This is a genomic window from Paenibacillus sp. J22FR21 (assembly GCF_056269135.1).
Genome location: NZ_JBWDNJ010000003.1, coordinates 1 through 115,343, shown reverse-complemented (window position 1 = coordinate 115,343; position 115,343 = coordinate 1). Strand labels below are relative to the sequence as shown.

Sequence of the window (115,343 nt, the reverse complement as noted above, 5' to 3'; positions counted from 1 at the left end):
TTTCTGACTCGTACAATCGTTGCTCACAGTAGTAAGAGCTGTCTTTCAAGGCAGGAATACAGATATCCATGTCCCCCACCAAACAAGAACTTCCGCCGGGAGTCATTCGTTTCGACTTCAGCAAATCGTTGTGGGATACCCAGAATCGCTGTCGCTCCGGCTCGCCGCTGACAACGACGCGCACATCTCCATTCCCGATGATTGGCCCGTCGACGACGATGTCATCCGGCACTTGCTGCGGAGGTCGGTCAAAAGCAACCTTGTACCGGGATATCTTGTCTTCCGCCTTAAACCAGCTGCACATTGTGATCTGCTCCCCTAACTGTGTACTGTTTCTCTGATGTAATGGAGACTTATTGTCTTAAGATTTTATCTAATTATAGGGATGAAGCGCAGTCCTGTATAATACTTAAATCGTTATATGTTATAGCCTAGAAGGTATGTATTTTCGTCCGTTATAATCGTCGGTGATCATCATTGAAAAAAGCACCGTCCCGATGGGACAGTGCCTTTAAAGCTGTGATTCATATTGTAATTTATAAACTAATTCCTCGACCCATTTCTCATCTTTTAAATCCAATGCCAAGTCAATCAAGAACAGCAAACTACCTTTGTAGGGCAGCACTTCAAAGCCATCTTCATTTGAAACGATAATTTTATCCGACTTAGCGTTTTCAAACACATAGCAAGGCAGCTGAAAGTAATACTCCACACCTTTAAATACAGCGATTTCCCCATTGTAAATGTGGTTAGGGAAATCACTTTGCACAAATCCCCTGTTTGTAAATGGATATACCAGTTAATAAGCACCCTGACCAACTGCCCCCATGAGTAGTATTCAATCCATAACGTTCGCTTAATTATAGATCAAAAATCCCATCTGAATGATACGATTGATTATTATTTGAGCTTAAAATCACCCGCCGCAGCACACATAATAGCCTAATGGGCTCGATTGGTTTCGATAGATAAGCATCCATCTCCATATTCTCCGTCTGTTTATCTTTTCCTCTTATTGAATTCGTTGTCATCGCGATAATAGGGACTCGTCGTCCGCTATCCAGTTCTCGTAATTGATGAGCAGCTGTCCCCGCATCCAAGGCGGGGATGTCCATATCCAACAGAATGGCATCATAGCGCTTCTGAAGAGCCATTTCTATAGCCTCAGCTTCACTCTTCGCCAGATCAATCGTCATTTCCATCTCCATTAGGATGGTTTTAGCATGCATATAACTGATTTCGTTATCATGAACGAATAAGATTCGAGCTTGCCTTAGAACATCGAATACTCTTTTAAAAGATAATGTGGTGCTCATATTCATTCCCCTCTTAGCTCTGGTCTCAGATTGGAACTAATTATAGGGAGTAAAAGCAACCATGTATAATACATAAATCGTCATATGATATAGATTCAAAGCTATAGGAAGGAATACAAAAATGCCCCCAATGGACGGGGGCAAATCCTTGCATGGGTTGTTTAAGCTTTACTGTAAACGACCGGGAACATATCCCCTTGCACGATGTCTCCGTCCTTGCCGCCGGCGGCGATGAATTTCTTGATTTCTGAGTATTCATCGGCGAATCCCGCCCGATAGCGCGTCTCTGCCGTAAGATAATGAAGCGCCGACGAACGGCGTACGCGGTCGGATATGTTAGGTCCGCTTCCGTGAATCGTCAGGCTATGATGGAAGCTTATTTGGCCGGCTTTCATGATAATCGGTACGGTTCGAGCAATTTGCCCTTCCGGCGCCATATCCTGCAGCTGCTTTTGCATGTTTTGCTCGTAAAAATCGTTTCCGTTCAAAATCCCCCAATAGTGGCTGCCCGGCACCATTTGCATGCAGCCGTTCTCCTCGTCAACATCATCGTAGGCTACCCAAGCCGTGATCATCGTTTCCGGATTTTGAAAGCAGCCCCAGTAATGATAATCCTGATGCCAGCCGACGTTCGCCGCGTTTCCGCTGGATTGCGCCGGTTTAAGCAACAGTTGATCCTCCCAGAAACGAATCGTATTCGTTCCTTTCAGAGCTGCGGCAATTTGTCCGATTTGCGAGTCATGGGCTAACGCACGGATCGTCAAGTCGGCCAAGCTCGCATTGTCGGTCTTGCGAAGGGAGTTGGGACGACTTGTCTCGCGGCGCCAGATGGCATCGGGCGCCGTCCCGGTTTCGAATTCCCCCTGATACACCCGCTCCATTCTATCGCGCAGTCTCTCCAATCGCTCATCATCGATGATCTTCGGCGAGATCCAATATCCATTTGTCTTGAAGAAATCTACATCTTCCTGCGTTGGGATGAAATTCGTATCCGGCATTCTTATTTGCCCTCCTAGAATTGAAATCGCTTCCTTGGATTCATTATGTCTGAAAGAGGACTTTCCGTCTTTAGCTAGAAGTATGATATTGATCCGTTTGTACGATTTATAACAAATAAAAGTTGAACAGGATGAATGAAATGACAACTATTTATCCTTTTGTACGATTCGCCATTCGAGTACCGATACGGCCGGAAACTAGGTTTCCTTACCGGATCTGTTATGTCCCTTCCCTTTATTTTATCGAATCCGGCAGTGCCCGCGTGCTTTACGAGGATGGCACATTTATCCGGTTGCCGCCCGGCACGCTGTTCTCATTAAAGCCGGGTATTTCGCATACGTGGGAAGTCGATCCGGACAGTACTCCTTTTGCATTCCTGTGCGTGTTCTTCGAATGGTCGTATCGGCCAAAGCCGCTGGCTATGGTTACCGGAGACCTTTTGTGCCTGAGTGCTGAGAAACACGATCCCGATATGCTTGACGAGCCGCTTGACATGGATATTCCCGAATGTCTCACAGCGGATGCGCATGGCTACTGGAAAGGACTGTTTGAAGCCGTATCCACCGATTACAAAGTCCTCCATCACGAGAATTACCCGGAGAGTCTCGCCATAAACGGCCATTTTCAATTGCTGCTTCATCAGCTCTATCAGCTCGCACGGCGCAAGAACGATGCAACCGATCCGCGTATCGCAAAGATTAAGGCATACATGGACATGAATGCCGGGGGAGAATACGGCGATATCGACCTGTGGGCAGAGACGCTCGGACTGAGCCGCGGCCACTTCCATGCGTTATTCAGCACCCACACCGGCTTTACGCCGAAGCGGTATTGGAACCGGCGGCGCATCGATAAAGCCCGGAACGACCTTAGTGGTACAAACGATTCCGTCACTGTGATCGCGGAACGATACGGTTTTTCTTCCGTTCACGCCTTCACCAAGCTGTTCCGGCAGACCGTTGGCATCTCTCCAACGGATTATCGAAAGCAAAGTCGCTTGATTTAAAAGCAAGGAGCCCTCAAAATGAGGGCTCCCGTAAGGAAAGGGTTGTAATTTCCAAAAAGCACCGCACATTAAAGATAACGTATCCGACTCCGGTAGCGATCAATGAGCTTCTGGTTGTGCCCATCGCCCCCATCCCGATTGGCACTTATTAATACCGGCGGCTTATATCCGCTCGTTTGCAGCTCCTCAACAATGGCCACAGTAAGCGCTTGGATGAGCGCTATGCCGCCGATCGTCGATGTCGCTCCCATCTTTTGTCCGCTGTCATCGTATGACAATACGGCATCTCCATATACGCCGCAATTGTCAAGCACGATGTCGGCGACTTCATGTAGTTTCATACCGCTCTCATGGCGTGATGCCGTCTTCACCGAGTGGTCCATGTTGGTCAACGCGACGACGTACAATCCTCGCTGCTTGCAAGCAAGAGCCACTTCAATCGGAACAGCGTTTATGCCGGAATTGGATACGACGACGATGACTTCTCCAGGGCGTAGATCATAACCGGTCAGCAGCACCTCGGCGTAGCCCGGCAGCCTTTCCAATAAAGTAGCTCTTCCGATATTCAGCTCCATTAGGGATGGCTCCAGCATCGCATTCACACAGGCGAGACCACCGGCACGATGAAAGACATCCTCCGCGATCATATGGGAGTGTCCGCTCCCAAACACGTGCATGATTCCGCCCGCTGCGATCGAATCCGCGATTTTACCTGCGATTTCCGTTATCTTCCCTCGTTGAGTTTCGAGAATGTGATTGAGTTGCTCTTGTACGATTTGGATATATTGATCCAGTAACATCTCAGTTCACCTCGTTTTCAGGACTCAGCAGCAGCGCAGCAGCGCCTATAATACCGGCAGTTGTCGGAAATGCAGCTTGCGCGATATGAACATGCAGCGTATTCGAGGACGGTATCCGTTCCATGACTGTCTTCCTCACCGGATCGAGCAGCATCCTGTCCGCTTGGCTGAAGCCTCCGCCAATGATGACGTTTCCTACACCGAAAAGCTGCATGCAATTCACCAAACTGGTTCCGAGCAATTCGCCGGCATCCTGAAATAGCTTCTTGGCATATAAATCACCATGATGAGCCGCCTTATAGACTTGATAGGCGTCCAAGCCGGTTTGTTCTTTCATTGCCGCTCCGGATACGTAGGTTTCCAAGCAGCCCCGATTTCCGCATTTGCACAGTTTACCGTCCGGGATGATGCTCGTATGGCCAATATTGAGAATCGGCCCCCGTCCACCTTCAAACATACGTTGTTTGAGAATCAAGCTAGCCCCAACGCCTGTTCCCACACATAGATAAAGAAAGCTGTCCAAGCCGGTCCCGGCACCAAACCATTTTTCCCCTTGAGCGCCCGCAACCGCATCGCAAGTCAGTCGTGCAGGCATCTGAAGCTTTTCCTGCATAATTGCCACGAGCGGAACCTGCTGCCAGCCCAGATTCACGGCATCATTCACGATGCCTCGGCCCGGATCCACGATTCCTGGAGAAGCGATTCCCACACCTGCCAATCGATCCTTTTCCGTCCCCAGCATCAAGATAAAATTAGCGACCTGTTGACTAATGAAAGCAGTATCCGCCTTATTATCCTCGCCTCGAGGCAAGGGAATCGAATGATCAGCGATGATTTGTCCTCGGCTGCTTACAAGCCCCATCTTCAAATTGGTTCCGCCGATATCGACACCGATGGCCATTCTGTCCATTTGTTGCCTCCCTCTTGTTCCCCTTGGGCGTAACAGCAGTTCCGAAGGCATCTCTACGGCACGCGTCAAACTTTTGTTACTGCCAACGATTTCAACTCCGCGATATAGTCGCGCATCGATATCGTACTGCCTTCAATCCTCGATTTCTCCGCGGCGAAGGCGATCAGATGGCTTTGCACGGATTCCTTCGCACCCGTGCGTCCTTTCTCCTTGCCGTCGCTTTGAACGAGTCGGACGAAATCGCGCATAATGTTCGTGTCTCCCCCGCCATGCCCCGTGATTTCGGTATCAAGGAGAATGGTTTCCGTCTCCCGGGTTACGAAGCTCGTCACTTCGATGACGTTCTTCTCCATGTCCGCCCGAATTTGGCCAAGCGTCCCCATCAGCTTCACCGAACGGCCTCCTTCGAACGTAAAGGCACTCATGGTGAACGCGACTGTTACGCCGCTGGCAAACTCCAGGTTTACGACTTGATGGTCGACCACATTATTATCGCAATGGTAGACGCATCGGCCGTAAGGACCCTCCTTTAAAGCTTCGAGTACGCCTTCGTCACTCGTATCGTTGCTGACGATAGAACGCAGAATTGCGGCGGCCCAGTCATCCCTTTCAATGTACATTTTAGGTGCGTAATAGGGGCAGGAATCTTGTACGGGACAACCGTCCAAGCAGCGTAACGGCGCGCCTTCAGGCGCATTCTCTTCGCGGAAATAGGTTAACGAGCCGAAGGAAGACACTTTGGCGCATTCCTCGTCGACCAACCATTGCAAGATGTCCATATCGTGGCAGCTTTTTGCTAATATCATCGGGCTGGAAACGTCGGAGTTGCTCCAATTTCCTCTTACGAAGCTGTGTGCTTGATGCCGGTGTTCGACGTTTTCAGTGTGCTGGATCGAGACAAGCTTGCCAATCCGGCCGTCTGAAATGAGCTTCTTGATCTCCGCGAAAAAGTCCGTATACCGGAGCACGTGGCAAATCGATAACACCCTGTTATACTGTTCGGCATACTCGCCCATAATGAAGCACTCCAGCGGGTCCGGCGACATCGGCTTTTCCAGCAGGACATGGTATCCCTTCTCAAGTGCCTGAAGCGTAGGCTCGAAGTGCATTTTGTCTTGCGTGCAAATCAGAATGGCGTCCGCGAGTCGAGGTCCCGCGAGCAGCTCTTCCCAACTCGAGTAACAGCTTTGTTCCGGGAGGTTATGCTCTTGCCGGAAACGCTCCCGTCGCCCGGTATCCGCGTCCGCGACGGCAACGAACTTTATTTCCTCAGAATGACTCAATGCGTAGGGAGCATATGCTCCTGCTCCTCTTTGTCCGGCTCCGATCAAAACCGCTGTAATTGGTTTCATTGAAAATCCCTCTCCTCCATGCTGCGCGATTGCTGCCACCTTATTCGTTAAAGAAAGGGAACTTCCCGAGCGGAAGCTCCCTTTCTCCGTCCTATTTCACTTACTTATTAGCCGCTTTCCATTCGTCCAATTGCTTCTGCTTCTCGGCAATGATTTTGTCCGCGCCGGCGCCTTTGAGCTTATCGATGAACTTAGGCAAATATTTGTCCGGATCAACGGAGCCCGAAGACAAGGCTTTGTACATTTCTTCGATGACCGCGTCGACGTTGGCTTTCTCGGACTTGACCGGCGTGAAGTCGAACACGAAGCCCAATGCGTTGGAAGGAGTCGCATTCTTGTTCAGATTAATCCACAATTGATTGCCTTTATCGTCTTTAATAGCTTCAGGCTTATCGGTCGACAGGTAGTAGGCGTTGCCCATATAGCCGAACTCCCAACCGGCCCACAGCAGGTAGCCGCTGTCTTTCGCCAATTCGATTTGGTTGTCGCCGATTTTCTTGTAATGCTTGCCTTCTACGCCCCAGTCCATGACGTTATAGATTTCTTTGTCGGTGTTCAGAAGATTGATGAACATCATCGCTCTTTCTTTGTTTTTGGACGTCACGGAAATAGCCGTATTGGTCGCAGCCGCTTTATCCGTCGTAAGCAACGGTTGCACGAATTTGAAGTCGTAGGATTCGGCTGCCGGATTTTGAATGGACATTCTTCCCGCAGGCATGGATCCGTAAGCGTCTTGGAAGTCGATAGAATCCAGATCGATCTGACCGATCTGCAAGGCGACTTTGCCGGCCTTAAGGTCCGCGTTTGCGTCCCTCGTCGCCGCGTCTTTCATGATATAACCCTTCTTAAACCAATCGCGCATCAACGTGACGTACGATTTGAACTCCGGCGTATCGTACTGGTTAACAACCTTCATGCTGCCATCGTTCAAATAAATGTAGCCTGGCGTTTTCGCATCGCCGAGCGCTTCCATGCCGAAGATCGGAGGCCCTGTCATGAAAGCGTCTGACCAGTTCCAAGGGATTTGATCGGGTTCGTTTTTCTTGATGGTGTCAAGAAACGGAGTCAAATCAGATAGGCTCTTCACAGACTTCCAATCGAGGTTATACTTGTCCGCAAGCGATTTTTTAATTTGATAACCGTATCCGGCAGTTGCTTGTTGGAAGTTCGGCACAGCGTACACTTCGCCTTTGACAGTGACCGCTTTCCAGAAAATATCCGGCACGACTGTTCTAAGATCCGGCGCATATTGATCGATGAGATCATTCATCGGAACGAACGCGTTCTTGGCGACGTTCTGGAAGTAGTTGTTGCTCCATGTGGCGGTAAAGGCAAGGTCGTACGGTTCGCCGGACGCCATCATGACGTTCATTTTCTCGTCGTACGCAGCCCAATCGATGAGTTTAAGATGAATCGTTGCGTTAATCTTTGGCTTCACGAGGCGGTTCAGTTCATCTTCTACCAATTGAATATCCTTCTGAGGCGTATTCGGGAAATAATAAGTCAGCTCGACGGGCTCCAGCTCTTTCGCCGGTTCCGTCGTTGTGTTCTCGGAAGTCGTTGTGTTCTCGGAAGTCGACGTGGAATCCGAAGCTGCCGGCTCCGCGGCATTTTCACTTGTGTTCGTGCTAGCGCCTTGGTTCGTCGAATTACCGCCATTGCTGCCGCATCCGGTAAGTACAATAGCGAGGGATACAAGCGACGTTAGAACTGTTCCTGCCACTTTCTTCTTAATCGTCATTGCTGATCTGACCTCCATTTTTTTATATGTTTTATGCTAAACGAGCGTATTGCCCGGCATAGCCATGCTTTAGGCTTTAACGGCGCCCAGCGTCAACCCTTTGACGAAATATCTCTGCAATAAGGGGTATGCCACTACGATAGGTCCTACTGCCATGATGCATGTGGCCATCCTGGCCGTCTCGCTCGGTATCGTGACTGCCATTTTCTCTCCGAACGCGGTTCCTTGCAAATATGCGATATTATTCATGATGGACTGAAGGAGGTACTGGAGCGAATACAGCCTGCCATCCTCAATGAAGAGGGCGCTCGTAAACCAATCATTCCAGAAAAACACCGCAGTCATAAGCCCGATGGTAGCGAATACAGGCGTCGATAAGGGGACGACCATCTTGATGAACGTGTTAAACTCGCCCGACCCGTCAATCCTAGCTGACTCTATGATCGAATCCGGAATCCCGATGAAGAAATTTCGCATGATGAGCACGTTTATCGAAGAGACGAGATACGGGACGAATAACACGAACAACGTGTTTTTGAGATGAAGGTACTTCGTGATTAGGATGTACCAGGGCACAAGTCCGCCGCTAAACAGCATGCAGAACACCACAAGAAAAGCGACGATATGCCGATACTTGACTTCTTTTCTCGAGAGTCCGTAAGCAAGCATGGACGAGAGGATCAGATGCAGAATCGTTCCCGCCAAAGTAGCGATCGTCGTGACCCCATACGCCTGCAAGATGGGCGATGAGCCGAATAGGATATATTCATAAGCTTGGAAGCTGAAATCCACCGGAAGAATGTGATAGCCGGTCCTAAAGATGGACTCTTCATCAGACAACGAGATGGAAAGAACGACAAGCAACGGAATGACGCACAAGGCGGAGTAGATCAGAAAAATCGTGTTCACGGATAATTTAAATAGAATGGGCTGCTTCATCTTTAGCCTCCTAGAACAAAGCGCTGTCGCGGTCGTATTTTCGAATGATCCAGTTCGACACGATAATGAGCACGAATCCGACGCAATTCTGATAGAATCCGATCGCGGAGGACATGCCGAAGTCGTTCATCCCTCGCAAAGCTCGATAGACGTAAGTGTCGATGACATTGGTTGCGCTGAACAAGATCCCCTGGTCCTTCGGAAGGGTATAGAACATTCCCCAATCCCCAAAAGCCGCATAGAAGATTTTCCCCGCCTGCAGAAGCACCAAAATAATCGTAATCGGAGTCAGCATAGGTACCGTAATTTTAATGGCTTGCTGGAATCTGCTCGCACCATCGATCTTCGCGGCCTCATAATACTCCGGGGAGATTGTCGTAATGCCGGCTGCGAAGAAAACCGCGAAGTACCCTACATTCTTCCAAATATAAGCGGCCGGCAAAATAAACCTCCAATACGACGGTTCAAAATACCAATCGATCGGTTCCCCATGAAAGTAAACGATCATCTTATTAAGAATTCCGTTATCCGTGCTCAGAAACGCATACAGTAAATAGCTGCCGACTACCCAGGATAAGAAGAAGGGCAGCAGGATCGCGCTTTTGTACGCGCCGGCAAAATGACGATTGCCGATTTCGTTAAGCAGAATCGCGGCCACCAACCCGAGGCCAATCCCCGTTACGAGGAAAATCCCATTATAGAAGAGCGTGTTAAACGTCACTTGAAAAAACGCGTCCGATTGGAAAAAAAACTTGAAATTGCTTAACCCGACCCACTTGCTGCCCCATATTCCTTTGATCGGATCGAATTCTTTAAACGCGATCACGGCTCCGAACATCGGGAGGTAGAAGAAAAGAATAATAAACAGTAACCCCGGAAGCATCATGGCATAAATCGTTTTGTTTTTGACGAGTTCACCAATGACCGGCCATCGATTCAGACTTATTCTATTGGTTTTTGTTTTTGGCGGCTGCAAGGCCTTCACAACTCTTTCCATCGCCATTTCTCCTCCGTTTCCATTTCGTAACCCGATCATAATTCTTGCCGCTGCTATTGAAAACAATGAATAATGATCAAATCAACGATTTTTTAATGTGAGACACCGTCAAATGCCGCCCGTGTGAACTACAAAAAATAGGTTTTTCTCTAAATAAACAAGAAACGGAGCGAAATCAAAGCGCAAGCCTGTTTCGGCCACCACGATTTTGATACAATTTAGAAAGCGTTTACTTTAGGCAAAGGTGGCCCTGACTGCATGTACAAAAAATTACTTCTCACCTTCGTTGCCAGCATCACGTCGCTGATCTTGGTGCTATCATCCTTGCTCTATTACAACTACAATTCTTCTATCGTAAGCACCGTAAAAGGAATGAATGAAAACCTCTTATCGAATATCAGCTACAGCTCCGTCTATATGGATACGATTTCGAAGAAGTTTTGCCAATCGTTGATGCTGAACAATGCCATCAAAGCTTTCGCTTACAGCAACGACGATCAGGACGAAGACTTCTTAAACATACTGGGTGCCATCCGCACGTTGAAGGAGTTTACGATTCCGAACACCTACATCCACTCGACCTACGTGTATAACCGCAAAATTGATACCGTTATCGATTCAAGCTCCTTCTATAAAGCTTCGAATTTCTATGATAAGGAAATCATTCGACTCATTAACGACGCAGGAACGGTTGCAACGCTTAGCCTGAGTCCAATCCCGAGAAAAGTCGCGTTGCCACGCGGCTCCGAAACGAGAACCGCCAACGTGTACACGTATATTTTGTTCGATAACAACGACTACAAAGGGAATTTCGACAGCGCCATCGTGTTAAACGTGGATGCGGAATGGCTAAGGCTGACCATCTCCTCCCTGAACAAGCTCGGCAACGAAATTATCGTTTTGGACGATCAAGCAGATATCGTCAGCCACTCTTCTTCCGATATGTTCATGAGAAACGTTTCGAATGAGAGCTACCTGCGAGAAGTGTTTACCGCTTCCGCGCCGACGGGAACGTACATCGATCGGATGAATCGGGAGAAACACGTCATCTCCTATGTTTCTTCCGACGTTCTGAAATGGAAATTCATTAGCCTGACGCCATATAACACCGCATTTTCCGCCGCCAAGAAGAACGGCATCATCACCGTTATCTTTTGCTTGATCGTCTTGCTGCTTGGCTTATTGTTTGCCGTACTCGCTTCCAAGAAGCTATACAGGCCGATCGGAGCGCTTACGAAGGGCATCATCCAGAAGCTGGGACCCGATAGCGCGCCTTCCAAAAACATGGACGAAATGGGCTACTTATCCACGGCGTTCACGGGGATGATCGATAAAACGCAAGTACTGGAAAATATGAAGAGAAATACGACGCCCGTCATTAAAAACGAATTTTTGAAAAACGTCGTAACCGGCCGCGCCTACTTGCCGACCGACAAACTGATCGCCAAGCAGCAGGAGCTTCAGATCGATTTGGATTTTCAAAATCGCCTTTACTTGTTTATTCTGAAAATCGACTTCTATAAAGACTACGTAGACCGGAACAGCGATAAAGACCGTTCCCTCTACCAATACGCAATCACGAATATTGCTCGGGAAATTACGGGGGAGCACTTCCGAAATGAAGTCGTCGAGACGGCGCATGATCAGTTCACCATTCTTGCGGACATCGGCGGAGCCGCGGAGCAGCTGCCACAGCTTACGGAAAAGTTCCACGGCATCGTCGGCAAAATCCAAGAGAGTGTCTTGGAGCTTCTAAACCTCTCGCTGACCGGAACGCTCGGTTTCATCATCGAGTCGCCAGATGGCATTAAAAGCGCGTACGACGAAGCGTTCAACTTATCTATGTATCGAATCAAAACGGGTCACTATAGCATCATTTCGCCGGAGACATTAAAGGAAACGGATTCGGGCTCCTTCATCTTCCCCATGTCCAAAGAGAAGCAGCTTATCGATTCCCTGAAGCTGGGAAGCGGTGAGGCCGCCAAGGATAACTATCGGGAAATCATTAAGGCGATCGAGCATTCTTCCTACGACAATATCTTAACGTCGGTCATTTATTTGTTTTTCTCGATTTACAACTCTCTTAACCGGATCGTCGAAGGCTCGGAATCCAAATTCAACTCGATTTCGATCAGCTTCTTCAACAAAGTATCCGGATTCGAAACATTCGAAGAAATCGAGCGCACGTTCTTCGAATTAATCGACGAGATTATCGTACTGAAGGACAGCGCGAAGGACAGGAAGAAGAACGACATCGTCAACGCCGCCATCGACCACATACACGCCGCCTTTGCAGACAAGAATCTCTCTTTGAACAGCTGCGCCGAATCGCTTTCCTTATCGTCCGTCTATCTCGGGAAGCTGTTCAAGAACGCAACCGGCAGATCCGTGGCCGAGTACATTACGATGGTCCGAATGGAGAAAATCAAAGAGTACCTCGAAAGCAGGAAGGTGCCGATCAACGAAATTCTGGAGAGGTGCGGCGTAGAGAAATCGAACTACTTCTACACCAGCTTCAAAAAATATTTCGGCGTCTCTCTTACCGAATACAGACTGAAAAACGTGAATAACGATCGTTGATCGGCTAGATGCCGACGCATAAACGGAAGCAGCAGTCGTCGTTATTGTGCTATGAAACAAGCAAAGACCACCTCCTCGAGGAGGTGGTCTCGCATGGAGTCCGTTTACTTGCTTCATTATAGTGAGGATAATTATTCCTGTAAAATACCTATACCATCATATTAAATAGATCTCAATCTATCTAAATCATCAAGCTTCCAATCTGTATTTACCGGTTCAGGAGCACTTCGTGTTGATAGCTTAACACTTACGGACGGCTTTGGTTCTCCTTCAAATTTACAGCTAAACGAAATTGTCTGCCCGCCAGCCCGAACGATCGGCGTCTCTGACGAGGCCTGCACGGTTCGCAGTACATTCCAATTCCTGTCCATAATCTGTCCAACTCGGTCTCCGTCACACACCAAATATTCACCGGCGCGCACTTCTGCTTCAAACGTCATGTATTGGCCATTCACGCAGATCGTCGGACGCTTAATGTATCCTTCCTCATTACCGTACGCTGAGAGCACGCGCATGCTGAACCTTAACGGCTGCGCTTCATGGATGTTGAAGAACGGCCAATCAGCGCCGCCTGGCTGACCTGGCTGCAGCTCTTCCGGAATGCATTCGAGCGGTGCAGATAGGCTGATCAAATACAAGCTCCAGCGATCCTCTTCAAGCTTCTCAAGATGCCAGTCGCTTGTCGGATCCTTCATCCTTTCCCGCTGATCCGGAGAGAATGCACCGATCTGCCGCGCTCTCTCCCAGCTGCTTACGTTCTCAAGCAGTTTGTCGCTATTACCATTTCGTCTCAGCACCGCCATTTCAGCAGACAACGCGAAACCCGCGTTAAAACCAGCCGCCTTCGACAATACCCATTCGATCTCGTCCGATGTTGTAGCTTCAAACCGATTCGATGCTGAGCGAATTAAAAACCATCCCAGCATCGGAGGGATAAAGTTTCTTTCAAAATAACGCTGGTTGCTAAGCCGCCATTCCAGTTGTCCTTCGCGTGTTGCCACTCCCCATGGTTCGCCCCAATTAAATCTGGTAAAGATGTGCCAAGCGTAATTGGACACGACAATGCTCGCATCGTTGATAACTTCGTTATTCCAGCCGTCATAGCACCGTTTAACGAAACGGTTTACGCCATAATCGTCTTGACCGGTTGCGTAACAGCCTTCCAGTCCATCAAAGGAAATTTGCTTCAAGCCTGTGTTACGGAACAGCTCGCCAATTCGATCGCTGTATTGGTCCTGCAGTTCAACATTCGGAAAAAACACATTATACGGATGATCCCATAAACGGCCAATTTCAGCACCTGCTTCATGCTCGGCAACGATTGTCCCGTTTACGCCTCTCTTAACGTCGAGAAGCTTCCATGGGGCGCTTTCCGATATGGAGCCGTATTCGATGAGCTCATTGCCGATGATTGCCGTTGTGCGATAAAGGTTTACCATAAATGGCTTTGGATTATCAACAATCAGCTCGGCGGTTCCGGTTTCGCTCACGGCTTCCATTAAGCGAGTCGTACCAACGGTTTGCAGCCTCTTATCAGGTACAGGTGTTACATACAAATCATTTAAAGTCGTAAAATTGGAGAGGGTATGGACGCCGACGTGTACACCTGCAGATTCAGCCGCTGCCACGCTCGCTCTAAGTCCTTCATCTCCGTTCGGGAAGCTCTCCGGCTTAAGAACAAAATGTCCCCATGCAGCGAACGGATCAGGATGGTACACGTACTTTAATCCCGCCTGCTTTGTGTACCTAATTGCTTCTGCGGTCGTCTCCTCAGTGAAATCTATGATTAAATACGACTGGGTTGCAGCGGGCGACACTTTCCCCCACGCGCCTTCAATCGTTGGATGCGGCAAATTTTCGCCAAGCTCAACCGCCTCAATCGTTTCAAGAACGTTCTCTGCAGCGCATCCGAACAACGCGACTTTAGATCCTACGATTGCGGCGTCTTCGTTCTCTAACGGAGCTACATCAATATCGTTGATGCCCCATACCGGTCTTGTCCCGCCCTTAGTACGGTTTCTAGCATACGCCTGCAGCAGACTGCCTTCCTTCGTTGGCCACGCCGTGCTAAGCCTATATTCGAACTTCCCGTCCTCATAGAGTCCGTCAGCAAAGGCCAGCGCCTTCAGTTCTGATGGCCATCCGCCTATCGTTTTAGCATTTAATGAAAGGAGACCTATCGCAAATATATGATTATGAACAATCCCAACCGATTCTCCAATGGAACCACTAACTGTGGTTTCGAACGGCCCCCATATTACCGCGTCAATTGCATACTTCTCAATTGCTTCTATTATGCGTGCAACCTCAAATGACGTGTAAAGCTCCTTCGAAACAACGTTAACATCCACCTGTACACCGCTGTTTTCAAAGAAAAGCGATAGCTTGCCCTCTTCATCGTCGTATACAGCACTGCTTGGCCTTTCAATCTCTTCGTTAATTACAATTCGAAGCAGTGGCGAACCCTGATCAGCCACGTCATAAGTTCCGCCATGAGCCGTATCCGAAAGGCGCGTGATATTACCCGCTTCATCTATACAAAAAGATAATGAACCCGCATTAAACTGAGCGCACATCATGAATCCTACTCCTCTCAAAAAGGGCGAAAATTGTTTGTCCAATTTTCGCCCCTTGTTTGTATTATTCGTTTGACTTCAGCGTAAGACGGAATCGGTACTTCATATCATCCTCGAACCACATGACGAAATTTGTGCCCCATGCATTGTTATGCAGATTAAAGTGGAACCCTCCGTCAAGCGGGGCGAAGTTGTTGTCAAACTGAAGGATCCTCTTCTCTCCCGGACAAACGATAGGCGTATCCAACGTTTCGATGACCGCTGTGCCGTCCGCGCCTGCATAGAATAATCCGGACTGAATCCCATGCATATTTCGATTGCCGTTCTTGACTACTGACAGCGGCGAAATGCGACGTCCCAGCTTATCCATTTCCCAAATATTCGGATTGTCGACAAGCGGCGAGAATGAGAACCAACTCGCCTCCGGCAGACGGCTTGCTTGTTTCCCTTGCCATTCCAGCTGGGCCTCAAGAGTAGGAGCGTTGCACTGGAAGGTATACAGAACGTTCAACCGTTGCGGAGCTCCGTGATGCTCGCACACATAGTCCGGCAGCTTTAGTTCGACGCTAACAACATCGCATTCCGGCTTTCTGTGCAGCTCGATCTTCTCGACTCTTGCCTTGAACTGTCTATGCTCCGGCTTAGGATCAACAAACTCAATACCCGGCTTTCCTAAATCCGCTTCAGCCCAGCTGTGATGGAGCGGCAAGTTGGTTACATATTCTTTAAAATATTGATCATAGCTCTCCTTGCTGAACGTTTCATAAATGAAGCTGCCCAGCTGATGCTCTTCATCCGCCCATACCTTCCCTGCTCCATCGATCAAGGAGCAGATGGAGCCCTCGGAAGAGAAAGCAACACGGAATGTTCCCAGCTCATAGGATTCACCGATTCGTATAGGCTCGGCAGTATCGGACACTTGGCGTTCCGAAGTAGGATGAAGCTGCTCAAGCGCACTCACCGCTTCTCTTGCCAAAGCTTCCGGCAGAGCGGCAATAGCCCGGGATAAGTAGTCGCGCTGTTCCTGCCATGAACGCTCCACTTCGCTGAAGCGGCGGGTAGGATTCGCTAATTGGCGGAGATAGTCGAACTTCTTCCACTTCGTGTCATCGACCACATCCCGCCCTCTCGCGGCAGCCAGTGAAGATGGCGAATAGCTGCTAAAGTCTACCAGATACACGGACTCATTCAAACCCCACGTATGCTCGGGAATAAGCATTAAATCATCACAAAACCGAGCGTAAGCTTCACTTTGCGGATCCAGATCGCCGGAACTTACCCACTTATCACGCAAACGAAGCAGTTCACGGTAACGGGCGATTTTCCACGGATCAGAGGAAATGCCGTGAATCCAGGAGTCTCCGATCTCCTCCGTAACGACCGGCAAGAGATGCTTGACGGCCTGCAGCTTCTCTGCGTAAGCATCCATTGTCGACGCTACAATGTCAGCGCCCGGATATTCATGCTGAAGCTTCTCATATAACGCCCGTACTTCTTCTATCGTAGGTGGACCATCGTTATCACCTGTATGCGCGAAGTACAGCGCGTCCTCCATCCCGTCCAAATAGAATGGTCTGCCGTAAGCGTCGGCATAATTCACTATGATTTCGGATCCATCCGGTGCGCGCCATACGAACAGCTTGGGAACCGACGGATTTTTACTTACAGGGTTCACGCCAAGGTGTAGATATTGTATGCCTCGATCCGCCATCATCGGGACAATGGCGATCGTATGGCCGGGAACATCCGTCATTTTGGAAGCAATCGTTGTACGTCCGTACTTCTCATCCAGCTCCTTAGCAATGGAAAGCCCATATTCAAACAAACGCTCATCCATGATCTCCGTATGGGTCGTAAACGGCAGGCCATGCCACACGATGCGGCCATCTCGAATACCTTCCTCCATTCGAGCGCGCATGGGCTCGGACGCGTTTTGCAAATACTGCTTAATTAACCAAGAGCCTGTCGTCCATACGAACTTCACGGGTCCATCCTCTTGCGCGAGCTTCTCGGATAGCTCCAACGCTTGCGGGATAAAGCTGTTCATATATCGATCGAATACATCTTGCGCCATATGGGTAAACCCGATATCCAAATGCGTTTTGAAAATAACGTGGACTCTCTTAATCGCGTTCATCCTACTCGTCCTCTCCAATGCGCCAAGTGGTCAGTCCTGCGCCCATGGTATGGCAATGCCCAATTGCTTCGGCAGCCGATTTGACATTCTCGCTCCATGCCAAGCTGTAGCGGAACTCATAGAAGCCGCCTAGTGTCGCTTTGAAATTCGTTTCCCAGTAGTTCGTCATCGCCCATATGTAAAGCTCAGGTTTCATTTCTTCTGATTGTTGTGTATGCAGCAAACGTTTGCCGTACTCCAACGTACCCAGCTGCAGAAGCGGCGTATCCGGAGTTGCCAGCATAAGCGAGCCTTTATCACTCACATAAGCAAGTCCTTCTTGGATGCAAGTAAAATCAAGGAGCGAGCCTGGTATTTGGTCTACCCATGGACGAACCAGCGCGCCCGCTTTCTCGATCCAGAGCGTCTCTTCGCGATCCGATCCGGATGTAAACGGCAAGGAGAAATAGACATTTTCCGGTTCCCACACGGAGTCTTTATGAAGCCGAACCGCAACGTCGACACGATTGACTGTCGCAAATACCTTTAAGAACAATGAATAATAGCTTACGCCCGGAAGCTCAAACCGCAGCTCTACGGAACCGAACATCGGTCCGTTTTCCAATAGTTTCACTTTTACGAGGCGCCCGGCCGAACGGCGAACGTTCATCCCTTTTCGATTGCGCCCCATCGAACCGCGAGCCGAAACGCCCGGTGTCACTTCATAAACAGGTGTGAACGCCCCGTGCTTCCTGTCTTCGCGAATCTGTTCTTCCCCGGTCTCTTTGTTGATCCAGGAAATAATGCCTTCCTCTTCCGTCCAGCAAATACGAACAAATGCAGACTCAATCGAAAACTGGTTTGCGATAACGGTGCTCTCCGTTCGACCGCTTGGGAACATGTCATCGACGTCATCAACGCCATCTGTGGCAAGCAGCCGGTAATTATTCGTTGTTTTCGCCTTCGACACATTGGCCGGACGAAGCCTATACGCCTTCTGCTCACCTGGCTCCAGACTAGCTTCGATCGTTACACTTTGATAACCGGGCTGATGAGGAACGACAAGGCCCGTGCTTTCATCGATGATTTCAATACCGTTCTTGAAGATTTCATTCTCGAACCCGTCCCATTCCAATTCCACAAGCTGCCTGGAATGCTGGAGCTCCGTATTCGCTACAAGATAACGGAATGCGCGGCCGGTGTGAAGCAGTGTGCCGCCTTTCGCATTTCGCACTTTATCTAACGCCGAATGAGCCAGACGGCTTCCATTCGCGGCATAAGCAAGCTTACGCACCTCAAGCATTTGAACATTAAAGTGCCATGGCTGATGAACGGAGGTGTGGAATCCCCATGTATGCTCCGCGTACATGACGAGCTGACGCTCAATTTCGTCAAGCTCCCGGCGGCTTACAATACGCTGCTCCGGGTCAAGGCGCTTTACCTTGCGAAGCACGCGTTGACCATCCTTGAAGATTTGCGTATGCATCGGAGTCGAGCCCGCACCATCCGTCCACCAATCCGGCCAATCCCCGGCATGCACAGGAATATCGACTGGCTGACTCTTCACATGCCGGAAAAACTCGCTTAAGGTCGCCATTTGAATCTGTACCTGTTCCCCATGACGAGCATTCCACCTGTTGATGACGTCCATAATCGCTCCGTTCGGCGCCCCGTTGTCCGTCGCAAGGCCCGAGACCGTTACAGGCACGAAATCATATGGATAGTTCTCTTGTTCAAGCAAGCTTAAATAGCGGTCAATCCGTGTATCCATAATTTCATCGTGGTTGCTGACAATCGCCGGCGTATGGAACTCATCGCGAATGATGTAGCTGCCTACGGCATCCGGACACATGCCCAGCTCGTTGCCTAAGAAATAATGATCCCCGTTCCAGACAAGCAATTTCTCTCCTTTTGGCGTCTCCCACCAGAAAGGCGTCTGTTTCTTTCCCAGAGCGAACATGCCGTGATGCGTATGGATACAGGAGAATAAATGCTGCACACCGGAATCCAACAAGCTTTGTCCATAGCCCCAGCTGTAGCCGTTAATGTCAGCGGTCATGGCCGAATCCACGTGCCGGCCAACGTTTCTTCCGTATTCCGCAGCCTTGGAATGAATCGCTTGCAGCAAATCGTAATCGGCGAGCTCTGTCATATTGAGATAGGTCCCGGACAGCTCGATATCGCCGCTGCGAACAGCTTCCGCGAAGTCACGCTTCTCCTCTTCGCTCGCTTCCTCCAGAAACTTCTCCACAGCCCAGAAGGTTTCACACGTCCACTTGAAGCCTATCCACTCCGCTTTCTGCCCTTGCTCGATTTGCTTCGTAATTTGCAGGGCTTGCCGAATGAAATCGACATGGAATTGCTCGATTCTTTCTTGTCTTCTTGTATAGCCGATATCGGTATGAGAATGATGAATGACGAATATACGCCATTTGCGCCCCAACTTTTCCATTTGCATGTTAATATACAGTCCTCTCAGACGAATGAATGATGATTCTAGTGATCCCAGTGCTACTCTTTAACGCTTCCCACAACGATTCCTTTTACGAAGAACCTTTGCAGGAACGGATATACAAGCAAGATCGGCAATGAGCCTACGATAATTTGAGCGGCTTTCGTCGTACGGTCGGAAATCTCGGACATATGCTTCGCCTGCAGCATGCTGATTTTGTTGAAATCGGGTTTGATGATGATCGTCTGCAAATAAGTAGCAAGCGGATATTTGTCCGGTGACTTCATCAGAATCAGCCCGTCAAACCAGGAGTTCCATTGACCGACAAAGGCAAACAACAGGATGGTCGCAATCGATGGCATCGAAATCGGCACAAGAATTCGCCACAATGTCGTCCAATGCGAAGCCCCGTCAATGAATGCGGACTCCTCCAGTTCCTTCGGCAAGCCGCGGAAGAAATTCAGCATGAGAACGGCATTAAACACTTGTACCGCTCCCGGCAGCACTAGTCCCCATATCGAGTTGTCGAGCGAGAACATCTTAATCGTCATATACCAAGGTATAAGTCCTCCGCCGAACAGAACCGTAAACATGAAGTACCACGCGTACAAGGTCCGAAACCGAAAATCCTTCATTTCCTTGGATAAGGGATACGCCAGCAGAATCGTAAAGAACATACTGATCGATACACCAAGAACGCAGCGTTCTATCGAAATAAGGAACGACTTCACAAACTGAGAGTTCGAAAAAATAAACGAGTAAGACGCCACCGTCGCATCTACCGGCCAAAGCTTGACTAGCCCGGCGGACGCGGCAGTGCTGGTGCTGAATGAAATCGCAAGTACATGCACCATCGGAGCCAGACATAAGAGCGATAACAGAATAAGAAAAACATGATTAAATACGCTGAACGTACGGTATTTAAATGACGGACGATGAAACATAGGTTTGTCCCCCTAAAATATGCGATAGTTGGATAGTCGGTACGCGAGCCAATACGAAATGCTGATCAGCAGTAAGGACACGACGGATTTAAACAGTCCCATCGCCGTTGCAACACTGTATTGCGCGTTAACGATACCGGTACGATAGACAAGCGTATCTAATATATCGCCTGTTTCGTATACGGTCGCATTATACAGGGTGAAAATTTGATCGAATCCGGCATTAAGCACATTGCCTAAGCTTAACGTCATCATCAGGATCACAATTGGGAAAATGGACGGAACCGTAATATACCTGGTTTGCTGCCAGCGTGTAGCGCCATCGATGACAGCCGCTTCATATAAGGACGGGTTCACGCTTGTAATCGCCGCCAGATAGACGATCGTACTGAAGCCGAACTCCTTCCACACATCCGAAATAATCAGAACAGGCCGGAACCAATCATTGCTGCCCAAGAAGAAGATAGGTTCAAAACCCAGACTCTTAATAACTTGGTTAACAATACCTGACTCGGGAGACAAAATGTCAATTAATATCCCACCTAAGATAATCCAGGACAGAAAGTGAGGCAAATAGATCAGCGTCTGAATGCCGCGCTTAATTAACGCGTTTCGAACTTCATTGAGCAGCAGCGCGATCGTAATAGGAACAATCAGACCGACAACAATTTTAATAGAGGCAATGATGAGCGTGTTCTGGATCGCCAGCATCGTATCCGGCATCATGAAAATATATTCAAAGTTATCGAACCCTACCCACTTGGAGTGGAAAAAGCCCATTAACCCCTTGCCTTTAAGGCGAATAAACTTTTGAAAGGCGAGCACGATCCCAACCATAGGGAAGTAACTGAAAATCAGAGCAAAAATAAAGCTGGGAAAAATCATGGCATGCAGCGGAAGTTCCTTTCTCAACCTTCTATACACGGAGGCACCTCCTAGTTTCCCTATAAAAGTAAAGAGAGAGGAGTGAGGGACTCTCCTCTCTCTTTCTATTCACTTCCTATTACTGCTTCGCTGCCCAATCATTCACTTCAGTTGTAATTTGATCGCCGCCTAGCTTCTTCCATTGCTCGACGAACTTATCGAATTCTTCGATAGGGGCAGCGCCCATAATGATTTTGGTAAAGGTTTCATTCTGCAATTTGTCCAGCACGCCTTGTTTCTCAACCATCGTCGGCGTATTGGCGCCTAGGTAACCCGTCGTAAGCAAGGTATCTTTATAACCGGCCAATACCTCGAATGAAGATTCCGTCGGACCTGCTTGGCGATAAGTAGCCCATTGTTCTTGGTCGCCGTTCATAAACGCCGTAATTTTCTCGTACAGCGACTTCTGCTCCGGATTCAACGCAGACGTATCTTTGGATTCCACTGCCCCTTTAACCGCAAGGTAGTTATCCGGAACGTCCTTATTAGGTGCGAATACTTGGAATACCGGGTATTGGAAGAGCTCTGTTCCTTTAGCGGATACGGAGTACTTCGTCCAATCCGCCGTCTGGCCATAAGCGCGTTCCAGCCATAGGTTTAGCATTTTCACGATCACTTCAGGATGCTCGAAGCCATCTTTGGCCACATAATATTCATATACCGGGAAGCCTACGCCAGCAATTGCCGGCTTATCATCTGCGGAAACGATCGGGAACGGCTTCCATTCCATGCCTGGATTTTGTTTTCTGGCATCGTTAAACGGCCAGTAGGAATACCAGTTTGCGCCGAAATAGATCCCTACTTTGTTTTGAGAGATGGATTCAATTACTTTACCGCCATCTTTCACGGCAAACTCTTTATCCAAGAAGCCTGCTTTATACAGCTTCTGAAGCTCCCCTAATGCTGTTTTCATTTCAGGAGCGATGTTTCCGTTCGTCAGCTTACCTGATGCGTCTTTCACCCAAATGCCGGGATATGCGTGGAATCCGTTGTAGAAGCCAGTCAGACCACTAAGCTCTTTGCTGATCGCTAGGCCGAATGTGTCATTCTTGCCGTTCCCGTCCGGGTCCTTGGTCATGAATGCTTCAGAAATTTTGAGCAGCTCATCCATCGTCTTCGGCGGCTGCATGCCCAATTTTTCCATCCAATCTGTACGAATCCACAGAATATCTGCGCTTGTGATGTTTCCGCCGAATTTCGGAATCGCCATCAGTTTGCCATCGAAGGTAGCCGCTTTGAGCGCAAGTCCTCCGTCTTGATTTCCCAATTCCTTCAGCGCAGGCGAAGCGTACTTCTCCCACACCTCTGTTAAATCCTGAATTTGCTCGCCTTCTACCAGCTGGTTCATCTGCTTCGTAGTGACGCCGAATACATCCGGAATGTCATTAGAAGCGATGGAAATATCCAATTTATTGCTATCACCGCTCGGGTCGCCCAGCCAATCGTACTCAAGTTTAATGCCTAGAGCGCTTTCATATTCTCTAGTCCAAACATTATTCTCATTCGTATCGCCATTCTCAAAGCGATCTGCCGGGAGGGCCATACGAACCGAATGTACGGTAATAGGCGGATCGTATTTTCCGAATGGGTCAACCGTGCCTTCAGCGTCCGTGTTGGTCGATGTCTTGTTTGTATTTGCGCTGTTATTTGCGGTTGTCGATTCACTGTCTGTCGACTGCTTCGAAGCTTCATTGCCCGCATTGTTATTTCCCCCGCATGCCGAAAGCATAAGCGAAGTTGTAAGTAAGCAAGCGGCGAAGAGTGTAATCCGTTCCTTTCTTGCCATTTCGTAAACCCCCTAGGTTTGAATGTTTTGCTCACAAGTTGATTATAAGTAGACGAAGGGGCGGCCAGCTATTCGCCATTCTTTACTTTGCACTCGCATTTCTAGACATCACGACACTATCTCGATATTCCTGCGGTGTCATCTGCAAGGCCTTCCGGAAGAAGCGGAAGAACGATTGCTCCGATAAGAAACCGACAGAAGTAGAAATTTCATGGATTTTCAAGCGATTTTCTTCCAGCAGTTCTTTGGTTTTCGCAAGCCTCGCCGACATAATATAGTCGGACAAGCCTTCATTCGTGACTTGCTTGTATAATCGAGATAGATACGAAGGATTGTGTCCAACCACATCACCGATGCGATTAAGCGTCAAATCCCCTGCTATGTTCTGTTGAACATAACGCTGCACCATCCGAATCACATCATGCTCCTGATTTCCTTTGCCTGCCTGTTTGTGCTCAAACAGCGCTTCCGCCAGCTTATAGAAATAATCCACTACTTCCTTCCAGTTATCATGACAATCAAGGGCGGTCATTTTACCCAAATTGACTCGGCCTCCAACCTCACTCTGAACTTCCCAGCGGTTGATATAAGATAAGAAGATGGAGACGAGCGTGAAATAAACTTCCGTCTTTATTGCATTCTTAGCAGCCGCGCACGCTGTCAACGCTGTCATAATGCCAACATATTCAGCAATAAATTGCTCCTTCTGCCCGTTCTCCAGCAAGGTATGCAGTAAATTCAGCTTCTTGAGCTGCTTTCGTTGATCATGCTCTATTTGATCGGCTGAGGTAATGGTTATGGTTGGCTCTATAAGCAGCAGCTGCTGACTTAGCCCAAGCCCCCGGTTTAGGAGCTGCTGCAAATGCTCAAATTGCTCCGATATGCGATCCCACGCCTTGAACGAAGCGCCAATGGCAATGGATAGATTCAGCTTGAGCAAGACACTGCAAGAATCTTGCATCATCTCTGCCGTTCCCTTAAGAAAAATAAGACATCGCTGTTCCAGCTCGGCAAGCTCGGCGGCTGACAGGGTTCCCGTCTGCTCTTCGGGCTGAATCAGCCATAACAGCTTTGTTTTTCTCTCAAAATCAAACGAAATGAATTGCACCTTCGCCGCCAGATATTCCTTCGCAATGTTCTGAATGGCAAATAGATATAACGATTTGTCAAAAGGACGCGTGTCTTCCTTCCAATTGTCTATCCTGCCGATCATAGCAACGACAGGTTTAGTAGGATCAAGTTCAATGTCAGCTTCCTCAAAGCTTCGGCTCAGCGCGCCGTTTGCAAGCGTCCCCCCTTGTACAAGCTCCATAAGCAGCTCTTTCTGCAGCAATGGTGTTATCGCTTGCATCTGCTGCTTCGATTTAGCAATATACGCTTCAGCCTCGACCGCTTCTGATAGAGCCGTCAGTGCTTTCTGAACGGAAGCGACGATCGCCTCTTCTCCTTCAGTCTTTAATAAGTAATCGACGCCTCCGTTACGCATCGCTTCGTGGATATAATCAAAATCGTTGTAGCCCGTTAGAAAAATCACCTTACATCGCGGCCAATATTTGATAATTTCGCGATGGAGCTCTAAGCCGTTCATGCCCGGCATTCGAATATCCGACAAAACAATATCGATTTTAACCGTTCGCATACAGCCGAGCGCTTCCGCAGAGGAGTAGGCGCTAAGCAGCTCCAATTCAGGAATGGCCTGTCTTTCAAACAAATCGAGAACACTTTCTACGATAAATGGTTCATTGTCAACAATGAGTAATCTATACAACCTTCTCAACCCCCTTAGCAGATAATCTCATCTCCACCCGAACGCCACCCTCTGCTCCTCGAGACACAGATAGTCCATACTGCTCGCCATATCTTAATTTTAGGCGTCGATGCACGTTCAGAATACCGGTGGATTCTTTCTCCAGAACATGGGATTGTATCCGATTTCGCAAGTCATCAAGACCCGCTTCCGAAATGTTCTCCCCATTGTCCTCCACTTTAATCAATAAGTCTTCGTCCTCTATTTCAAACCTTATTGAAAGCAAGCCATTCGAAACCTTGTCTTCCAGACCATGCACATAGGCGTTTTCAATAACGGGCTGCAGAATAAGCCTAGGAACAGGCACCTTCTTGAACGCCTCCGGCAGCTCCTCCCATTCCACTCTGATTTGTCTGGAGAAACGCAGTGTCTGTATCTCTGTATAAGCCTTTGAGTGGTGTACCTCTTGATCGAGCGTGACGGTTTCATTTCCCGTTCGAGTAATGAATTTGAAATAGTCTCCGAGGTGTTGAATAAGCTGTTCCGCCGTTTCAATATTGCGCATCCGAACAAGTCCCTGCAGCATAAAGAAGCTATTGTATAGAAAATGCGGATTAATCTGAGACTGCAGCTGTTTAAGCTCCGCTTGTTGGGAACGAATCCGCTCCTCATAAACCTCACCGATCAGCTTATGCAACTGGCTAACCATGGCATTGAATTGTCCGTATAAGTATTTGAATTCGTCGCTGTAGTTATGGTCAATCTCTACCTGCAAATCCCCCTTTTCCACCCTGCGAAAAGAAGTGACAAGCCGTTTGAGCGGCCGATGAATTAAGCGGAAGATCCAATAAGAAAATGCAACGATAATAATGGTGGATAGAATAGACAACAGCCATAGAAATTTACGGTAAGTATCCAGTGGTCCCAACACTTCATCAGCAGGAATATACACAACTAAATAGGTGTCCAGAAGCTTCGAGTATTCGTACGTAATCAAGTAATTCATGCCGTTCATGTTGATGTTGCCTTGATCACTCGATCTTCCGCTAATAGCCGGGTTGTTTAGGAACTTCCTCAACTCAGGCGAGATTTGATCGTTTTTCCCATCCGAAAATGTCCAATTCTGTTGCACATTAATAAAGGAGGCGCCAGCCCCATCCATGTCGACGATTTGACGAAGCGTTTCCTGAATCTTCTTCGTGGATAGATCGACTCCAAGCGCAATCGTCAAAGGCAGCTTCTGAAACGGATCGGGATATACTTCACTCAGAAAGAGCCCCTTCTCCCAGTACGTGATCTTCGATCCGGAGCGTCCTGACATTTTTAGAGCGTTTAGCTCGTCTGACGGAATGTGATTGTCGTAGCTGTTAGAGAATATCCCTCTCTCCATGGAAGGAATGTATACCTTGACATTGTCGACGTATAAACTAGATGTTTTCAGTAAATTTAGCCTGTCTTTCACTTTAAGAATCGTCTGAACTCTTGTGTAATCGTCCATATCCGCGGCGATCGTTCGAATTTTGAGAAAATCTTCGTTGAAAATAAGCTCTTTATTGATCTGGATAATACGAGCCATTTCGCTCTCAAACGAACTCATATAGAAATGGACATTCGTTAGGACGGATTGCGACAATTCCTCTCGCATGTTCTTCTCGGCGGATTGGATGATAAAGATGCTAATGCTAAAAATCGGAATGATTACGACTAGAAATGATAGCAGCAGCTTTGTAAAAATACCCGCTTTAAACGGCGCTTTGAATATACTCATGCTGATCCCCCGAACTCATTGTAATAGCATTGTTGGACGTACTGGAGTTAGACAAAGGTAATAACATTCTATATCTCATGGAAATTCCCTCCCTAATCCAGGGTAATTGATGTAAGGAACATGTCGAATCCTGCGTAAATACAAAAAAAAGCACTTCCACAACAGGGGCAGTGCCTTCTACATGAATGATTCTTCTGTTGCAGCCAATTAGATGACGGTATGCAATCTCACCGAGAAAAAGAAATTGATCCCCTCCCCTTCCTCGCTATGAAAGCCTATTGACCCGTCCATCATTTCAACTAGTTTCTTACTGATTACCAGACCAAGCCCAGATCCCCCGAACCTCCGGGTTGTGGACATGTCGGCTTGGGTGAACGCACGAAACAGCTGATTTTGACTGTCTGCTGCAATGCCGATTCCTGTATCCTTTACGTCAAAACGAAGCGTCGTTGTATGCTCTTCTGCAGCCAATGCACGTACGGAAACGGAAACCTCCCCTGCACCCGTAAACTTAATGGCATTGTTCGTTAAGTTCAGCAAGATCTGAGTTAAACGAAATGAATCGCCTTTCAACTTCTTCGGTACGCTGTGATGGGCGGAAAAGCACAGCTTAAGCCCTTTGTCGTAAGCTTTAAAGCTGACCATATCGGAAACCGTGCCAAGTACTTCATATAAATCAAAATCGGCATATTCTAGCTGAATCTTCCCGGCCTCGATATTCGAAAAATCCAAAATATCATTAAACGTAACCAGCAAGGCTTTGGCCGATTTGGTCGATTTATCTACGTAGTCCTTCTGCTGATCAATCAGCTTGCTTCGCTGCAGCAGATAGTTAAGACCCATGATCGCGTTCATCGGCGTACGAAATTCATGACTAATATTCGCCATGAATTGGCTTTTTGCCCGATTCGCCGATTCTGCGCTTTCCTTAGACTCTATAAGCTGTACATTCTTTCTCTCTAACTCCTGTTGAACGCTACGCAACCTTGAGAACATAAATAGCAAGAATATAACGAGCAGCAGAATTACTGTTGCAGCCAGATACATAGTCCCTGATACGACTGACATGATTTTCAACCAAGCTGATATCTCCACTGCTCTGTTACCCCTCGTGTTGTCCAGATACCCCTTTTACAAATCGACAACTTTTTTTTCATTGCTATAACAAATTCGATCTAATTATAGGGATAATGAGAAATAATGTATAATACTTAAATTGATATCTGTTATAGATCCGAAGCTATCAAATTCATGTTATACGCATCATATGGATGATCAATCGTAGGAGGATATCACAGTTGGAGCTGCTTCAATTGCAATACTTTGTAACAACGGCCAAACTAGAACAAATGACCAAGGCAGCGGAGATTTTACAAATCGCCCAGCCCTCACTGAGCCGAACAATCTCCAGACTGGAGGAGCATTTCGGCGTCCCCTTATTCGACCGACAAGGCCGCACGATCCGCTTAAACGCATATGGAAAGGTGCTTCTTAGGCGGGTCGAACATGCCTTTCAGGAGCTGGAGGAAGCCGAGCGGGAAATCCGGGACATGTCCGGATTAGACCTGGGAATCATCACGCTTGCAGTCTCCCTAACGAACCTCTTGCCGGAAATGCTTGGCGCATTCTTGCAGCTGCATCCGAATGTGAACTTTCGTCAAATCGTAGAGCCTACAGATGTCATGAACCAAATGCTCGAAAACGGAGAAATCGATATGTGTCTTACGTTTGCGAGGATGGAAGGGGCTGATATCGAGTGTGAGCTGCTGCGAACGGAAGAAATCCATCTGTTCGTGCCCGATCATCATCCTTTATTCGGACGTGATAGCGTCTCGTTAAATGATCTGAAACAGGAAACGTTCATTGGATTACATACCGGGTACTGGTTCAGGAATCTGACAGACCGCTTGTCTATGAATGCTGCCGGCTTTACTCCCCGGACGACGATTGAGGTTGATGATGTAGATGCGGTGCTGCTGTTGTTGAAAAAAGGACATGGCATTGCTTTCGCTCCTGATTTGGCTTGGCGAACAAGAATGGATCTAACACCGAACAGGATAAAAATAACAGATCTCGGTGGCAGCATATCTCTACGCCTTGCTTGGTCCAGAAAGCATTATTTGTCCTCTGCAGCTCAGAAGTTTCGTGAGTTTGTTATCGATTACTTCAAGAGTCTTGAATGGTGAACGCCTATAAAATAAAAAGGTACGGTCTCCTCATTGTTCATGAGTGTGACCGTACTTCTTTATTTTTCAGTGACCGTTTGAACGGAACACTTTCTATTACTTATTGATCGTGAGAAGCCGCTTCAATATCATTGAATGCCCAATGAGAAGCCGCGACGTCAGACCAAGTCGGCTGAACAACCGGTACCGTGACCGTGCGGCCAAGATAACGGTTCATCATGACGACAGCTTCAGCGCGGGTCAAGGATTGATCCGGTTTGAACGTTCCGTCTTGGTAACCCTTAATGATAGTTGCCGCTGAGGCTTGCTGAATGGCTGCCTCTGCCCAGTGACCGGAAATATCCGTAAACCGGCTTGCTGCAGCTGGCTCAGCATTCCCCAACAAACGTGCGATAATTGCAGCCAATTCCGCGCGGGTAATCTCTTGATTGCCGCGGAATGTGCCATCTTCGTAACCCTTCATGAGTCCCATTTGAGTTACGGCCGCAATGACATCATGCGCCCAGTAGTCTGCAGCAACATCCTTGAATGTAATCGCTGCGCCTGTTGCTGGCTTATTCGCAATCATTGCCAGAATCTTAGCCGCTTCAGCACGCGTAATTTTCCCTTCAGGCTTAAAGGTGCCGTCTGGATATCCGTTTACATAAGCCTTCGCTGTGACACTGAAGTACTTATCTATGCCATCGACTTTCACGACGGAGAACGTACTGAACTTGTGCGTTGTGAACTGAATGCCCAGCTGTCCGTTATCCAATTTCACAACCTTGCCTTGAACAAGCTCCTTCGTGCCGTCGCTGTGCTCGATGTAGATCGCAAGATCTTTGGCTTGATCGGCCGTTAGATTTACCAGTGGCAATGTAAGCGTGACAGGCTTATTCTGAAGCTGCGTGTCGATTTCGATCGGCTGACCGATGATCGAAATCTCGCTGCCGCCAGTGATTTCTTTCATGATCGGCAGGTTCTTCGCATTGTCGGTTACTTCGTGTTTCTTCTCATCGCTCGCAAGGTGAACCGTATAGGTTACATCCCCGGAAGCATTGGTTAATGATTCACTTGGAATGTTGACTTCCACGCCCATGACCGAGATAATAAGATCTTTCTTCGCATGAGCCAGTTCTTGTACCGCATCCTTAGGAAGCGATACTTTAATGTTCGTTACGCCGGCCGTATCAGGAATGATAATTTTCACTGCTCCCGTTGCTGCGTCTGCAATTGCTTTAACCGCTTGCTCAGGAGTAAGTTTCGCCTCAATTCCCTTCGTTCCATCCGGCAATGTGATTTCTTTGATATCCGCTTCCGCAGACCCTTGTGGAGGCGTGATTGGCGTTCCACCGCCAACGACTACAATCGGATTCCACTTTGCATACAATCTTGTAGTTGCCGTTACTTTATCGGTTGTAAAGTTCCAAGCCTGCGTGACGCCTGCATCTTTATACCAACCGCCAAAGATGTAACCCGGGTTTGTCGGAGCATCAGGAGCCGTAATGAGCGTGTTGTGCTCAGCTACAACGCTCTCTGCTAAGTCTCCGTTTTGCTTATCGAAAGTAACGGTGTACTTAGCGATCGCCCATTTCCCGTAAACCGTCTTCGCCGAATAGATGGAGCTTGTGAAATCCCAAGGAATCGTACGCTCTTCATCCGCAAACCAAGTCGGATCATAGCCGACTACAACCGGCGGCGTAATTCTGCGAACAACAATTTGGTCTTGAATTGCTTCAAATGGAGCATCATCTGGCATGACGAAATGAATCAGATAGCCAATAATGACCTTTTGGATAACCGTTACATCCGCATACTCGGTTGCACTGATACTGATGCTGTAATCCCCTGCTTTTGTGAATAGGCTCTTATCCAATGTAATCGTTCCTGCAGCAGCGTCTACAGTGTATTTCGATGCAGGGACAATAGATCCCGCAACCTTAATGCCTGTAATTGCTTTTGCCCAATCAGAGTCGCTGAATTCAAGCGTCATCGCATTGCCAAGAGCATTATCTGTCGTGTCGGTCGTTACAAGTGATGTTGCCAATGCATATTTAGCGTAGAGCGTTTTTGATCCCGTAACAATGCTAGTAAAATCAAACGGCGTCGTTAATTGCGCGTTCGTATACCAGCCTGTGAACTTAAAGCCAACCTTAGCCGGATCAGCTGGTTTCGTTACACGCGAATCAACAACCTGAGACGCGACAGCCTCTCCGCCGTTGGACTCGAATGTAATCATGTGACCAACAATTTGATCTGTGACAACTGCATCTACGTAGCCTTCTGATACGATCGTCACATTGATCTTTTGACCAACCGTAAACAAAGATTTATCAAGCGTAATGGCATTGGCCGAAATCTTATAATCCGTATCCTTAACCAATGTTTTGGAGCCAATGTTAACGGATTTAATATTCGATTTCCATTTGCCGTCATCCGTAAAGGATAACGTAATGTCACTGCCAACGATATTGTTAGAAGTATCCTTCACTACCGTTGGAGGCGTCTTAATCCAGCACATGTAGTAAGTCGCATTATCCGTCAAGTAGATACCATTACTTTGGGAAATCGGTGACGTATTTCCGGCAGTGCCTGCAGCATCCAGATAAAGCGTTGGGCTGACGGAAAGATTGCCATTGGTTACATGCGTCATCGCTGACGCCATATTCGGCGCAAAGGCTTTTCCATTGACCATTGTGTCGAAGAAATAGCTGTCGTTTGCGCTCTTTAACGTTCCGCCGTTCAGATCAATGTGGCGTCTGTAACCGAGTTTGACATCCGGAATTTCGATCGCCGATACACCTAACTCTGCATTCGGTGTAATGGTTAATTTATATCCTCTATATGGGCTACCAAAGGATAAGCTCGGTGCTGCGCTGAATGCAAACTTCTCATCCGGATGCGCAGCTGCATAAGCTTCCGTTTCCGTTGTAAAGGAAAGAGTTCCGTTGCCATTCTCGATCTCCAAGCCATACGTGCTTGGATCTAACGTTTCCGTAGTCAGCGTTGAAGTGTCATCGCTCTTGAGCTTGTAGTACGTTTTCTCAATCTTAGCGATGTTCGCCTTGCTGGACAACCACGAAACGTTAGTTGTAACGTCCGGAATGCTGAGCTGCAAATCCCCTTCTCCAAGCACCCAGCCAATACCGCTTACAGCCGAATTCGTACCGTCGAACTTGTATCCATTCGGCTTCGCTTTGTCAACAGGCGAATAGTTCTGCGTAACATTCATTATCCATTTCGCATAAACCGTCTTATCGCCAGTCACCCAATCGCTTGGTTGCCACTGACTCGTACCTTGTGGATCATTAAACCAACCAACGAAGACGTACCCAGGTCTAGTTGCACTCGGATTTTTTAATCCGCCAATGTACGCACCGTTAGAGAGGTAGTCTGCTCCGTTTCTTGTTTTGGATGGATTGAAGCCAACTGCGATCGGAGCAGTTGGATCACCGCCCTGCGTATCGAAGTTAAGACTGTATCCAACTGCTTGTCCTGCATTGCCAACCGCATCCAATCCAACGGTCACGAGCGGGTAAATCGTACCGTCATCTCCTGTCGAGCTGATCTCGAATTTGTACAGCTGAGGCAAATCGCTCGTTCCGCCCGGTTCAATAGGCGAAGTAGGGCCGACAACAGCCGCATTCGTCTTAAATAGTCCGGCCTTGAACGCAATTTCCCCTGCTTGGCTGATGTCGTAATATTTATTGCCGCTGTCATCAGTCAAATTCGTGATATCGATTCCAGCAGCGAAGTTTGCTGTCATAACCACGATTTTATTGATCCCGTTACGCCATTTCGCATCATCAGTAAATGTAAACATCAGATCTTTGCCAAGATGCGCTTTAGCCGGATCCGTTACCAGTGGGATTGCAGGCGTCGCAATTGGCGTTGTTGCAATCGTGAAGCTGGTATCGACATCTTTATAGCCGGCAGCTTTAATTCGAACCTTATACGTGCTTGCCGTAGCAAACAATGATCCCTGCAGCGTAATTTTGGACGGAACGAAAATCCAGCCGTACTGCGGATCGAAGTACGTATAGCCTGCTGAAATGGACACTTTATCAGCCGGTAAATCTGTAAACGTTCCTGCGCCAACCTGAAGCTGGAGTTTCTTAATCTCATTTCTCCAAACGACATCATCCAGGAAGACCGGGCTGCTTGGAATTAATGTAAGGTTATAGCCGTTCTTCAAGTCATCCAGCTTCGGCAGCGTATCTACGGACGTCTTCTGTTTTGGACCTGCCAAATTGAGCTTTTGCATGACTTTCTTAATGTCGTCGCCAGCCTCTAACGTGATTGGCGGTAAGAATGTCGGATATGCATCCGAGTTTGGCGACTTTAGCGTCTCCGTATTCGTTACAGTGAGCTGCGGCTTAGGAACAGTCTTGCCTGCCGCTTTCGCGCTTTCATTGACTTTACCAAAGTTATTGAAAATATAGTAAAAATCATTGTAATCAATCGCTTGGCCGTTAACTGCAAGCGGAGAAACCCAATAAATATCGTTGCTTCTGTTCTGTGTAACGAAAGCAACCTTGGCCGCTTTAGTACCTACCATAGCATTAACATCGTTAAAATTCAGATAAGCCTTAATTTCATCGACGAGATCCTTCATATCAATGACATCATCGCCGTTGACGTCTCCGCCCAATAAAAACGGTGTCTGATAGGATGGGATATCATATGCGGTTCCGGATTGATAACCATAACGATTGTTACCGATAACCGGCGTTGTTACATACCCCTTGAAATGTCCCGGCATGCTGATTTCAACTTTGTACGGCGCTGGGCTGACACCCACCGAGACAGCGTACGTACCGGAAGTATTGCCTACATATTGAATGGTGTTCGTTTCCGAAGTAGGGCTATCTGTTACATATTCAGTGCCTTGATCATCGATAACTTTAACTTTAGCTCCAGAATCCTTAATAACATTAACAAATCTGCCGCTAAGCGTATTTTCCAGGAACGACTCCGCGAAAAGACCGCCCATCAGCATGGAATTCGGCTGTTTCACATACGTATCATTCGTAAAGAAAGCCGGAATTTCTTTGTCGCTATCACCTATTGTTAGATTGGCTTCAGTAACGAAATAGTTTGATGGTCCAACAATTGGCTGTGGATGGGTATAGTTCACATCGGCTTCCAAAATGTCCATATCCGCTTCAAGAGCGCCGTTCGCGCCAATCCCGGATATCGTAATATCTGTGGAAATGCCAGCTTCGTGTGAATCAGGATACGGCTCTCCTACGTGTAGAACCGAAGTCGTGTCAACAATTCCTTTGCTCTCTAAATAAGTCTTGTATTTCGGTGTCAGCCTGATATTGCTGAACGTATAAATACTACCATTATTAATGGTAAACGATCCGCCTGCCATGCCAATACTATTCTTAGTCGCGATTGTCGCTTTGAACGCTTTGCCCGGTTCTACGACAACCTTGCCTTGGCCTTCCAGTTCAGCGTCTACACCGTTTGATGATGTAACGGTTACATATGGAGCGCCTTTCTTGATGAAATAATACTGCTTTTTCGTAGTTAATAGATCACCGGCAGTTGAATAGTCGACTGGATAAATAAAGAATTCACTGCCTCGTTCTCTAATATCCTCAGGCGTTAAGCCGAAATGGAAGCGGCCTTGCGCATCTGTACGGAACAATGTCGTTGGGAATGGACCGTCTTGATATCCCCAGACAACGTTCAGAGCCTGATCGATAGGCGCAGGTGTATTGGGATCATCAAGACTCGGAACCGAAGTTTCACCGTTATTCTTCATCACTTCGATATTCGAATCGTAAATCGTGCCATAGAAAGACTTAATCTCTTGTCCAGGCTGATAGCCTGTTGGGTCGATCTCATAAATTCCTGGCTTCGAATCTTGATCCATTGTGATCGTTGGCGCTTGATAATCGACATAAAGCGTGTCTTCAGCTGTATAGTGGCCTCCGGAAGCATCAGTTGCAATAATCTCAACCGAATAAGCGCCTTCCTTAATTGCAGTTGGAGTCGCTGCAATGCCGGAGCGATCAAGCGTGCCATCAAATTCCTTTGTAAATGGCAAATAAAGTCCGCCCGTCAGCAATAAGAGTGGGCCGTAAATGACACCCGGACCCGCAGCGTCGATAGCCTGTACATCTTGAGCCAATCCTAAATAGTTGCCATCTTTATCTTTTAACACGATATAGATGTTCTCCATTGCGCTATTAACAGAGAAGTTGTACATCGTGGCTCCTGGGCCGATATTATTAGGGTTAAAGTTCCCTGAATAGCGCTCTGACAGTGTCATCGCTTTGATAAGCAATTGGAAATCGATTCCTTTTACGGAAACTGTAATTGTAAACGGAATGCGGTATGATTCCGTCTCGTCCTCGGCATTCACAACCTGGATATAACCCTCATAAGTGCCGTCTAATGCATTTGCCGGAACCGTAATTTGGGCTGTTGCTTTCAACGTGCCGCCAGCGTCTACCGAAGCGGATGTCGATTCCGTACCGTTTACGGAAAAAGCGATTGCCACATCATTTCCTGTACCTGGTCCAACCTGATTCGATTTCGCGAACTTGGTCGAAATGAAGGATGAACTCAGATTAAACGTTTTGCTTTCTGTACCCTGATTAACAATATTGAAGTCTTTAGACTGAACAACATCATCAGAGCCTGCAGTTGCTCCTTCTCCCCGTCCCTTAAATCCGAAGAAGAGGCTTCCATTAAAGTGATCAATAACTACTTTCGTCGTAGTATCTCCTGCAGTACCGTAGGTCGCAGCTTTGTCCAGGACTTGAATTTTAACATTCGCTTTAACAGCGCGTGCAGGATCAACGCGTCCTGCGCCGACTTGGTATACGCTGTACGTGAGCGAGCTTGTATTGACGTCTTTCGCTGTGTTCATTAACGCAGTCTTGATGTCTGCCGGCGTATAATCCGGATGAGCCGCCAATACGAGCGCTGCAATACCTGCAACGTGCGGCGACGCCATTGAAGTGCCGGACATCGGCATGTAAGCATACGAATAATCTTTGGTTTCTACGTCTGCTTGCGGTGTCCAAACATCATAAGGGACAGTAGACATAATATCTACACCGGGTGCAACAACGTCCGGCTTAATTTCCCAGTTCTTGACTGGACCTGTCGAACTAAAGGACGCCAACTCATCCCCATTCTTGATATATGGCGCATCAAGCTTAGCTGGGAAAGAAAGAGTCGCTGCACTAGGGTTCGCTTTAACGGCTGCCGAAAGCGCTTCGCCCTGTACTCTGGTCAATGAAATCGCGTAGACATGAGACAGCTTTGAGCCTAAGAACGTAGATACATAGCCTTGGGTATCCGGATCGTCAGCGTTATTCCAAAGAACCAACCCTGCAGCGCCTGCTTCTACGGCGTTCGCCATTTTTTGCGTCATATATTCGCCGCCGCGTTTAACGAGCGCTAATTTTCCTGTCATATCCAATCCTGCGTAATCGGCCATCGTACCTGCACCGACATCAACGATCGGCAAGGTTTGTCCTGCCAATTCATCGTCTGCCTGTGTGTAGGATTTACCAAACAATCGAGCTTGATAATCCGCTGATCCACTTTGGACGGTCATGACCGGTATCTCTCCCGGTATCGAGCTTGCACCAACTGTAATCGCAAGCGGCGATGTACCAGGGGAACCTACGGTTGCTACACCCGGTCCTGAGTTACCTGCGGAAATGGCGCATGTAACACCCATCAGAGAAGCATTGTTAATGGCAATGCTTGTTGGATAGTACGGGTCATTAATAGGCGCGCCAAGAGATAGATTGATGACATCCATATCATCTTTTACCGCTTGATCGATCCCGTTCAGAACAGAGTCCGCCGAACCGCGACCGCCTGGCCCTAATACACGATAGCCATAAATGGCAGCATCCGGCGCTACGCCATTAGCCGACAGTTGTGCATTATTCGCCGTTGTACGGGCAGCAATTGTACCCGATACATGCGTTCCATGTTCAGTAATATATTGCTTGTAGTCCGCTGGAGCCGCTCCTTCGAAAGGATTCGGATGAGCTTTAGCGTAAAGCCAATCGTCGTATACCGTTTCCATCGGATCAAGGTCATCCGTATAGATAATATTTCCGTCGGAATCGACTGTATTGTTGACAAAGTCATGTCCGCCTGCGTATACATCCTTTAGATCCGGGTGATTGTAATCAATCCCTGTATCCAATACGCCGACCTTTACTCGCTGGCCTTCACGGTCACCGGATTTAATGATCCCTGTATGACCTTCTGCTTGAAGCAGATCGACTCCCATCAAACGCAGACCAGTAGTAGGATGGCCTGCGGATGAATCCGTTAATTCGGTCATGTCGATCTCAGTATCATCAACAGCTGCACCATCAGTTGCACCATCAGTTGCACCATCAGTTGCACCGTCTGTTGCACCTTCTGTTGCACCTTCTGAACTTCCTTCGGAATCGTCTATCACCGGCTCAGATTCATCCGACGCCTCGTATTCAACAACAGACCACACGGAAGCAACCAGAGGACTATCAGCAACCTGGGTTAATAGATTTGCAGGAAGAGACAGCGCAACGCCATTAAACGCTTCCGAGTACTCTCTCGAGATTCTCATGTTCGAGCTGACAGCTCTGCCGCCAACGATTTGCGGCTTTACTTGCGTATTAATAAAGTTTTTAAATTCGGCATGAGAAGCTTCGACCTTTTGCTGCGCCGACGCGTAATCACCCTCGAACGCTTGGCCCGTTACAGCAGCGCCGCCATTGGCCAATAATTGCTTGATGATTTGGATTTTGGCGGGATCTATTTTGAATTGAACGATCACATTGAGATTCTTGTTACTGCGTAAATCCTTCGGATCAACATGGAGTTTCTGGGAAGTGTCTGCTCCAGTGAGTTTATTGATGCTTCCCTTCTGCTCAGGAGTAAGACCGTCAAGAATACGGTTTACTTCCTCTGCACTGAATGTCCCGCTTGTTTCACTTTGCTGGCTCTGCTCAGCAGCATGCGCATGCATTAAGTTTTGAGGCAACGCACCGCTTAGAAGTATCGAGCCTAGCGCTAAGAGAGTTGCAGTTCTCTTCGCTTGTTTCATCCTCTTACCCATGTAAATCCTCCTCTGATGTATACTTGCTGACTTACGTGAACCTCTAAACCCCCTCATGACAAGCTATATCAAAAAGGACATCTCCTCTGGGAGGAATCCTGAATGAACGTAAATGGATATAAAAAAGGCCAGCAGGAAACCGGCCCCCATTTACAAGTAAATGGAGAACTGATTTGTATCCTGCTGACCCTTCTGCTCATCGCTTTAGTTGTCAGTAGCGGCGTATGGCAACCCCGAAATCGTTAGAGCGACTCTCCGTCTGACGACTCGGTTGCTGCTAGCGAAGGAAATTTCAATTCCTTTCGCACGATCTTTTCTTCGATGTTTTTGTTAAGTGTAAGAATCATATACGTATACTCGAGCTCGTGCCTGACTTCATAACCGGTAACTTCAAGCGAGCCGTCCAAGCCTCTGAGCATCTCAGTGACTAAGGGGAAAATGTGCTTCTTGTTAAACTCTAGGTACTGTTTCGTCAATTCGTGCCTGTCCAGAAACTCAAATACGCACATTTCAAACCAAGTCTTCCTTGAGTCGAATACGACATAAAATGAGTTATTTACGATTCTTACCGTTGTCCTCGAGGAGCCTTTTCCTCTGTATAATTTAAACAACCTAGAAAACTCTCTTTCCAGGTAAGTCTCGAATTCTTTCAAGTGAACCACGTAACCCCTTTCAATCCTTTGACTCGCCTATTATGACTCATAAAATGCAAATTATCAATATAAATTGCACGATATGTGCAATTTAAGGCGTAAAATAAAGCCATCCTTCAAAGGATGGATTCATGTTTAAATTAGTCCTAATTATAGTGGGGAAGAGCTACTGTGTATAATACCTAATCGTTTATATAAGATAACTTATGAGCTATTAATCAGTTACACTATCTCCCAACTTGAATCTAATTATATGGTTGAAGAGAAATCATGTATAATAAATACATACTCATATGAGATAGTTAAGAACATATAGTCCAAGCTAAGTAAACGAGGGAAACTCGAGATGAAACATGATGAAAGCAAAACGAAACAGCTTCAGCGGACTAAAATATTAAACGAGTCTTATCGGCTATTCATTGATAAAGGCATTCAAAACGTGACCATGCAGGACATCGCCGAAGCCTCGTCCATTCAGCGGCGCACGCTGTATTATTACTACCATAACAAAGAAGCGGTAGCTATAGAGTTAATCAACAACATACTCGGCGAATTCCAGAAGATATCGCCTAACATTCCTGATTATATGAATTCCGGTTATGCTCGAATCGAATATCTCTTCCACTACTTTTTGGATTATATGCTGAGAAGTGAAGATGACGTCTTGTTTATGATGCAATTTGATTACTATTTCCATAAAGGTTATGGAGAAAATGAAACAGGCATTATATCCATTTATGGGGATATGGTTGAACAATTCCTCACCGAGTTCCAACTTGGGATCGATGACGGCAGCATTCGAAAACAGTACAGTCACAATTTAAGTGAAGTATTCTTCATTACCTTCTCCTCCATCTTCTCGTTAGCTCAACGAATACTGTTCCGCGAGGATATCATCAAACAGGAGTCCGGATACGACAGAAGCAGCATCAAATTGCTGGTCGATCTCTTGCTTGGCGGACTGAAGGCATGAATCCATCCTTTGAGGGATGGGTTTATTTCACCCAACAAATTACTCACTATGTGTAATTTATATTGATTATTTGCAAATTGCGAGATATTATGAGCGTATCAAAGGAGGATTGATTATGCTTACGATACCAAGGATTAACGGCAATTCGGTTATTCATGATGTGCATTATCAGTTGCAACATGGATTCAAAGTGGAAATCGGCGAATTTCAATTGTCGGCCGTTGAAGTTTTCTTGCAGCGTGTCAAAGAAGCTTTTCATTTAGATGGGTATGTAAGCGATTCCGAGAAAGTCGATATCACTCTGATCAAGGACCCTTCTCCATCTAATGAGGCTTATTCTGTGAGCGTAAGCGCTAATGGCATCTGTTTATCAGCCTTTGACGAGCAAGGAATGGCCTGGGCGCTGAGCACCCTGTTTCAAATGCTCTCGGAAACGCAAGATATAAATAACGGCAAGAAACTTCAAGGCACTGCTTTCACGGATTGGCCGAAGTATTCGCATCGCGGTTTGTTAGTTGACGTCGGCCGCCATTTCTTCCATGTCGAGCAAATGAAACGAATAATCGAAGAGATGTCCCTGTATAAGCTTAACGTTCTGCACTGGCATCTCACGGAAGACCAAGGCTGGCGGATTGAAAGCAAAGTTTTTCCGAAGCTGAATGAAATCGGTTCCCGCGGTGAGTATTACACACACGATCAAATCCGCGAGATCGTAGCTTTTGCAGCCAGCAGAGGGGTTGAGATCATCCCCGAAATCGACATGCCGGGGCATGCATCCGCCGCGATCGCGGCATATCCGGGGCTCAGCTGCCTAGATGAACAAATTCAGGTAGCCGAGAAGATGGGCGTTTACAAGGTGATCATGTGTGCGGGCAAAGATAGCACGTATGAATGGATTTATAAAGCGTTGGATGAAATCGTAGAACTCTTCCCTTCCAGCAGAATCCATTTAGGCGGAGACGAAGCTCCTAAAGTGAAATGGAAAGAATGCCCGCACTGCAAAGCCATGATGAACCACCTTCATCTCGAAGAGATCGAAGACCTGCAGGGAGCATTCACGAACAAAGTCGCGGATTATTTAAGAGCAAAGGGAAAGCAAGTCACTTGCTGGAACGAGAGCTTACAGGCCAAGTCTCTCTCGCAAGACATCACCGCGCAGTATTGGATCGAACTGGCCCAGGAAAGCTATGTCTATCCGCAATATGAGAAAGGCCGTCCGATGGTCTTCTCCGAACTATTCCATATGTATTTTGACTACCCATATAGTATTGTCTCCCTCCGGAAAACATATGAATACACGCCGAAGATCATGGGAAATCACAACCTGTCCCGCGATAACGTTCTAGGCATCGAAGGGGCGATTTGGACAGAACGCGTTCCGACAAGCGAGATTCTCGAAGCGATGATCTCCCCTCGCATTCAAGCGCTTGCAGAAGCTGCATGGACGGTTGAGCGGAACTATGATGATTTCCTCCTTCGCTTAAAAGCCCATATGCATGAACTCGGACTGGTAAAGCTGATGTCAACGCCTTTCGATCAAGCAACAATTAGCGGCGAAGAAGCAAAAACTCAAGCAATTGGCTTCATGCAAGCTTTCATGGGAGCTATGGCTGGCAACGATATCGAGATGGGCCTTTCACCGGAAGAACTGCAAGGCTTCGCGACGGCATTCTTGATCAATATTGTTGGCGAAGAAGCGGCAATGGATATTGCAAAATCACTCACTAACTAGAACCAGATAAACAAACGGGGATGGTCATCATGGAAAGAACTCAAAAAAAGTATGCGGCAACGCGCTTCGAAAGAACCAGCTACGACGTTTTCTTTATCGGACAGAATATTCTGTTCATGATCCTCACTTCATTTTTGGGCATTTTCTATACCGGTACCTTAGGCATTCCAGCTACCGTCGTGGCCGTCATTTTCTTGTCAGCGCGCATTTGGGACGCTTTCGTCGATCCTCTCCTTGCCACTGTGATCGAGAAATCCAAATTGAAGGGCGGAAAATTCAAGCCCTGGCTGAAAGTAGCCGCCTATACGGTTCCGATTCTATCCGTGCTGTGCTTTGGTTTCGAGAATTTCCTTATCGACCAAAGCTTAGCGGTCCGTATCGCTTATGCAGCCATTACCTATTTTGTCTGGGGAACGGTCTATGCGGCTTCCGACGCTCCCGCTTATGCGCTGTCGACGGTTATGACTCCTTATCCCGAAGAGCGCAATTTGCTATTATCTTTCAATAAAATCACAGGTTTGCTTGGCATCCTGCTCGCGATGATCGGTTTCCCTCTCATACTGACGGCGACAAACAATAACTATTTTATTACCGTCCTCAGTTTTTCTGTGATCGCGTTCCTGACGATGTACATGATTCGGTTCACCAAAGAAAGAGTAAAGCATGAAGGAACCAAACATCCCACGACGCGTGAAATCTTCAAGGCAGTCACGAGCAACAAATATTTGATCGCCATCGTGGTTATAAGCATCATTTCGAACGGCTCGAATTTCGCTTCGACGCTTACGCCTTTTGTTGCAAGCGACATCTACAACGATTCCAGCTCCGCCGCCAGCATGCTCGCTATTGGGATTCTGCCGATGCTGCTTATCGCGCCGTTAGCCCCAATGCTCATCCGCAAATTCGGCAAAATCAAGCTAGTTCTTGTTTCTTTTGCTGCTAACATCGTATTTTCGTTGCTCATCTATTTGTTTGCGAAGGACAGCCTTACTTTCTATCTGGTACTCTCATTCCTAAGAGGATTGATTTCCTCCCCCTACATTGTGATCTATTCACTGTTCTTTACGGACTGTATCGAATACGATGCGTATACGAACGGTAGACGTTTCGAGGCAATTACGTTCGCTGCCCAAACCTTTATGTCCAAAATCTCTTCAGCCATCTCAGGTGGAGTAGGTATGTGGATCATCGGTATGGCAGGCTATACCGCCGCAGTTGCCGGCCACACGGTCACACAATCATCCACTGCGCTACATGCGCTATGGGCAACGATGAATTTGGGCCCTGTTATAGGCTCTGCAATTAGCATTGTTTTGATGATCAAATACTACGATTTGACCGAAGACAAAGTGAAAGTGATGGTTGAAGCCAATCTTCAGAAGACGGTCGGCTAAAATGAAAAAAGGCAAGCTTCTAGAGAAGCTTGCCTTTTTTAAAGTTAATTGTAAAAAAGTCATAACTATAGGATCACGAAAATCACCCTTCGTTTTCATTGTCTTTAGGGATTGTAATATAGTGGGCAGGAACCAGTAATCCGACAAACAGGAGTGCAAGCATGCTGAAGAAGAACAGATAGATTGTAAAAGTATCCATTAAACAGCACCTCCATTCAATGTTTGACCCGTTGGATATGTTTCGTCAATTGATTCCATGTTCAATGCAGTTTTTACAAGAATGCCTAAAACTGCAATCGCTGCTATATTGAATCCCATGATCATGAACATAACTTCCATTGTCACCACTCCTAGTTGTTGTATTTGTATTCCATAACCCAGCCGTATTAGTTGCTTCATGTAATTAAGTTATGAGTTGATTATAAATTGCACGCGAAAATCCGTATTGTAAAACGGCATTTCAATTGTAAAAAAGTCAGGAATACAGCGGAGGGAAAATGCCCCAATCCCGATGTGGAAATTCAATTAAAAAAGTCCTGCATATCAAAAATTTCTTGATACGCAGGACTGGCTTTATTGTAATTTGAGGGCATGATAATGAGCACCGAGATGATTTACGTCAAGTCGAAGAACTGCAGCAAGCTCTTCAGCTGCTTCCTTGCCGCTTCCGAGTCCCAACAAGCCCAGCCCTCTCATGTACCGGCAGTGAATTTCGTTCCTGAAATTCAAATCGTCCTCGAAGACGAGGAAGTCCGGCAGCGAAATCGCGAAATAATCGATCTTGACGTCGTCGAACACATGCTTCTCAGCGTAGTCGATCAGCTTGTAGAACCGTCTTTTTGCTTCCTTGCCGTTACCGAGCTTTAGCCAAGCCAAGCCTTGATAATAAATCATATCCGGCGGCTGATCGTTATAAAACATCGCACTGGCCGGCTCCTCGAGTCCAACCGATGCGGCACCGAATGCCGTTTGGGCTTCTTCCGCTTGACCTAACGCCGCATAGGCACAGCCAAGATAATAGTAAATGTTGTTTTCTTGCGCTCCCGTGAGTTTACCTTCGCCTAGATTGTCCGGATAGACGAGTGCCTTCTTCAGCCAAGCGATCGCTTCGTCATAGTTCTCTTCGGACAAGCATGCTTTTGCCAACTCTACGTGAGAGAGCACATATTGGCCAGTCGCTTTTCCTTCCCCGCCTTCCCACGGATGGAATTGTCGCGCTGCGAGAAGTTCAACTGCACTCTGATGGCGGCCAAGGCGATTATGGAGTGTGACATACTCCAAGTAGAGATCGTCTCTGCGCTGCACGAGATGTACGTGCGCGGATAACCGAGCGAGCCGGTCTTCCGGAGAGATACCGATTTTTTTATACAACTGATCCAGCTCGTAGAAGACCCTTGCATCGTCTTGATTGCAAGCGAAAGCTCGTTCCAATGCTTGGCGGGCCTTATCCTTGTCGCCGAGCTTGTTGTAGTAAGCAAGCGCCAAGTTCCGGCTCACGGTCGGGAAGGAAGAGTCCATCGACAGAGACGTCTCCCAATGAGCAATCGCTCTGTCCGCGACTTTCTTGTCGTAGTACAAGTTGCCGATGTAATAGTGCGCTTTGGCATCTCGCTGCCCATTGCTGGCTGCGAATGTTAAAACCGTTAAGTCAAACAACGTGTTCGGGAAACAATAGTCCGGGGATGCCGCTCCTCCGGCTTGCAAATGCTTGATCGACAGTTCTGGTTGACCTTCTCTGCTATACAAGTAGCTAAGCGTGTAATGGATCATAGGATACGTGTTGTCCGAACTGCTGTCTGCTATCATATTCAATACTTCAATAGCCTCGGCGTATAGCCCGGCGTCGGCATAGTCAGAAGCTAATGACAAGTGGTTATGTGCGTCCGCTCTCAACAAGAAAAGGAATTCCTCATACACCGATTCCGCTTTCTCGATATCCCCTGCCGCTTCCAAAGCCAGTCTCAGTTCGTTGTACGCACCGAAGTCAGCGATGTCCAGTCGGAGCGTTTCGCTGCCGAACGCAATCGCTTCCTCCTGTCGACCGAGCTTGCGGAGCAGCGCTGCCTTCAAATTTCTTGCTTTGTAATTACGCGAGTTACGGACGAGCGAACGTTCTACCAGCTCCAATGCTTCGGACAGCCGTCCTCGTTCGGTCGTGATTTGCGCTAAGGAAAAGTAGCCGCTGTCTTGCCAGGCTGCCGACCATACGGATTTGTAAAAGGCCGCGAACGCTTCTTCTTGCCTTCCTTGAAGCTTTAACGAAACGCCTAACTGATAATAAGCTTCGCCGTCATAAGGATTCGGATTGCGCCACGTTAAACTCTTAACCGCTGCGCGGAAGTGACGCTCGCTTTCTTGTAGCAGCCCTTTGCGGAGCAGCAGCGTTCCGTATGCCACATTGATACGGATATCACCGGGATCCCGCTTCAGTCCTTCGAGGTAATAGGCTTCCGGCTCGAAAGTCGCATGTCGGTATTGCTCCAAGTGAAGCCCTGCCAAATACAGCTGCTCGTTTGTCATCAGCTCCTGCGGCTCCGGCAAGGGCTTCGCCGCTTCGGGCATTTCCTCGATCTGCGGTTTCTTAGGCGTATAGCTCACGAGCGTCGAACCGGATCCATCCTTTACCGACAACGTGAGTTCGTGCGCCTTAACGCCTGCATCCAGACGAACTTCGGCTTGAAAGCCCTGCAGCGGAGTGAGTGTCAAGTTTTCGCAGTAATACGATTGGCCATTACCGGAGAGCTCCAAGGTTGCGCCTTCCACTCGGGATGTCGTGTAGACGTAGATGGCAGCCGCGGCAAGGTTCTCATCGACTTCCAAGTTGACCGCAGCTTCGGTCGTCGCGTTCTTGACGACACCGATATCTTTGTACGGCATGAAGTATTGCTTAAAGGACTTCTCTTCGTAAGGCTGCAGCCACGTGAAATCGGGCTGGTTGTCCGTGTACACGCCTGTCATCAGCTCGATATACGGTCCGTCTTCATCGGTCAAATTGCGGTCCCATGCTTGCCCGAACTCCCCATTTCCCCACGTCCATTGTTTTTTGCCCGGCGAAATATGATGATTCGCGACGTGAAGCAAACCTGCTTTCAGCGCATGATCGTAGCCCCCAACGAAGTTATAGTCGGATTTATAGGCCATGTAAGAGGTCGGAACGGGAATGTTCTTGTACCTTGAGATGTCGACGCCTTCGGAATAGTCCATTTTGTAATAGGTGCCGGTGGCGATCGGAAATTTGGACACGTCGCGTTTGCCATGGTCGAATACGGCGTTCACGTCCGGCGGAAACACCGATTGCGTATGATCGTTGACCGCTACCGCGGGGTTTGCCCACCACAGGAACGTTTGCGGCTCCGGCGTACGGTTGTAGAGCTGTGCAGCTATTTCCAGATACGCTTTGTCCGGATATAGCGTGAAGCCCGCCGTAACTTTCGTCCCGTACATACGGTCGATTTCGCTCACCCACACGGTGGCGCTGCCGTCGTCATTTTCCACCAGACGGTATTCTACCGGGCCGTATGTGTTCGGACGGTGGTGCTGCGGCCAGTTGAACTCGATGCCTCCCGAAATCCACGGTCCCGAGAGCCCGACGAGCGCCGGCTTGATCACCTGGTTATAGTAAACGAAATCGTAATTGTTCGTGCGATCGACCGCGCGATAAATTCGGCCGCCGAGCTCGGGCATGATTTCGATGCGCAAATAATCGTTTTCTAAAATGACGATGCGGTAGGGATGAGGCTTTTTCTCGTCCTCTATTTTATCGATGACCGGATGGGGATACACTTTGCCGGAACTGCCCTGATACACGCGTTTTTCCAGAAACATTGGATTTTTGTCGGGTTTCCCTACATCGTACGTAGGAATTTCGACGATCTTTTCCCAGACGCGGGAACGTCCCATTTGCTGAGTCAATTGCAGTCACTCCCTATTAAAATATGAATTCTACTCCCTACTTTAACGAACGTCGTCGGTAAGAACAATTGAGCATCAACGGATAATGATGGACTATATTCTGATTTATTGTTATTGAACACCGTCGCAACAGCAGATACAATAACAGTAATAAAGCACCTCTGAGAAACGAAGGGATTTGATCGTATTCACGCTACGAAGAAAATGGAAGGATTTCGAGAACAGCGTCTCTTCGTCCTCCCGGAGTATATGCAGCGCGAGCTTGCCGGAACCGAGCTGACCCGGCAGCTGTACGTTAGCGATATCGGTTTCTTTCCGCATGCCAAGCACCACTACAGGGAGAGGCCCGAAGGCACAGACGCCCATATCTTCATCTATTGCATCGACGGCCAAGGGAAAGTGCTAATAAACGGCGGAGAACCTCTCGACATCGGGTCAGGCAGCCTTATCGTGATTCCGGCAGGCATGCCTCACCGCTATTGGGCTTCCGAGCAAGAACCGTGGAGTATTTATTGGTTCCATTTGAAGGGAGACCACGCTCTGGAGTTGACCCGTCTGTATGGATTGCAGTACAAGGCTATCCCGCTTCCTCGCTCCATTGTTTCTGAATTCGTCTCCAACATCGAACAATCGCTTGCGATCATCTCGGACAGACCCTATTCGATTCACTCCCATGTATACGTCTCGCAGACCATGCGCTGGGTTCTGAGCGGCGTTGGCCAAGAGCTTATGAATGTAAGCCATGACCATAAACGAGACCAGTATCTGGAGAAAGCGATGCGGTATATGAACGAACACATAGGGACAGCCGTTCGGCTACCTGAGCTTGCCAGATACACCGGCATTTCGACGCAGCATTTGATCCACCTCTTCAACAAGGAAACCGGCTTCTCCCCAATTGATTATTTCCTTCGCATGAAGATGCAGCATGCCGCAAGCATGCTCGATTTAACGGACTTAACCGTGCGTGAGATCGCCGGCTCCGTCGGTCTTGCCGACCCCTATTATTTCTCCCGCCTATTCAAGAAGCTCATGGGCTACGCGCCTACCGAATATCGTAAAATCCCCAAAGGCTAGCACATAAAAAAAGTAGGCTGCATGTTACGCAGCCTACTTAGATATTTATTGTTCAATGATCATTTCTCAACTCGAACGATGCGGATCATTCGACTCTGACAATCACCGGAGAACCCTAATGCGACGCCAATTCGCATTAGGAAGCTGCCATGCAGCTCAACCGTTCGGCCATCTCCGGCATCAACCTGATACAAGGCATCCGGATCAAGGCCCTGCAGAGCAAGTCGGCGTTCCCAAGCGCCGAAATGCTGCGCATTCTGGAAAGCAAACACGACGGACTCTTGCCCGTCTCTGACTACATACTGGCATGCCGCAACATTGGAATGCCGTAATGAAGACAAGCGATATAAATCACCATGCATCGTAATCGATCGGACTCGTTTATACTGCTCCACATAGTCCTTCGCTTCGGCCAGTTCTTCTTCTGTCCAGCGATCGATGTTCGCTCCTATGCCGAGACCGCCCATCATCGCGCTATGAAACCGGAAGGAAAGCGGAAGCCTTCTTCCGTTCATGCCGTGAGGGGACTCCGTGACCCAGCACATCATGACAGACGGGTCATATGCGTAGGTGAAGCCTTCCTGAATGTGTAGCCGATCGAGCGCGTCCGTATTATCGCTGATCCAGGCTTGATCCGCGAAACGCAGAATTCCGAGGTCGATTCGGGCTCCGCCGCCCGCGCAAGTCTCAAACTCTACGTTCGGGAACCGCCTGCGAAGCTCGCCCCATATTTCATACAGGTTGTTCACATGGCGAATCCAGTATGAATGCTCCCTTTGCTGCCGCTCACCAGCAATGCCCGGTTCCGTTACGGTTCGGTTCATATCCCACTTAATGAAGGAAATATCGTAGGCACCTAGTAATTCCGTCATGAAATCGAGGACAAACTGTTTGACTTCCGGAAGCCCGAGGTTCAGCAGCAACTGATTCCGAAGCTGTGAGCCGGTACGCGTCGGGAATTGATAGACCCATTCCGGATGCGCGCGGTACAAATCACTGTCCGGATTGACCGATTCAGGCTCCACCCAGATCCCGAAATCCATGCTGAGCGATTTGACCTCGTCGATCAGCTCGTTCAAGCCATTCTGGAACTTCTGCGGATTGACCTGCCAATCGCCAAGGCCTGCTCGGTCACTGTTGCGGGCGCCAAACCAGCCATCGTCGACAACGAACAGTTCGACGCCGATATGCGCCGCTTTGTGCGCGAGTGCTTTCTGATCCAGCACGTTCACAGCGAATTCCGTCGCCTCCCAGGAATTGTACAGCACCTTGCGGATGCGCGAGCCCGGCAGGATCGCGGCTTTCTGATAACGGTGCAGCTTACGGCTCATCTCGCCAAAACCATTCTCGGAAAACCCGCCCGTGAAGACGGGGGACGTAAAGGATTCGCCCGGCGCGAGCGTGAAGCTGCCGTCGAAATCATTGATTCCGCCGGTTATTCTGAGGTGGCCGAACGTCGTTTTTTCTGCGACGATTTTCCAATTGCCGCTCCAGCCGAGCGCGCCGAACCATACACTGCCGTGCGTTTCACCGGCGGTCCCGTCGTCGATCGCAAACCATGGATTGGCGTGCGGGCCTGTAAAGCCTCTTCTTGATTCCAACACTTTCTTACCTTCTGAGAGCACATCTGTCCTCAATTGATACTCTCCTGCCCAGCGGCCCGTGACATGTGTCAAACGGTATGCGGATAGGGAAAGCACCGACCAGATGGCTGACAACACTTGCTCGATGCGGACAGCTGAAGGCTCGCCGTTTGTTACCGTTACATAACGCTCGATTAGGTCGAATTCGGGAAACACGTGGTAATGCAGATTCACTTGAATATCGTAGTGATTGTCTGCCAAATGAACGACCAGCTCCTCGGGCTTATCCATCGAGTAGCCGTCAAATCGCAGCTTTAGATCGCGCACGCCGTCGCCGAATGTCACCTTCAAGGCCGGCTCTGCGTACAAAAGGTCGCCCCAGCCCCCGTACTCTTCCGTTTCGCGGTCTACGGCCGCATCGAAGGAGCTGTGATGTTTCGTCCTCAGCAATTCGGCGCAATCCCCGGCATGCACCGGGGCTCCCCAATAGAGATGCTGCACAGTTCCGCTGTCGTTGATGCCGAACAGATAGGATGACCGTGCGGTACGGATGGTGAAAATACGGGCATCTTCCAAATAGCCAATCGGCACAGCGATCACTCCTCTGAGATGTAAGTTTCAGCTTTATTGATAAATGGTGAAAATCAAGTCCGTATCCGTTTGAGGTGACCAGGTCTGCCCTCCATCGCCTGTATACTGAGCGATCCCGCCGGCATAAACGTCGCCGCTGTAGGCAAAGCCGTATTTGTTATCGGTAGATCCGTCATCCAGCGAATTCGGCGACCGCAGGATAAATCCGTACTTCTTCGTCGTATCGAGTCCGCTCAGTCTCGGGTAAATCGAGTACGGCTGCGGAGAACCCATGAGATTGTAAGGCGGAACGGCCGCGGTAAACAGCTTCTTCACCGGCTTCATGTTGCTATCGAGCTCCACGATGTCGATATACAGATTGTCTTCCGGCACTTTGCTGACATAGCTTTCGTAATAATACACGTCCATCTTAGGAAGCGATCCGCTCGTCAGCGTGAAGGTTTGCATCCTCTGCGTTTGCGCTCGGATATCCGAATAGCTCCAGAACGAACCGTTGCTGTCGTCCTGCGCGATGACGGAACCGGTATTGCCCGGAATGTTGTACGCTTCGATTTCATTGACGGAGCCAAGCCAGTGGCTGGTTTTCATATAAAGTCTGATTTTCGAAGTCGAGACCGTCTTGAAGTCCAGCTCTCTCCTGTCTCCAAGCGTCAGCCCTTTGGTCAAGTCGACATACTGCGATGCTGCGTCATCCCAATATTGGAGCGCAAAATTCCATGTTTCATATTCCTGCTTCTCGTAGCCGTACTCGCTGACAACGACACGGTTGACGCTCGTCGGAGCGCCGAAGTTGATCTCGAGCCACTGGTTGCTGAAATCGTTATTCGCTGGCCAGCCTGCGCTCCAACGGGTTGAAAAATTGCCGTCAATGACGTTCGATGCTTCGTAGCCGGCCCCGTAGGATGAGGATGCCGAAGCTGTAACCCCTGCACCGAGCGCCAAGTTGACAGGTGCTCCCGGGTTGCTGCGCGAGCCTTTACCCGAGATGCGAATCATAACGGATTCGCCGGGTCTTAACGTGCGTGAATAACTGCCGGTATACGTACCCAGCGTCGTCTGGCTGTACAGCTCGGAGAGCGTGTACGCCTTGTCCGCGCTGAGATGCAGATCCTTGAATGAAACAGCGACCGGCTTGCTGTTGTTCATATCCCAATTGGAAATGCCGACGATGACGTCCCCATTCTTATCATTCAGATACAGAGTCTCCGGCGAATGCTCGCCTTTCAGATAGAAGTTCGTCATGCTAAGCGGTCTTGCCGCTTTGCCTAAGTCTGCAACGTCCAGCAGCTCCCTGTTCATGACGAGCTTCTTCATCCGGTCCTCCGAAATGAACGGAACATCGTCGCCAAGAAGCAAATGACCGCCGCCCATCACGATCGCAGTGGTTAACAGCGTTGATTGATTCAGCGTTGTTTTCCCGTACACGCCTTGCACGATATTTTCGGGCATCGACATGTCCGCATCGTTAAAGGGATACAACGTGCCGTTTGTCCACCACGATGCAGCCGCATTAAACGCTTGGCGCTCAATGCCGGAATAATGGATGCCAGCGCCGTCATCGAGACCAATGACCGTGTCGCAGCCGGTTCTTCTGCCGTGGGCGTATCCCGAAGGCAGCAGCGGCGCGATCGATTCGTCGATGAAAATTTTCTGCCACGCACCGACAAGCGCATCCCGCATGATTTTCATTCCGATCCGGTAGGCCTGTATCCCGTTCTTGCTCTTGTCGTAGAAGCTGCCTTCGTACATGCCGAAATCAATAAAGTCGAGCTTGACGTAGTCGAAGCCGGGCTCGACATGATTGGTATTCATCAGCCACTTCAAATACGCCTGTCCGCCCGGATGCGTCGCATCGACTATCGGCGTGTTGAGATAGGACATGACCGGATTGCCGTTCGCATCCTTCAGCGCGATATCGCCGAACGAATAGGTCGTCGTAGGTACAAGATCGGTCAGCTTATTCCAGATCGCAAAAGGCGCTTCATAGGAGCCGGCTTTCATGCCTTTGCTATGTACATAGGTAACGTAATCCTTCAAATTCCGGATCTGCTCCTGCCCTTTGACCCCCTGATAGCTGGCGTCCAAATTCATATAATTGTAGCCAAGCGACTTCAAATGCGCGACGAAGTAATCCGTCATGGCATACATCGCGTCAGCTGTAGCATACTGGCTGTAGAAGTTGTACCAGGTGTTGTAGCCCCTCGGTACATCGCCTTTCCACTTCAGCATCGGCTCTTCGACGGTGTATGCTTCCCCGAAAGTCTCGAGTCCCGACTCATAATCATCGAAATACCCAATAAAGAAGGCATCCGACGACACGGAAGTGCCGCTCTGCTGTCCGCCGGCATTGTAGACGGAGAAGCCGCTCAGCGGGCCGTTCGGTGTTGCCGCCTGACCGAGATGCTGCATGCTTTTCCAAGCTTTCGTCGTGGCCGCTCCGGCAATGACGCCATTCTTCGCCGTATTATCAAATACCGCCGCAACCCAGTAGCTTGTTCCGTTGAACGCGCTCCACTGATCTTCTACGCCGTAGGGGCGGTCATAGCCGTTCTGGCTTTTGCCGAAATCGTCGACGGGCGCTACGCCGAAATCATAGTTATTCGTATAAGGCGTCGTATAGATCCGTTTGTCCGTGCCCGAACCGATATCCAGATTGTCGGATGCAATCGGCTCCAGCACACTAATCGTTTGGGTTGCCGCACTGCTCACTGTCATATCTGACAGAAAATAAGGCTGGTCCTCGTACATCGTCAGCCGCAGCATGATGGTCGGTCCTGAATCGAGCACGCTCTTGATCGTTATTCGCTCGCCATGCTTGCCATATCCGTCATTGCCGATTGCCTCCCACTTTGCCGAACGCGTACCGGGATCGTAGGAATGAATGCGGGAACTCGTCCCATAAAGCTCATAATCGGAATAGAAATTCGAGATCAGCGTTGTACGGCCTTGCTTGAAGCTGCCGCGCCCCGTCGACAAATCGTACGTGAGCGATATCGAGCCGTTGTCAGCGGTTACGACAGATCCCGTCTGTCCTACGGATACTTTGGTTGGTTTAGCCTCTGCAACGTTAATAGGTCCAATCATCGTAAATATGAGCAGTAAAACGAACAATCCTTGAATGCTTCGTTTCATTCTGTACGTCCCTCCCATAATGATGATTCTGATTTATCCTTTAATCGCTCCTGCTGCAATGCCCTTAATAATGAATTTCTGCATGAAGAGGAAGAAAACAATAATCGGAATAAGCCCCATGACGGCATAAGCGAAGGCCAAATTCAAATCGCTGCTGTACTGTCCGAAGAAGTAATACTGCTGCAGCGGAATGGTGCGATACGCTTTATCCTGCAGATACAGCAGCGGAAGCAGGAAGTCGTTCCAAATATACAGCGCATTCAGCACGACGACGGTAGCGGTGACGGGCTTGAGCAGTGGAAGCACGATGCGGGCAAATATGCCCGGTGTCGTACAACCGTCAATCCGCGCCGCTTCCTCGATCTCAAGCGAAATGCCTCGGATGAAGCCCGCATAGAACAACACCCCCATCTGAACGCCGAAGCCGCCGTAAATCAAAGCGATTCCCCAGTGAGTATCGATCATATGAGCCATCTTGCCCATCTTATAAAGCGGAAGCATGATAACCTGGAATGGAACCATCAAGCCGGAAAGAAACAGTACATAGATGAATTTATAGACGGGTTTATTCCGACGAGCAATAGAGTACCCCGCAAGCGCGGATACGAAGATGATCAACGCGACGGAAAGCAGATTTACCCACAGACTGTTTCGGATCGCGGACGGATACTTCGACGTTTTCCATGCATGCACGAAATTATCCAGATGCAAGCTCGTCGGCAGCGCGTAGAAGGAGTCGAAGGTTTCCTTCGCGGATTTCAGCGCCATGAGCAGCGCGACGTACAGAGGAAAAACGAATATGAGCGCCAATAAGGAAATCAGTGTAAGCACGATCGCATGCGTCAGCTTCATTACATATCCACCTCCCGTCTTCTAAAAATAGTCAGCTGCACAATGGTGACGATGACGAGAATGAGGAAGAACAGCATCGACAATGCCGTACCGTACCCCGCTTTAGCGGAATTGAAGGAGACATTGTAAATAAACGTCGAGATGACCTGAGTCGAGAAGGCAGGACCGCCGCCGGTCGTCAAGAAGACGAGATCGAACACTTTGAGCGAACCTGTCAGCACGAGCAGCAAATTAATCGTGACCGAAGGCGCAAGCAGCGGCAGCGTAATATGACGGAAAGCGCCGAACCAGCCGGCGCCGTCGATCCGCGCGCTCTCGGTCAGCTCCCCGGGAATGCCCTGCAAACCGGCGATGTAGATAATCATCGGAGAGCCGATCCCCTGCCACAGCGAGATGACGATGAGCGCCGTCATTGCATGATCCGGATTACCGAGCGGGCTTGTCATATCGACGCCGAAATAGCCGAGCAGCTTCGGCAGGCCATTACTATAGTTGTAGCTCCAAATATAAGCCGACAGCACCGTGGAGATCGCAACGGGCAAGAAGAAGATCGTGCGGAATACTTTTCTGAATTTCAAATAAGAATCGAGCAATACGGCAAGCAGCAGCGACACGAGGTTCACAAGCACCGTTACCAGTATCGCGTACTTGAACGTGTTGCGAAGCGCCGCCCACAGGTCAGGATCGCGCAATGCCTGCGCGTAGTTTTCCCACCCTATATATTTCGCGGTAGGTGCGACGCCGTCCCAATCCGTGAACGAATATTTCGCGCCAATGACTAACGGGACGATCACCGCAAACGCAAACAGACACAATCCCGGGAGTATAAACAGCACATACCACATCTCGCTGCGGATCGATCGCTTTAAGCTATTCATAGACGAATTCCTTTCCGATAAGTAACGGCATAGGCGCCGCCTATGCCGTCATCTGGGATACGATTATTTATGGTTCTTGGACACCCAATCATCCAGTGCGGAAATGACTTGGTCCGGCGTTTCTTTCTTAAAGAACATTTTTTGAAGGTGTTGGATGAGCTGACCGGTCCAATCGATCGTCGTTTTCGACATATACGCTTGCGAGTTGTACAGCTGGCCGTTATCGAAGTAAGGCTGCAGATCGTTCAACGCCGGCGCGATGTCGGTCGTTGCGCCTTTTACGTAGCTCAGCGTGTTCGTATTCTTCACCCAAGCGTCTCCGCCTTCTTTGCTCGCCATGAAAGCAAGGAATTTCAACGCCGCTTCTTTGTGCTGGGATTTGCTGCCGAGCGCAAGCGAAGCATCCGGATTAAACTCCAATTTGTTCAAGCTTTCGTCATTGCTGAACGGATACGGGAAGTAGCCGATGCCGGTATTGTACAAGTCCGGATTTTTCTTCTGAATATCCGCAAGCGGCCATGTGCCCATGTACATCATGCCGACATCGCCTTTGGCGAACAGGTCGACGACGTCGTTGTAACCGAGGCCGAGCTGGTCCTTGTTGCCGAGATCGAATATTTGCTGGGCATGATCGAGCGTTGTCTGCATCGCCGGATTGTCGGCGAATTTGGTGCCGCCCGTCTCCAGCTTGTCGAAGAAGTCGGGCTGGTTCGCGGCAAGCGCCGTGTTACTCGGCAAATCGCGGCCGATCCACATGCCGAGCGGCCAGCCATCCTTCCAGCCGAGCGCGAACGGCGTTTTGCCCGCCGATTTAATCTTCTTCGCATTCTCGATCATGGCGTCGAACGTTCTTGGCACTTCGAGATTCAATTCACTGTAAATATTCTTGTTATAGAATACGGCGATCGGTCCGGCGTTCAGCGGCATAATGTAGTTCTTCCCGTCCGTTGCCTGCGACGTCAGCACGTCCGCATCGAAATTGTTCAGGAATTCCTGCCCGGTCAAATCCTCCACGTAACCGCCGTCCACAAACAATTTTGCCTGCGCGCCGGCATTCAACGTGTACACGTCAAGAATGTCTCCGCCTGCCAATTTCGTTTTTAGAATGGTGTAATAATCGTCATATTTCACGGGCTGTACATCGACTTTAATGGTCGGATTAGCCGCTTCGAACTGATCGACGATTTTCTGAATGCCGTCCGTCACGTCGCTCTTGAAGTGCATGAACGAAATCGTTACCGGTTCCGTGCTCGCTTCCGATGCATTAGTCGCCGATGTGTCGTTCGTAGTCGTGTTCGAAGCCGCATTGGAAGCGTTCTCCGTTGATGACGTATTCGAGGCTGTATTCGATGATGCATTTGAAGATGTGTTCGCGGATGACGACGCATCATTGTTCGCGTTACCGCATGCCGCAAGAGAAAGCATTGCGATGACGGCACTCAGACCGACCAAACTCTTTTTCATTTTCCAGTCCCCTTTTCCTGTATTGTCCGAGGACGATTGTTTCGTCCATGAGTCTATCTTATCGGTCGGCCACTTTTCACGTAATGAATTAATTTGTGTTTGCCATGTTCAATATTTTGTGATTTCCGTTGCTCCAACCGTTCCATCCCGGTATTCGGAAGGCGTCTGCCCGGTAAAACGCTTGAATACCTGACTGAAATACCGCTGATTCTCGTAACCGACCAGCTCGGATATTTCGTTGATTTTGCTTTCGGATGCTTTCAACAGCTCGCAAGCCTTCTCCATTCGTTTGCGCGTGACATATTCGGTGAAGTTCTCGCGCGTGATGCTCTTGAACAGCTTGCTCAAATACGCGGCATCCATATGGAAGCGCGTCGCAACGTCGATGAGACTGAAATCCTCAAAATAATGCTCATCCAGAAACATGGCGATTTCGCGAACCGAGCGAACATTCTCCGCCTCGCCGACGCTGGCACAATGGGCTTCCATAGCTTGAGTAAGCAGGCTGAGGAATGTATGCAGCTCCTTCTCGTCCAAGATGCGGGACACTTCGTCAGCGTCGAGCAATACGGACTGCGTTGCCTTAATCCCTTTCAATTCCGAAAGCGACAGCTCAATCATCTGCCTCATATCGCGCTGGATCTGGCGAATGGTGACATTAGGCTGCCTGCCAACCTTTTCGCAGTAATCGTTCAGCAGCCGCCTGAAGTCTTTCGCATTATGGGCTCCGATCGCTTGCCTCATCGATTTCAAATCGAAGGAGCCCAGCAGCTCAACCGGCTGTACCGCTCCCGGGCTCTCAGCCGATGAGAATGCGAATGACTCCCCCAGCAGGCGATTATTTCGGAGCGCGTCATTAGCCGCTTGATACGCGGCAGGAAGCTCTTCGAGTCTTGCATAAGCACGGCTAAGCCCGGCTACCACGCCGACGAGCAGCATTTTACTGACAGCTTCGTGATAGTCCTTCAATAGCTGCCGAGCCCTTTGTTCATCATAGGAAGCAGCCGGGAAGAGCAGACAAATACGCGTACGGTCATCCGATTTATAGACATGCAGCTTGTCCTCCCGCATCACTTCGTACAGAATATTTTCCAGGCTGAATAAGAACAGATCCGCGTTCCCGTGAAATTTAGTTCGGGACATCTCGCTGAACTGCCGAAACATGCACACCGCAACCCGATAACCGCCGTCCACGGCGATACCGAGCTCTCCTGCTTCCCGCTGTATATCCGCCGTATTCGTAATCCGATGGCTTGTAACGGTTTGCAGAAAGGTCTCCCGCTTAAGAAGCCGAACCTCCTGATTAAACCGCATTTGCTGCTGAATGCTCATGTACGTGTTACAGGCTTGGATCGCCTTGTTGAGTGCTTGCTCGAGATCCGTAACGGACACCGGCTTGAGCACATATTCGCATGCTTGATAGGTGACGGCCGCCTTCATATATTCGAACTGCGAATAACCGCTAATGACGATTACCTTGATTTCGCCGAACCGTTCATGAAGCGCTTCCAAAAACTGCCCGCCGTCCAATACCGGCATATTCATGTCGGTTACGACGATATGCGGCCTTCGGATCGGGATAAGCGCAAGCGCCTCCTCGCCGTGCCTTGCTTCCGCGATAACCTCGACGTCCAGAGCAAGCTCGCTGATCATTTTGCTGATCGATTTGCGGCTCCACGGCTCATCGTCCACTACCATAACCTTATACATGCTGCATACCTCTATTCCTGTAGGGGATCGTTACCATCACTTCCGTACCTTCGCCTTCGATGCTATCGATTCTGAGCCCATAATCGGATCCGTAGTACATGCGAATTCTCTCGTTCACGTTTTTCAAGCCGATCGATATGCCGCTGAATACTTCGGTGTTCCTATGCCCCAGAACCGTTCTAAGCCGAGCCAGTTGCTCCGCGTCTATACCTGGACCGTTATCCCGCACCTTAATGATGGCCCGATCCGATTGCTGCACCGCCGTGATTTGCAGATGAAGCTGCCTGTCCTCGGTTTTACCCAGTACATGAACAATCGCATTCTCTACAATGGGTTGAAGGACGAACCGGATGACGCTGCATTCAAGCAGCGCATGCTCCACATCGAACTCGGTAACGAGCGATTCTTCGAAACGAAGCTGCTGAATATATAAATAATTTTTGAGATGCACCACTTCCAGGCCGATGGTGGACTCGCTATTCCCTTCGTAGAAATTGTAACGGAACAGATCACCAAGAGCCCTGCACATTTCATGAATGTCATATTCCCCGATTAACACGGCTTTGCCGCCGATGGTTTGAAGGGTATTGTATAGAAAATGAGGATTGATTTGCATTTGCAGCGCCATGATCTGCGCTTCCTTGTTGCGAATGAGCAGCTGATACTCCTGCTCGATCAATTCTTGAATCTTGTTTGTCATGAAATTAAAGTTTCTTGTCAATTCGGACAGATCGTCGCGCCAAGGGCTCGGCTTCAGCGTGACATGGAAATCCCCTTTACGGACAGCCCGCATGGCCTTGCTTAGCGACTGAACGGGCCGCGTAATAAACTGCTGCGCCATCGATGAGAATAACGCAATGATGAGCATCACGAGGGCAAGAGCTCCGACCGTCAGCCACAGCGTATTTTTACGGTTCTGCGCGAGCTCGCTGCTCGAGTATAGGAGCGTAAGCCCGACGTTGCCATTGTCAAGCGAAGACGTGCTGATCAATGCCTGACGGTGGTCCGTGAATTGAAGCTCGCGCTTGCCGTAAGAGGCGAAGTTATCCGAGCGAATGTAGGTTTGGACCGCGTCACTGAATTGATCGTTCGTGCGATAGAAGGTTTCGCCTTTATCATTCTGAAGGACAATATTGTTCGGGGATCTATTATAGGTTTCGATCTGTTTCACGAAATCTCTCATCTTCGTATAGAAAACTAAAGTGCCGTATTTATTTCGATAGAAAGGGTCATAGATCGTGATGGCATACACGAAAAACCGCTCCCCCTGCTCCTTGTCCACATAAGTGAACATCAGGGCGTGCTGAAACGGCAAATCCAGCAATTCATCTGCATGGGGGACGGAATCGTCGAACCGAATCGAATCGTAGCTGGCCGCTCTCGACCAGGAATCCCTCAGCTTATTGTCCTGTCCATACATCATGATCTTGATCACATCTTTATTCTTGCTTTGAACGAGACGATAGTAGTTGTCGAGCGCATCCTTGGTTTGAAAAATATCTGCGTTGTTGTAATTAGCACCATTGCGCATCAGATTGACCAATTGGTTGAAGCCATAGACCTGCAAGGCAGACGAAGAGAAGCCGCGGAAGAATTGATCCAAGTAATTGGACAAATATTCGGCGTTCTGGTCGGCGCTCCTGACCATGGTACGCTCCAGCGAAAGCGAGCTTGACCTGTAGAACAGGAAAGATAGGAAGAGCATCGGGATAAGGGAGATGACCACGCTGCTCAAGACGAGTTTGGTACGTATGCTCCGGTTGATAAACAGCCGCTTGATCATTCGGGTCTCCTCCGTTAAAGCAGGTATATGGCATGAGCTGCATGTGCTCATTTATATCTAATCTATTTTACCATCGCGATTCTGCCGCACAAGAAAAGAAAACGTGTTCTTTATGTTAAAAATTTTGTTGTAATCATTAAACGATTCAAGCATGAATAATGAGACAAAAAAAATGAATATACGTGTCACGTATGTTCCCATACTTCAGCAATGAGCGCATGCTTTGTCGCATTCCAACTCTAACGGTTGTGACAGTGCTTATTTGGCATACATACACCCTTTTTATTTTCTAACGGTTGCCAGCGAGCTTAATTGAACGTTTTCCACTAGGAATCGACCAATTTGCTGCAACGTCTGTCACAACCGTTAGACTTTTAAAAGGGCTTATTTTTATGAAATAGCCACGCTGATAGCCGTTAAAGTTTTATCCCTATGCTTAACTTTCATCATGCAAAAAAGCTGCCGAATTTGTCGGCAGCTTTCTCTGTTTTCTTACTGATAACATTATCGAGCAGCAGCTTCCTCTTCAAGCACTTTACCGCCTGCATCTCTCCAGTTTTCTACAAATGTGTCGAAATACTCGATCGGCTGCTTGCCTGTAATGATATCAACGTATGCCTCTGATCTGATTTTATCAAGCTCTGCTCCATATTTAGGCTGAGATGGGAGAGGTAGAATAACCTCATTCATAATACCATCACTTTGGAGTGTTCCAAGAGACATGCCCCAGGCATACTCGCGGTTAACTTTCCCAATGATAGATGGCATCCAGATCGCATTATTGAATGTTGCGCCTCCGCCGATTTTCACGATTTCATTCCAATCGGAGAACGAGCCAATCGCTTCAGGAAGTCCATCTTTTAAATTGTAATTCACGCCTTCTTTACCATAACGCGTATGCATGTAACCTTCATACGTAGCTGAGCTGTATTCCAGGATACTTAAAATACGAGCCATCTTCTCTGGGTCCTTCTCGACTTGCTTGCCCATAACAATAAATCTACCTTGAAGCGCGTTTCTAAGCTCTAGACCTCTCTTACCATCCGGACCTGCAACAGGCTTACCATAGACTAACTTGTCTACCGCATCTGGAAGCGTTTTTCTCATTTCCATAATGTTTGAGCCTTCGCGATCTCCATCTGATTGAGCCGGCTTCCAGTAGAGGTATTCCGGGTAGCTGGTTACTCCAATCATGCCGCTTACAAAATCGGTTGCGATTGACCAGTCTCCGCCTTTGTTTTCTCCACCCGCATTTACAAATTCAGGAGTTAGAACACCGTCTTTATACCATTTGGCCAAAACTTTCAATGCTTCTTTCATTTCCGGCTGGACAGCACCATACACGAGCTTTCCGTCTTTGCTTGTCCATGCAGTCGGGAGATAGCCATATGCGCCATAAACGGCTTGCATCATCGATGTAGACAAACCATACGTGTCTTTCTTACCGTTCTTGTCCGGATCATTGTTAGTGAATTTATACATGGCGTCTTCAAATTCCGCCAATGTATCCGGCTCTTTTGTGATGCCTACATTTTCAAGCCAGTCCCCTCTCCAAACAACAAGCGGTCTGAAATTACCACTTTCCGGATTAGGAACAACGAGACCATAGTTTTTATCATCCGATTTCGTCAAATCCAAATACTTGGACACTTCAGTTTGGTAGGCGTCGTATAGAGCCGGTGCATCCTTTTGAATCGTTTCATATGGGATTTCACTAATAATTTCATCGTCTATGTATTTTTGATATTTGGAGAAGTTTAGCGGAAATACATCAGGAACTTCGCCTGCAGCGATTTTGACATCAAATGCAGCCGCATCACCGACGTCTACCATCGTAAGATTTACATTAAATTTCTCTTCAATCTCTTTGACAATCTCACCCTCGTTATCAACCGGGCCTGTCCAACCCACCCAAGAAATATCAAGTTTTTTGTCAAAGTTTGATGCTGTAGTAGAGTCATTCGTCTCATTTGACTTGGAATCATTTCCTGCAGTTTTTTCACCGCTCGATGCGTTGTTTGAATCGGAACCACATGCTGTGAACGATGCAAGCATAGCGGTACATAGAACAAGTACCATACTCTTTCTTAAGCTGAATAGATTCTTCATTGTCTTACCTCCCCAGTTTTTTATCCCTTCAAAGAACCAACCATAATCCCTTTAACAAAATATTTTTGTAAAAAAGGATAAATGGCAATGACGGGCAGCGATGTGATCATGATGGTAGCAGCCTTAATGGTTGTTGGATTAACGCTACCAGCAAGTGTTGTTGTGGTTGACCCAGCCTCCAAATTCACATCGCCTTTTTGAATAATGTTTCGCATGACAACTTGCAAAACCTGATTCTCAGGCGACGTTGAATACAACATCGAGTCAAACCATGCATTCCAATGACCTACAATAGACCAAAGTGCAACTGTGGCAAGGATAGGAGTAATCATCGGCGTAATGATACGAAATAGGATTGTAAACTCATTTGCGCCATCGATTTTTGCGGACTCCTCAATGCTCTCAGGAAGTGAACTGATATAATTTCGAATCAGGATCATGGAGAATGCAGGAACCAAATTCGGAAGAACCAACGCCCATATGGTGTTCATCAGATGCAGCTCTCTCATCAAGATGTAGTTGGGAATCAACCCTCCACCAAAAAACATCGTAAACACTACAATTCCGGTCCATAAATTTCTGAAGGGCAGATTTTTTTTAGTAAGCGGATATGCCGTAATCAGGCAGAAGAATAGTTCCAGAGAAGTCCCAAGAACAACACGTAGGGTCGAATTTACAAACCCCGTTTTGATGTAGCTATAGCTCAGTACGCTTTTAAAATTATCAAATGACAGCTCAGGAGGAATAAAGTGAATTTTAGTAAGAGAGATATTGCCTGCGCTTAATGAAAGCGATAGGAGATACATAAAGGGATAGATTGTCGTAAAACAAAGTAAAATCATGAAAATGACATTCAATGAATCAAAGACGTGCTCGCCAAAACTTTTCTTTATCCGGCTAGAACTATTCAACTCGCTCACATCCCTTACCAGATTCCATTATCACTGTATCTTTTTGCTAAGAAATTAGCCGCCAACACCAAAATCAGCGAAACAATATTGGTGAAGAGACCAACAGCGGTTGCAAAGCTGTAATCCATGCTTTCTATCCCATTCCGGTACGCATAGGTCCCCAGAACATCGCCCACCTTATAAACAGCCGGAGAATAAAGATTGAAAATCTGATCAAAGTCGTCAGCGACAATGCCTCCCACAGCGAAAATAAACATGATCGTTACGATTGGCAAAATGGCCGGAAAAGTAATGTACCTGGCAAGCTGGAAGCGATTACAACCATCAAGATTCCCTGCCTCGTACAACTCGGAGTTAACCCCTGCAATCGCAGCCAGATATATGATGGAGCTCCAACCTACGCTCTTCCAGATTGAAGTAACGACCAGTGTTCCTACAAACCATGCATTATCACCTAAGAAATAAATAGGCTTCATCCCGAGTTCCCTCAGCAGGATGTTTAACGGACCGGACGTTGGCGATAGTAATTGAATGAACAAGCCTCCAAGTATGACCCACGAAACAAAATGCGGTAGATAACTGATCGTTTGGACCGCTTTCTTGAATTTCACCACTCTGAGCTCATTTAAAAGTAAGGCAAAAATAATTGGAACCGGAAAGCCGAAAATAAGCTTATATATACTGATTTTTATCGTATTCGTAAAAACTTCAAGAAAGCTCGGTCGGCTGAACAGATCGTAAAAGTGCTTCAACCCTACCCATTCACTTCCGGTGATTCCTTTGTTGAATTTAAAATCTCTGAATGCAATCTGAATACCATACATGGGTCCATATCTGAATATTAGAAAGAAGATAATACCAGGCAAAAGCATCAGCAATAAATTTTTGTGTTTGATGCATTCTGTAATCACCCTGCTTCTATTGAGAGTTGCCTCTCTAGTTACAGATTTCAAGCTGATCATCCATCCTTTCCAAAACCCAAATAGGTCTAAAATGAAAGCGCTTACTAAATAATTCGAAATGCATTTTTCAACTGTTTGTTCATTTGCATGAAATGCACAATTCTTTCGTTCACGTGTCTTCTTGGTTCAGACGATTAACTGTTTGCCAATCTACCAACCATCATTTACACGCTAATACGATGCCTCTGCTCCCTCTATTAGTCCAAGTGAGAAGCCGATTTCCCTCATATTTACGCCATATATAGTTATTTTAACCTTCGACCCCTTCGCAAAAATGATATAATGCAGATACGATTAGTATAGAGGCTTAGCGCAGCAAAAACTGTATATAAAAGCACTGGATTTTATGTAAAAAACGATTATCTATGGGGATGATTTATAATGAAGGTAGAGGATTATGCGATTGCGCCTTATGTCCGGAACGCAGACTATGCGATTCGTCGGCCTTTTTTTCTAGGTGAGCGAAGCTTGCTGGATTACATCATTTTTTATGCTCAAGAAGGTCAATTTGAAATTCAAATCGATGGTGTCCTTCATATTGTGAAAGAAGGAGATCTCTGCCTGCTTCAGCCTGGTGACATGCATACGATTAAAGGAATCGGCAATACGATAAATCCCTATGTTCACCTGGATTTCTTCTACAATCCTCATAGGGAGAACAGTTTCGTCACCAGACCGGGCCAATTAGACATGTCGACCTATATGGATTTCATGCAGCCGCGGCTTCATGATTGTGAAACCGTAAATATCCCCTTTAAGCTGGAGACAACCAATCAGCACAAGTTAAGGGATCTCGCATTCAAGATCATCGAGAACTGGCAATTGCAAACCTACATCGGAATCATGGACGCTAATCAGCTTGCTCATGAATGGTTAACGATCGTTTTCAAGACGTATATGGCGCCTCAACCACGCACGCTAACTAAACAGCCATTCTTAAATTGGATTACGTCCTACTTCGCCTTTCACATATCGGAGCCCATACATATTGAGGATATGGCTAAGAGAGCCGGCCTGTCTCCTTCCCGGTTCACCGTACTATTCAAGGAGCATTTCCACCTGAGTCCGTATCAGTATCTTCTAAAGCTGAGAATTAATTACGCGCAAGAACTGTTAAGAGACGGCCTATCCCTGCAAAAGGCGAGCGAATACTGCGGATTTACGGATGTCCACCACTTCTCCAAAACATTCAAGTCTGAAACAGGAGTGAATCCGGGCTACTATCGTAAAAATTGCGATAAAAAAAATGATTAAATTCGCGAGACCGATACTACCACCGATAGTCGATTATACAGAACGTGAAGTCTAAAACTATTGATACATCAATAACCGTTTTCAAACAAATTATGTAGCGCTTCATGAAACAAGAAAAATGCCCCCTAATTGACGGGAACATTTGCTCTGTCTATAAAGATTAACTATCTCACCTGATACTCTTGCAAGATCGCATTCTGAATGGTCCTCTTACCTCACCCGATACTCTTCAAAATACTTAGGAAGTATCGTCGTAGAGGCACCTGGCAGTTCAGGCAGCACATAATGCCCTTCCTTCACGGTAGCCGGCTCTTCAAAAATATGGCGAATCCACGGTATATACTCCAGCATAATCGCATTCTGAGTGGAAGCGACAAGATGCTGATGAATCTGTCCCATATCGCCTATGTGAGGGCAGATTGGAATATCATAGGAAGCAGCTAATCCTGCTACCTGCAGCCACTCTGTAATACCGCCTACGCGCGTTACGTCCACTTGGCAATATTCGATGGCACCTTGGTGAATATAATCACGGAAAGCATATTTATTGTAGACATGTTCGCCTAGCGCAATCGGTACATTTAATGCATCCGCGAGCTTCTTGTGACCCATGATATCATCCGGGTTCAGTGGCTCTTCCAGCCAGAACAGATCGAATTCTTTCAGCTTCTTGCCCCATGTCATTGCCGTATTGATGTTCCATTGCTGATTGACGTCGATCATGAAGATCACATCATCTCCGATTGCCTTCCGCACTGCTTTACACCGGTCGTAGTCTTCGCGCGGATCCGGCTTGCCCACTTTGATCTTCACACCCGTAAATCCTGCTTCCACGATCTCCGTTACATCCTTCAGCAGGCGCTCCTTCGACCAGTTCAACCAGCCGCCATTCGTATTATACGCTTTAATGCGCTTGGATTTGGCACCTCCAAGATACTGCCAGAGCGGCTTGTTCGAAGCTTTGGACATGATATCCCACAAAGCCACATCCACCGCAGCCAACGCCATATGGGTTACGCCGGCTCTTCCGATCCAATGCATTTTGCCAAAACGCATGTCATCCCATAGTTCCTTTACCATGAAAGGATCTTTACCTATAAGCAGCGGCGCATAGTACTTCTCAATCGTATCGACGATCATATCGTCGCCATGAGCGCATGTTCCGGTGTAACCATATCCTACGTATCCCTCGTCGGTATAAATACGAACACCGGCTAATCCCCAGTGCGTAGCAACATTAATGGCATCTGTAATCGGAGGCGTGATCGGCACGTGCAATACAAAACTTTCAACTTTGGTAATTTTCATATGTTCCATCTCCCAGTCATGTGATATGAATACGATTAGTAGCCTAGCGATGCTCCCCCATCCACAGGTAGCGCAACGCCGGTTACAAAACCTGATTGATGGCTCGCCAAGAAGAGCGCCGCCCGTGCGATCTCATCAGAGTTAGCTGGACGGCCAAACGCGTGCATGTCGTTAAGGGCTTGCACGGTGGCTTCCGGATCATCCTGCTGCCGAATCCATTGCTGCAATAAAGGAGTAGACACGCCAGCCGGGCAAATGCAATTGACGCGAACGCCGTCATGCGCATAATCCAGGGCCAGAGATTTCGTCATCGCGATTACGCCGCCCTTCGTTGCAGCATAGACCGGATTCATCTTTTGCCCGATCAATCCGTTTAGGGAAGCCATGTTAACGATTGTCCCTCGCGTCTTCCGCAATTCTGGGATCGCGTGCTTAATCATGAGAAACACGCTTTTCAGATTAACGCTAACAAGACGATCGAATTCTTCCTCTTGAACGTCCTCAAGGTACTTCGGCATAATAACAGCGGCGTTATTGACTAGCACATCCAATCGACCAAATTGCCTGATGGTCTCCTGGATGAGCGCTTGAACGTCCGCTTCTTTCGAAACGTCCGTCTTTACTGAAATCACGTCCATTCCGAATGAGCGCAGTTCGTCGGCGAGCCTTGTCCCATCGTTATCGTTCCAATCGGCAATGACTACTTTCGCAAAATCTGCCGCAAACAATCGTACAATGGCTTCGCCGATTCCCGAGCCGCCACCGGTGACAATAGCCGCTTTACCCGCTAAGCTCATCTTTCAACCTCCCCTGTTGCTTGCTTATAGATGCGAATAAGTGCGCTGGCATAATCGCCAACCAGGTTCAGCTTAATCCCGATTTCCTTTAAAGCCATGCCGCTTACGGGTTCCGTCACGCCCTCGACTATATAAATAGCCTGATCCTCCAAACCAGCCAGGCGAAGATTAGGCAACGTATTTGCGAAAGAGTTCGAACGCAGGAAAGCGAATACGACTGCTTCGTCCTTCGACCTGCTCACATACATCGTCGCGGATAGCTCATTGTCTCTCGGCGATAGCAGTCTGTACTGATCACCGTGTTGAACCGTTGGGCGAATGTTCTTATACAGCTCGATCAGTTCGCGCGCTTCACCTCGCTCCACATCGGACCATTTCAGCAAATTGTCACCAATCCCCAAGTTCCCCATCATGGCGCTATGGAACCTGTATTTCAGAGCAAGCTTTCTTTGATTCAAGGGATGGACTTCATCCGACACCCAAGCCTCCATAATTTTCGCGCAATAAGCGAATGAGAAGCCTTCCTGAATGCGAAGTCTGTCATAGGCATCTGTATTGTCGCTGGTCCACACTTGATCAAAGTACTGAATAATACCAAGGTCGACTCTTCCTCCGCCGCCGGAACAAGATTGGAAGATCACAGCAGGATGACGCTCCTTTAATCTTCTCACAATATCGTACACGCCTAAGGCATGCCTCACCCAGATTTCACGCTGTTCGGAGACAGGCGCCCCGGGATATCCCGGTTCGCTGAAATTCCGATTCATGTCCCACTTGATAAATGTGATCGAATGTTTGCTTAATAGATCATCCATAAAACTAAAAATATAGTCGCGGACATCTTCCCTCGCCAAATTCAAGACGAGTTGATTGCGGATTTCCGTCCGCTGCCTCGTTGGGAAATGGTACACCCACTCGGGATGCGCACGATATAGATCGCTGTCCGGGTTCACCATCTCGGGTTCTACCCACAAGCCGAAATCCATCCCGAGCGCATTTACCTTGTCGATTAAACCGTTTAATCCTCGAGGAAACTTCTCCGGGTTCACATGCCAATCGCCTAATCCGGCTTTGTCATTCATGCGCTTCCCGAACCATCCATCATCGATGACGAATAACTCCACGCCGATAGACGCAGCTTCTTCCGCAAGCTTCGCCTGCAGCACTTCATCAAAGTCAAAATAAGTCGCATCCCACGAATTATAAAGAATCTTTCTAAGCTCGCTTCTTGCTGGAGCTGGCAGTAAGTGCTGAAGCTGCAGCCGGTGCATATTTCGGCTCGCTTCACCGAATCCAGAATTCGTATAGCCGATAAAAAAGCTCGGGGTTTTGAAGCTGCTCTGTGGTTTCAAATCCCAACTGAAATCAAAATCGTTTAAGCCCGCACTAATTTTAACGAGTCCGAAGTGATCCTTTTCCAGCGTAATTTTCCAATTCCCGCTAAACGCAAGTGCACCGAAATACACTTCACCGGACATTTCCGTTGCCTGTCCATTCGGATCCAATGTATAGAAGGGATTAGCAAAATGACTCGTCGTACCTCTTCTGCTTTCCAGCACGACCTTCGTCGTTGGCAGCATCATTTGATCGAATTGCGTCTCGCCGACCCATTTCCCAGTTAAGTAACCGAGCCGGTAATTCCTGTGTTTGGGTACGAATGTCGAGCCGGAGAGAACCGTTTCTAACGTTACGCTGGTTTCGGCTTCATTCACGATCACCGCAGCACGCTCGATAATGTCGAGATCCTCATAGAGCTTATAAGTTAATAGCACCGATAATGGATAGTCCCGATCCGTGAGCACGATCGTTAACGAATCTACCGTCATACTCCATGATGTATAGTCGAGCACGGCATCCCTCACCTGATCGGCAAAGGTTGCTTTCAAGCAAGGCTCCGTAAATTTAGCTTTTGACCACCCCATGAACTCCTCAGCGCTCAATTCACTACCTAACGTATAGGGATATTTCGCCTCAATCTCAGCGCGTGGATAATCGGAGAGGTATGGAAGCTTCTCGCCGAAATAAATGTGGTTGATCGTTCCCGTGTCGCACAGCCCTATCGCGTATGCTGCCGTTTTGGTTTCCATGACCCATATCGTTCTCTGTTCGTCAAACCGAATCATTGTTTTCCTCCTAAACCGTTCGCTATCCTAGCTCCGCGTAGTCCTGCAGCGTAACGACAACCTCTTGTGTTCCATGCAATTCGAAGAGGATCAATTCATTTTCGCCTATACGCAATAGCGGAGCAGGCACATATAACGTTTGCTGCGGCCCTTTATCCCAGTAACGTCCCAGATTAAAGCCATTTACATAGGCGACGCCTTTCTTCCAACCCGCTAATTTGAGGAACGTGTCTCCCAATTCTTCCACTTGGAACTTCCCTCTATAGAACGTAGGCGTAAACGACTCTTCCGACACCTTGGTCACCGGCTGGAATTCAAGTCCATTCAGCTGATCCAGCGGGAGCGGATTTATGGTCCAATCATAGAGGAATTGCCGCTCCAGCCTAACACCTTCCGTAATTCCCTTCGCATCCTTGAGCATCCAGCCGTAATTGGTTCGTCCCATATTCTCGACGAGAATGCTTAACGTTGCACCTTCCGGAGGGATCTCGAGCAGAATGTCGTTGTCCTTGATCGTTAGTGTAATGTCATGCGTGTTTCTATCGATGACGCCTTGATAACGGCCATCCAAGAAAACAAGCGCACGGTCGCGAACGTTCTGAAGCGCCAACTTGCTCTTCTCTCGAGGACCCGTTACTCGAGTCGTGTATAGAATAAAGCCGTAATTTTGACCGAGGCTTTCCATCGTTTCCGGGCTAGTCCGTCTTACGGGCGAAGACAGTTGTGGAAGAGAATTAAATAATGATGCCTGCTCCGTGAGCTGCACGCTTGCATAATGTCGTTTCGGCTGCGAATCGGAGACCTCAATCTCAGGGATATCCACATACTTGGCGATAACATCACGAATCGCTCGGTACTTGTCCGTGATGTCACCGGACTCGTTAAGCAGCGCATTATAATCGTAGCTTGTGACGGTTGGTTCATAACTGCCAAAGTCGTTGGCGCCGTTAAAGAATCCGAAGTTCGTTCCGCCATGGAACATGTAGAAGTTTACGGAAGCCCCCGATTTCAAAATCCGGTCCAGCACGTCCGCTACGTCGTCGAAGCCACGAACATGATGCTCTTCACCCCAATGGTCAAACCAACCGTTCCAGTACTCCATGCAGACGAGTGGCTGTTCCGGTTGATACTGCTGAAGCTTTTCGAATGCTTCTTCAGGCCGCGAGCCGAAATTAACGGTCGCCAATACACCGGGAAGAGAACCGCCTTGAAGCATGTGGTCTTCCGGACCGTCGGACGTGAATAAGAGGACGTCTATACCTCTGTTCCTCATTCCTTGCTGTAGGTATTCCAAGTAAGCATGGTCATTGCCGTAGCTGCCGTACTCGTTCTCGATTTGCATCGCAATAATCGGGCCGCCATTGGTACACAGCAGTGGTCTAAGTATTGGAAGCAATTTGTCGTAGTAGCTGTCTACCTTCTCAAGGTACTTCTCGTCCATGCAGCGCAGCCTCATCTCCGGGTAGGCTAGCAGCCAAGCCGGAAACCCTCCGAATTCCCACTCTGCACATATGTACGGACTCGGACGAACGATGACGAACAAGTCCAACTTTGCCGCGATACCGATAAAATGCACGATATCCGCAATGCCCTCGAAACAAAATTGACCCTCTCTAGGCTCATGCAAATTCCAAGCAATATATGTTTCCACCGTATTGAAGCCGCACGCCTTGAGCTTTAACAGCCGATCTTCCCAGTACTCTGGAACAATGCGAAAATAATGCATCGCCCCGCTTAAGATGCGGACCGGCTCCCCATTAAAATAAAACTGATTGCCTTCTGTCGTGAAATCGCTCATTGTCGCACCTCTTTTTTCTGTATGACCTTGTTGCCCTGAATCTGAACGCCGCTGCAAGCCGTTAAACGAACTGCCCCGGTCAAGTCGACCGGTTTACGAGCAACATCCGTGAATGCAATTTCATTTTTCCAGAAAGTCAGTCCACGTGTACTCTTCGCAACTAACACATGCGCATCCGCGGTATGGATGATATTCTCTTCAATTCGTATGTTCCGGTGAACAGGGGTATCGAGATCTACGTGTCTATTCTCCGGAGCAATATAAATTACGGGATGCTCTCTCCCACCGCAATGGTTGAACGTGTTGCAACGTATCGTAACATCCTCTACTCTGCCGGATTCGAACCAACTCTCCGCATCGTCAGCAATAAGAATTCCGCTCATAGCTAACCGATCGAATTGATTCTGCTCGATGACGACTTTACGGCGAGTGGTGACAAGAATTCCTCTCGTAGGAATTCGCGCAAACCGGTTGTTTCGAATCTCCACTCGAGGTGTCCATGTCGTATTTTCGATAACATCTTCGGTTGCAAGATTCTCGGGGACTGGTTTATGAAGGGTCAATAGGATATCCCGCGGGCTGATCTTTTTGACCGCAAGTACGGTACTGCTTTCGTATGCAGCAAGAGATTTGGCATTAACGAATTCGATGTCGTCTCCCGGGAAAAAAGCATCAAAGCCGTAGCTTTGACCATGCATGAACCGGACTAGCACCTGATTGGAAACAGGCTTGTCCACCACCCGCAAATGAGTGCCGTGAATGTTAATTGGGTCGTCGTGCGTGCCCTCGAAGCGGCTATTCAGGATCTGTATGAGTCCACGGCAGCCGGAAATGTGTATACCATCCGCAAAAGCAGCCGCTGTTCGACCCGACTCTTTACACGGTGCAAGAGTTAAGCCGTCATACGTCAAGTTCTCGCTGAACTGACCAACTATGCCAAGCCCGTGGGTGTAGTGAAGGGTCACGTTCCGCCATGTAATGTTACGGCTCCTATGGATAAATACACCTGCTTGATCACGGATACCGTCACGCATTTGATAGGTGAGGCCTACTGCTGTTTCCGGCATAAAATCATGATCATATTGAAGCCTCAGCCGCCCGGGGGCGATCTCTTCGATCTGATTAGCTGACGATATCGGATTAGGTATGCGCCAAGTTGTATTGCTGGCCGGATCGAAGAGTTGTGTCGGACCTTCTTGATAGCACCAACCTTCTCCTACCCAGCTCAGCTGACCATCAAGCAGCTCATACCACGAATCGCGATGAACGCTGACTTCAATAAACCCTGAAGCTATCGCCTCTACAGTCATTTCAGACATTGTCGGTCTCGCAAAGTCCGTTCGCAAGTTGCGAACTTCGATATTCTCGCATTGCTCGAAGACGAACATCGTGAATTTGCCGTGGAATCTGAACAACGCTCCGTTGCCCTCAATCACGACATTGCGCAGCCCTTGAAGCAGCACTCCAATTGTCTTCGTAACATCTGGGTTTTCTTGCTCGCTGGCGCTATTCGTAATATAGAATGGCATCTTTGCAGCATGTTCCGGATAGAAGTCATAGCAGCCTTCAGCACATTCCAACACAACCGGAGCATCTATGGCAGCAATAGCTTCAAGAGCACGCTGCATCGGAACAACCGTATCTTCCCCACTGTTGGGATTGGCTCCATAATCCGTTAGACGAACAACAATCATGTTCTATCGACCGCTTTCTTTAGCAGATATTGTTTTCCGGCTTCCGTATGAAAAGAAAACATCCCGTCCTTGAATGTGTATGGGACTACGCATCGCAGATCACCTTCTGTCTCAATCACTTCGAAGGTGTCTCCGACCCAAGGGTTCACGATTCTGCATGTTTTCCCTTTCTCGCTGATGATTCTCACATAGGCGATTTCACCATCTGCCTGCTCGCTAGACACAAGAAACGCGCCGACGGCACGCAGATGCTCGAATCTAGCATTTCGATCAGCTGGCCACACAGGGAACAACCGGATAATCTGCTCATGGCTTTGCATAAGCATTTCGTTGATCGCCGTCGGTACTCCACTGCAGCACTCGATACCCCCGCCCCCGAAGAAAATGAACAAGTTAGGAAAACTATGCTCCGAGCATTGCCGACGAAGCTCCCGCAAGATGACTTCGGGATCATAACCAACCCTCGCGGCCGCCGTGAATATCGTCGGAAATCCATTGTAATCGCTCCAGCGATTCATGGCCGACAACGTATTGTGAGCGATACGAAGCAGCTCTGGCCCAGCTCCCAGTCCGATTGCTCCAGCTGGAAAGATGTGCTGCACCTCCAACGAATTTGAAGTACCCCACTCTCTTCCTCGCTCGGTCAAACGAAAAACGGTCTTCCCTTCTCGCTCAAAAGTCGGAAACTCGCTGATGTTTGATAAAATATGTGACCAGTGAGCTCGTCGATCCGTATCCCTGCCAAGCTCGACGCTCATCTCTACTAATCCTTTAAAAATAACCTTAATAAATCCAAGGGATAGAATCGGATTCATATCGTGGAATCCGGCTGACCAACTGTCGTCCTCATGATCCGTCGTCCAAACATCAACCTCGTTGATACTGTCGTTGTATACGACATACCGATCATTCTCAAACTTCAAATAATCCTCCCAGAATTCCGCGACTTGTAACAAGTATGGATAGGCAATCCGATTCGTGTAGTCAAGGTCATAGGTATGATAGAATCGTATCAACATGTTGATCGCCGCATAAGAAGCGTTGCTCTTCTGCCCGCAGAACATATGGCCGTCCTCGTAAGGCGTTTCGCATAGAGCGGTAGGCAACCCTCTCGGGCCTATTCCGACATCATAGTACACACCTCGGGAGCCCAAATATTGTGCCGCATATTGCCTGCCATTCTCTACGTATTCAAGAATCGGCGTATCATATGGCTCCGTTAGTTCAATATGATTAGAAGAATACGTTCCCCACCATGGAGCTTGATAGTTATAATTCAAATGATAATCCCCTGCCCAGGCAGGATTGTCAGTCGTGATCCAATTGCCAAACAAACCGGGAGGAAAAGCTTTGTTCCGGCTGCAGCAGGCCATAATGTAATGGGAGCCGTACCAGAACCGTTCCAGTAGCTCATCCCCGATCTCAATCGCCGATTTCGACCAAAACTGTCTCCACCATTGAACATGTGCTTCTCGAGTAGAAGCTATCGAAGCTTGGCCTGCTTCTGCCACGTATCCGATTGCGTCGTTCAGACAGTCATCCGAATCATGGTTGGTGCGAGCGGATAGGACAATAACCGCAGGACGTCCCTCCTGCAGCACAAATTCATTGCCCGAATCCGTCAGAGCGTGTACCGCTAGACAGCCATGTGTAGGCCAATCCAAATCCGTCCCTGAAAATTGCCTTGAAACCCACTGGACGCGATTGGACTGTCCTTGACTTGTAATGGATTCGTGACCCGACTGTGTCCATAAATCGATACCGACAGATACCGGGTCGCCCTCGGAAGATAGCTCCATGATGATCACATTGTCCATTGCAGCCACCCATGCACGTGTAGAGACTTTGGAAGATGCCGATTGAAAAATAGAGTGAATCTCCGCTTCGTATAGTCGTTGCTCACAATAGTACGAGCTATCCTTCAAGGCAGGGATTCGAATATCGATGCCTCCCAGCAAACAAGGACTTCCATTTGGAAACATGCGCTTTGCCTTCCAGAAATCGTTCTTCGAAATCCAAAACCGTTGCAGCTCCGGTTCGCCGCTGACGACCACGCCTACGTCCCCGTTGCCAATAATAGGCCCATCAACGACTTTAGCAGTCGGTACATGTTGTGGAGGCTGGTTAAAAACAGCATTAAATCGAGTTACCTTGTCTTCCGCCTTAAACCAACTGCTCATCGGATCAATCTGCTCCTCTCACTGTGCACTGCTCCCCCGCCTCAAGTGAAATCTTGATATCCATGCCGATCGGGCATTCGATTACCGCTATGGTTCCATCTCGTTCGAATGAAAGCCTGTCGCTATCGAACCGGTTTTCGAGTAAGAATTCACCGCTCCGCTCCGCTTGCAATTGCACATACTCCAATCGCCTTCCAGTCACTTTAGAAGAAATTACGATGCCCATTTCGCCGCGGAAACGCCTAAACTCCATGCCATCCTCAAACCAATCATTCGGCACTGCCGCGAAGGGAACAATCTTTCCTCCGCTTGTATGCAAGAGCATCTCTTGCAGGGCATCGGCAGCCGCCATATTGCCTTCCAGCGTAAAGGGCCGGTAATGAAACTGGGTCAATCCCGTTCTGCGGTAATCACCGTTAAGATGAAATCCGTTAGGCGAGCATAGATGCTCCCAGAACTGGCGCAAATGGTACCTCGCAGCTTCACCGTTTCCCTGCCTTGTATAGAGAGCTGCCATCCAGGCGAACGAATAGCCTACCCACATCCCTTTGCCAAGCACCTCAAGATGGGCAATTGTATCATCAATGATCTTCTTCTCCACCGCTGAGCGTCGATACTGCACGGTCTGCAAAGGGTAAATCGCCATTGCATGCGAGAAGTGCCGGTGACTTTCGAGCAATCTTTCGTCCGGACTGAGCATGAATCCTGACTCATCAACGGCAAGCTCGGGCATCATTTCCGCATACTCTTTCCATAACTCACTTTCTTTCTTCATACCTAGAAGCTCGGACAAATCCGTCAATCGTGAGAAGAGGTAACGAAGCAATGCCAGATCGTAATTACTATTCGGCGTCAGCCAAGATTGTAGACTGTCATCGTGAATTTCAGGAGAGCTTGAAACAGGAAGTCTCAGTTTGCCGTCTTCTCCCTTTATCAGTAAATCCAGCAAACAAAGCGCTGTTTCTTTGAAATACACGTAAGCCCTTGTTTCTAGAAACTCCTTGTCTCCGGTATACAGCCAGTATTGATCGAACGCTTGGCAGAGCCAGATCTGATTCGTTGGGCTAAGCGAATACATAGGCCATCCGCCCAAGGGCTTGCCATCTATGGTCATGACCGAGGGCAAATTGATGCCGGCCGATTCATAATACGATTGCGCGAATTCTCGTGCAGCCGGGCGCAAGTTCCACAGAAAATCGAGAAAGCTTTCCCCTTCTTCCAGATGATTCGCCTTTAAATAATGCCAGTAGCTCAGTTCCGTGTTCAGGTCATGGTGATAATCGCCTTTCCACGGCGGCAGCTTCCCTTCATCCGCCGTCCAAACACCTTGCAGCGGCATTGGAGGGGCACCTTTCCGTGAACAGGAGCCGAACAAGTAATTCGTAACGTACCACTGCTTCTCGATCTGGAACTCGTGCAACGTCAACTCGCTTTGCTGCCAATATCGCTCCCACCAAGCCAAGTGGGCTGGAAAAGCTGCATCGAATCCCTCGCGAACAGCAGCCTGCACGTTCAATTTCGCTTGCTCAAACCAATCTTCACCATCGTGGTTAGCGGCCACGATATACACCCATTCTGTCGAATAATCGGATGTTCGTCGTTCGGCTACGACAATCGCATATTCCAGCTCATGGTTCGTTTGCTGATAGAACCAATACAAATTGCCCTCCGTGCCAAATTTCGCTCCAGGGTATCCTAGTAAATCCAAAGAATCATGCGAGTCGATAGAATGATCTGAATAAGCCGGGGCACTCAGCTTGATTTGGATCTCGTTTTCTTTCCCGCCTTGAAGACGAATATATCCGAGGCCATTCTCCGCATGCAGGAACGTTTCAAGCCGATAGGATGTTCCATCTGCAAGCCAGTTTACATCAGCTTTCGCCTCGCGAAGATGAAGTCTGCTTGTCATCGTTTCTGCTGCAGATCCTAGCAATTCAATCCGACCCGCAGGCAGCTTGGTAGGATTCGGATACACGGAGAAGAAATCGCTGAACCTGCTGGAGATTTGCTGCTGATCTCCGGCTTGCACAAGCTCAACTAAGTTACGGTACGTAAAGCCCTCGTCGAGCACTTCCGGTACCGATCTTGTATCCCACAAATCCCCTCTGTCCAAACTTAAGCGAAGAGGCGAGCCGTCGCCCCACACCAAGCACCCGGTCAATCCGTTTCCTAAAGGAATCGCCTCATCCCAGCGCTCAATCGGTTTATGGAACAGAAGATCATGTTGTTCCGAAGGCAATTTGTATGTTTGCATGGCGCACCTCTCATGTTCTTTCGTTTTCATAGCTCCTAATAATAGAGGGCGCCTCTCAGCGCCCGCCCATTCTTCGGATCCATTAGTTGTATTCAAACGCATCCAAATTGCAGTTTCCGCTTACCCACTCCACTTTAATCGTGTGGGTTCCGCTTGTGAGGCCCGTCTTTTCAAAGACAACTTGCTGTACCAGTCTTGTCGGGTTGGATGTGTTAACCTGCTGCTGGAGTACACCGTCAATATACACATTCGCATTCCCGTTGTTCGCTTCCTTCTCACTAATCCATCTAATCTTCGTGCCGGTGAATGCAAATTGGTAGTATCCACCCGCACTGATGTTATGGAGATCATCCTGATAATCACCGAGTCCTCGATTAGCCGAATAAACGGAGCCTACCGTAGTAATGTTGCTGTCGGAATCGTTGACCTTAGTACCCGTCCATGTCGGCGGCACATATTCATATACCTTTACTTCCGCCAAACTTAGATTATTGGTGCCAGTCAGTTGAATCTTCACGTATCTGCCTGTTGCGCCGCCTGCATTTACCGTTAGACTTGGATTCGGGTAAGTAGTTTGATGATTCGACCAAACCACGGTTTGATTCTGATCCAGAACAAGTACATTAAAGTCATTTAACCGGTTACCGCAGCAATCTGTTCGGTTGAAAATCTGGATATCACCCAAATTGTAGGAGCTGCCCAGATCTACCTGCCACCATGCACCAGCATCGCTGTTGGTATGGGTTACGGAGTTATTAGACCAATTACCGTTCGTATTCCCATCCACCGCTCTGCTTGCCGATCCACCGTTATAGGTTGAACTTTGCGAAGCAGGTTTACGAAGCGCTAGATTGCTATCGACAATAGCCAGCGGCGTGTATGTGAAATAATCAACTTCCACAAAGTTACTGCTTGCAGCAGGGTTTTTATCACTTCGGACGACAACTTTGATTGTGTGCGTACCGCTGGATAATCCCGTTTTCCTGAATAGCTCGGCCTGAATGCTTCTTGTGGATTGATACGTATCCACCGTGCTGTCGAGGACGCCATCGATATAAACGTCGGCTTTACCATGATCGCTTCCTTTTACTCCATACCAAGAAACAGACGTACCGCTAAACGTATACTCAGTAGTGCTATTGGCAGAAGTGGTATAATGGCCTGTATTATTGTAGTAGCCCGAACCAATACCGCTTGTCGACCATGATCCTGTATAAGTAGCTGAAGTATCATCTGCCTTGGTAATGCTCGGGGTATAGGCTAAATAATCCACTTCCACATAGTTGTTGCTGGCACTCGGATTTCGATCGCTGCGCACAACAATTTTGAACGTATGCGTGCCGATTGATAAGCCCGACTTCGAGTAAAGCAGTGTCTGTACGCTTCTGGTGGACGAATACGTATCAACCGTAGCATCCAAGATCCCGTCAATGTAAACGTCCGCCTTGCCATGATCCCCGCCCTTAACGCCATACCATGAGATCGATGTGCCGTTAAAAATAAACTGCGCGCTGTTATTCGCTGCTGCTGTGTAGTGAGCCGTATTGTTGTAGTAGCCGGAACCAATACCGCTCGTCGACCAACTACCTGTAAAGGTAACATCGGTGTCATCAACGTTAATCGGAGATACTGGAGGAACATCCTTAACTGCACTTTTCACAGCCTGTAATTGTGCAAAAGCATCCGGATCCAGTTGGCCCCATCTATTAACTTTGATATCCATACAGATCACGCCTTGAAGATCGGTGGCGTTCTTCACCCAATTCACCAGATTTGTTGTATTATTTGAAGCTCCTTTATTCCCCCAACCGCCCCAGCTTGGATCATAATTGCCAAGCGGAGTCCAGTTAAACCATTGGACGCCTTCCTGTGCATCTGCCCATCTTCCATTCGATGGAATCGAACCAATCGAATTGGATTCGCCGCCAATAAAATCTTGATAGGGGGAAGGGCTGCCTCCCGTTAACGAATAGGCGATGATACGATTCGGATTACCTGACTTGGCCGCATTCGTAAGGCTATTCCAGTTATATGTCTTCGTCAGATCATCATACTCCGCCGTCGTCCAAGGGAATACGCCATCGAACCACCAGCCTGCTAATTTACTTCCATAACGGTCCGAATATTCCCGAATAACGGCTTGCCATTGTTGCTGTGTAACTTGCGATTGAGGAGTATCACCATTCCTGAAGTTATATGCATCTGATATTTCATACCCGCATGTAGTCCCAGGATCCGTACCGGCAGGACAAGCAGATTTGCCTGCGGTGACTCCAGGCTTGGCCGGAAGATACAGCATCAGCTTAATGCCATATGGCTGAAGCGCGTCGGCTATTTCCATCGGCAAGTCTCTGGTAGATGTTCGTTGCCCTGGCTGCAATCCTGCAATTTTATCGTAAGTGTCATTTGGAGCAAGCAAATAACCGGTATTTTGTCCGAGTGTTAAAATGAGAAAGCTTGCCCCCGTTTGTGCGACTTGCTGGGCATACGCATTGACATCGAATCCATTAATAATATCGTTCCATGTTTCTGTCGACTGCCATTTCTCACTATCATTTGCAGCTACGCGATTGATATAATTGGAAATAAAGTGATTGGATATGCCATACTTCCCATCTAGGAACCAATCTGTATTGGAATTGCCGATGTCATCGCCAATCGGTCCAATAGCACTACTTTGCACTGGCGTTCCGCTCTTCCCGAAACGATCAACAGGGGTAATTTCATATTTGATATATTTGCCGATCAATGCGCTCGTCAATGTAATCGTTTTCTGATAGGGTCCCGCAATTTGGGTATAAGTGCCGGCCGCGGAGTCTGACATGAACCATTTAAAGAGCGATTGGCCCTCTGTATCATTATCCGGATCCGAGAATGTGTAATTCGCCTGTAGTGTTGCCTTCTTTTTCAGAATTCCTGCAATAGATAGATTCGCAGCATTCGGTGCGTTATTGTCTGAATACACATTCAAGCTATCCAGCATCATGTTCGTTCCCGTTTTTTTTACGGCTTTAAACGTATGCGAACCCGAGCTAAGATCTGTTTTGCTATACATCGTTTGCATAACTAATTTGGAAGAGTTGTAGCAATCTACCGTTGTTTGAAGTAAGCCGTCGATATAGATATCCACTTGTCCCAGATCTGTATTCTTCTCCGTTATATATTCAATACCTGTTCCTCTGAATGGAACCTCAAAATAATCGCCATTATTCGAAGTATAATGGACGTCACCTAGATAATCTCCGCTCCTGCCGCTGCTGTACTTCCAAACGCCCGAATAAGAAATAAGAGTGGTTGAATCATCATTAGAAGTTGTCATCACAGAAGTTGCCTGTGCTGTAACAGGTAGAAGCGAGGTTATAATTAGACAGGCCAAAAAAGCTGCAAGAAATGACTGCCGTTTCTTCAAAAGAAGTATCATTAAGTAGTCCCCTTTTTAAAGTTGGTTTTTGTTCATTCTGCATCCTATTAAATTGGAGATACCCTATTTTCTTAGGGCATCTCCAAGCTTGAAAGAAACCTATTTACCAGCCTTCGCCATTTCAGCAGTAACTTCTGTAATTGCTTCGTTAAGCCCCTTGCTTTCATAGCCCTTCACAATTCCCTGCCACATCTTAACCGGATCTTCTTTGCTAAGAATGACTTTCGTTAAGTCGTCGTTGAAGTTAACCGCACTAAGCTTGTCTTTGCCTGGCGTAGACATTGTGAGGATTTGGAACTCTGTTGGAATTGCTTGTGCATTCGTCATCTGCCATGACATTTCGTTCTTGATGAAGTCCATCATATCTTGACCCATGTTAATTTTATTTGCTTCACTGTCATCGAATACGTTGGCATTCGCCCAAACCGCTAGTTGGCTAATAACATCAATCGAAGGATACATTCCTTTAATATCTGTGAATTTACTTGTTTTCTCATCCTTCGCACGAGTAATTGTTATCGCGTCGCCGGACTTCGTGTAATCCTTGCCTTCAATACCATAGTTGAAGAGTTCCTTGCTTTCGGGCGAAATCAGGTAATCGTAGATTCTTAGAATACGATCCATCTTCTTGTCATCTACATTAGCGTTGAACATACTTTCAGACCACCAAGTGAGCGTCGTGAAGCGGTATGTGCTTCCGTCTGCTGATGGCCACAAGTGCAGAGGTTTTACAGCATCAAAGAAGTTTTTACCCGGATTTGCTTTCTCCCACTCATTTTTAACCGCTAGATTAATGATGCCGGCAGCAAGCGCTCCTGCTTTGCCTGAATAAAATTTCTGATTCGCTTCGCCAGCTTTAGCAACAGCGAAGTCCTTATCCATGCCGCCTTCAGCATACAACTTACGTGCATCTGTTACGACGGTATCCATTTGCTTAGACGCATAGAATGGTATCCATTTGTCGTCTTCCTTCAACCAACCGTTGTTTCCAAGCTGTGGCAATAGCGGCATGAGAGCTGCTGTAAAGAAGTTCATATTATTGCTTACGAGACCAACCGTATCCTTCTTGCCGTTGCCATCCGGATCTTTTTCCTCGAACGCTTTCAGCATAGCTGCAAATTCATCGAACGTTCTCGGATCCTGGATGCCGAGTTTCTCCATCCAGTCTTTGCGTACGAAGATACCGCGATCCAGTGCCCACATATCGTTATTTGGATACGTCAAACGAGGAAACGCATACAATTTACCTTCTCTTGCAATACCTTGCTTAACATCCTCAAGCGTAGCTACTTTCTCGACATTCGGATATTGGCTCAAATCGTCCGGAAGCGCGCGAATCAGCTTCTGGTTAATCCAGTCGCTATAACCAGCCGCGTTATAGCCGCTCGCTAGGTCATGGGTAATAATATCAGGCAATTGGCCGGAAGCCGCCCATACTTGGGATTTCTGCGCCCAGTTGTCCCAACCTACATCCATTGCTTTGAACGTAACGTTAAATTTCTTCTCAATTGATTGCAATACTTCATCGTTAGGTTGGAAAGCAGCTCCGATTCCCCACCAGGAAACCGTAATATCCATATGATCTTTCAACGGATCCTCTGCCGGCGCCTCATTGGTTGCAGCGGCAGTATCATCGCTAGTTGCAGTATTGCTGTTAGTGCTCTCAGTCGTTGTTGCAGCATTCTCTTTACTTTCATTTGAAGAATTCGAATTTGCGCCACAACCGGTGAGCACTACGATTAATGCAGTTAATGCTGCAGCTGTTTTCATTGTTGTCCGTTTGTTCATATTGAAAATCCTTCCCCTCTATTTGTTTTTATAATAAAAGCCAATGGCTTCTACTAACCTTTAACAGAACCGAGCATGACGCCCTTCGTGAAATATTTCTGTAAGAACGGATACAAGCACACAATCGGCAATACGCTGACGACCAATACGGCCATTTTGATCATTTCCGGCTGCAAGCTCTGATTCTGTGTCATAACTGAGCTTGCGTTTATACCATTTAGAAGCTGTTGGTAGTTCGTCAGTATTTCCCGAAGCAGCGCCTGCAAAGGAAGCTTATTGATATCTGTCATAAACAGGACACCGAGCCACCATTCATTCCAACGATCTACAGCGTAAAATAAAGCTATCGTAGCAATCATGGGCATTGAGATCGGAAGCGCGATTTTATACAGAATCTGAATATCATTCGCTCCATCGATCTTGGCTGATTCCTCAAGCGCCGCAGGCAAAGTCCTGAAGAACGCAAGACAGATAATCAGATAGAAGGTATTGACGGCTACTGGAAGCACCATGACGAACAGGTTATTGATGAGCCCCAGATCCTTCATCGTTAAGTAGAAGGGGATTAATCCGCCGTTGAAGAACATCGTAAAGATGATACCTCCCATAACGAGCTTTTGCCCCGGAATCCCTCTCTTCGACAACACATAGGCACCTGATAAGGTTGTGATCATATTAATAATTGTTCCTACGACCGTTACAAATAAAGTGACATTAAAGGATTTCAATATCCGAGAATCATGCAAAATATATTTATAGGCTGAGAGATCAAACGTCGTCGGTACTAGATAAACGACTTGCTTCGATATCGCTGCCGAGTCGCTGAACGACATCAGAATGACATTGTAGAAAGGGAACAGCGTGAGCAGCGTGAGCAGCATGAGAATGGTATGGATAATGAGGTCAACCATATTAAGGCTACTTCGCTTCTTCATATATTGCTTCGTAACAACGTTTTCTCTGGTCATTGAGGCCTCCATTACACCAACCCCTCTCCGCCTAGTTTTCTCACCATGTAATTTGCTAAGTACAGCATTGTGAAGTTAATAACTGCCTTAAATAACCCTACTGCCGTTGTAATTCCAAAGCTTGCCCCGGAATCGAAAGCTGTTCTGAAGATATAGGTGTCGATAATGTCAGCCGTTTCATATACACCTGCATTGTACAGGTTGAAGATTTGCTCGAAACCGCCATTCATCGTATTTCCTACGGCAAGGATTAACAGAATCGCGGCTGTTCCGCGTATCGAAGGCCACGTTACGGCCATTAGCTTCTGAAACCGATTTGCTCCGTCAACATGAGCCGCTTCATACAGTTCAGGATTGATGCCGGCAATCGCCGCGATATAGATAATTGCGCTCCAGCCGATCTCCTTCCAAATACTTGAGATGAACAAGAGCGGTCTGAATGTACCCGGCTCAGTCAGCAGATTCACCTTCTCGAAGCCCAAGTATGTGATCATTTGATTCAGAACACCTGAGTCGCCAAGCAAGTTCAACATAATACCGCTAATGATGACCCAAGAGATGAAGTGGGGAAACGTATAGACCGTTTGATAAAACTTCTTCATCTTCTCCCTGGTTACCTCATTGATGAGCAGAGCAAGTATGATCGCTACAGGAAATTCAAACAGTAATCTACCTCCGCTAATAATGATTGTATTGTTAAACGCCTTCCAGAAATCTTGCTGCTTCATTAACTCCTTGAAATTGCTTAGGCCAACCCAAGGGCTCTTCATGATTCCTTCCCCGATATGAAATTCCTTGAAGGCGAGAACGACGCCATACATCGGCAAATACTGAAAGAGCAGATAATAAAGAATGGTTGGCATTAGAAGAAGATACAAGTATCTATTTTTATAAAATTTGTTCCCTACCATATTGTGCTGCGGCACCTCCGAATTCGTTTTCTGCAAGCGTTATCTTATTTGTATTATCCGAGATTACGGCCTGTTCGAGTATGCACGTGTTCTATCGGTTTCCTATACAAATAACGCATACTTAACAAAAAAGAAAACCCTCTCAAGAGGGTTTTCCTAAAAATACGCCATATTGATCTAAAAAAAGTCCATACAGCTTTAGCCCGTCTCGTGCTGTCTGTTTCGATATTGCGTTGGCGTCAAGCCGGTTGCCTTTTTGAAGGAACGCGTAAAATAAAAGTAATCATTGTAACCCGCTTGCTCTGCAATTTCATGAACCGGTTTATCGCTGCTACCGAGCAGCTCGCAAGAATACGCAATGCGCAGCCCGGATAAATAAGCGGTCAACGTCTCTCCAACCTCTTTCTTAAATAACTGGCTGATGTAGCTTGGATTCATATGAAATTGCTCCGACAAATCTTGAAGTGAGATATCATCATGAAAATGCTGCCGTACATATTCCAAAATGGCATTCATCGTCTGGTTTTTCGACTCTGCTGGCACGGCATTCACGTTCTTGATATGCTCATAGGTCATCTGATTTAAATGCTCGAGCATGTCGTATACATGCTGGAAATGCTGCGTCAGCTGATCAAAGCTGTAAAGCATACTCTCGGTCTTCCCGAGGTTGAAGAGAAACGAGATGGCCATATTGTAAACTTGGAATGCATGTTGGATTGACAGCACACCTGCCTGAAAGAGCGTTCCAAGCTCTTCAAACGCTAGTTTGACCTCATGATGATTCTTGCTGTTAATCGCTTCGCTTAGCTGCAGCATATTGGCGTTCAAGTTAGTCTGATCAAACGGTTGAAACGCATGGATTCTCCCGTCAGTCACAATAAAAGATTGATAGGCCATCATATCTGCCTGCTCAATTGCCTGCCGGACTTCTGCAAGATCCATAATCATATCGCTAACGCCGATACACGATACCCCTTGTGGCATATCGCTGCTCCATCTCTTCTGATTATTTTTCGCTTGCTTGTATCTCAAAATATAGGCTGCTTTGGATTTGCCTAATTTCAGTTGAATCACACCTTCTTGCGTCTCAAACAGATCGGCAGCGCCGATGGAGACAAACGCAACAAGCCCCTCCTCTTGCCAATCATGAATCCCTTTATTCGTTAACGCCGCCTGCAGCTGCAACCCCGGATCTTGAGCGTCCAATAGCTCGATAAACGGCGAAACGTTCTGAGTTGCTTCTTGACCAAGAATTTTCTTTATTCTCAGCAATACGCCAATGATTTCCGATTCATCATACGGCTTTAAGCAATAGGCGGCCGCACCGTAGCTCATCGCTTTCTGCGCATAAGCAAATTCGGCGTAACCACTTATAACAATGTAATGAATCGGAAGTGAGAGGGCTTTTCCCCTCTGGATCAATTCCAAGCCGCTCATTTCCGGCATGCGGATATCGGTAAACACTACATCAGGCCGATGAACCTTAATAAACTCAAGAGCGTCGAATCCGTTAGAAGCCTGGCCAATGATCTCGAACCCATACTGGCCCCAATCCACAAAGTCCTTCAAACTTTCCACAACCCAGCTTTCATCATCAACTAGCAACACTTTATACATGCTGTTCCTCCTGTGCGGCAAGCGTTAACTGTATTCTGGTTCCAATGCCGAGCGTGCTATCTATTGTCATGCCGCAATCGTTCCCATCCATTAAGCGAATCCGATTATGGACGTTGACCATACCGATGCTTTTTTGTTCGTCCTGCTCAACACCTGAAAGCAGATTTCTAATTTCAGTTAATCGATTCGAATCAATTCCGACACCATTGTCCTCTACAATAATGATCAGCTGCCTCGTTTCATTCACGAATCCCTTTACAAGAAGCCTTCCCTTTTTCAAGGTGGGCTCAAATCCGTGATAGACGGCATTTTCAATTAGAGGCTGAAGAATCATCTTCGGTACTACAACTTCCAGTGCATCTTCAGTAATTTCATATTCTACCGAGAATCGCTCCGCGAAACGGACTTGCTGGATTTGGATGTAGGAATTAATCATTTTCACTTCATCCCGAAGAGGTACCTTATTAGCCCCTTTAATGCTATACCGGAAGATGCTGGATAAAGCTCGCGTCATTAATTTGATTTTGCTTTGCCCTTCAACAACGGCTATACCAGTGATTGCTTCGAGCGTATTGTACAAAAAGTGAGGGTTGATCTGGCTACGCAAAAACGCGAGCTCGGACTTCTTCTTCTCCAGCTCGATCCCATGCAATCTCGTATTCGTTTCCAGCAATGAACGAGTCAAATGATCGATCTCGTCGAGCATACTGTTTAACTCGGTTGCCATGACGCTTATCTCCATGTAACCGTGCAACGATATGTTTCGTTTTAATGTGCTTAGATCGCCGCGTTTGACCATGGTCATAAACGAAATTAGCTTTTTCAAAGGGAACAAGATGTTATTAATGATTACAGTAAACGGAATCGCGAGAATTAAGAGACAGATTGCCAAAATAATAAGTTCCAGTCTGCGTATTTGAAGCAGCTCGCTAAGCAGTTTATTTTTAGGAGCCATTGTGAGTATACTGCCTTGAATCTCAGGCAGTTCTACCGACTGAACGACATACTGTCTATCTCTCCACGAAATCATTTCATTGTTTGCGTGCAGCATGCTCGAGGTTACCTCGGGCAGTCGTTGTCCTGCTTTAACATGCTGATTGCTTGTAATGACGTTCTGATACCGGTCAAGTAAGTAGATTTCCGTTGCGGAGGACTCAGCTGACTGGTACTTTTTCTCTCCGACAAGCGCCTTAGGATCAATGATAAAGTACAGGGTCCCAATCGCCTTATTAAACATTTCATCCGGCTTCATATAGTAAACCGCGGTAGCGAAGATCATGCAGCTATTCGTACAATAGTTAATGTTAAGACTCTTGGTTGCATCGTAATTGACCATGCCAATATAATGAGCATTCACCTTCGGTGGAACGTGTGCCTTCAACCTTGAAACGATTTTCATCCCGCTGTTTATATCCAGCCATGTTCCGTTATTGCCAGCGACCACGATGTCCAAGATACCGTCCTTCAATTCTTTTTGATTCGATAGCCAGCTATTCAGCTTCTGATAAAGTTGAAATCTAGTTAGTTCATTTTTTTCGACGAAGAAGGTTTGAACGTCCTCATTATACGAAATGTTCTGCATCAATCTGAATATAACATCCTTATTGGCGGTTACGTTCTTACTGATTTCTGAAACGGTTTGCTTCACGTATTCCTCATGATTTCTGGTAATCATCCCGGACATCATGGAGTAGGTAAAGAAAATAATGAACAAGATGACCGCGACAGTTGAACCCGCAAGAATCATTAACTGCGATCGAATAGATAACTTTCTCAGGTAAGCCATTCATGCTCAATCCAATCTCCTGAAATATTGAAAGCGATTGCATAAGTAGGTTCGATAATGTGTTCTAATTATAGTGAGGATGAAGCTGAATGTATAATATCTATATCGATATATGATATAACTTGAAAGCTATCTATTAATTGTAGAAATAAACTGCAGCGCTATCATAATACATTATCCTGTATACCAATCCCGCCGAGTATGTACCTGTTCTATCTCCTACTCCTGCAAAAAACACATATTTAGAAATAAAAAAAACTCTCCGGGGGAGAGTTCTCTAAAGATATTCTATATTCAGCTAAAAATAATCCATATGCAAGGATGGAGTACTTAGAGTAAGAGTACATTAACGAATCTTGAGCTTAGGGGATGCAATCTCTAATAGTTCAACTTTATCTTTATTATCTAGCTCACGATATATCTGTAGCAATCGAGATTCCCGATCAGATAGTTCCTTATCTCCCGTTCGTTCATTTCCCGTAAGAAGCATTTCTAACGAACAATTGAACGTTTGATAAATGGAAACTACTGTGTCAATTGACGGTTTACATTTCCCAGATTCGATATCACTCAAACTTCCTTGTGAGATTCCAATCTTCCTAGAGAACTCATTCTGGTTAAGCATGTTCAGCTTTCGTAGACGTCTAATGTTTTCCCCAATATCATACACTTCGATCGCCCTCCAATACACTTTGTGTCAATTGTTAATCCAGATTTTTGACAACAAGAATTCCCAGAGAATTTTCGTGAAGATGAGTCAACTGTTTTATGTAGTAAGACCTGATAAACTAAAAAGTCCTGATATATCAAGGTTTATTGACTATCAGGACTGACTTAGTTGTGCCAAAATTATGTTCCAAATCTGTGCCAAACGATGTTACAACTAGTGCCAAACTGAATTACAACTCACACAAATGATGTTCCATGTTATTCCGCATACCGCCGCTGCCGCAGCGCCTCATACAGCAGAATCGTACTCGCCATCGCCACATTAAGCGACTCCGAATGACCATGCATCGGAATAATAATGCTAGTATCCACTAACCCCAGTACATCCGCCGACAATCCTTGCGATTCGCTGCCCATCAGCAGCCAGGTTGGCCCGCTCCAGTTATAGCTGTAACAGGTAGCCGAAGCTTGCAGGCTCGTCCCCACAAGGGAGATACCATGCTTCTTAGCTTCCGGAAGCAGTTCACTCAGATCCCCTTCAATGACCGGAAGATGGAATAAGGAGCCCATCGTAGAACGCACCGTCTTCGGATTATACAGATCGACGCAGCCTTGTCCGAGCACAACGGCATGAGCGCCGACCGCGTCCGCGCTGCGGATGATCGTGCCGACATTGCCGGGATCGCGTACGCCGTCCAGCACCACAACCAGCGAATCCTGCTGATACAGCTTGGACAAATCCGCATAGGGCTTTGCAGCCACGCCGAACACCGGCGGCGGAGAGTCCGTTCCGGTACATTTGGCCATCACTGCCGGAGTCGCCTCGATCAGCTCACAGTCCGTTTGGCTCAGCAGCGTACGAAGCTCGCCCGGCACACCGCGTTCCATATCGATTACGATGGTTTCTACATCGGCACCGGCAAGCAGCGCTTCCTGCACCAAATGGACACCTTCGATAATGAATCGGCCCGAACGGTCGCGGTGCTTCTTCTCCAGCAAGGCAGCCATGGCTTTAACTTTCTCATTTTGCACAGAAGTAATGCTCATCATTCGTTTATTGTTCGTTTGCACGCTATTATCAGCCTTCCGCATAATCAAGCTCTAATTCAGATAAAAGTTCATTCTTGCCCACAATAACCAGCACATCGTCCGCTTTAATGACATCCTCCGCTAGTGGAGAAATATTGAGCTCGCTTCCTGTCTTAATCGCGAGTACATTGCATTTGTATTTGGCGCGTATATCCAGCTGCTTCAAGTTTTTGCCGACGGTAAAGGAAGGTGCCTTGATCTCGACAATGCTGTGATCCTTGGACAGTTCGATGTACTCCAAGATGTTGGGGGAAATCAAATGATGAGCAACCCTCATCCCCATATCCCGCTCCGGAAACACGACTTTGTCCGCACCGATCTTAGTCAGCACCTTGCCGTGCAGCTCGCTTTGCGCCTTCACGATCAGCTGTGGTACGCCGAACTCCTTCAAAATAAGCGTCGTTAGTATGCTCGCTTGAATGTCTGCACCAATCGCAACGACGACGACATCGAAGTTGCGCAACCCGAGTGACCGCATCGCATCCTCGTCCGTCGAATCCGCAGTAACTGCGTGCGTTACCCACGCGGACACGTCCTCGACCTTCTGCTCATTCGAATCGATCGCCAGCACGTCAAAGCCAAGCTTGGACAACGATTGAGCGACACTTGTACCAAACCGTCCCATTCCAATTACCGCGTACTGCTTATTCGGCAAGACTTTCATCTCCCTTGAAGCAATTTGAGCTTATTATAGCACAATTTCCTTATATATCCGAACGCCTCGCTGCATCGTCCGGCATGAAAACAAGGATGCAAGGGGATATTAAACCTCGAATCTGTATGTGATGGAGGGATCAGATTGAACAATCTTGATTTGCGGCAAGCAATCGTTCGTCGGGTAGAAAATTTAACAGGGGAAGAATTGACCGACGTCATTGAAGGCTCCATCGGAAGTGATGAGAAAGCACTCCCCGGACTAGGAGTATTGTTTGAAATGATTTGGAAAAACAGCGGTGAAAGCGATCGTAATCAAATGGTGCAGGTGCTCTACGACGATCTTCATCCTGCGGCGGAAAGTGCATCACCAAGCCCAAGCTGACCACCAAGCGACCCTCCCATAGATAGAAAAATGACATTCAAACCATGACGCGGTTTGAATGTCTTTTTCTGTACAGCTTATACTACTGCTGTATCGCTTTCAAGCACTGGCATAGGCTCCGGACGATCGCAAGTGCTCTCCATCACATAGTGTTTGCCATCACGGGAAGCATCATGGAAGCCATGCATCGCTTCAAGTACATGATAGGCCATTGCCCCATTAGCACGATGCTGGCGACCCTCAGCAATAGCACGCGCCATGTCGGCTACGCCGATGCCGCGGTTATTGTCCGTGTTGCCGTGCGTGAACGGCACTTCTTCCCACTCTTCAGAGCCATAACGGCGCAGCTTGATGGTACCGCCAAACGTGTTCGGATCCGGCACGAGCAGGGAGCCTGCACTGCCATGAATCTCGATGTTCGGCAACGAAGTGCCTGCCTTCGAATCGAAGCTCGTAATCAGCGTTCCGACAGCGCCGCTTTGGAAATCGATAACGCCGGCAATATGCGTAGGCGTCTCTACTTTAATAATCTTTCCGTTCTTCTTCTCGCTCGTAATCGTACGCTCAGGGAATGGAATGATAGCCGAGCCTGTTACGCGGCGGAACGGACCCAGCAGCGCGATATAAGCTGTCAAATAGTACGGCCCCATATCAAACATCGGACCGCCGCCGGCTTCATAGAAGAACTCCGGATCCGGATGCCACCCTTCTGGTCCTTCGCCAAGAATGAATCCGGTTATGGAGATCGGAGTACCGATCGCACCGTCATCAATCAGCTTACGGCAAGTTTGAATGCCACCGCCTAGGAATGTCTCCGGTGCACTGGCGACGCGCAAGCCCTTCTCAGCAGCGAGAGCCAGCACCTTCTTGCCTTCCTCGCGAGTAACCGCAAGCGGCTTCTCCACATACACATGTTTACCTGCTTCAAGAGCCTGCAAGCAAACAGGCGCATGTGCTTTCGGAATCGTCAGGTTAACGACAATCTCCATTTCAGGATCTGCAAGCAGCTGTTCTACGGTATATGCTTTAGCAAGACCGAATTCTTCGGCACGCATCTTCGCTCGCTCCAAATCGATATCTGCCGCAGCAACAAGATCAATCTCCGGGTATTTCTTCAAATTCGTAAAATAGATTTGGCTGATATTGCCGCAGCCCACAATGCCTACTTTCACTGGTCTCATGAACGAATTCTCCTTTTATGTAACGGAAATAGATGTGTGAAAATGATCAGCCCGCCCAAACGAGCGGGCAGGCTGCATGTCTCATTCCATATTATCGTTATTGGGGCTGGGCATCAAGTGCAGGCATAGGCTCAGGACGCGTGCAAGTGCTCTCCATCACATAATGCTTTCCGTCGCGCGAAGCATCGTGAATGCCGTGCATCGCTTCCAGCACATGGTAAGCCATCGTGCCGTTAGCACGGTGCTCTCCGCCTTCGCGAATCGCGCGAGCCATATCGGCGACGCCAATACCACGATTACTGTCGGTGTGGCCATGAGTCAGCTCGATCTCTTCCCAGTCTCCGCCCGCACGGCGCAGCTTCACTGTGCCGCCGAAGCCGTTCGGATCCGGAACAATCAGCGACCCTTTGCTGCCGTGAATCTCGATGTTCGGCAGCGATGTGCCTCCCGGTACATCGAAGCTTGTCAGCAACGTACCGATTGCGCCGCTCTCGAAGTCGAGAACGCCTGTAATATTCGTCGGCGTTTCTACTTGGATAAGCTTGCCGCGTTTCTTCTCGCTTGTGATCGTCCGCTCCGCATGCGTAATCCGTGCCGAACCGGTAACGCGGCGAATTGGACCAAGCAAAGTAACGAAAGCCGTTAAGTAGTACGGTCCCATATCGAACATTGGGCCGCCGCCGATTTCATAGTAGAACTCCGGATCCGGATGCCAGCTCTCGTGACCGCCGCAGAGCATGAAGCCCGTCGCGGATACCGGCATGCCGATTGCGCCTTCGTCAATCAGCTTACGGCAGGTTTGGATGCCTCCGCCTAGGAATGTCTCAGGTGCGCTTGCGACGCGCAGACCTTTCTTCTCCGCCAGCTCCAGCACTTGCTTGCCTTCTTCGCGAGTAACGACAATCGGCTTCTCTACATAAACATGTTTGCCCGCTTCAAGCGCTTGCAAGCATACAGAGGCATGTGCCTTCGGAATCGTTAAGTTGACGACAATTTCGATTTCCGGATCAGCGAGCAGCTGCTCTACCGTATAAGCTTTGCTCAAGTTGAATTCTACGGCACGCGCTTTCGCACGCTCAATATCGATATCCGCCGCTGCGACAAGATCCACCTGAGGGTACCTCTTCAAATTTGTAAAATAAACATGGCTGATATTGCCGCAGCCAATAATACCGACTTTTACTGGTTTCATGAAACGCCATTCCTCCTATAAGTAGAAATCAGAATGATTCTAAGATAAGTGCTCGGCTATCAACCGCTATTGCTATCGCTCTCTTAAGCTTCTTGACTGCGTGCTGCCCACAGGAATCCACGGCGCATCAATTCAAGCGTTTGCGGCATAGCAACGATGTTCGCTTGATGCCCCAATGAATTGTAGTACACGCGCCCTTCGCCCCATGTTTTCGTCCAAACGATCGGCATCTTCACATCGCCGAACGATGTCGTCGCATGTACTTCATTGGCCGGGTCCACATGCATATAGTACTTCTCTGTGCACACTTCGAAATCGCCGATGCCGCTTGTAAGCGGATTGTCTTCGGAAACCATGTTGACGTCGTAGATGACGCCATCATTGCCCGGGTGAGCGACCCATTGACCGCCAACCATGAACTGATAATCGACATCGTTACGGAAGGAATCGCCCATGCCGCCGTGACAGCCCGCGATGCCGCATCCCGCACGTACCGTATCGAGTAAGGGACGAAGCTGCTCCTGCGTAATGGAACCCATTGTCCATACAGGAACGATGAGGTCCAGCTGTGCCATCAGTTCCTCGTCCTTGTAAGCGTCCAGCGTGTCCGACACCGTTACTTCAAAGCCTTCCTTATTCAACAAGTCAGCGAAAATACCCGCTACTTCCTCCGGCTGATGACCATCCCAGCCGCCCCAAACGATCAGTGCTTTTCTCATGCTTCCCATCCTCTGCTTCAATAGTTAATCTGCTATCGTTCTCTTTATCTTAATTCCGAAATCGCTACCCAGCGGCGTTCGGCAATCGACTTATCGACAGCTTCCAGAACAGCCTGGCATTCTACGCCGTCCACGAAGTTCGGAACAGGCTGACGATCTTCAGCCAATGCCAGCATAAACTCGTGCATCTCATGCGTGAACGTGTGCTCGTAGCCAATCGTATGTCCAGCCGGCCACCAAGCCTCGCTGTAAGCATGCGGTGCATCCGTTGCTATGACGCGGCGGAAGCCTTGAACGTCCGCTGCATCGTCAGTGAAGTACACTTCCAGTTCATTCACGCGCTCAAAATCAAACTTAATGCTGCCCTTGCTGCCGTTGATTTCGAACGAATTCGTACAACGATGACCCGGCGCGAAGCGCGTTGCTTCGATGCTGCCAAGTGCGCCATTGGCGAAACGCGCAAGGAACAAGGTCGCGTCATCTACGGTTACCTGGCCGCGCGGCGCGTCTTTATCGCCTTTCGCACTCAGACCGGTCATCGCCGTCGGAAGTGGACGCTCCTTCACGAACGTCTCGCTCATCCCGATTACTTCTTGGAATTCGCCGACGAGGAAACGCGCCATATCGATGACATGCGCACCAAGATCACCATGCGAGCCGGAACCGGCAATTTCCTTCTGCAGACGCCATACGAGCGGGAATTGCGGATCTACGATCCAGTCCTGCAGGAAGAATCCGCGGAAATGATAGATTTCACCGATACGGCCATCGGAAACCAGCTTCTTCGCCAGCTGCACAGCCGGAGCAAACCGGTAGTTAAAGCCCACCATATGCTTCACGCCGGCTTTCTCCGCTGCATTCAACATTTCAATCGAATCAGCCAGATTAAGCGCCAGCGGCTTCTCGCAGAAAATATGCTTGCCCGCTTCAGCAGCAGCAATGGCAATCTCCTTGTGTGCATCACTCGGTGCATTGATATCGATCAGATCGATATCATCGCGCGTAACAAGCTTACGCCAGTCCGTCTCAGCGCTTTCCCAGCCAAACTGCTCACGAGCTTGCTCAAGGCCGACTGCATCCCGTCCGCAAATAACAGCCATCTGCGGGCGAGTTACTTTCGGGAAGAACATCGGAAGTGCTCTATAGGCGTTGCTGTGGGCTTTTCCCATAAATTTGTAACCAATCATTCCTACTCGAATAGTGCTCATCGTTTTGTTCCGCCTCTCATAAAATTAGGTTAACCCTACTGTGAAACTTCCTCAGTTATCAAGCATGAAACCAATAGGTACACCTCACCTAGGTATCACGTTATTTTGTCGTCGTTCTCGTTGTCTTGGAGGAAGCCCTTTCAATCAACTTCACAGGCAGCTTAACTTCAAAAGGGGACGATGGTTCTGTCTCCGTCATCATGTCAAGCAGGCGGGAGGCCGCCTCGCAGCCAACTTCATAGAACGGAACACGAATGGAGGTAAGCGGCGGCTCTGTCATCCGCGAGACATCGGAATCGTCACAGCCAACAAGCGCAACGTCCTCGCCTACGCGTATGCCCAGCTCCTTAAGCCCTTGCATGAGCCCGATTGCCATACGGTCGTTTGCAGCTATCACCGCATCGACATCACCGCTGCGAATGAGCTCCGCTACCTTTACAGCCTGCTGATAGCCGCTCTTGCGGCTATAATTCCCAATCAGCACATGCTCAGCTTGGAAAGGCAACTGCGCTTCAACGAGCGCCTGCCGGAAACCCTTCAACCGATCCAAACTGTTGGAGTATTCCGCCGGACCATTGAGAAAACAGATCTTCCGAAAGCCTTGCTGCAGAAGATGTCTGGCCGCATGTCGGCTCCCCATTTGCTGATCGGCATCCACCGTGTTGAAGGCTTCTCCTTCAAAGCGCTGATTAACGAGGCAGAAGGGATGCTCCCCTTCCTTGAGCTCGGCAAGCGCCTCACGTTCCGTCGGCACGTCTTGAGCGCCAAGTATGATGCACCCGTCAATCTTCTGCGTCCGAAACAGATTCGCATAGTCCCGCGGCTCGTCAGCTTCCCGAAACAAGAGCAGCAAATCATAACCGCGCTGCTTGGCAGTAACCCCGATCCCGCTTAATACTTCAGAGAAGTAATAAGTCGAGAAGAGATTCACTTTAGGCAATAGCGGCAAAAAAACGCCAAGATTTCCGCTTCTGCGCAGCGCAAACCGCTGTGCAAGCGCGCTTGGCACATACCCAAGCTGCTTGGCGGCATCCACGACCCGTTTAGCCGTCTCATCCTTCACTGTCCCGGCGCCGTTCAGCACACGCGATACCGTCGCTTCCGACACTCCTGCTAATTCAGCGACTTTTTTACGGATAAGTCCTTCCTCCCATCCAAGTTAATGATCCAATGTACACGCGTACATTTTCTCATGCAAGCGGTTTCGTGTCAATCCTTTTACAAGTTTTTTAACATTTAATTACAACGGTGATGGACTGCCGCCACTACAAAGGAGAAGAAGACGTCATGCTCACCAAACATGACTTGACCTATGAAGAATTACTCATCCTTCTTTCCGAGCTTCGCGATGCCGAGAAATCGCCGGCTGTCTCGTATCTACTGCTGTTTGTCGGCGTTCTGGGACTGCACCGCTTCTATTTGAAACGGGCTGTCACCGGTACAGCACAGCTGCTCCTCTTTGCAGCCGCAGTACTCTTCTACGTTATGGGCTCCGTTACTACTGCCTCTACAACCAATAATCGATTATCCATTATGCTCTGCGCCATTTCGGGAATTGTCCTCAGTATTTGGCTCATCGTCGACATGTTCCTGCTGCCCGGAATGCTCCGATCTTACAATGATGGCGTGAAGCAAGAGATTCTGGCCGCGATTGAGCATCATCGCCGCATGGAGCTGTTGGCTGGCCGTTCCATCCCGGATTAAATGGACTCCAAATTATCCCTATCTCGTAAAATAAGGCCTTCTCGATTCGGAGGCCACTGAAAAAGTCCAATTAATGATAGGCATAGACTTTCATATTACTTGCCAGAGCCAGGAGGTTGTAATCGGCTTCCTCCTTGAGTGGTACAAACTACACGACAAACCAAAGACTTCCGAGAAAAAAGATATTTTACATGTATAAACTGCATTTGAAATACGGAAAACCAGCTAGATTCACTAGAAAGTAACGTATGAATTGTACTCAGTACACGTCATACGTCATTTGAGACTAGAAAGTAGCGAATGTGTTGTACTCCTTACACGTCATCTTCGAGCCGCGCGATAGGTGATCCGCTGTACGATTCGAAAATCCACCTCATCACCAACAACAACCAAAAAAGACCTCAACCCCGTCAGCGAACTAACGGAATTGAGGTCACTATTATTAAGGAGCCATCTCCAAGAATTTGGAGGTTGGGTTCTTATCCATTGCGGTACGCATCGCATATTCGTTCTCGAACAAGGCTACGTAGTTGTCTTTCTTATCCTTTACCAGCGTGGAATTAATCCGGTACTTGGATGGGTCAATCTTGTCATCGACAATCCAGCGGGCAAACTGGAACTGCATCCGGTGCAGCTGAATCTCGACTCCGTATTCCGAACGCATCCGATGCTCGAACACCTCGAATTGCAGCTGTCCGACAACGCCTAGAATGGTTTCATCGAAGTTGCCCGTGGAATGGAACACTTGAATCGTTCCTTCTTCCGTCAGCTGATCGATACCCTTCTGGTATTGCTTATGCTTGAGTGCGTTCTTCACGGTAACTTTCGCAAACAGCTCCGGCGAGAAGGTTGGCAGCTCGTCGAATACAACATCGCCGCCCTGGGACAAAGAATCGCCGATCCGGAAGATACCCGGATCGAACAAGCCGATAATATCACCCGGATAAGCATTTTCTACGATATCCCGATCCTGCGCCAGAAATTGCTGCGGCTGGGCAAGCTTGATATCCTTGCCGTTACGTACATGGCGAACACTCATGCCCCGTTCGAAACGGCCGGAGCAAATGCGTAGAAACGCAATCCGGTCACGGTGGGCGGGATTCATATTCGCTTGGATTTTGAAGACATAACCTGTGAACTTCTCGCTCATCGGATCGATTGGACCGCTTGTGCTTTGACGCGGTGTCGGCGAAGGAGCAAGCTCCAGGAAGTTCTCCAGAAACGTCTGCACGCCGAAGTTGTTAACCGCACTTCCGAAGAATAGCGGTGTCAATTCGCCTGCACGGACTTTATCGTAATCGAACTGATCCCCTGCTACATCAAGCAGCTCTAGATCTTGAATCAACTGTTCCGTCAAGAAGTCGCCCGCCATCTCGCGGATATGAGGATCGTTATAATCCTTCACCTTCACAACTTCAATCGTGGAATGATCGTTGCCTTGGAACAGCTCCACTTGGTTCTTCATCCGGTCGTAGACGCCGCAGAGCTCGCGTCCCATGCCGATAGGCCAGTTCATCGGAACCGCCCGAATACCAAGCACGCGCTCAAGCTCTTCCATCAGTTCAAATGGACTTTGCCCTTCACGGTCGAGCTTGTTAATGAAGGTGAAGATAGGAATACCGCGTTTGCTGCACACTTGGAACAGCTTAATCGTCTGTGCCTCGACGCCTTTCGCGACGTCGATAAGCATGACGGCGCTGTCGGCTGCAGTCAGCGTACGGTACGTATCTTCACTGAAATCTTGGTGACCCGGTGTATCGAGAATGTTAACGCGATGACCGCTATAGTCGAACTGCATAACGGAAGACGTAACGGAGATCCCCCGCTGCTTCTCGATTTCCATCCAGTCGCTCGTCGCATGGCGGCTTGCTTTACGCGCTTTAACCGTACCGGCTTCACGAATGGCGCCTCCGAATAGAAGGAGCTTCTCCGTTAGTGTCGTTTTTCCCGCATCCGGGTGAGAGATAATGGCGAATGTACGCCTTTTCTCCACTTCTTGTTTAATCTCATCGGTCATTGTTTTACTCATGATAGTTCCCTTCGTCCTTTACATGCCGCCAATCAAGAAAGCCCGGGCAGGAGCTGCGTCCAGCCCCGTAAGCTTAAGCGGCGCAATGGCCATAAAATAGGTGCCGGGAGCGACATCCTTCAGACGCAATCCTTCGACAATAATAATATTATTGCGAAGCAGAGAGCGGTGCGTCGGATATTCCGGCTGTGCGCGCTCGATGCCGAGTGCATCCGTACCCAAACCGCGGATACCGAGCTCAACTAAATAGCGAGCGCCGTCTTCGCGCAGGAAGACAAAATTGAAATCAAATGCTTCCGAGAACGAGTTGCGCGTCTTGAACAAAACCCACTCATTACGCTGCAGGTGAAGCGGCTCTAAGTCTGCACGTGTGATGCATTCCTCGCAATGCGTCAAGTCGACAACGCGAGCATGACCAATGAGCTGCTCCAGACCGATCGTTTCAATCGCCTCTCCATCTTTCAGCATATGCAGAGGTGCATCTACGTGCGTACCGCAGTGAACATCCATATCTAGACGGGATTCGTATACAGCTTGTCCGTTATCATGGTTAGACATATTCGTGATGATCGGCAAGTTCGATGCTTTATTATTAAACACTTGCATCGATGGATCGACCGTCATCGAAATATCGTAAATTTTAAACATGGTCAACGTCTCCTATACCGCCTTGCATGCAATCATTTCGGTCCGCCAGAGATCCAAATCACGTTATCCTCAGCTTGCCCGTTCACCGGCCACCAATGGAAGCCATCTTGAGCAAGGAGATCGTCCGTGCTTGCCGGCCCCCATGAACCTGCAGGGTAGAGCTGAAGATCGGAGCTGTCTTTACGCCAAGCATCTGCGATCCGATCCACGAAGGACCACGCCTGCGCAACCTCATCCCAACGAGTAAAGTAGGTGGATTCGCCGCGAGCCGCATCATAGATCAGGCGCTCGTAAGCTTCCGGCGTATTGATGCCGATCATGCAGCTTTGGCAGAACTCCATCGAAACCGGCTGTACGACGTTGTCGACGCCGGGCTTTTTCGCGTTGATCTTAATATAAATGCCTTCCATCGGATTCACGCGGATGACAAGTAAGTTTGGTGCCAGATCATGGCGGCGCGCGAACAGAATATTGTCCGGCACGTTCTTGAACTCGATCACAACCTCAGTTGTTTTCACCGGAAGGCGTTTGCCCGTGCGAATATAGAACGGAACACCTGCCCAGCGGAAGTTATCGAGGAACACACGAGCTGCCATATACGTCTCGGTTGTCGACTCCGGATTAACGGAATCCTCTTGGCGATAGCCGCTAAGCGGTTTGTCTTTCGCCGAACCTTCCGCATATTGTCCGCGAATGACATGCTGATTCACTTCGCCCGCCGATGCGAATGGACGCAGCGAACGCAGAGCCTTCACCTTCTCGTCGCGGATATCCTCCGGATGCAGCCTGCTTGGCGGCTCCATTGCGATCATCGCAAGCATTTGCATCATATGGTTCTGAACCATATCACGAAGGGCGCCTGACTTATCGTAATAACCGCCGCGCTCTTCCACGCCCACGGTTTCGGATAGCGTGATTTGGACATTAGCGATATGTTTATTGTTCCACAATGGCTCAAAAAATGCGTTCGAGAAACGAAGCACCTCGATGTTTTGCACCATTTCCTTGCCCAAGTAGTGATCGATCCTGTAGATCTCCTCTTCCTTGAACACTTGGCTGAGCTGAGTATTGAGCTTGCGCGCCGAATCGAGATCATAACCGAACGGCTTCTCGATAACAAGCCGGTTCCAGCCTGACGATTCCAGCAAACCGCCGTCACGCAGGTTGAAGGAAACCGGTCCGAACAAATTCGGTGCCAGTGCCAAATAGAACAATCGGTTGCCCGGGATTTTGAATTTCTCATCCAGCCCTTGCGATAAGCGGGCCAACTCCCGGAATCCATCTACATTATTAATGTCGAGGGACATGTATACAAAATGCTCGGCGAACCGGTTCCATAGCTCGGCATCATCCGATTTGTAACGCGAAAATTCGCTGATCGATTCGTAGACGTCAGCTCTGAACTGCTCATTCGTCCGCGGTCTGCGGGCAAGTCCTACTACGGCGAAATCCTCGGCCAGCTTGCCTTCTTTATATAAGCTGAATAGCGCAGGAAAAAGTTTCCTACGCGCCAAGTCTCCTGTAGCTCCAAACAAATAATAAACCGCACCCTCTGCGGCAACTGATTCATGTTTGCTCACTTCGGTCATTTCCCTCATTCTCTTATGTATTTTCATACAACGATTGGTAAGATCATGTTATGTAGTTTAGCATATTGAGGCCATAGATGCTATTCATGCCATCATAAAAAAAACGAATCGGTTTTCAAACTTCTAGTTATTCGGCAATGAATAATCTCCAGTAATTAAAGGCACTCCGACGATTAATTCCCCGTCTTCCCCTGCTGTTGCAGATGATTCGGCCAACTGTAGATTCACTTTCGCGGAGCCGCTTCGCACGCTGCTTTGTAACGCTTCACTATAATACGTGATGCTTTCCGTATGTCCGTCGTTATACGACTCCATCTCCTTGGCTGCCGCTGTTGCTGCAATTCGCGCTGCACCACCTTCACGGATCGGTATTCCGCGAACCGTAAATCCCCCTTGAATATCAAGCCCCTCCGCCGACTGCTCCACATTGCCGATCATCTCATCCATTGAAGTCCGACTCGTCCCCACGGCCGCATCCAGCAGCAGGACAAGCTCATACGGCTTATCCGCGGACGGTTCGTCTATGCCGGGTTTGGTATGAATCCATAGCTTCATATGTCCCGCTTCATTAGATGACATGACATCGACAGGTTCATTCCCATCCAAGCTCGCTGCCAAATGAAAGCCGAGCGAAGCCGCCAAACGCTCTGCTCCTTTCCGATCGGAAGAACTGTCCCAGCGGAACGTCCAGTGTGCCTGCTCCGCTCCTCCTTCGAATTCACTGCCGCTCCACGCCCAAACTTGCTCAAAATCATGCCGGAGCCGCTCACGTGCAGCGGTTGAAGCCTCATTGTCATTGGCATAATACGCGCCCCACAGCCCGGCAGCCAGCATAACGAACAGGGCGGTCAGAACGCCCCACTTCGGGGTGCGCTTGGGGCGTCGCAAGCTTGGGACGATATTGTCCTCGGAACGGGAAACGACCATATCATTTCACTCCTCGTTAGGTAAATAACCATACGCTTATGCCTGTAGGTGAATAGACTGTATCCAAGAACCCAGGGGGAGGTATCAAATAAAAATGGATCAAATTTACCCGCTCCATGAGGATCATATTAAGAACTTTTGCGGTATGGCCGTTTGTGCCGTTACACAAGATGGTCAGCGACATGTCGGCATTCTTAGTCGGTGTCATGGCGGCAAGCTGATGTTCAATGAACAAGCAGGCGCTCTAAAGCATGTCAGCTCGCAAGCACAACCGCCTCAACAGGGCAAAGTGACGAATTCGAAGGTGAAAAGCAAGAAAGGCAGCAAAAAAGCGGTGACGGAAGCTAAGCCGAAGGAAGCCGCACAAACGCAGGCTTACTATCCGTATGATCCGTATTATGGTGATCCCTACTATGGCTATGGTTATGGCTATTCGCCATTCGGAGAAGCATTTGCCATTGATCTGGCGTCCCTTGCTTTCCTTTTTCTCCTCCTATAACGATGGCCCTCAAAGCCCGAAGCCTGGTGTGGTGTATGCTGCGAGGTAAGGGCTTTTTGTCTGCCGACAGCTTGGCCGATAGGAGCGAAAATAACTTTAGTGAAGACAGTTAACGCTCATCGACAAACTGGAAATATTTATTTAAAATAATAGTAGTAGAGATGACATGATCGGAGGGCATTGATATGGTTATGCCGTATGCTATACCCGCTGTATTCGGAACCGTGCGCAGGACGCAAGAGCCCATCATTCCTGTGGAACGGTATGCGCTGTACCCGAATTTCAATTCATGGCCCTTCACACGTCAACAACAGAAGGCTCCTGCCGGTTCTGGGAATTTGCTCGGATCGATTGGCAGCTTCGGTTTGCCAAGACAAGCCCAAGATACGTTGAAGGCTGCCGCAGGAAGCTCAGCTGCATGGCTGGCTCAAGGAAACAAACTCAAAGCGGCTGTCACGGACATGATGATGAAGGATAAGACTGCTTTTGGCAATCGAATTGTGGCGGTATCGGACAGCGTGGATAACGGTAAAGTGACGGGACTTGCGGCTTTCGGCGCAGAACGCATCTTATATGACTTTCAAGTTGATTCTGTGGCTCGGTCTCAGAAGAACATAAGCTTCGACTTGACCAAGAATGCCCCTTCCATCATGGGTGCAGGCACACATACATTCACCATCCAAGCAGGGAACGAAGCGAAAACTTACACTACTTTCATTAAGCCCGGAGAAACGAATGACAACGCGCTCGGCAAGCTTCGCGATACCATAAACAGTGCCAAGCTTGGCTTGACCGCTTTCGTACGGGAGGATCGGACAACCGGTACCGTGAAACTCGAGCTCGCCTCGAATCACACCGGCAAGAAGTCTTCTTTTGAGATTAAAGATCAGCATGGAAATCTAATTGCAGCCAGTGGGATTGGACGTATTGCTGTGAATGCAACAGACGCGAGGTATCGGGTAAATGGTGGATCTTACATTGATTCGTCGTCGAATGACATTTCCCTGCAACAAGGTAAAGCAACCGTGTCGCTCGCGAAGCTGGATGCCCCGGCAGATTTCACAATCATGGTGGAGCATGACGTAGAAGCGGTTACCAAGCAGCTCAGCGGCATTGTCGATGAGGTCAATACACTTCAAACCATCTATGAGGATGCTTCAGGCTACTTAAACCCGATGCTTCGGAACCGGATCGAAGACGCTGTTCAGAGCTCCGGCGCTGACGTTATCGGTTTATCTCGTACTGCGGATGGCCGCTTCAAGTTGGATAAGGAGAAGTTCGAGACTGCAATGCAAACGAGGCCTGATGAAGTGAAACGGCTTCTATCGGGCAGAAGCAGCCTGACCTCACGATTGAAAGAAGCGCTTGATCGATTTACGGGACTGCCGACCGAAGCATTGATTAGTTCGAAGGCCGGCGGGTTTCAGTCTTTTACGCTGTACGGTGCTTCATCGAAGTCGTACCTGCAGCTGCCGCTTGGCGGACTGTACGTGAACTCTTTTATGTAAAATAGTAAACCCGCCGGTTGGAGCCGACTTTGATGTCGCGGCTTCAAGATGGCGGGTTTTGTTTGTTAGTTGAGGATGAGAAAAAGGCGATCGAGTCGCATGCCTATAGTACGATAATGTCGACGATGGTATCGGCCGCTGCTCCTTCCGGACTCGCCTTCAGACGAATGAGTCCGTCGGCATCCGGGATGGAGGCCATCATGCTCGATTTGCCGAAGGCGAGCGGATCGGCGAAGAGCATCCCATCGCGGGAGAATAGCCGCGTGCGCACGAAGCGCTCGTGCGGGCTGCCCTTGTCAAAAGGGGACGAAAGCTTGGCCGTCACCTGCTTCGGCAGCGATTCATTAACGCTGGCTCCCTGCAGGCGCTGTATCGCCGGCTTGGCGAACAGCTCAAAGCCGACGAAGCACGCTCCGGGATTGCCCGACAGCGCAAGCAGCAGCTTGCCCTCCATGACGGCTGCCGAGGTCGGACTGCCGGGCCGCATGGCCACTTTGTTGAACAGCAGCCGCGAGGCCTGTGGAAGCGTGGCTTCGTTAGGGGCAGGCGAATCCACAGTTGGAAACGCTGGCGCTTCGGCCGCGCCGTCGCTTCGCTCTAAACCGCGAAGCAAGCTCGCGATGACATCATAATCCCCAACCGACACGCCGCCGGTTGTGATGATGAGGTCACTCTGCGCCAGCGCTTCTGAAATCGCGCGAGCCGTAGCTTCCGGCTCGTCTGGCACGCGACGCAGCACCAGCGCTTCGCCGCCGCATTGTTCCACCAATGCGGCGACCATCGCGCTGTTGCTGTCGCGGATGCAGCCCGGCGCGAGCTCCGCCTCAACCGGCAGCAGCTCTGCGCCGGTTGCCAGCACCGCGACGCGCGGGCGCGCATACACCGGCACGTCGGCGCAGCCAAACGTGCCGAGCAGAGCGACGTGGCCCGGCCGCAGCCGCGTGCCGGGCTCCGCAATAACGCTGCCGCAGCGAAACTCCTCGCCGCGGGGCGCGATGTTCTGCCCGGGCTCGGCGGCGCGTTTCACGTGCACCGCCGGCAGCCCGTCAACCATGGCGTCCGCCGTCTGCTCCAGCATGACGACGGCATCCGCCCCCAAGGGCACCGGTCCGCCCGTCATAATGCGGACGGCCGTCCCCGGTGCAACAGCCGCCGAGGCGAGCTCGCCAGCGGCAACTGAACTGACAACGCGCAGCGTCGCCGGTGTACTCGGCGACGCCAGCGTCGTATCCGCGCTGCGGACGGCGAAGCCATCCAGTCCGGATCGCGCAAAAGGCGGCCAGTCCGTCGTCGCCGTAATCGCCTCCGCGAGCCGCCGACCCGCGGCTTGCCGCAGCGGCACAAGCTCTCGCCGCCCCGATACAGCCGCTTCAAGCACGAGCCGCATTGCTTCCTCCACTTTGACCGCGCGTCTACGATAACGCGCCTCTCCCTGCGGCTGCTTCACGTATGCTTCTCCTCCGCTCAATCTCTCTATATCTGTCTTGTTTAACTTTAGCAATTGATTTGTCCTATTCTGTCTCGATCGCTCTCAACTGCATTTACTATCTCTTATCCCACCATTGTATCAGAATGTGGCAAATTCGCGATACGCTTATGCTATACTCGAATCAACTTATACACGTCTCTGGATCTCCAATCCGAAACAAGGAGCAACTCTCATGACCTCTCATTCCGATACGCTTAGCCGTTCTGCCCCATTCGTCCTCCAAATTGTCGGCTACAAAAACAGCGGCAAAACCACCATGCTCACCGCACTCACGAAGCTTTTAAAACAAGCAGGCTATACAGTAGGCACCGCGAAGCATGACGCCCACGACTTCACGATGGATACACCGGGAACGGATACATGGCGGCATCAAGAAGCCGGCGCCGACATCACAGCGATCAGCTCTTCTTCCCGCAGCGCCATCATCAGCGCACGCCCTGAGCCGCTTTCCGCCCTGCTTACCCATATGCAGCATGTCGATATTGTGCTTGTCGAAGGATTTAAGCAGGAACATTATCCCAAGCTGATCCTTCTCCGCTCACCGGATGACGAGTCTTTGCTTACACTGACGAATCCCGCCATGACAGCAGTCTGGCCTCAGACCAACACACGCACATCCACTCATGTCCCACACTACGATATTAACGATATCCCGGCCATCTATAATCATCTGCTCACGCTCCTCTAACAAACAAGCTGCTCCGAAAGTCAACCTGACTCTCGGAACAGCCGCTCTTGCTCTTGCCCTTGCTCTTGCTCTTGCTCTTGCTCTTGCTCTTGCTCTTGCTCTTGCTCTTGCTCTTGCTCTTGCTCTTGCTCTTGCTCTTGCTCTTGCTCTTGCTCTTGCTCTTCCCCTCGCCCACGACTCCCGCTCTACCCTACGTCCCCCGAATAATGAAACACCTCTTCTATCTCCCGCACAATATTTCCATCCTCATTCTTGATCAACAAATCCGCCATAAACTGCTGCCACCGAACGTTCGCCGGATGGTTGCTCAGCGTCTGCATCGCCTGCTCGAAATCTTCTACCTCCATATATGCAAACAGCTTACCGCCATCGATAAAAATACTATAAGTTCGTATGCCAACCTCTCCGAAAGCCTGCATCAGTTCCGGATCGACGTTCCGATGCCGTTCTATATACGCCTCGCGATTGCGCTCGTCAATTTGCAGAACAAAAGAAACCCGCTGCATTGCCGCTCACTCCCCTAATTGTTTTTGCACAATGTCACATGACGAAGCTGCAGCAGCTCCGCTACTTTCTTGAACTGAGCCGCCTGATTCCCAACCGCAATGGCGCAATGATGTGTCGGCGCTTCGGCAAACCATTTCTCCATATAGTCATCCGGATGAAGGTCAAATTTTACATGCGTCTGTGTATTGCCGATTTGCATGATTTCCCCATTCGTTGCCTGACCTTCACTCGCAATCATCGCAAGCTTCCCGTCTCCGGTCTGAGTCACATTCAGTGTTGTAATGGAGCCCCGCTTCACCTTCGCTTCAACGGAAACCCCTGTCCCCCTCTTCCCATGATACAAGCCCATCCCCCGCAATATCGGCTTCTCGCTTGCGATCGCAATATGGAACGGCCCATCATGTCCGAGCAAAATCGTTTCATCTTCATAATCGACTACGACAATCTCAGAGAAGCTTCCGCCTGTCCCCAGAATGTCGCATATTTTCATCCCGACAGCCGTTTTCATATCCCCTTCGCCTGAGCATGGGATGCCTCGTGCCGTTAACAGAGAGTGGCCGACTATAAAACCAGCCTGCAGCTTCTCGTATTCATTTCCGTCCTGGCCATGATAGTAATACGTGAGCGCATCCAGATCATAGGCACGTACCAGCTTCTCCTGCGCAACCGCCACCTTCGCCGACCATTCGAGCTGTTCCTGCGTTGGTTTCTTGGCAATCGGATCGGAAGGGGAGTCCCCGCTTATCTCGAACATTTCAACCACTTCTTCGAGCTTTGCTTCGATCTCCTCCTGCGTCACTTCCTTCACAAACCGGTCGAGATCGCACATCTCCAGCACTTCCACATGCAGCCCAAGCTGAGCTTGAAGCATCGCGAAATCACTGTACATGTCGAGCATCCCGCTGTACGTATTGCCGAGGAAACCAAAGCGTGCATGACGCAGTGTCCGAACAACACCAGCCGCTTTAATCCACTCTTCAATTTCCCTCATTGCCCTTACAGCCTCTGGACGGTCAACTGTCACCTCATCCGTCAATGAAATTGCCGGTGTATAATCGAGCCCCAGCAAACCATTAATAACGCGAAAACGGATACCCGCACGATTAAAAGCATTCGATATCTCAGGAACCGGACAAGCCACGCAGTGCGCCAGCCATTCACCTGTCGTCGACTTCGCATAATTGATTCGCGCGGTCGGCTGCAAATTCAAGACGATTACAGGCTTGCTGCAGAATTGATGTACCGGCAGCACCGTCGAACTCGTAGAGTAAGTAGCCACATGGCAGAAAACAAGATCAACGTTCTTCTCATTGAACCATTCTCCCGCTTGCCGCCCCCTGCCCTCCGAATCGACTAGTCCGAAATTATAAATCTCGCCATACGGAGACATCTTGTTCTCCAAATGACATCCATACTCCATGAGCCGCTCGCGAAGTCCGGGAAACTGCGGCCAGTAAGCTTCCAGACCAATCGAGTACAAGCCGATGCGAGGCTTTCTTGCCGGCTTGATAGGCGTGAGCAGTGACATCGTCGTTCCTCCCCGATATAAATAATAGATTTATACCTTCATTGTAATCGCTATGATTTAAACTAACATCGCGCGATATTGCTTCAAAATAACAGAATATTGCTAACTGCTCTGAAGCATCAGATAATAAGGACAATCGCCTTTGAAGGGGGAAGTTGCATTTGCCACAATATACGGAGAATGCCTCGCATAGCTGGACACCGGATTCCGTGCGTCTTATTACTTCTCCAAGCGTCGCAGCCCGTTCAACGCTTATGTATGTGCAGGAAGCCGGCTATTTCTGGACGCATCCGCCTTATTTTACAGAACGTCAGCATCTGCCTTCCTATCTGCTTGTTTACACCGTCTCCGGAGAGGGACGACTCGAATATGGCGGGCAAACTTACAGTTTAACGGCCGACTCGCTATTCTTCATCGACTGCATGGGACATCAGCATTATCGAACGGCCGAGCAGGACCATTGGGAATTCGCCTGGGTTCATTTCTATGGCGGTGCAAGTAAGCATTATTACGAGCTGTATGCACAGCAAGGTGATCCACGCCTGCAACTACAACCGCAATCACCTCTTCTCGAGCAAATCCGAGCCCTAATCCATATTCACGAGAATAAAACCGTACATACAGAGCTTCTAGCCGCCAAGCTTCTGACTGAAATAGCAACCGAGCTGATTCTGTCCGCTCATGTCAGGAATTCCGATTCCGGTACCATCCCGCCCTATATAGCCGATGCCGTACGGGAGATGGAGCGCCGCTACTCAGAGCGACTTCGAATGGATCACTTAGCAAGGTCACTTGCCGTGAGCAAATACCATTTCACTCGTGAGTTCAAGAAGCATATCGGGATGTCCCCTAATGACTACCTTATCTATCTCCGTATTGTGAAGGCCAAAGAGCTGCTCCAATATACCACGCAATCCATCGCAGCAATCTCGGATGAAATCGGCATCGACAATGTCAGCCATTTTATTAACCTCTTTAAAGCGCGGGAAGGTCTGACTCCCTTCGCCTTCCGTAAGAAATGGAGAACGTTATGACATCACCTGCAGCCGCGCCAAAAAGGCCGTTCCCTGAAATCCAGGAAACGGCCTTTAACCATAAGTGCTACTCCGCCAAACCATGCTTGTGCGCATATATAGCCGCCTGCGTCCGATCATCCACGCCAAGCTTTGCAAAAATATTCGTGACGTGGAACTTCACCGTCTTAATCCCGATGAACAGTTCCTCGGCAATCTCTTGGTTCGATAACCCTTTCGCCACGCATTTCAGCACATCCATCTCCCGGTCTGTCAGCTGCTCATGAAGCGGACGCACAGCTTCTGCCTTGGGCTGACGGAATCGGTTCATCATCTTCATAGCAACCTGTGATTCCAGCACGGATTGCCCTCTTGCTGCAGCGCGTATCGCATCTGCAATTTCATTCGCACGGGAAGTTTTGAGCAAATAGCTGAACGCACCTGCTTCGATTACCGGATACATTTTACCATCATCTAAGTAGCTGGTGAGCACGATTACTTTGCAGTCTGGATAGAGCTCCAGAAGCTTGCGGGTCGTTTCGACGCCGTCCATGCCTTCCATAACTAAATCCATCAATACGACATCCGGCCGATACGCTTGCGCCAGGCGGATCCCTTCCATCCCATTGCTTGCTTCCCCTACGACCTCAATGCCGTCCTCTGTATTCAGTACAGCCGCAAGTCCGATGCGAACCATCTCATGATCGTCCACGAGCAATACTTTAATAGGTTGTTCGATGCTGTCCATTCGTTCGATCGCTTCCATTCGGTGATATTCCTCCTCCATCATGCCCAGCCGCAGGCACCCATATGTCTATTAATACGCCATTTCCCGGTGAAGTTATTAATTTTAACGAGCCGCCGAGCACATTGACGCGTTCCTCCATCGTTAATAATCCATAGGAGGTCTGCTTCTTCTCCTCCAAGTTAAAGCCTGTTCCATCATCCTGCAGCGTCAGCCGAACGTAAGCTCCCGCATGCTGCAAGTAGATATTGAGATGCTCTGCCTTGGAGTGACGGAGTGTATTGGATAGCGCCTCCTGCGCGATACGGAACAAATGGTCTTCCGCTTCCGTATCCAGCTTAATCGTTGGATCCGCCTCCAGCGTAATCACCATCGGCACCTTCTGCTTCAGCTCATCTATTAAGCTGTGCAGAGCTTGTCCCAGGTTTTTACCGTCCAAATGAATCGGCCGCAAATGAAGCAGCAAGGCACGCATTTCCGATTGCGCAACAGATGCCATCTCCTCGATAAGCTGTACCTGACGTTTAGCACGCTCCCAGTCCTTCTCCATCGTCCGGCTGACCGCGGTTGCCGTCATGGAGATGGCGAAGAGCTGCTGGCTTACCGCATCATGGAGCTCGCGAGCAAGACGCTGCCGCTCCTCAATGACAGCCGAGAACCGAACCTGCTCCGTCCAGGCTTCATCCTCTTCCGAGAAGGATTCAGGTGCCTGCGCCTGCCCTTCTTGGTCAGGCAATGTCACACGCTGACGTTTGCGGCGCTGCTGCTCCGTGAGCCGTTTCATCGCCTCTCGAAGCTTTACGCTTTGCAAGTAACTGTACGCGGCAGCCAGCACCAGTGAGAGGGCAATGACCGTCAGTCCGATCAGCGCTGCTTTACTTTGCAGGGCAAACAGCTTCACATAACCGGTTCCTTGCAGAACCAGTACAATTAAGCCGAGAATAACGAGTATCCACAATACGGTCTCTGCTGCATTCCTTCGCTTCTCCGTTTGCATGGCTGAAGTCCGTCCTTCATTTCGATACACCGGAAACATGTTGGCTTGTGCTGCCGGCGCTGTCATCGACCTTGAAGACCGTTCCTTCTCAGCCTCCGATCTCGGCGAAGATGCTTCTTCCTTCACTGCGGTACCCCCTCATCTATGTATAACCGCAGACAAGCCAGTGGTCGATGCCTGAATAGCGCATCGACCATGTGTGGTTTGTTTGTAGCTTTTACGGTTATTGTGAATGCTTTCGTTTCTCTTTACTCGTCGGAAGGCGGGTTTAGCTTGCTCTTGAGCGCTTGCAGCTGCTCTTCGATTTGAAGCTGCTTAGCAGGGTCTACAGAGCTTGCAGCAGCCGCTGGTGCATTGTAAGTGCCGTAAGGAACGCGCATGACATCAGCTTCAGCTTCCAATTGCATAATTTTCTCTTCCATTCGGCTGAAACCGCGCGATGCGTGGCCGCTCTCAATGGAGTGTACAGAAGAAACTTGCGCCATTTGTTTCTTCGCCTTCGCCATTTGGGCACGGGCAGCCAGCTCATTGCGTTTGTTGCGAAGCTGGTAGTATTCATCTTTCATGCTGTGCAGCTGTGCCATGAGATCATCCGCTTGTGTTTTGGCGCTTGCATGCATCTCAATATATTCCGCTGTTTTCTGATCGAAAAAGATTTTCTCCTCAAGCAGCTTGCGTGCCAATTCCTCTTGACCTGCACGAAGTGCAGTCTCTGCTTTCGCTTCACGGTCTGCACCGCTGCGAACCGCTTCATCCAGGCGCTGCTTCATGCGGCGCTCACTTGCCATTTGTTTCGCTACTGTAAGCTCAGCCGTATGGATCTCAGCCTCCATATCGCGTAAGTACTGATTGAGCATCACAACCGGATCTTCCATTTTATCAAGCAGCTCATGCATCGATGCCTTCGTCATATCTTTCATTCTTTTGAAAATACTCATGTTAAAACTCTCCCTTCTCATGTTTCGCTAATTTAGCACGAAGCTCTTCAATTTCTTTGCGCAATGCACGTTTCTCCAAATCTTCCATCATGGCATCTATATTAGAAGCCGACTGCGCCGGCGGCGACTGCCAATTCGCTCCGCCCGAGGTTGGTGGCTGAGGCGGGTTGTTGTACGAGCTTTTATAACCAAAACCTTGATCCTGACCCGTGAAATTGCTGCCTTGCGGACCGTTATTCCAATTACCGCCGCCATTATAACCGCCCGGTCCATATCCGCCATAATGGTACGGATCTTTCGGAACAACTAATCCAGCCAGAATATAAACAAGTATTAATGCGCCACTTGTAAAGACGGTCACCACAATCAGAAGAATCCGAAGCAGCGTCGCATCAACATTCAGCATTTCGGCTAGACCGCCGCATAAGCCAAAGAGCTTCTTGTCGCGGCGCGAACGATACAGTTTCTTCATTACGGCTTCCATCCTTCCTGTTGTAATTTGCGTTTCAATTGCTCCATCTCACGTTCAATCACGTTCTGCAGCGTATGTCCCACTTCGGTAATAAACTCTTGCCCTGCTTTGCGAAGATCACGAAGGCTGCGAGCTTCCAGCTCCATATCAGAAATCCGGTCTTCCAGCTTGCGGAACATCCCGCTCGGCTGTTGTCCCGCCGAACCGTATGTGCTGCTGCCTGTATAACGCTCATTCATGCGTTGCTGTAAGCGAAGCGATTCCATCCGTGCGGCAAAATACTCGCGCTTCTCATACACCGTTTGATACTCGCTGCGCAGCTCGCGCAGCTGTTCTTCCAATTCTCTTGTGCCTTGCAGCGATTGATCATAGAGCTCACGATACTGCATCGCACGTTCCTCGCTGGACGCTTTCTCCATTAACGCAATGCGAGCAACTTGCTCCTCGCCGGCTTTCAGCGCAATAATAGCTTGCTGCTCCCGCTTTTCTTTCAACTGCTCGGCTTGCAGCCACTGCATTTTCAAATGATTATTATGACCGGCGCATTGCTGATAAAGCTTCTCTGCCCCGATAATCTCTTCCCTTGTCGACCAGAGAAACTGATCGATCAGCTTTACGGGATCTTCCGCTTTCTCCAGACGCTCATTCAGCGTCGCAACCGTCATATCCCGCACTCTCCGCATGATACTCATCGTTCTTGCCTCCTTCGTCCACTGCTATAAATTAATCGTTGTAGTTCATCCGTTAGATACTTTTTCTGCGATTCTTAAATAAGGAGACGCCCCATACGATAAGTCCGACTGCGAGCAGCAGCGCGAACAGTCCTGCTAATTTGCCGATCAGCATAATAGCTCCGACTACGATAAGAATACCGCCGATGATTTTGCTGTTATTACGAATACCTACCACGCCAAGACCGATCAAGATGAATGGCATGAGCAGACCGATAATCCATCCAAGATTGATACCTATAAACTTCATGACCATCAATGCACCAATCACGACTAGAATTGCACCCAATGCAGATTTTCCGTTCATTGTTTGTGTCACCGCCTCTCATTGTTTAAATGCTGTTACTTCTCTTTACGCCTTGCTTCATTCATTTGTTTCGTTTCTTGCTTATGTCCTTATTCTAGGTTGTTTTAGCTTTTTCCAAAACGGACTCGCGACGGTTTTTGTTACTGGACCTCAGGCGGGGAACACGCCGACCTTAAGGCTGAAAGACAAACAAGACCCATCCTGAGCTATCCAGTACAGACCTTTTCTTTAGCTGCTAACCGTTCTTTTCAATAACAATAGGCAGTCCGTTATTGTTATGACGCCACACGAACAACAAAAAACCTGTAAGATCATTGATCCTACAGGTTGTCTTATTCAATATGGTGCCGGCGAGAGGACTCGAACCTCCACGGTTTCCCTCACGATTTTGAGTCGCGCGCGTCTGCCATTCCGCCACGCCGGCAAATTGATGGCGCGCCCTAAGAGATTCGAACTCCTGACCTTTTGATTCGTAGTCAAACGCTCTATCCAGCTGAGCTAAGGGCGCAAATTATTAAATTTTGAAAAATTGTGGAGGCGCCACCCAGACTCGAACTGGGGGTAAAGCTTTTGCAGAGCTCTGCCTTACCACTTGGCTATGGCGCCATAAAAGATGGAGCGGAAGACGGGAATCGAACCCGCGACCCTCGCCTTGGCAAGGCGATGCTCTACCGCTGAGCCACTTCCGCATAAAATGGCTGGGGATCTAGGATTCGAACCTAGGGATGACGGAGTCAAAGTCCGTTGCCTTACCGCTTGGCTAATCCCCAACGCATAAGTGTTCTTTGTAGTTGATATGGGGCGACCGATGGGAATTGAACCCACGAATGCCGGATCCACAAACCGGTGCGTTAACCACTTCGCCACGACCGCCATACAACTATTCAATTGGCAGGGGCAGCAGGAATTGAACCCACACCAACGGTTTTGGAGACCGTTGTTCTACCCTTAAACTATGCCCCTAAGATAAAAAAGTGGTGGAGGATGATGGATTCGAACCACCGAACTCGGAGAGAGCAGATTTACAGTCTGCCGTGTTTAGCCACTTCACTAATCCTCCATGATGGTGCCGGCGATAGGAGTCGAACCCACGACCTACTGATTACAAGTCAGTTGCTCTACCAACTGAGCTACACCGGCATATGAACTTACAGTTTGAAAAATGGTGGCTCGGGACGGAATCGAACCGCCGACACGAGGATTTTCAGTCCTCTGCTCTACCGACTGAGCTACCGAGCCGAACTTTGAAGAAATGGCGGAGCCGACGGGATTCGAACCCGCGGTCTCCTGCGTGACAGGCAGGCATGTTGGGCCACTACACCACGGCTCCGCGTTATTAAATGCTCGGTATGTACTACCGAATTGTTTTGGTTGCGGGGGCAGGATTTGAACCTGCGGCCTTCGGGTTATGAGCCCGACGAGCTACCGAGCTGCTCCACCCCGCGTCATTAAAAGGTACTTCTTATGAAGTTAAATGGTGGAGGCTGACGGGATCGAACCGCCGACCCTCTGCTTGTAAGGCAGATGCTCTCCCAGCTGAGCTAAGCCTCCGTGTTAAGCGACAAGTAATACTATAACTCATTTACTTGTGTCAATGCAAGTCTTTTTTTGAAGAATTTTTGAAGAATTTGGTGACCCGTAGGGGACTCGAACCCCTGTTACCTCCGTGAAAGGGAGGTGTCTTAACCACTTGACCAACGGGCCTAATCTGGCGGAGAGCGAGAGATTCGAACTCTCGAGACGCGGTTAGCGCCTACACGATTTCCAATCGTGCTCCTTCGACCACTCGGACAGCTCTCCAGATGAATGGCTCCCCGAACAGGACTCGAACCTGTGACAACTCGATTAACAGTCGAGTGCTCTACCAACTGAGCTATCAGGGAACAGTGTTATTCAGGAACTTTGTACAAAGCTTGCGCCTTGAAAACTGGATACGAACCTTTGCGAAGGTTTTCATTAGCTGATGTTGTCCGAAGTTGAACATCCGAGCAGATGTTCGTAGGATAAGCCCTCGACCGATTAGTATTCGTCAGCTGCATGCATTGCTGCACTTCCACCTCGAACCTATCAACCTGGTCGTCTTCCAGGGGTCTTACATACTGGGAA

General features: G+C 48.7%; 83 protein-coding genes, 16 tRNA genes and 1 rRNA gene (1 of these 100 running past the window's edge). 15 read left to right on the top strand and 85 right to left on the bottom strand.

Annotation, left to right across the window (positions count from 1 at the left end):
- The 4 genes from AC0YNS_RS11295 to AC0YNS_RS11280 all read right to left on the bottom strand — a co-directional run.
- Nucleotides 1–304: the 5' end (the start) of a hypothetical protein gene (locus AC0YNS_RS11295; protein WP_475781095.1), read on the bottom strand. The gene continues 581 nt to the left of window position 1, outside the view; the window shows 304 of its 885 coding nt (coding positions 1–304); the start codon lies at nt 302–304; its stop codon lies beyond the left edge, outside the window.
- A gap of 207 nt (nt 305–511) precedes the next feature.
- Nucleotides 512–769: a hypothetical protein gene (locus AC0YNS_RS11290; RefSeq protein ID WP_475781094.1), complete on the bottom strand. Its 258-nt coding sequence runs from the start codon at nt 767–769 to the stop codon at nt 512–514.
- 91 nt (nt 770–860) lie between these two features.
- Nucleotides 861–1,316 carry a response regulator gene (locus AC0YNS_RS11285; RefSeq protein WP_475781093.1) on the bottom strand — a complete coding sequence of 152 codons (456 nt, stop codon included), beginning with the start codon at nt 1,314–1,316 and terminating at the stop codon, nt 861–863.
- A gap of 161 nt (nt 1,317–1,477) precedes the next feature.
- Entirely contained in the window at nt 1,478–2,314 is an 837-nt protein-coding gene (locus AC0YNS_RS11280) for a phytanoyl-CoA dioxygenase family protein (RefSeq protein WP_475781092.1), read from the bottom strand.
- Nucleotides 2,315–2,454: 140 nt separating this feature from the next.
- Between AC0YNS_RS11280 and AC0YNS_RS11275 the strand changes: the two genes are divergently transcribed.
- Nucleotides 2,455–3,321, top strand: coding sequence for a helix-turn-helix domain-containing protein (locus AC0YNS_RS11275; RefSeq protein WP_475781091.1), 867 nt, complete (start codon nt 2,455–2,457; stop codon nt 3,319–3,321).
- A 68-nt stretch (nt 3,322–3,389) separates the two neighbouring features.
- On the opposite strand, the gene AC0YNS_RS11270 is transcribed toward AC0YNS_RS11275, so the two are convergent.
- The 6 genes from AC0YNS_RS11270 to AC0YNS_RS11245 all read right to left on the bottom strand — a co-directional run bounded on the left by AC0YNS_RS11270 (nt 3,390) and on the right by AC0YNS_RS11245 (nt 10,060).
- Nucleotides 3,390–4,121, bottom strand: coding sequence for a sugar isomerase domain-containing protein (locus AC0YNS_RS11270; protein WP_475781090.1), 732 nt, complete (start codon nt 4,119–4,121; stop codon nt 3,390–3,392).
- Nucleotide 4,122: 1 nt separating this feature from the next.
- Nucleotides 4,123–5,031 (bottom strand): ROK family protein, encoded by a 909-nt coding sequence (locus tag AC0YNS_RS11265; protein WP_475781089.1) that lies wholly within the window; start codon nt 5,029–5,031, stop codon nt 4,123–4,125.
- 65 nt (nt 5,032–5,096) lie between these two features.
- A complete protein-coding gene (locus AC0YNS_RS11260) occupies nt 5,097–6,383 on the bottom strand; it encodes a Gfo/Idh/MocA family protein (protein ID WP_475781088.1) in 1,287 nt (428 codons plus the stop codon).
- A 100-nt stretch (nt 6,384–6,483) separates the two neighbouring features.
- Complete coding sequence (locus AC0YNS_RS11255; protein WP_475781087.1) at nt 6,484–8,124, bottom strand: ABC transporter substrate-binding protein; 1,641 nt, start codon at nt 8,122–8,124, stop codon at nt 6,484–6,486.
- A 69-nt stretch (nt 8,125–8,193) separates the two neighbouring features.
- Entirely contained in the window at nt 8,194–9,063 is an 870-nt protein-coding gene (locus AC0YNS_RS11250; RefSeq protein ID WP_091212336.1) for a carbohydrate ABC transporter permease, read from the bottom strand.
- 10 nt (nt 9,064–9,073) lie between these two features.
- Entirely contained in the window at nt 9,074–10,060 is a 987-nt protein-coding gene (locus AC0YNS_RS11245; protein WP_475781086.1) for an ABC transporter permease, read from the bottom strand.
- 258 nt (nt 10,061–10,318) lie between these two features.
- Here AC0YNS_RS11245 and AC0YNS_RS11240 point away from each other — a divergent pair, with 258 nt between their 5' ends.
- The gene (locus AC0YNS_RS11240; protein WP_475781085.1) at nt 10,319–12,640 is read left to right on the top strand and encodes a helix-turn-helix domain-containing protein; all 2,322 of its coding nucleotides are present in this window, start codon (nt 10,319–10,321) and stop codon (nt 12,638–12,640) included.
- A gap of 161 nt (nt 12,641–12,801) precedes the next feature.
- On the opposite strand, the gene AC0YNS_RS11235 is transcribed toward AC0YNS_RS11240, so the two are convergent.
- From AC0YNS_RS11235 to AC0YNS_RS11195, 9 genes are all read right to left on the bottom strand, one after another.
- Nucleotides 12,802–15,219 carry a hypothetical protein gene (locus tag AC0YNS_RS11235; RefSeq protein ID WP_475781084.1) on the bottom strand — a complete coding sequence of 806 codons (2,418 nt, stop codon included), beginning with the start codon at nt 15,217–15,219 and terminating at the stop codon, nt 12,802–12,804.
- Between the two features lie 61 nt (nt 15,220–15,280).
- Complete coding sequence (locus AC0YNS_RS11230) at nt 15,281–17,353, bottom strand: DUF5054 domain-containing protein (RefSeq protein WP_475781083.1); 2,073 nt, start codon at nt 17,351–17,353, stop codon at nt 15,281–15,283.
- A 1-nt stretch (nt 17,354) separates the two neighbouring features.
- The gene (locus AC0YNS_RS11225) at nt 17,355–19,790 is read right to left on the bottom strand and encodes a glycoside hydrolase family 38 N-terminal domain-containing protein (protein WP_475781082.1); all 2,436 of its coding nucleotides are present in this window, start codon (nt 19,788–19,790) and stop codon (nt 17,355–17,357) included.
- Nucleotides 19,791–19,843: 53 nt separating this feature from the next.
- Nucleotides 19,844–20,728 (bottom strand): carbohydrate ABC transporter permease, encoded by an 885-nt coding sequence (locus AC0YNS_RS11220; RefSeq protein ID WP_091221767.1) that lies wholly within the window; start codon nt 20,726–20,728, stop codon nt 19,844–19,846.
- Between the two features lie 12 nt (nt 20,729–20,740).
- Complete coding sequence (locus AC0YNS_RS11215; protein WP_475781863.1) at nt 20,741–21,613, bottom strand: ABC transporter permease; 873 nt, start codon at nt 21,611–21,613, stop codon at nt 20,741–20,743.
- 118 nt (nt 21,614–21,731) lie between these two features.
- On the bottom strand, nt 21,732–23,438 hold the full coding sequence (locus AC0YNS_RS11210) for an extracellular solute-binding protein (RefSeq protein ID WP_475781081.1): 1,707 nt from the start codon (nt 23,436–23,438) through the stop codon (nt 21,732–21,734).
- An 82-nt stretch (nt 23,439–23,520) separates the two neighbouring features.
- Nucleotides 23,521–25,206, bottom strand: a complete 1,686-nt coding sequence (locus tag AC0YNS_RS11205; protein WP_475781080.1) for a response regulator transcription factor — start codon at nt 25,204–25,206, stop codon at nt 23,521–23,523.
- A complete protein-coding gene (locus tag AC0YNS_RS11200) occupies nt 25,199–26,953 on the bottom strand; it encodes a sensor histidine kinase (RefSeq protein ID WP_475781079.1) in 1,755 nt (584 codons plus the stop codon). The genes AC0YNS_RS11205 and AC0YNS_RS11200 overlap by 8 nt, the downstream gene beginning before the upstream one ends.
- Before the next feature lie 207 nt (nt 26,954–27,160).
- On the bottom strand, nt 27,161–28,048 hold the full coding sequence (locus AC0YNS_RS11195) for an ATP-binding protein (RefSeq protein WP_475781078.1): 888 nt from the start codon (nt 28,046–28,048) through the stop codon (nt 27,161–27,163).
- Between the two features lie 203 nt (nt 28,049–28,251).
- On the opposite strand from AC0YNS_RS11195, the gene AC0YNS_RS11190 reads away from it, so the two are divergent.
- On the top strand, nt 28,252–29,139 hold the full coding sequence (locus tag AC0YNS_RS11190; protein ID WP_475781077.1) for a LysR family transcriptional regulator: 888 nt from the start codon (nt 28,252–28,254) through the stop codon (nt 29,137–29,139).
- Between the two features lie 100 nt (nt 29,140–29,239).
- Here the strand turns inward: AC0YNS_RS11190 and AC0YNS_RS11185 are convergent, their stop codons facing one another.
- On the bottom strand, nt 29,240–38,206 hold the full coding sequence (locus AC0YNS_RS11185) for a S8 family serine peptidase (protein WP_475781076.1): 8,967 nt from the start codon (nt 38,204–38,206) through the stop codon (nt 29,240–29,242).
- A gap of 102 nt (nt 38,207–38,308) precedes the next feature.
- On the opposite strand from AC0YNS_RS11185, the gene AC0YNS_RS11180 reads away from it, so the two are divergent.
- Nucleotides 38,309–38,452 (top strand): hypothetical protein, encoded by a 144-nt coding sequence (locus AC0YNS_RS11180; protein WP_475781075.1) that lies wholly within the window; start codon nt 38,309–38,311, stop codon nt 38,450–38,452.
- Here AC0YNS_RS11180 and AC0YNS_RS11175 read toward each other — a convergent pair.
- On the bottom strand, nt 38,449–38,715 hold the full coding sequence (locus AC0YNS_RS11175) for a hypothetical protein (RefSeq protein ID WP_475781074.1): 267 nt from the start codon (nt 38,713–38,715) through the stop codon (nt 38,449–38,451). The genes AC0YNS_RS11180 and AC0YNS_RS11175 overlap by 4 nt on opposite strands.
- 490 nt (nt 38,716–39,205) lie before the next feature.
- Here AC0YNS_RS11175 and AC0YNS_RS11170 point away from each other — a divergent pair, with 490 nt between their 5' ends.
- The 3 genes from AC0YNS_RS11170 (at nt 39,206) to AC0YNS_RS11160 (ending at nt 42,958) form a co-directional block, all read left to right on the top strand.
- The gene (locus AC0YNS_RS11170) at nt 39,206–39,832 is read left to right on the top strand and encodes a TetR/AcrR family transcriptional regulator (RefSeq protein ID WP_475781073.1); all 627 of its coding nucleotides are present in this window, start codon (nt 39,206–39,208) and stop codon (nt 39,830–39,832) included.
- 115 nt (nt 39,833–39,947) lie between these two features.
- Complete coding sequence (locus tag AC0YNS_RS11165) at nt 39,948–41,564, top strand: beta-N-acetylhexosaminidase (RefSeq protein ID WP_475781072.1); 1,617 nt, start codon at nt 39,948–39,950, stop codon at nt 41,562–41,564.
- Between the two features lie 29 nt (nt 41,565–41,593).
- Nucleotides 41,594–42,958: an MFS transporter gene (locus AC0YNS_RS11160; protein WP_475781071.1), complete on the top strand. Its 1,365-nt coding sequence runs from the start codon at nt 41,594–41,596 to the stop codon at nt 42,956–42,958.
- Between the two features lie 198 nt (nt 42,959–43,156).
- On the opposite strand, the gene AC0YNS_RS11155 is transcribed toward AC0YNS_RS11160, so the two are convergent.
- Together AC0YNS_RS11155 and AC0YNS_RS11150 are read right to left on the bottom strand one after the other, a co-directional pair.
- Complete coding sequence (locus tag AC0YNS_RS11155) at nt 43,157–43,297, bottom strand: hypothetical protein (RefSeq protein WP_475781070.1); 141 nt, start codon at nt 43,295–43,297, stop codon at nt 43,157–43,159.
- Between the two features lie 234 nt (nt 43,298–43,531).
- Nucleotides 43,532–46,858 carry a DUF5107 domain-containing protein gene (locus AC0YNS_RS11150; RefSeq protein ID WP_475781862.1) on the bottom strand — a complete coding sequence of 1,109 codons (3,327 nt, stop codon included), beginning with the start codon at nt 46,856–46,858 and terminating at the stop codon, nt 43,532–43,534.
- A gap of 216 nt (nt 46,859–47,074) precedes the next feature.
- On the opposite strand from AC0YNS_RS11150, the gene AC0YNS_RS11145 reads away from it, so the two are divergent.
- The gene (locus AC0YNS_RS11145) at nt 47,075–47,947 is read left to right on the top strand and encodes a helix-turn-helix domain-containing protein (protein WP_475781069.1); all 873 of its coding nucleotides are present in this window, start codon (nt 47,075–47,077) and stop codon (nt 47,945–47,947) included.
- Between the two features lie 59 nt (nt 47,948–48,006).
- On the opposite strand, the gene AC0YNS_RS11140 is transcribed toward AC0YNS_RS11145, so the two are convergent.
- The 10 genes from AC0YNS_RS11140 to AC0YNS_RS11095 all read right to left on the bottom strand — a co-directional run bounded on the left by AC0YNS_RS11140 (nt 48,007) and on the right by AC0YNS_RS11095 (nt 63,913).
- Complete coding sequence (locus tag AC0YNS_RS11140; protein ID WP_475781068.1) at nt 48,007–50,121, bottom strand: alpha-galactosidase; 2,115 nt, start codon at nt 50,119–50,121, stop codon at nt 48,007–48,009.
- 33 nt (nt 50,122–50,154) lie between these two features.
- A complete protein-coding gene (locus AC0YNS_RS11135) occupies nt 50,155–53,253 on the bottom strand; it encodes a discoidin domain-containing protein (protein ID WP_475781067.1) in 3,099 nt (1,032 codons plus the stop codon).
- A gap of 33 nt (nt 53,254–53,286) precedes the next feature.
- Complete coding sequence (locus AC0YNS_RS11130; protein WP_475781066.1) at nt 53,287–54,105, bottom strand: carbohydrate ABC transporter permease; 819 nt, start codon at nt 54,103–54,105, stop codon at nt 53,287–53,289.
- On the bottom strand, nt 54,105–54,983 hold the full coding sequence (locus AC0YNS_RS11125) for a carbohydrate ABC transporter permease (protein WP_475781065.1): 879 nt from the start codon (nt 54,981–54,983) through the stop codon (nt 54,105–54,107). The genes AC0YNS_RS11130 and AC0YNS_RS11125 overlap by 1 nt, the downstream gene beginning before the upstream one ends.
- 63 nt (nt 54,984–55,046) lie before the next feature.
- Entirely contained in the window at nt 55,047–56,447 is a 1,401-nt protein-coding gene (locus tag AC0YNS_RS11120; protein ID WP_475781064.1) for an ABC transporter substrate-binding protein, read from the bottom strand.
- Nucleotides 56,448–56,555: 108 nt separating this feature from the next.
- The gene (locus tag AC0YNS_RS11115; protein ID WP_475781063.1) at nt 56,556–58,157 is read right to left on the bottom strand and encodes a response regulator; all 1,602 of its coding nucleotides are present in this window, start codon (nt 58,155–58,157) and stop codon (nt 56,556–56,558) included.
- Nucleotides 58,150–59,940, bottom strand: coding sequence for a sensor histidine kinase (locus tag AC0YNS_RS11110; protein ID WP_475781062.1), 1,791 nt, complete (start codon nt 59,938–59,940; stop codon nt 58,150–58,152). The genes AC0YNS_RS11115 and AC0YNS_RS11110 overlap by 8 nt, the downstream gene beginning before the upstream one ends.
- Before the next feature lie 504 nt (nt 59,941–60,444).
- Nucleotides 60,445–62,049 carry a type 2 periplasmic-binding domain-containing protein gene (locus AC0YNS_RS11105; RefSeq protein WP_475781061.1) on the bottom strand — a complete coding sequence of 535 codons (1,605 nt, stop codon included), beginning with the start codon at nt 62,047–62,049 and terminating at the stop codon, nt 60,445–60,447.
- Nucleotides 62,050–62,069: 20 nt separating this feature from the next.
- A complete protein-coding gene (locus AC0YNS_RS11100; RefSeq protein ID WP_475781060.1) occupies nt 62,070–62,960 on the bottom strand; it encodes a carbohydrate ABC transporter permease in 891 nt (296 codons plus the stop codon).
- A 14-nt stretch (nt 62,961–62,974) separates the two neighbouring features.
- Nucleotides 62,975–63,913 (bottom strand): ABC transporter permease, encoded by a 939-nt coding sequence (locus tag AC0YNS_RS11095; RefSeq protein WP_475781059.1) that lies wholly within the window; start codon nt 63,911–63,913, stop codon nt 62,975–62,977.
- A 390-nt stretch (nt 63,914–64,303) separates the two neighbouring features.
- Here AC0YNS_RS11095 and AC0YNS_RS11090 point away from each other — a divergent pair, with 390 nt between their 5' ends.
- Complete coding sequence (locus tag AC0YNS_RS11090; protein WP_475781058.1) at nt 64,304–65,176, top strand: AraC family transcriptional regulator; 873 nt, start codon at nt 64,304–64,306, stop codon at nt 65,174–65,176.
- A gap of 210 nt (nt 65,177–65,386) precedes the next feature.
- On the opposite strand, the gene AC0YNS_RS11085 is transcribed toward AC0YNS_RS11090, so the two are convergent.
- The 16 genes from AC0YNS_RS11085 to AC0YNS_RS11010 form a co-directional block, all read right to left on the bottom strand.
- Nucleotides 65,387–66,484 carry a mandelate racemase/muconate lactonizing enzyme family protein gene (locus tag AC0YNS_RS11085; protein WP_475781057.1) on the bottom strand — a complete coding sequence of 366 codons (1,098 nt, stop codon included), beginning with the start codon at nt 66,482–66,484 and terminating at the stop codon, nt 65,387–65,389.
- Nucleotides 66,485–66,519: 35 nt separating this feature from the next.
- Nucleotides 66,520–67,281, bottom strand: coding sequence for an SDR family NAD(P)-dependent oxidoreductase (locus tag AC0YNS_RS11080; RefSeq protein ID WP_475781056.1), 762 nt, complete (start codon nt 67,279–67,281; stop codon nt 66,520–66,522).
- Nucleotides 67,278–69,404: an alpha-galactosidase gene (locus AC0YNS_RS11075; protein ID WP_475781055.1), complete on the bottom strand. Its 2,127-nt coding sequence runs from the start codon at nt 69,402–69,404 to the stop codon at nt 67,278–67,280. The genes AC0YNS_RS11080 and AC0YNS_RS11075 overlap by 4 nt, the downstream gene beginning before the upstream one ends.
- 22 nt (nt 69,405–69,426) lie before the next feature.
- Nucleotides 69,427–71,202: a glycoside hydrolase family 35 protein gene (locus AC0YNS_RS11070; RefSeq protein ID WP_475781054.1), complete on the bottom strand. Its 1,776-nt coding sequence runs from the start codon at nt 71,200–71,202 to the stop codon at nt 69,427–69,429.
- A complete protein-coding gene (locus tag AC0YNS_RS11065) occupies nt 71,199–72,896 on the bottom strand; it encodes a right-handed parallel beta-helix repeat-containing protein (protein ID WP_475781053.1) in 1,698 nt (565 codons plus the stop codon). The genes AC0YNS_RS11070 and AC0YNS_RS11065 overlap by 4 nt, the downstream gene beginning before the upstream one ends.
- Nucleotides 72,893–75,076: a glycosyl hydrolase family 95 catalytic domain-containing protein gene (locus AC0YNS_RS11060; protein WP_475781052.1), complete on the bottom strand. Its 2,184-nt coding sequence runs from the start codon at nt 75,074–75,076 to the stop codon at nt 72,893–72,895. The genes AC0YNS_RS11065 and AC0YNS_RS11060 overlap by 4 nt, the downstream gene beginning before the upstream one ends.
- Before the next feature lie 4 nt (nt 75,077–75,080).
- The gene (locus AC0YNS_RS11055) at nt 75,081–77,330 is read right to left on the bottom strand and encodes a glycosyl hydrolase family 95 catalytic domain-containing protein (RefSeq protein WP_475781051.1); all 2,250 of its coding nucleotides are present in this window, start codon (nt 77,328–77,330) and stop codon (nt 75,081–75,083) included.
- 82 nt (nt 77,331–77,412) lie between these two features.
- Complete coding sequence (locus tag AC0YNS_RS11050) at nt 77,413–80,649, bottom strand: galactose-binding domain-containing protein (protein ID WP_475781050.1); 3,237 nt, start codon at nt 80,647–80,649, stop codon at nt 77,413–77,415.
- A 201-nt stretch (nt 80,650–80,850) separates the two neighbouring features.
- Nucleotides 80,851–82,539 carry a type 2 periplasmic-binding domain-containing protein gene (locus tag AC0YNS_RS11045; RefSeq protein ID WP_475781049.1) on the bottom strand — a complete coding sequence of 563 codons (1,689 nt, stop codon included), beginning with the start codon at nt 82,537–82,539 and terminating at the stop codon, nt 80,851–80,853.
- Between the two features lie 53 nt (nt 82,540–82,592).
- A complete protein-coding gene (locus AC0YNS_RS11040; protein ID WP_475781048.1) occupies nt 82,593–83,507 on the bottom strand; it encodes a carbohydrate ABC transporter permease in 915 nt (304 codons plus the stop codon).
- Nucleotides 83,508–83,518: 11 nt separating this feature from the next.
- Nucleotides 83,519–84,418, bottom strand: coding sequence for an ABC transporter permease (locus tag AC0YNS_RS11035; protein WP_475781047.1), 900 nt, complete (start codon nt 84,416–84,418; stop codon nt 83,519–83,521).
- A 198-nt stretch (nt 84,419–84,616) separates the two neighbouring features.
- Nucleotides 84,617–86,035, bottom strand: a complete 1,419-nt coding sequence (locus tag AC0YNS_RS11030) for a response regulator (RefSeq protein ID WP_475781046.1) — start codon at nt 86,033–86,035, stop codon at nt 84,617–84,619.
- Nucleotides 86,028–87,821, bottom strand: a complete 1,794-nt coding sequence (locus AC0YNS_RS11025; protein ID WP_475781045.1) for a sensor histidine kinase — start codon at nt 87,819–87,821, stop codon at nt 86,028–86,030. The genes AC0YNS_RS11030 and AC0YNS_RS11025 overlap by 8 nt, the downstream gene beginning before the upstream one ends.
- 346 nt (nt 87,822–88,167) lie before the next feature.
- On the bottom strand, nt 88,168–88,491 hold the full coding sequence (locus AC0YNS_RS11020) for a helix-turn-helix domain-containing protein (protein ID WP_475781044.1): 324 nt from the start codon (nt 88,489–88,491) through the stop codon (nt 88,168–88,170).
- 257 nt (nt 88,492–88,748) lie between these two features.
- Nucleotides 88,749–89,537: a TrmH family RNA methyltransferase gene (locus AC0YNS_RS11015; RefSeq protein WP_475781861.1), complete on the bottom strand. Its 789-nt coding sequence runs from the start codon at nt 89,535–89,537 to the stop codon at nt 88,749–88,751.
- A 31-nt stretch (nt 89,538–89,568) separates the two neighbouring features.
- Nucleotides 89,569–90,234: a potassium channel family protein gene (locus tag AC0YNS_RS11010; protein ID WP_475781043.1), complete on the bottom strand. Its 666-nt coding sequence runs from the start codon at nt 90,232–90,234 to the stop codon at nt 89,569–89,571.
- Between the two features lie 144 nt (nt 90,235–90,378).
- On the opposite strand from AC0YNS_RS11010, the gene sspI reads away from it, so the two are divergent.
- Nucleotides 90,379–90,618, top strand: coding sequence for a small acid-soluble spore protein SspI (sspI, locus tag AC0YNS_RS11005; RefSeq protein WP_475781042.1), 240 nt, complete (start codon nt 90,379–90,381; stop codon nt 90,616–90,618).
- Between the two features lie 77 nt (nt 90,619–90,695).
- Here sspI and AC0YNS_RS11000 read toward each other — a convergent pair whose 3' ends face one another.
- From AC0YNS_RS11000 to AC0YNS_RS10980, 5 genes are all read right to left on the bottom strand, one after another.
- A complete protein-coding gene (locus AC0YNS_RS11000) occupies nt 90,696–91,799 on the bottom strand; it encodes a Gfo/Idh/MocA family protein (RefSeq protein WP_475781041.1) in 1,104 nt (367 codons plus the stop codon).
- A gap of 97 nt (nt 91,800–91,896) precedes the next feature.
- Nucleotides 91,897–92,991, bottom strand: a complete 1,095-nt coding sequence (locus tag AC0YNS_RS10995; RefSeq protein ID WP_475781040.1) for a Gfo/Idh/MocA family protein — start codon at nt 92,989–92,991, stop codon at nt 91,897–91,899.
- Between the two features lie 83 nt (nt 92,992–93,074).
- Nucleotides 93,075–93,710, bottom strand: coding sequence for a ThuA domain-containing protein (locus AC0YNS_RS10990; protein WP_090977741.1), 636 nt, complete (start codon nt 93,708–93,710; stop codon nt 93,075–93,077).
- Nucleotides 93,711–93,754: 44 nt separating this feature from the next.
- Nucleotides 93,755–94,918, bottom strand: coding sequence for a Gfo/Idh/MocA family protein (locus tag AC0YNS_RS10985; RefSeq protein WP_475781039.1), 1,164 nt, complete (start codon nt 94,916–94,918; stop codon nt 93,755–93,757).
- Between the two features lie 100 nt (nt 94,919–95,018).
- Nucleotides 95,019–96,056: a LacI family DNA-binding transcriptional regulator gene (locus AC0YNS_RS10980; RefSeq protein WP_475781860.1), complete on the bottom strand. Its 1,038-nt coding sequence runs from the start codon at nt 96,054–96,056 to the stop codon at nt 95,019–95,021.
- Nucleotides 96,057–96,205: 149 nt separating this feature from the next.
- Between AC0YNS_RS10980 and AC0YNS_RS10975 the strand changes: the two genes are divergently transcribed.
- Nucleotides 96,206–96,622: an NINE protein gene (locus AC0YNS_RS10975; protein ID WP_475781038.1), complete on the top strand. Its 417-nt coding sequence runs from the start codon at nt 96,206–96,208 to the stop codon at nt 96,620–96,622.
- A 442-nt stretch (nt 96,623–97,064) separates the two neighbouring features.
- Here AC0YNS_RS10975 and AC0YNS_RS10970 read toward each other — a convergent pair whose 3' ends face one another.
- The 4 genes from AC0YNS_RS10970 to AC0YNS_RS10955 form a co-directional block, all read right to left on the bottom strand.
- Nucleotides 97,065–98,651, bottom strand: coding sequence for a peptide chain release factor 3 (locus AC0YNS_RS10970; protein WP_475781037.1), 1,587 nt, complete (start codon nt 98,649–98,651; stop codon nt 97,065–97,067).
- A gap of 18 nt (nt 98,652–98,669) precedes the next feature.
- The gene (locus tag AC0YNS_RS10965; protein ID WP_475781036.1) at nt 98,670–99,299 is read right to left on the bottom strand and encodes a cyclase family protein; all 630 of its coding nucleotides are present in this window, start codon (nt 99,297–99,299) and stop codon (nt 98,670–98,672) included.
- Between the two features lie 32 nt (nt 99,300–99,331).
- On the bottom strand, nt 99,332–100,888 hold the full coding sequence (zwf, locus tag AC0YNS_RS10960; RefSeq protein WP_475781035.1) for a glucose-6-phosphate dehydrogenase: 1,557 nt from the start codon (nt 100,886–100,888) through the stop codon (nt 99,332–99,334).
- 123 nt (nt 100,889–101,011) lie between these two features.
- The gene (locus AC0YNS_RS10955; RefSeq protein WP_475781034.1) at nt 101,012–101,815 is read right to left on the bottom strand and encodes a YwmB family TATA-box binding protein; all 804 of its coding nucleotides are present in this window, start codon (nt 101,813–101,815) and stop codon (nt 101,012–101,014) included.
- Between the two features lie 94 nt (nt 101,816–101,909).
- Here AC0YNS_RS10955 and AC0YNS_RS10950 point away from each other — a divergent pair, with 94 nt between their 5' ends.
- Both AC0YNS_RS10950 and AC0YNS_RS10945 read left to right on the top strand, forming a co-directional pair.
- Complete coding sequence (locus tag AC0YNS_RS10950) at nt 101,910–102,314, top strand: hypothetical protein (RefSeq protein WP_475781033.1); 405 nt, start codon at nt 101,910–101,912, stop codon at nt 102,312–102,314.
- A gap of 185 nt (nt 102,315–102,499) precedes the next feature.
- The gene (locus AC0YNS_RS10945; protein WP_475781032.1) at nt 102,500–103,822 is read left to right on the top strand and encodes a hypothetical protein; all 1,323 of its coding nucleotides are present in this window, start codon (nt 102,500–102,502) and stop codon (nt 103,820–103,822) included.
- 103 nt (nt 103,823–103,925) lie between these two features.
- Here the strand turns inward: AC0YNS_RS10945 and AC0YNS_RS10940 are convergent, their stop codons facing one another.
- On the bottom strand, nt 103,926–105,209 hold the full coding sequence (locus tag AC0YNS_RS10940) for a molybdopterin molybdotransferase MoeA (protein WP_475781859.1): 1,284 nt from the start codon (nt 105,207–105,209) through the stop codon (nt 103,926–103,928).
- A gap of 274 nt (nt 105,210–105,483) precedes the next feature.
- Between AC0YNS_RS10940 and mobB the strand changes: the two genes are divergently transcribed.
- Nucleotides 105,484–105,999 carry a molybdopterin-guanine dinucleotide biosynthesis protein B gene (gene mobB, locus AC0YNS_RS10935; protein ID WP_475781031.1) on the top strand — a complete coding sequence of 172 codons (516 nt, stop codon included), beginning with the start codon at nt 105,484–105,486 and terminating at the stop codon, nt 105,997–105,999.
- Here the strand turns inward: mobB and AC0YNS_RS10930 are convergent.
- The 3 genes from AC0YNS_RS10930 to AC0YNS_RS10920 are packed head-to-tail and all read right to left on the bottom strand — an operon-like array spanning nt 105,986 to nt 108,034.
- Complete coding sequence (locus tag AC0YNS_RS10930; protein ID WP_475781030.1) at nt 105,986–106,174, bottom strand: hypothetical protein; 189 nt, start codon at nt 106,172–106,174, stop codon at nt 105,986–105,988. The genes mobB and AC0YNS_RS10930 overlap by 14 nt on opposite strands.
- Nucleotides 106,175–106,184: 10 nt before the next feature.
- A complete protein-coding gene (locus tag AC0YNS_RS10925; protein WP_475781029.1) occupies nt 106,185–106,505 on the bottom strand; it encodes an L-rhamnose mutarotase in 321 nt (106 codons plus the stop codon).
- Nucleotides 106,506–106,519: 14 nt separating this feature from the next.
- Nucleotides 106,520–108,034 carry an L-arabinose isomerase family protein gene (locus AC0YNS_RS10920; protein ID WP_475781028.1) on the bottom strand — a complete coding sequence of 505 codons (1,515 nt, stop codon included), beginning with the start codon at nt 108,032–108,034 and terminating at the stop codon, nt 106,520–106,522.
- 161 nt (nt 108,035–108,195) lie between these two features.
- Between AC0YNS_RS10920 and AC0YNS_RS10915 the strand changes: the two genes are divergently transcribed.
- Nucleotides 108,196–109,068, top strand: a complete 873-nt coding sequence (locus tag AC0YNS_RS10915) for a helix-turn-helix domain-containing protein (protein ID WP_475781027.1) — start codon at nt 108,196–108,198, stop codon at nt 109,066–109,068.
- A gap of 67 nt (nt 109,069–109,135) precedes the next feature.
- On the opposite strand, the gene AC0YNS_RS10910 is transcribed toward AC0YNS_RS10915, so the two are convergent.
- The 23 genes from AC0YNS_RS10910 to AC0YNS_RS10800 all read right to left on the bottom strand — a co-directional run.
- Complete coding sequence (locus AC0YNS_RS10910) at nt 109,136–109,813, bottom strand: response regulator (RefSeq protein ID WP_475781026.1); 678 nt, start codon at nt 109,811–109,813, stop codon at nt 109,136–109,138.
- On the bottom strand, nt 109,770–110,915 hold the full coding sequence (locus AC0YNS_RS10905) for a sensor histidine kinase (protein WP_475781025.1): 1,146 nt from the start codon (nt 110,913–110,915) through the stop codon (nt 109,770–109,772). Before AC0YNS_RS10905 ends, AC0YNS_RS10910 begins: the two co-directional genes overlap by 44 nt.
- A 122-nt stretch (nt 110,916–111,037) precedes the next feature.
- Nucleotides 111,038–111,727 (bottom strand): PspA/IM30 family protein, encoded by a 690-nt coding sequence (locus tag AC0YNS_RS10900; RefSeq protein ID WP_475781024.1) that lies wholly within the window; start codon nt 111,725–111,727, stop codon nt 111,038–111,040.
- A gap of 1 nt (nt 111,728) precedes the next feature.
- Nucleotides 111,729–112,199: a PspC domain-containing protein gene (locus AC0YNS_RS10895; protein ID WP_475781023.1), complete on the bottom strand. Its 471-nt coding sequence runs from the start codon at nt 112,197–112,199 to the stop codon at nt 111,729–111,731.
- Nucleotides 112,199–112,891: a PspA/IM30 family protein gene (locus tag AC0YNS_RS10890; RefSeq protein ID WP_475781022.1), complete on the bottom strand. Its 693-nt coding sequence runs from the start codon at nt 112,889–112,891 to the stop codon at nt 112,199–112,201. The genes AC0YNS_RS10895 and AC0YNS_RS10890 overlap by 1 nt, the downstream gene beginning before the upstream one ends.
- A 52-nt stretch (nt 112,892–112,943) precedes the next feature.
- Nucleotides 112,944–113,237 (bottom strand): LiaF transmembrane domain-containing protein, encoded by a 294-nt coding sequence (locus AC0YNS_RS10885; protein WP_475781021.1) that lies wholly within the window; start codon nt 113,235–113,237, stop codon nt 112,944–112,946.
- A 342-nt stretch (nt 113,238–113,579) separates the two neighbouring features.
- Nucleotides 113,580–113,661 (bottom strand) — tRNA-Leu (locus AC0YNS_RS10880).
- A gap of 7 nt (nt 113,662–113,668) precedes the next feature.
- Nucleotides 113,669–113,745 (bottom strand) — tRNA-Arg (locus AC0YNS_RS10875).
- A gap of 24 nt (nt 113,746–113,769) precedes the next feature.
- Nucleotides 113,770–113,843: transfer RNA gene (locus AC0YNS_RS10870), tRNA-Cys, on the bottom strand.
- Between the two features lie 8 nt (nt 113,844–113,851).
- Nucleotides 113,852–113,926: transfer RNA gene (locus AC0YNS_RS10865), tRNA-Gly, on the bottom strand.
- 6 nt (nt 113,927–113,932) lie between these two features.
- Nucleotides 113,933–114,007: transfer RNA gene (locus AC0YNS_RS10860), tRNA-Gln, on the bottom strand.
- A gap of 27 nt (nt 114,008–114,034) precedes the next feature.
- Nucleotides 114,035–114,110 (bottom strand) — tRNA-His (locus AC0YNS_RS10855).
- A gap of 16 nt (nt 114,111–114,126) precedes the next feature.
- Nucleotides 114,127–114,200: transfer RNA gene (locus AC0YNS_RS10850), tRNA-Trp, on the bottom strand.
- Nucleotides 114,201–114,212: 12 nt separating this feature from the next.
- Nucleotides 114,213–114,297: transfer RNA gene (locus AC0YNS_RS10845), tRNA-Tyr, on the bottom strand.
- A gap of 4 nt (nt 114,298–114,301) precedes the next feature.
- A tRNA-Thr gene (locus AC0YNS_RS10840) sits at nt 114,302–114,377 on the bottom strand.
- 23 nt (nt 114,378–114,400) lie between these two features.
- A tRNA-Phe gene (locus tag AC0YNS_RS10835) sits at nt 114,401–114,476 on the bottom strand.
- A gap of 14 nt (nt 114,477–114,490) precedes the next feature.
- A tRNA-Asp gene (locus AC0YNS_RS10830) sits at nt 114,491–114,567 on the bottom strand.
- A 38-nt stretch (nt 114,568–114,605) separates the two neighbouring features.
- Nucleotides 114,606–114,682 (bottom strand) — tRNA-Met (locus tag AC0YNS_RS10825).
- A 30-nt stretch (nt 114,683–114,712) separates the two neighbouring features.
- Nucleotides 114,713–114,788: transfer RNA gene (locus AC0YNS_RS10820), tRNA-Val, on the bottom strand.
- Between the two features lie 78 nt (nt 114,789–114,866).
- Nucleotides 114,867–114,941 (bottom strand) — tRNA-Glu (locus tag AC0YNS_RS10815).
- Nucleotides 114,942–114,946: 5 nt separating this feature from the next.
- Nucleotides 114,947–115,037, bottom strand: a tRNA-Ser gene (locus tag AC0YNS_RS10810).
- A 7-nt stretch (nt 115,038–115,044) separates the two neighbouring features.
- Nucleotides 115,045–115,120: transfer RNA gene (locus AC0YNS_RS10805), tRNA-Asn, on the bottom strand.
- A gap of 116 nt (nt 115,121–115,236) precedes the next feature.
- Nucleotides 115,237–115,343 (bottom strand): 23S ribosomal RNA (locus AC0YNS_RS10800); the annotation flags it as partial.

Bases quoted from the DNA above. Each gene is read 5' to 3' on its own strand.
- AC0YNS_RS11285 (WP_475781093.1), bottom strand. From the start codon at position 1,316: ATGAGCACCACATTATCTTTTAAAAGAGTATTCGATGTTCTAAGGCAA.
- AC0YNS_RS11280 (WP_475781092.1), bottom strand. From the start codon at position 2,314: ATGCCGGATACGAATTTCATCCCAACGCAGGAAGATGTAGATTTCTTC.
- AC0YNS_RS11275 (WP_475781091.1), top strand. From the start codon at position 2,455: ATGACAACTATTTATCCTTTTGTACGATTCGCCATTCGAGTACCGATA.
- AC0YNS_RS11270 (WP_475781090.1), bottom strand. From the start codon at position 4,121: ATGTTACTGGATCAATATATCCAAATCGTACAAGAGCAACTCAATCAC.
- AC0YNS_RS11265 (WP_475781089.1), bottom strand. From the start codon at position 5,031: ATGGACAGAATGGCCATCGGTGTCGATATCGGCGGAACCAATTTGAAG.
- AC0YNS_RS11260 (WP_475781088.1), bottom strand. From the start codon at position 6,383: ATGAAACCAATTACAGCGGTTTTGATCGGAGCCGGACAAAGAGGAGCA.
- AC0YNS_RS11255 (WP_475781087.1), bottom strand. From the start codon at position 8,124: ATGACGATTAAGAAGAAAGTGGCAGGAACAGTTCTAACGTCGCTTGTA.
- AC0YNS_RS11250 (WP_091212336.1), bottom strand. From the start codon at position 9,063: ATGAAGCAGCCCATTCTATTTAAATTATCCGTGAACACGATTTTTCTG.
- AC0YNS_RS11245 (WP_475781086.1), bottom strand. From the start codon at position 10,060: ATGGAAAGAGTTGTGAAGGCCTTGCAGCCGCCAAAAACAAAAACCAAT.
- AC0YNS_RS11240 (WP_475781085.1), top strand. From the start codon at position 10,319: ATGTACAAAAAATTACTTCTCACCTTCGTTGCCAGCATCACGTCGCTG.
- AC0YNS_RS11235 (WP_475781084.1), bottom strand. From the start codon at position 15,219: ATGATGTGCGCTCAGTTTAATGCGGGTTCATTATCTTTTTGTATAGAT.
- AC0YNS_RS11230 (WP_475781083.1), bottom strand. From the start codon at position 17,353: ATGAACGCGATTAAGAGAGTCCACGTTATTTTCAAAACGCATTTGGAT.
- AC0YNS_RS11225 (WP_475781082.1), bottom strand. From the start codon at position 19,790: ATGCAAATGGAAAAGTTGGGGCGCAAATGGCGTATATTCGTCATTCAT.
- AC0YNS_RS11220 (WP_091221767.1), bottom strand. From the start codon at position 20,728: ATGTTTCATCGTCCGTCATTTAAATACCGTACGTTCAGCGTATTTAAT.
- AC0YNS_RS11215 (WP_475781863.1), bottom strand. From the start codon at position 21,613: ATGATTTTTCCCAGCTTTATTTTTGCTCTGATTTTCAGTTACTTCCCT.
- AC0YNS_RS11210 (WP_475781081.1), bottom strand. From the start codon at position 23,438: ATGGCAAGAAAGGAACGGATTACACTCTTCGCCGCTTGCTTACTTACA.
- AC0YNS_RS11200 (WP_475781079.1), bottom strand. From the start codon at position 26,953: ATGAGTATATTCAAAGCGCCGTTTAAAGCGGGTATTTTTACAAAGCTG.
- AC0YNS_RS11185 (WP_475781076.1), bottom strand. From the start codon at position 38,206: ATGGGTAAGAGGATGAAACAAGCGAAGAGAACTGCAACTCTCTTAGCG.
- AC0YNS_RS11180 (WP_475781075.1), top strand. From the start codon at position 38,309: ATGAACGTAAATGGATATAAAAAAGGCCAGCAGGAAACCGGCCCCCAT.
- AC0YNS_RS11175 (WP_475781074.1), bottom strand. From the start codon at position 38,715: ATGTGCGTATTTGAGTTTCTGGACAGGCACGAATTGACGAAACAGTAC.
- AC0YNS_RS11170 (WP_475781073.1), top strand. From the start codon at position 39,206: ATGAAACATGATGAAAGCAAAACGAAACAGCTTCAGCGGACTAAAATA.
- AC0YNS_RS11165 (WP_475781072.1), top strand. From the start codon at position 39,948: ATGCTTACGATACCAAGGATTAACGGCAATTCGGTTATTCATGATGTG.
- AC0YNS_RS11160 (WP_475781071.1), top strand. From the start codon at position 41,594: ATGGAAAGAACTCAAAAAAAGTATGCGGCAACGCGCTTCGAAAGAACC.
- AC0YNS_RS11155 (WP_475781070.1), bottom strand. From the start codon at position 43,297: ATGGAAGTTATGTTCATGATCATGGGATTCAATATAGCAGCGATTGCA.
- AC0YNS_RS11150 (WP_475781862.1), bottom strand. From the start codon at position 46,858: ATGGGACGTTCCCGCGTCTGGGAAAAGATCGTCGAAATTCCTACGTAC.
- AC0YNS_RS11145 (WP_475781069.1), top strand. From the start codon at position 47,075: ATGGAAGGATTTCGAGAACAGCGTCTCTTCGTCCTCCCGGAGTATATG.
- AC0YNS_RS11135 (WP_475781067.1), bottom strand. From the start codon at position 53,253: ATGAAACGAAGCATTCAAGGATTGTTCGTTTTACTGCTCATATTTACG.
- AC0YNS_RS11130 (WP_475781066.1), bottom strand. From the start codon at position 54,105: ATGAAGCTGACGCATGCGATCGTGCTTACACTGATTTCCTTATTGGCG.
- AC0YNS_RS11125 (WP_475781065.1), bottom strand. From the start codon at position 54,983: ATGAATAGCTTAAAGCGATCGATCCGCAGCGAGATGTGGTATGTGCTG.
- AC0YNS_RS11120 (WP_475781064.1), bottom strand. From the start codon at position 56,447: ATGAAAAAGAGTTTGGTCGGTCTGAGTGCCGTCATCGCAATGCTTTCT.
- AC0YNS_RS11115 (WP_475781063.1), bottom strand. From the start codon at position 58,157: ATGTATAAGGTTATGGTAGTGGACGATGAGCCGTGGAGCCGCAAATCG.
- AC0YNS_RS11110 (WP_475781062.1), bottom strand. From the start codon at position 59,940: ATGATCAAGCGGCTGTTTATCAACCGGAGCATACGTACCAAACTCGTC.
- AC0YNS_RS11105 (WP_475781061.1), bottom strand. From the start codon at position 62,049: ATGAAGAATCTATTCAGCTTAAGAAAGAGTATGGTACTTGTTCTATGT.
- AC0YNS_RS11090 (WP_475781058.1), top strand. From the start codon at position 64,304: ATGAAGGTAGAGGATTATGCGATTGCGCCTTATGTCCGGAACGCAGAC.
- AC0YNS_RS11085 (WP_475781057.1), bottom strand. From the start codon at position 66,484: ATGAAAATTACCAAAGTTGAAAGTTTTGTATTGCACGTGCCGATCACG.
- AC0YNS_RS11080 (WP_475781056.1), bottom strand. From the start codon at position 67,281: ATGAGCTTAGCGGGTAAAGCGGCTATTGTCACCGGTGGCGGCTCGGGA.
- AC0YNS_RS11075 (WP_475781055.1), bottom strand. From the start codon at position 69,404: ATGATTCGGTTTGACGAACAGAGAACGATATGGGTCATGGAAACCAAA.
- AC0YNS_RS11070 (WP_475781054.1), bottom strand. From the start codon at position 71,202: ATGAGCGATTTCACGACAGAAGGCAATCAGTTTTATTTTAATGGGGAG.
- AC0YNS_RS11065 (WP_475781053.1), bottom strand. From the start codon at position 72,896: ATGATTGTTGTTCGTCTAACGGATTATGGAGCCAATCCCAACAGTGGG.
- AC0YNS_RS11060 (WP_475781052.1), bottom strand. From the start codon at position 75,076: ATGAGCAGTTGGTTTAAGGCGGAAGACAAGGTAACTCGATTTAATGCT.
- AC0YNS_RS11055 (WP_475781051.1), bottom strand. From the start codon at position 77,330: ATGCAAACATACAAATTGCCTTCGGAACAACATGATCTTCTGTTCCAT.
- AC0YNS_RS11050 (WP_475781050.1), bottom strand. From the start codon at position 80,649: ATGACAACTTCTAATGATGATTCAACCACTCTTATTTCTTATTCGGGC.
- AC0YNS_RS11045 (WP_475781049.1), bottom strand. From the start codon at position 82,539: ATGAACAAACGGACAACAATGAAAACAGCTGCAGCATTAACTGCATTA.
- AC0YNS_RS11040 (WP_475781048.1), bottom strand. From the start codon at position 83,507: ATGACCAGAGAAAACGTTGTTACGAAGCAATATATGAAGAAGCGAAGT.
- AC0YNS_RS11035 (WP_475781047.1), bottom strand. From the start codon at position 84,418: ATGGTAGGGAACAAATTTTATAAAAATAGATACTTGTATCTTCTTCTA.
- AC0YNS_RS11030 (WP_475781046.1), bottom strand. From the start codon at position 86,035: ATGTATAAAGTGTTGCTAGTTGATGATGAAAGCTGGGTTGTGGAAAGT.
- AC0YNS_RS11025 (WP_475781045.1), bottom strand. From the start codon at position 87,821: ATGGCTTACCTGAGAAAGTTATCTATTCGATCGCAGTTAATGATTCTT.
- AC0YNS_RS11015 (WP_475781861.1), bottom strand. From the start codon at position 89,537: ATGAGCATTACTTCTGTGCAAAATGAGAAAGTTAAAGCCATGGCTGCC.
- AC0YNS_RS11000 (WP_475781041.1), bottom strand. From the start codon at position 91,799: ATGAGACCAGTGAAAGTAGGCATTGTGGGCTGCGGCAATATCAGCCAA.
- AC0YNS_RS10995 (WP_475781040.1), bottom strand. From the start codon at position 92,991: ATGAAACCAGTAAAAGTCGGTATTATTGGCTGCGGCAATATCAGCCAT.
- AC0YNS_RS10990 (WP_090977741.1), bottom strand. From the start codon at position 93,710: ATGAGAAAAGCACTGATCGTTTGGGGCGGCTGGGATGGTCATCAGCCG.
- AC0YNS_RS10985 (WP_475781039.1), bottom strand. From the start codon at position 94,918: ATGAGCACTATTCGAGTAGGAATGATTGGTTACAAATTTATGGGAAAA.
- AC0YNS_RS10975 (WP_475781038.1), top strand. From the start codon at position 96,206: ATGCTCACCAAACATGACTTGACCTATGAAGAATTACTCATCCTTCTT.
- AC0YNS_RS10970 (WP_475781037.1), bottom strand. From the start codon at position 98,651: ATGAGTAAAACAATGACCGATGAGATTAAACAAGAAGTGGAGAAAAGG.
- AC0YNS_RS10965 (WP_475781036.1), bottom strand. From the start codon at position 99,299: ATGTTTAAAATTTACGATATTTCGATGACGGTCGATCCATCGATGCAA.
- zwf (WP_475781035.1), bottom strand. From the start codon at position 100,888: ATGACCGAAGTGAGCAAACATGAATCAGTTGCCGCAGAGGGTGCGGTT.
- AC0YNS_RS10955 (WP_475781034.1), bottom strand. From the start codon at position 101,815: ATGGTCGTTTCCCGTTCCGAGGACAATATCGTCCCAAGCTTGCGACGC.
- AC0YNS_RS10950 (WP_475781033.1), top strand. From the start codon at position 101,910: ATGGATCAAATTTACCCGCTCCATGAGGATCATATTAAGAACTTTTGC.
- AC0YNS_RS10945 (WP_475781032.1), top strand. From the start codon at position 102,500: ATGGTTATGCCGTATGCTATACCCGCTGTATTCGGAACCGTGCGCAGG.
- AC0YNS_RS10940 (WP_475781859.1), bottom strand. From the start codon at position 105,209: ATGCGGCTCGTGCTTGAAGCGGCTGTATCGGGGCGGCGAGAGCTTGTG.
- mobB (WP_475781031.1), top strand. From the start codon at position 105,484: ATGACCTCTCATTCCGATACGCTTAGCCGTTCTGCCCCATTCGTCCTC.
- AC0YNS_RS10925 (WP_475781029.1), bottom strand. From the start codon at position 106,505: ATGCAGCGGGTTTCTTTTGTTCTGCAAATTGACGAGCGCAATCGCGAG.
- AC0YNS_RS10920 (WP_475781028.1), bottom strand. From the start codon at position 108,034: ATGTCACTGCTCACGCCTATCAAGCCGGCAAGAAAGCCTCGCATCGGC.
- AC0YNS_RS10910 (WP_475781026.1), bottom strand. From the start codon at position 109,813: ATGGAAGCGATCGAACGAATGGACAGCATCGAACAACCTATTAAAGTA.
- AC0YNS_RS10900 (WP_475781024.1), bottom strand. From the start codon at position 111,727: ATGAGTATTTTCAAAAGAATGAAAGATATGACGAAGGCATCGATGCAT.
- AC0YNS_RS10895 (WP_475781023.1), bottom strand. From the start codon at position 112,199: ATGAAGAAACTGTATCGTTCGCGCCGCGACAAGAAGCTCTTTGGCTTA.
- AC0YNS_RS10890 (WP_475781022.1), bottom strand. From the start codon at position 112,891: ATGAGTATCATGCGGAGAGTGCGGGATATGACGGTTGCGACGCTGAAT.
- AC0YNS_RS10885 (WP_475781021.1), bottom strand. From the start codon at position 113,237: ATGAACGGAAAATCTGCATTGGGTGCAATTCTAGTCGTGATTGGTGCA.